106 protein-coding genes and 1 pseudogene (2 of these 107 cut by a window edge) are annotated in these 110,834 nt (G+C 71.0%); 47 read left to right on the plus strand and 60 right to left on the minus strand.

All coding sequences use genetic code 11. From position 1 onward, the window contains the following. The 4 genes in view from ACZ7MG_RS09895 to ACZ7MG_RS09910 are tightly spaced (at most 55 nt apart) and all read right to left on the minus strand, a layout consistent with a single transcriptional unit that may run on beyond the window. On the minus strand, nt 1-125 hold the start of the coding sequence (locus ACZ7MG_RS09895; RefSeq protein ID WP_471385172.1) for a demethylmenaquinone methyltransferase. Its footprint begins 574 nt before the window's first position; the window shows 125 of its 699 coding nt (coding positions 1-125); its start codon is at nt 123-125; the stop codon falls past the left edge of the window. Nucleotides 126-180: 55 nt separating this feature from the next. Then, nucleotides 181-1,311, minus strand: a complete 1,131-nt coding sequence (locus tag ACZ7MG_RS09900) for an acyltransferase family protein (protein ID WP_471385170.1) — start codon at nt 1,309-1,311, stop codon at nt 181-183. Further along, complete coding sequence (locus ACZ7MG_RS09905) at nt 1,311-3,632, minus strand: bifunctional polysaccharide deacetylase/glycosyltransferase family 2 protein (RefSeq protein WP_471385168.1); 2,322 nt, start codon at nt 3,630-3,632, stop codon at nt 1,311-1,313. The genes ACZ7MG_RS09900 and ACZ7MG_RS09905 overlap by 1 nt, the downstream gene beginning before the upstream one ends. Before the next feature lie 17 nt (nt 3,633-3,649). After that, complete coding sequence (locus tag ACZ7MG_RS09910) at nt 3,650-4,105, minus strand: hypothetical protein (protein ID WP_471385167.1); 456 nt, start codon at nt 4,103-4,105, stop codon at nt 3,650-3,652. 293 nt (nt 4,106-4,398) lie between these two features. Between ACZ7MG_RS09910 and ACZ7MG_RS09915 the strand changes: the two genes are divergently transcribed. Next, nucleotides 4,399-5,451 (plus strand): chitinase, encoded by a 1,053-nt coding sequence (locus ACZ7MG_RS09915; protein ID WP_471385165.1) that lies wholly within the window; start codon nt 4,399-4,401, stop codon nt 5,449-5,451. A gap of 71 nt (nt 5,452-5,522) precedes the next feature. Here ACZ7MG_RS09915 and ACZ7MG_RS09920 read toward each other — a convergent pair whose 3' ends face one another. The 5 genes from ACZ7MG_RS09920 to ACZ7MG_RS09940 form a co-directional block, all read right to left on the minus strand. Further along, nucleotides 5,523-5,975 carry an imidazolonepropionase-like domain-containing protein gene (locus tag ACZ7MG_RS09920; protein ID WP_471385163.1) on the minus strand — a complete coding sequence of 151 codons (453 nt, stop codon included), beginning with the start codon at nt 5,973-5,975 and terminating at the stop codon, nt 5,523-5,525. Nucleotides 5,976-5,982: 7 nt separating this feature from the next. Beyond that, entirely contained in the window at nt 5,983-7,197 is a 1,215-nt protein-coding gene (gene mqnC, locus ACZ7MG_RS09925; RefSeq protein WP_471385161.1) for a cyclic dehypoxanthinyl futalosine synthase, read from the minus strand. A 114-nt stretch (nt 7,198-7,311) separates the two neighbouring features. Next, nucleotides 7,312-8,064: a prepilin peptidase gene (locus ACZ7MG_RS09930; protein ID WP_471385160.1), complete on the minus strand. Its 753-nt coding sequence runs from the start codon at nt 8,062-8,064 to the stop codon at nt 7,312-7,314. 169 nt (nt 8,065-8,233) lie between these two features. Then, nucleotides 8,234-9,943, minus strand: coding sequence for a serine/threonine-protein kinase (locus tag ACZ7MG_RS09935; RefSeq protein WP_471385158.1), 1,710 nt, complete (start codon nt 9,941-9,943; stop codon nt 8,234-8,236). 245 nt (nt 9,944-10,188) lie between these two features. Next, complete coding sequence (locus ACZ7MG_RS09940; protein WP_471385156.1) at nt 10,189-11,034, minus strand: menaquinone biosynthetic enzyme MqnA/MqnD family protein; 846 nt, start codon at nt 11,032-11,034, stop codon at nt 10,189-10,191. Between the two features lie 380 nt (nt 11,035-11,414). Here ACZ7MG_RS09940 and ACZ7MG_RS09945 point away from each other — a divergent pair, with 380 nt between their 5' ends. Beyond that, nucleotides 11,415-11,618 (plus strand): cold-shock protein, encoded by a 204-nt coding sequence (locus tag ACZ7MG_RS09945; protein ID WP_003992177.1) that lies wholly within the window; start codon nt 11,415-11,417, stop codon nt 11,616-11,618. Nucleotides 11,619-11,994: 376 nt separating this feature from the next. On the opposite strand, the gene ACZ7MG_RS09950 is transcribed toward ACZ7MG_RS09945, so the two are convergent. Beyond that, on the minus strand, nt 11,995-13,218 hold the full coding sequence (locus ACZ7MG_RS09950) for an RNA-guided endonuclease InsQ/TnpB family protein (protein ID WP_471385155.1): 1,224 nt from the start codon (nt 13,216-13,218) through the stop codon (nt 11,995-11,997). A 208-nt stretch (nt 13,219-13,426) separates the two neighbouring features. Next, the gene (locus ACZ7MG_RS09955) at nt 13,427-14,206 is read right to left on the minus strand and encodes a hypothetical protein (RefSeq protein WP_471385153.1); all 780 of its coding nucleotides are present in this window, start codon (nt 14,204-14,206) and stop codon (nt 13,427-13,429) included. A 314-nt stretch (nt 14,207-14,520) separates the two neighbouring features. Here ACZ7MG_RS09955 and ACZ7MG_RS09960 point away from each other — a divergent pair, with 314 nt between their 5' ends. Continuing rightward, complete coding sequence (locus tag ACZ7MG_RS09960; protein ID WP_471385151.1) at nt 14,521-17,286, plus strand: helix-turn-helix transcriptional regulator; 2,766 nt, start codon at nt 14,521-14,523, stop codon at nt 17,284-17,286. Nucleotides 17,287-17,323: 37 nt separating this feature from the next. Here the strand turns inward: ACZ7MG_RS09960 and ACZ7MG_RS09965 are convergent, their stop codons facing one another. From ACZ7MG_RS09965 to ACZ7MG_RS09980, 4 genes are all read right to left on the minus strand, one after another. Beyond that, nucleotides 17,324-17,833 carry an inclusion body family protein gene (locus ACZ7MG_RS09965; protein WP_471385149.1) on the minus strand — a complete coding sequence of 170 codons (510 nt, stop codon included), beginning with the start codon at nt 17,831-17,833 and terminating at the stop codon, nt 17,324-17,326. Further along, nucleotides 17,826-19,706, minus strand: coding sequence for a thiamine pyrophosphate-binding protein (locus tag ACZ7MG_RS09970; protein WP_471385148.1), 1,881 nt, complete (start codon nt 19,704-19,706; stop codon nt 17,826-17,828). The genes ACZ7MG_RS09965 and ACZ7MG_RS09970 overlap by 8 nt, the downstream gene beginning before the upstream one ends. Next, complete coding sequence (locus tag ACZ7MG_RS09975) at nt 19,703-21,817, minus strand: flavin monoamine oxidase family protein (protein ID WP_471385146.1); 2,115 nt, start codon at nt 21,815-21,817, stop codon at nt 19,703-19,705. The genes ACZ7MG_RS09970 and ACZ7MG_RS09975 overlap by 4 nt, the downstream gene beginning before the upstream one ends. A 362-nt stretch (nt 21,818-22,179) precedes the next feature. Beyond that, nucleotides 22,180-24,099: an AMP-dependent synthetase/ligase gene (locus tag ACZ7MG_RS09980; RefSeq protein ID WP_471385145.1), complete on the minus strand. Its 1,920-nt coding sequence runs from the start codon at nt 24,097-24,099 to the stop codon at nt 22,180-22,182. Nucleotides 24,100-24,372: 273 nt separating this feature from the next. Here ACZ7MG_RS09980 and ACZ7MG_RS09985 point away from each other — a divergent pair, with 273 nt between their 5' ends. Next, entirely contained in the window at nt 24,373-25,413 is a 1,041-nt protein-coding gene (locus ACZ7MG_RS09985; RefSeq protein WP_471385143.1) for a MaoC family dehydratase, read from the plus strand. Between the two features lie 205 nt (nt 25,414-25,618). On the opposite strand, the gene ACZ7MG_RS09990 is transcribed toward ACZ7MG_RS09985, so the two are convergent. Continuing rightward, nucleotides 25,619-27,025, minus strand: coding sequence for an MFS transporter (locus ACZ7MG_RS09990; protein WP_471385141.1), 1,407 nt, complete (start codon nt 27,023-27,025; stop codon nt 25,619-25,621). 66 nt (nt 27,026-27,091) lie between these two features. Between ACZ7MG_RS09990 and ACZ7MG_RS09995 the strand changes: the two genes are divergently transcribed. After that, nucleotides 27,092-27,823: an ArsR/SmtB family transcription factor gene (locus tag ACZ7MG_RS09995; RefSeq protein WP_471385140.1), complete on the plus strand. Its 732-nt coding sequence runs from the start codon at nt 27,092-27,094 to the stop codon at nt 27,821-27,823. Between the two features lie 233 nt (nt 27,824-28,056). Here the strand turns inward: ACZ7MG_RS09995 and ACZ7MG_RS10000 are convergent, their stop codons facing one another. The 6 genes from ACZ7MG_RS10000 to ACZ7MG_RS10025 form a co-directional block, all read right to left on the minus strand. Then, nucleotides 28,057-28,701 carry a TetR/AcrR family transcriptional regulator gene (locus ACZ7MG_RS10000; protein WP_471385138.1) on the minus strand — a complete coding sequence of 215 codons (645 nt, stop codon included), beginning with the start codon at nt 28,699-28,701 and terminating at the stop codon, nt 28,057-28,059. A 72-nt stretch (nt 28,702-28,773) separates the two neighbouring features. Beyond that, on the minus strand, nt 28,774-29,121 hold the full coding sequence (locus ACZ7MG_RS10005; RefSeq protein ID WP_471385136.1) for a DUF4229 domain-containing protein: 348 nt from the start codon (nt 29,119-29,121) through the stop codon (nt 28,774-28,776). Nucleotides 29,122-29,244: 123 nt separating this feature from the next. Beyond that, nucleotides 29,245-29,769 carry a GNAT family N-acetyltransferase gene (locus ACZ7MG_RS10010; RefSeq protein WP_471385134.1) on the minus strand — a complete coding sequence of 175 codons (525 nt, stop codon included), beginning with the start codon at nt 29,767-29,769 and terminating at the stop codon, nt 29,245-29,247. 270 nt (nt 29,770-30,039) lie between these two features. Further along, the gene (gene mqnE / locus ACZ7MG_RS10015; RefSeq protein WP_471385132.1) at nt 30,040-31,203 is read right to left on the minus strand and encodes an aminofutalosine synthase MqnE; all 1,164 of its coding nucleotides are present in this window, start codon (nt 31,201-31,203) and stop codon (nt 30,040-30,042) included. Between the two features lie 59 nt (nt 31,204-31,262). Next, nucleotides 31,263-31,718 (minus strand): Lrp/AsnC family transcriptional regulator, encoded by a 456-nt coding sequence (locus ACZ7MG_RS10020; protein WP_086758956.1) that lies wholly within the window; start codon nt 31,716-31,718, stop codon nt 31,263-31,265. 97 nt (nt 31,719-31,815) lie between these two features. Then, entirely contained in the window at nt 31,816-32,523 is a 708-nt protein-coding gene (locus ACZ7MG_RS10025) for a UbiX family flavin prenyltransferase (RefSeq protein ID WP_471385130.1), read from the minus strand. Between the two features lie 95 nt (nt 32,524-32,618). Between ACZ7MG_RS10025 and ACZ7MG_RS10030 the strand changes: the two genes are divergently transcribed. Then, nucleotides 32,619-33,242: a rhomboid family intramembrane serine protease gene (locus ACZ7MG_RS10030; protein ID WP_471385128.1), complete on the plus strand. Its 624-nt coding sequence runs from the start codon at nt 32,619-32,621 to the stop codon at nt 33,240-33,242. Here the strand turns inward: ACZ7MG_RS10030 and ACZ7MG_RS10035 are convergent. Genes ACZ7MG_RS10035 through ACZ7MG_RS10045 form a run of 3 tightly spaced genes read right to left on the minus strand, consistent with a single transcriptional unit; the run spans nt 33,232 to nt 36,207 of the window. Beyond that, a complete protein-coding gene (locus ACZ7MG_RS10035; RefSeq protein ID WP_471385126.1) occupies nt 33,232-33,804 on the minus strand; it encodes a Uma2 family endonuclease in 573 nt (190 codons plus the stop codon). The genes ACZ7MG_RS10030 and ACZ7MG_RS10035 overlap by 11 nt on opposite strands. Before the next feature lie 46 nt (nt 33,805-33,850). Further along, on the minus strand, nt 33,851-34,753 hold the full coding sequence (mqnP, locus tag ACZ7MG_RS10040) for a menaquinone biosynthesis prenyltransferase MqnP (RefSeq protein WP_471385124.1): 903 nt from the start codon (nt 34,751-34,753) through the stop codon (nt 33,851-33,853). Further along, entirely contained in the window at nt 34,750-36,207 is a 1,458-nt protein-coding gene (locus ACZ7MG_RS10045; protein WP_471385123.1) for a menaquinone biosynthesis decarboxylase, read from the minus strand. The genes mqnP and ACZ7MG_RS10045 overlap by 4 nt, the downstream gene beginning before the upstream one ends. A 95-nt stretch (nt 36,208-36,302) precedes the next feature. On the opposite strand from ACZ7MG_RS10045, the gene ACZ7MG_RS10050 reads away from it, so the two are divergent. Continuing rightward, nucleotides 36,303-36,722: a PLD nuclease N-terminal domain-containing protein gene (locus ACZ7MG_RS10050; RefSeq protein ID WP_471385121.1), complete on the plus strand. Its 420-nt coding sequence runs from the start codon at nt 36,303-36,305 to the stop codon at nt 36,720-36,722. A 45-nt stretch (nt 36,723-36,767) separates the two neighbouring features. On the opposite strand, the gene ACZ7MG_RS10055 is transcribed toward ACZ7MG_RS10050, so the two are convergent. Beyond that, the gene (locus tag ACZ7MG_RS10055) at nt 36,768-37,094 is read right to left on the minus strand and encodes an ArsR/SmtB family transcription factor (RefSeq protein WP_471385119.1); all 327 of its coding nucleotides are present in this window, start codon (nt 37,092-37,094) and stop codon (nt 36,768-36,770) included. Between the two features lie 125 nt (nt 37,095-37,219). Between ACZ7MG_RS10055 and ACZ7MG_RS10060 the strand changes: the two genes are divergently transcribed. After that, entirely contained in the window at nt 37,220-38,218 is a 999-nt protein-coding gene (locus ACZ7MG_RS10060; protein WP_471385117.1) for a quinone oxidoreductase family protein, read from the plus strand. A 9-nt stretch (nt 38,219-38,227) separates the two neighbouring features. On the opposite strand, the gene ACZ7MG_RS10065 is transcribed toward ACZ7MG_RS10060, so the two are convergent. Together ACZ7MG_RS10065 and ACZ7MG_RS10070 are read right to left on the minus strand one after the other, a co-directional pair. Then, the gene (locus tag ACZ7MG_RS10065; RefSeq protein WP_471385115.1) at nt 38,228-39,313 is read right to left on the minus strand and encodes a CU044_5270 family protein; all 1,086 of its coding nucleotides are present in this window, start codon (nt 39,311-39,313) and stop codon (nt 38,228-38,230) included. Next, a complete protein-coding gene (locus tag ACZ7MG_RS10070) occupies nt 39,310-40,053 on the minus strand; it encodes an RNA polymerase sigma factor (protein ID WP_471385114.1) in 744 nt (247 codons plus the stop codon). Before ACZ7MG_RS10070 ends, ACZ7MG_RS10065 begins: the two co-directional genes overlap by 4 nt. A gap of 391 nt (nt 40,054-40,444) precedes the next feature. On the opposite strand from ACZ7MG_RS10070, the gene ACZ7MG_RS10075 reads away from it, so the two are divergent. From ACZ7MG_RS10075 to ACZ7MG_RS10125, 11 genes are all read left to right on the plus strand, one after another. Next, a complete protein-coding gene (locus ACZ7MG_RS10075; protein WP_471385634.1) occupies nt 40,445-40,786 on the plus strand; it encodes a gas vesicle protein GvpO in 342 nt (113 codons plus the stop codon). 110 nt (nt 40,787-40,896) lie between these two features. Further along, on the plus strand, nt 40,897-41,382 hold the full coding sequence (locus tag ACZ7MG_RS10080) for a gas vesicle structural protein GvpA (RefSeq protein ID WP_471385632.1): 486 nt from the start codon (nt 40,897-40,899) through the stop codon (nt 41,380-41,382). An 8-nt stretch (nt 41,383-41,390) separates the two neighbouring features. Continuing rightward, on the plus strand, nt 41,391-42,104 hold the full coding sequence (locus tag ACZ7MG_RS10085) for a GvpL/GvpF family gas vesicle protein (RefSeq protein WP_471385112.1): 714 nt from the start codon (nt 41,391-41,393) through the stop codon (nt 42,102-42,104). Nucleotides 42,105-42,154: 50 nt separating this feature from the next. Then, nucleotides 42,155-42,418, plus strand: coding sequence for a gas vesicle protein GvpG (locus ACZ7MG_RS10090; RefSeq protein ID WP_471385110.1), 264 nt, complete (start codon nt 42,155-42,157; stop codon nt 42,416-42,418). Further along, nucleotides 42,415-43,113, plus strand: coding sequence for an ABC transporter substrate-binding protein (locus ACZ7MG_RS10095; protein ID WP_471385109.1), 699 nt, complete (start codon nt 42,415-42,417; stop codon nt 43,111-43,113). The genes ACZ7MG_RS10090 and ACZ7MG_RS10095 overlap by 4 nt, the downstream gene beginning before the upstream one ends. Further along, entirely contained in the window at nt 43,106-44,257 is a 1,152-nt protein-coding gene (locus ACZ7MG_RS10100) for an SRPBCC family protein (RefSeq protein WP_471385108.1), read from the plus strand. Before ACZ7MG_RS10095 ends, ACZ7MG_RS10100 begins: the two co-directional genes overlap by 8 nt. Continuing rightward, on the plus strand, nt 44,254-44,835 hold the full coding sequence (locus tag ACZ7MG_RS10105) for a gas vesicle protein (RefSeq protein ID WP_471385106.1): 582 nt from the start codon (nt 44,254-44,256) through the stop codon (nt 44,833-44,835). Before ACZ7MG_RS10100 ends, ACZ7MG_RS10105 begins: the two co-directional genes overlap by 4 nt. Nucleotides 44,836-44,851: 16 nt before the next feature. Next, on the plus strand, nt 44,852-45,199 hold the full coding sequence (locus ACZ7MG_RS10110; protein ID WP_471385104.1) for a gas vesicle protein: 348 nt from the start codon (nt 44,852-44,854) through the stop codon (nt 45,197-45,199). Then, a complete protein-coding gene (locus ACZ7MG_RS10115) occupies nt 45,153-45,617 on the plus strand; it encodes a gas vesicle protein K (RefSeq protein WP_471385102.1) in 465 nt (154 codons plus the stop codon). The genes ACZ7MG_RS10110 and ACZ7MG_RS10115 overlap by 47 nt, the downstream gene beginning before the upstream one ends. Before the next feature lie 29 nt (nt 45,618-45,646). After that, nucleotides 45,647-46,159 carry a nucleoside deaminase gene (locus tag ACZ7MG_RS10120; RefSeq protein WP_471385100.1) on the plus strand — a complete coding sequence of 171 codons (513 nt, stop codon included), beginning with the start codon at nt 45,647-45,649 and terminating at the stop codon, nt 46,157-46,159. Then, nucleotides 46,143-47,117 (plus strand): isopenicillin N synthase family dioxygenase, encoded by a 975-nt coding sequence (locus ACZ7MG_RS10125; RefSeq protein WP_471385099.1) that lies wholly within the window; start codon nt 46,143-46,145, stop codon nt 47,115-47,117. Before ACZ7MG_RS10120 ends, ACZ7MG_RS10125 begins: the two co-directional genes overlap by 17 nt. Here ACZ7MG_RS10125 and ACZ7MG_RS10130 read toward each other — a convergent pair. Beyond that, on the minus strand, nt 47,104-49,557 hold the full coding sequence (locus tag ACZ7MG_RS10130) for a LuxR C-terminal-related transcriptional regulator (protein ID WP_471385097.1): 2,454 nt from the start codon (nt 49,555-49,557) through the stop codon (nt 47,104-47,106). The two genes, ACZ7MG_RS10125 and ACZ7MG_RS10130, sit on opposite strands and share 14 nt — an antisense overlap. A 305-nt stretch (nt 49,558-49,862) precedes the next feature. Here ACZ7MG_RS10130 and ACZ7MG_RS10135 point away from each other — a divergent pair, with 305 nt between their 5' ends. The 3 genes from ACZ7MG_RS10135 to ACZ7MG_RS10145 all read left to right on the plus strand — a co-directional run bounded on the left by ACZ7MG_RS10135 (nt 49,863) and on the right by ACZ7MG_RS10145 (nt 52,229). Beyond that, nucleotides 49,863-50,894, plus strand: a complete 1,032-nt coding sequence (locus ACZ7MG_RS10135; protein ID WP_471385095.1) for a hypothetical protein — start codon at nt 49,863-49,865, stop codon at nt 50,892-50,894. A gap of 161 nt (nt 50,895-51,055) precedes the next feature. Beyond that, complete coding sequence (locus ACZ7MG_RS10140; protein ID WP_471385093.1) at nt 51,056-51,850, plus strand: hypothetical protein; 795 nt, start codon at nt 51,056-51,058, stop codon at nt 51,848-51,850. Beyond that, on the plus strand, nt 51,843-52,229 hold the full coding sequence (locus ACZ7MG_RS10145) for a GntR family transcriptional regulator (protein ID WP_471385092.1): 387 nt from the start codon (nt 51,843-51,845) through the stop codon (nt 52,227-52,229). Before ACZ7MG_RS10140 ends, ACZ7MG_RS10145 begins: the two co-directional genes overlap by 8 nt. A 168-nt stretch (nt 52,230-52,397) precedes the next feature. On the opposite strand, the gene ACZ7MG_RS10150 is transcribed toward ACZ7MG_RS10145, so the two are convergent. Together ACZ7MG_RS10150 and ACZ7MG_RS10155 are read right to left on the minus strand one after the other, a co-directional pair. Then, nucleotides 52,398-52,832 (minus strand): DUF7848 domain-containing protein, encoded by a 435-nt coding sequence (locus tag ACZ7MG_RS10150; RefSeq protein WP_471385090.1) that lies wholly within the window; start codon nt 52,830-52,832, stop codon nt 52,398-52,400. Further along, the gene (locus tag ACZ7MG_RS10155) at nt 52,829-52,993 is read right to left on the minus strand and encodes a hypothetical protein (protein ID WP_471385088.1); all 165 of its coding nucleotides are present in this window, start codon (nt 52,991-52,993) and stop codon (nt 52,829-52,831) included. Before ACZ7MG_RS10155 ends, ACZ7MG_RS10150 begins: the two co-directional genes overlap by 4 nt. Before the next feature lie 166 nt (nt 52,994-53,159). Here ACZ7MG_RS10155 and ACZ7MG_RS10160 point away from each other — a divergent pair, with 166 nt between their 5' ends. The 3 genes from ACZ7MG_RS10160 (at nt 53,160) to ACZ7MG_RS10170 (ending at nt 55,228) form a co-directional block, all read left to right on the plus strand. Further along, nucleotides 53,160-54,101: a helix-turn-helix domain-containing protein gene (locus tag ACZ7MG_RS10160; protein ID WP_471385630.1), complete on the plus strand. Its 942-nt coding sequence runs from the start codon at nt 53,160-53,162 to the stop codon at nt 54,099-54,101. Continuing rightward, nucleotides 54,064-54,186, plus strand: a complete 123-nt coding sequence (locus tag ACZ7MG_RS10165) for a DUF397 domain-containing protein (protein WP_471946125.1) — start codon at nt 54,064-54,066, stop codon at nt 54,184-54,186. Before ACZ7MG_RS10160 ends, ACZ7MG_RS10165 begins: the two co-directional genes overlap by 38 nt. A 73-nt stretch (nt 54,187-54,259) precedes the next feature. Further along, the gene (locus ACZ7MG_RS10170; RefSeq protein WP_471385087.1) at nt 54,260-55,228 is read left to right on the plus strand and encodes a hypothetical protein; all 969 of its coding nucleotides are present in this window, start codon (nt 54,260-54,262) and stop codon (nt 55,226-55,228) included. Nucleotides 55,229-55,293: 65 nt separating this feature from the next. Here the strand turns inward: ACZ7MG_RS10170 and ACZ7MG_RS10175 are convergent, their stop codons facing one another. After that, nucleotides 55,294-55,740 carry a hypothetical protein gene (locus tag ACZ7MG_RS10175; protein ID WP_471385085.1) on the minus strand — a complete coding sequence of 149 codons (447 nt, stop codon included), beginning with the start codon at nt 55,738-55,740 and terminating at the stop codon, nt 55,294-55,296. Between the two features lie 209 nt (nt 55,741-55,949). Between ACZ7MG_RS10175 and ACZ7MG_RS10180 the strand changes: the two genes are divergently transcribed. Next, the gene (locus tag ACZ7MG_RS10180; protein WP_471385083.1) at nt 55,950-56,459 is read left to right on the plus strand and encodes a SigE family RNA polymerase sigma factor; all 510 of its coding nucleotides are present in this window, start codon (nt 55,950-55,952) and stop codon (nt 56,457-56,459) included. 8 nt (nt 56,460-56,467) lie between these two features. Then, entirely contained in the window at nt 56,468-56,848 is a 381-nt protein-coding gene (locus ACZ7MG_RS10185; RefSeq protein WP_471385081.1) for a hypothetical protein, read from the plus strand. A 24-nt stretch (nt 56,849-56,872) separates the two neighbouring features. Here the strand turns inward: ACZ7MG_RS10185 and ccsB are convergent, their stop codons facing one another. From ccsB to ACZ7MG_RS10225, 8 genes are all read right to left on the minus strand, one after another. Next, the gene (gene ccsB / locus ACZ7MG_RS10190) at nt 56,873-58,000 is read right to left on the minus strand and encodes a c-type cytochrome biogenesis protein CcsB (protein ID WP_471385080.1); all 1,128 of its coding nucleotides are present in this window, start codon (nt 57,998-58,000) and stop codon (nt 56,873-56,875) included. Next, nucleotides 57,997-59,889 (minus strand): cytochrome c biogenesis protein ResB, encoded by a 1,893-nt coding sequence (resB, locus tag ACZ7MG_RS10195; RefSeq protein WP_471385078.1) that lies wholly within the window; start codon nt 59,887-59,889, stop codon nt 57,997-57,999. The genes ccsB and resB overlap by 4 nt, the downstream gene beginning before the upstream one ends. A gap of 3 nt (nt 59,890-59,892) precedes the next feature. Then, nucleotides 59,893-60,660 (minus strand): cytochrome c biogenesis CcdA family protein, encoded by a 768-nt coding sequence (locus ACZ7MG_RS10200; RefSeq protein WP_471385076.1) that lies wholly within the window; start codon nt 60,658-60,660, stop codon nt 59,893-59,895. A gap of 16 nt (nt 60,661-60,676) precedes the next feature. Then, nucleotides 60,677-61,276: a TlpA family protein disulfide reductase gene (locus ACZ7MG_RS10205; RefSeq protein WP_471385075.1), complete on the minus strand. Its 600-nt coding sequence runs from the start codon at nt 61,274-61,276 to the stop codon at nt 60,677-60,679. Nucleotides 61,277-61,341: 65 nt separating this feature from the next. Further along, on the minus strand, nt 61,342-62,637 hold the full coding sequence (locus tag ACZ7MG_RS10210) for a polysaccharide deacetylase family protein (protein WP_471385073.1): 1,296 nt from the start codon (nt 62,635-62,637) through the stop codon (nt 61,342-61,344). Between the two features lie 166 nt (nt 62,638-62,803). After that, complete coding sequence (locus ACZ7MG_RS10215) at nt 62,804-63,478, minus strand: histidine phosphatase family protein (protein ID WP_471385071.1); 675 nt, start codon at nt 63,476-63,478, stop codon at nt 62,804-62,806. Next, complete coding sequence (hemL, locus tag ACZ7MG_RS10220) at nt 63,475-64,794, minus strand: glutamate-1-semialdehyde 2,1-aminomutase (RefSeq protein ID WP_471385069.1); 1,320 nt, start codon at nt 64,792-64,794, stop codon at nt 63,475-63,477. Before hemL ends, ACZ7MG_RS10215 begins: the two co-directional genes overlap by 4 nt. A 538-nt stretch (nt 64,795-65,332) precedes the next feature. Then, complete coding sequence (locus ACZ7MG_RS10225) at nt 65,333-65,587, minus strand: hypothetical protein (protein WP_471385067.1); 255 nt, start codon at nt 65,585-65,587, stop codon at nt 65,333-65,335. 213 nt (nt 65,588-65,800) lie between these two features. Between ACZ7MG_RS10225 and ACZ7MG_RS10230 the strand changes: the two genes are divergently transcribed. The 5 genes from ACZ7MG_RS10230 to ACZ7MG_RS10250 all read left to right on the plus strand — a co-directional run bounded on the left by ACZ7MG_RS10230 (nt 65,801) and on the right by ACZ7MG_RS10250 (nt 70,548). Further along, entirely contained in the window at nt 65,801-66,238 is a 438-nt protein-coding gene (locus tag ACZ7MG_RS10230; RefSeq protein ID WP_003974483.1) for a hypothetical protein, read from the plus strand. Between the two features lie 290 nt (nt 66,239-66,528). Continuing rightward, complete coding sequence (locus ACZ7MG_RS10235) at nt 66,529-67,734, plus strand: pyridoxal phosphate-dependent aminotransferase (protein ID WP_471385065.1); 1,206 nt, start codon at nt 66,529-66,531, stop codon at nt 67,732-67,734. A gap of 218 nt (nt 67,735-67,952) precedes the next feature. Beyond that, complete coding sequence (locus ACZ7MG_RS10240) at nt 67,953-68,915, plus strand: hypothetical protein (RefSeq protein WP_471385063.1); 963 nt, start codon at nt 67,953-67,955, stop codon at nt 68,913-68,915. Beyond that, nucleotides 68,912-70,075, plus strand: coding sequence for a S8 family peptidase (locus tag ACZ7MG_RS10245; protein ID WP_471385062.1), 1,164 nt, complete (start codon nt 68,912-68,914; stop codon nt 70,073-70,075). The genes ACZ7MG_RS10240 and ACZ7MG_RS10245 overlap by 4 nt, the downstream gene beginning before the upstream one ends. Nucleotides 70,076-70,152: 77 nt before the next feature. After that, entirely contained in the window at nt 70,153-70,548 is a 396-nt protein-coding gene (locus tag ACZ7MG_RS10250; protein ID WP_471385060.1) for a TOBE domain-containing protein, read from the plus strand. Between the two features lie 42 nt (nt 70,549-70,590). On the opposite strand, the gene ACZ7MG_RS10255 is transcribed toward ACZ7MG_RS10250, so the two are convergent. Both ACZ7MG_RS10255 and ACZ7MG_RS10260 read right to left on the minus strand, forming a co-directional pair. Further along, complete coding sequence (locus tag ACZ7MG_RS10255; RefSeq protein WP_471385058.1) at nt 70,591-71,571, minus strand: phosphotransferase enzyme family protein; 981 nt, start codon at nt 71,569-71,571, stop codon at nt 70,591-70,593. An 80-nt stretch (nt 71,572-71,651) separates the two neighbouring features. Beyond that, on the minus strand, nt 71,652-72,170 hold the full coding sequence (locus ACZ7MG_RS10260) for an ATP-binding protein (protein WP_471385056.1): 519 nt from the start codon (nt 72,168-72,170) through the stop codon (nt 71,652-71,654). Between the two features lie 340 nt (nt 72,171-72,510). Here ACZ7MG_RS10260 and ACZ7MG_RS10265 point away from each other — a divergent pair, with 340 nt between their 5' ends. Next, the gene (locus tag ACZ7MG_RS10265; protein ID WP_471385055.1) at nt 72,511-73,281 is read left to right on the plus strand and encodes a transglutaminase domain-containing protein; all 771 of its coding nucleotides are present in this window, start codon (nt 72,511-72,513) and stop codon (nt 73,279-73,281) included. A gap of 84 nt (nt 73,282-73,365) precedes the next feature. On the opposite strand, the gene ACZ7MG_RS10270 is transcribed toward ACZ7MG_RS10265, so the two are convergent. Next, nucleotides 73,366-74,925: a sensor histidine kinase gene (locus ACZ7MG_RS10270; RefSeq protein WP_471385053.1), complete on the minus strand. Its 1,560-nt coding sequence runs from the start codon at nt 74,923-74,925 to the stop codon at nt 73,366-73,368. 10 nt (nt 74,926-74,935) lie between these two features. Further along, a complete protein-coding gene (locus tag ACZ7MG_RS10275) occupies nt 74,936-75,670 on the minus strand; it encodes a response regulator transcription factor (RefSeq protein ID WP_471385626.1) in 735 nt (244 codons plus the stop codon). Between the two features lie 315 nt (nt 75,671-75,985). On the opposite strand from ACZ7MG_RS10275, the gene ACZ7MG_RS10280 reads away from it, so the two are divergent. Then, nucleotides 75,986-77,290, plus strand: coding sequence for a glycosyltransferase family 4 protein (locus ACZ7MG_RS10280; protein ID WP_471385051.1), 1,305 nt, complete (start codon nt 75,986-75,988; stop codon nt 77,288-77,290). A 26-nt stretch (nt 77,291-77,316) separates the two neighbouring features. Here the strand turns inward: ACZ7MG_RS10280 and ACZ7MG_RS10285 are convergent, their stop codons facing one another. Both ACZ7MG_RS10285 and ACZ7MG_RS10290 read right to left on the minus strand, forming a co-directional pair. Further along, nucleotides 77,317-77,919: a CE1759 family FMN reductase gene (locus ACZ7MG_RS10285; RefSeq protein WP_471385049.1), complete on the minus strand. Its 603-nt coding sequence runs from the start codon at nt 77,917-77,919 to the stop codon at nt 77,317-77,319. After that, nucleotides 77,916-79,034, minus strand: a complete 1,119-nt coding sequence (locus ACZ7MG_RS10290) for an LLM class flavin-dependent oxidoreductase (protein WP_471385624.1) — start codon at nt 79,032-79,034, stop codon at nt 77,916-77,918. Before ACZ7MG_RS10290 ends, ACZ7MG_RS10285 begins: the two co-directional genes overlap by 4 nt. A gap of 112 nt (nt 79,035-79,146) precedes the next feature. Here ACZ7MG_RS10290 and ACZ7MG_RS10295 point away from each other — a divergent pair, with 112 nt between their 5' ends. Further along, nucleotides 79,147-79,980, plus strand: coding sequence for a DUF6597 domain-containing transcriptional factor (locus ACZ7MG_RS10295; protein ID WP_471385047.1), 834 nt, complete (start codon nt 79,147-79,149; stop codon nt 79,978-79,980). Between the two features lie 28 nt (nt 79,981-80,008). Here ACZ7MG_RS10295 and ACZ7MG_RS10300 read toward each other — a convergent pair whose 3' ends face one another. Next, a complete protein-coding gene (locus ACZ7MG_RS10300) occupies nt 80,009-80,161 on the minus strand; it encodes a hypothetical protein (protein WP_013001590.1) in 153 nt (50 codons plus the stop codon). Beyond that, a complete protein-coding gene (locus ACZ7MG_RS10305; protein WP_471385045.1) occupies nt 80,158-80,934 on the minus strand; it encodes an SDR family NAD(P)-dependent oxidoreductase in 777 nt (258 codons plus the stop codon). The genes ACZ7MG_RS10300 and ACZ7MG_RS10305 overlap by 4 nt, the downstream gene beginning before the upstream one ends. A 117-nt stretch (nt 80,935-81,051) precedes the next feature. Here ACZ7MG_RS10305 and ACZ7MG_RS10310 point away from each other — a divergent pair, with 117 nt between their 5' ends. Then, nucleotides 81,052-81,495 carry an ester cyclase gene (locus ACZ7MG_RS10310; RefSeq protein ID WP_471385043.1) on the plus strand — a complete coding sequence of 148 codons (444 nt, stop codon included), beginning with the start codon at nt 81,052-81,054 and terminating at the stop codon, nt 81,493-81,495. 79 nt (nt 81,496-81,574) lie between these two features. On the opposite strand, the gene ACZ7MG_RS10315 is transcribed toward ACZ7MG_RS10310, so the two are convergent. Then, nucleotides 81,575-81,910: a YnfA family protein gene (locus tag ACZ7MG_RS10315; RefSeq protein ID WP_336542425.1), complete on the minus strand. Its 336-nt coding sequence runs from the start codon at nt 81,908-81,910 to the stop codon at nt 81,575-81,577. Between the two features lie 47 nt (nt 81,911-81,957). Then, nucleotides 81,958-83,151 (minus strand): RtcB family protein, encoded by a 1,194-nt coding sequence (locus ACZ7MG_RS10320; protein WP_471385041.1) that lies wholly within the window; start codon nt 83,149-83,151, stop codon nt 81,958-81,960. A 213-nt stretch (nt 83,152-83,364) separates the two neighbouring features. On the opposite strand from ACZ7MG_RS10320, the gene ACZ7MG_RS10325 reads away from it, so the two are divergent. The 3 genes from ACZ7MG_RS10325 (at nt 83,365) to ACZ7MG_RS10335 (ending at nt 87,044) form a co-directional block, all read left to right on the plus strand. Further along, a complete protein-coding gene (locus ACZ7MG_RS10325; RefSeq protein ID WP_471385040.1) occupies nt 83,365-84,255 on the plus strand; it encodes a DUF3558 domain-containing protein in 891 nt (296 codons plus the stop codon). A 163-nt stretch (nt 84,256-84,418) separates the two neighbouring features. Further along, nucleotides 84,419-85,438, plus strand: coding sequence for a hypothetical protein (locus ACZ7MG_RS10330; protein WP_471385038.1), 1,020 nt, complete (start codon nt 84,419-84,421; stop codon nt 85,436-85,438). Between the two features lie 154 nt (nt 85,439-85,592). Further along, nucleotides 85,593-87,044, plus strand: a complete 1,452-nt coding sequence (locus ACZ7MG_RS10335) for a DUF2637 domain-containing protein (protein ID WP_471385036.1) — start codon at nt 85,593-85,595, stop codon at nt 87,042-87,044. A 75-nt stretch (nt 87,045-87,119) separates the two neighbouring features. Here the strand turns inward: ACZ7MG_RS10335 and lysS are convergent, their stop codons facing one another. Further along, a complete protein-coding gene (gene lysS, locus ACZ7MG_RS10340; RefSeq protein ID WP_471385034.1) occupies nt 87,120-88,895 on the minus strand; it encodes a lysine--tRNA ligase in 1,776 nt (591 codons plus the stop codon). A gap of 380 nt (nt 88,896-89,275) precedes the next feature. Between lysS and argS the strand changes: the two genes are divergently transcribed. Continuing rightward, on the plus strand, nt 89,276-91,051 hold the full coding sequence (gene argS, locus ACZ7MG_RS10345; RefSeq protein ID WP_471385032.1) for an arginine--tRNA ligase: 1,776 nt from the start codon (nt 89,276-89,278) through the stop codon (nt 91,049-91,051). A 32-nt stretch (nt 91,052-91,083) separates the two neighbouring features. On the opposite strand, the gene ACZ7MG_RS10350 is transcribed toward argS, so the two are convergent. From ACZ7MG_RS10350 to ACZ7MG_RS10360, 3 genes and pseudogenes are all read right to left on the minus strand, one after another. Then, a complete protein-coding gene (locus ACZ7MG_RS10350; RefSeq protein ID WP_471385030.1) occupies nt 91,084-92,937 on the minus strand; it encodes a protein kinase domain-containing protein in 1,854 nt (617 codons plus the stop codon). A gap of 85 nt (nt 92,938-93,022) precedes the next feature. Further along, nucleotides 93,023-94,960: pseudogene (locus ACZ7MG_RS10355) on the minus strand (P-loop ATPase, Sll1717 family). A 64-nt stretch (nt 94,961-95,024) separates the two neighbouring features. Beyond that, nucleotides 95,025-95,456 carry an ATP-binding protein gene (locus tag ACZ7MG_RS10360; RefSeq protein WP_471385028.1) on the minus strand — a complete coding sequence of 144 codons (432 nt, stop codon included), beginning with the start codon at nt 95,454-95,456 and terminating at the stop codon, nt 95,025-95,027. A gap of 112 nt (nt 95,457-95,568) precedes the next feature. Between ACZ7MG_RS10360 and ACZ7MG_RS10365 the strand changes: the two genes are divergently transcribed. The 3 genes from ACZ7MG_RS10365 to ACZ7MG_RS10375 are packed head-to-tail and all read left to right on the plus strand — an operon-like array spanning nt 95,569 to nt 97,447. After that, nucleotides 95,569-96,399, plus strand: a complete 831-nt coding sequence (locus ACZ7MG_RS10365) for a helix-turn-helix domain-containing protein (protein ID WP_471385026.1) — start codon at nt 95,569-95,571, stop codon at nt 96,397-96,399. Continuing rightward, the gene (locus ACZ7MG_RS10370; RefSeq protein ID WP_471385025.1) at nt 96,396-96,581 is read left to right on the plus strand and encodes a DUF397 domain-containing protein; all 186 of its coding nucleotides are present in this window, start codon (nt 96,396-96,398) and stop codon (nt 96,579-96,581) included. The genes ACZ7MG_RS10365 and ACZ7MG_RS10370 overlap by 4 nt, the downstream gene beginning before the upstream one ends. 56 nt (nt 96,582-96,637) lie before the next feature. After that, a complete protein-coding gene (locus tag ACZ7MG_RS10375) occupies nt 96,638-97,447 on the plus strand; it encodes a DUF4253 domain-containing protein (RefSeq protein WP_471385024.1) in 810 nt (269 codons plus the stop codon). A 25-nt stretch (nt 97,448-97,472) separates the two neighbouring features. Here the strand turns inward: ACZ7MG_RS10375 and ACZ7MG_RS10380 are convergent, their stop codons facing one another. Next, complete coding sequence (locus ACZ7MG_RS10380) at nt 97,473-98,753, minus strand: aminotransferase-like domain-containing protein (RefSeq protein WP_471385022.1); 1,281 nt, start codon at nt 98,751-98,753, stop codon at nt 97,473-97,475. A gap of 129 nt (nt 98,754-98,882) precedes the next feature. Here ACZ7MG_RS10380 and ACZ7MG_RS10385 point away from each other — a divergent pair, with 129 nt between their 5' ends. After that, entirely contained in the window at nt 98,883-99,809 is a 927-nt protein-coding gene (locus ACZ7MG_RS10385; protein ID WP_471385021.1) for a phosphotransferase family protein, read from the plus strand. Between the two features lie 113 nt (nt 99,810-99,922). Here ACZ7MG_RS10385 and ACZ7MG_RS10390 read toward each other — a convergent pair whose 3' ends face one another. Both ACZ7MG_RS10390 and ACZ7MG_RS10395 read right to left on the minus strand, forming a co-directional pair. Next, nucleotides 99,923-100,825: an SAM-dependent methyltransferase gene (locus ACZ7MG_RS10390; RefSeq protein ID WP_471385019.1), complete on the minus strand. Its 903-nt coding sequence runs from the start codon at nt 100,823-100,825 to the stop codon at nt 99,923-99,925. A 135-nt stretch (nt 100,826-100,960) separates the two neighbouring features. Beyond that, nucleotides 100,961-102,427, minus strand: coding sequence for a helix-turn-helix domain-containing protein (locus tag ACZ7MG_RS10395; RefSeq protein WP_471385017.1), 1,467 nt, complete (start codon nt 102,425-102,427; stop codon nt 100,961-100,963). Nucleotides 102,428-102,675: 248 nt separating this feature from the next. Here ACZ7MG_RS10395 and ACZ7MG_RS10400 point away from each other — a divergent pair, with 248 nt between their 5' ends. Then, nucleotides 102,676-103,470 (plus strand): DUF4232 domain-containing protein, encoded by a 795-nt coding sequence (locus ACZ7MG_RS10400; RefSeq protein ID WP_471385015.1) that lies wholly within the window; start codon nt 102,676-102,678, stop codon nt 103,468-103,470. Between the two features lie 93 nt (nt 103,471-103,563). Here ACZ7MG_RS10400 and hemB read toward each other — a convergent pair whose 3' ends face one another. After that, nucleotides 103,564-104,556 carry a porphobilinogen synthase gene (gene hemB, locus ACZ7MG_RS10405; RefSeq protein ID WP_471385013.1) on the minus strand — a complete coding sequence of 331 codons (993 nt, stop codon included), beginning with the start codon at nt 104,554-104,556 and terminating at the stop codon, nt 103,564-103,566. A 63-nt stretch (nt 104,557-104,619) separates the two neighbouring features. Beyond that, nucleotides 104,620-105,531, minus strand: a complete 912-nt coding sequence (locus tag ACZ7MG_RS10410) for a calcium-binding protein (protein ID WP_471385011.1) — start codon at nt 105,529-105,531, stop codon at nt 104,620-104,622. A 236-nt stretch (nt 105,532-105,767) separates the two neighbouring features. Here ACZ7MG_RS10410 and ACZ7MG_RS10415 point away from each other — a divergent pair, with 236 nt between their 5' ends. Beyond that, nucleotides 105,768-108,362: a hypothetical protein gene (locus ACZ7MG_RS10415; protein ID WP_471385009.1), complete on the plus strand. Its 2,595-nt coding sequence runs from the start codon at nt 105,768-105,770 to the stop codon at nt 108,360-108,362. Then, on the plus strand, nt 108,359-109,219 hold the full coding sequence (locus tag ACZ7MG_RS10420) for an immunity 49 family protein (RefSeq protein WP_471385008.1): 861 nt from the start codon (nt 108,359-108,361) through the stop codon (nt 109,217-109,219). Before ACZ7MG_RS10415 ends, ACZ7MG_RS10420 begins: the two co-directional genes overlap by 4 nt. An 83-nt stretch (nt 109,220-109,302) precedes the next feature. On the opposite strand, the gene ACZ7MG_RS10425 is transcribed toward ACZ7MG_RS10420, so the two are convergent. Then, nucleotides 109,303-110,834 carry the 3' portion of a bifunctional uroporphyrinogen-III C-methyltransferase/uroporphyrinogen-III synthase gene (locus ACZ7MG_RS10425; protein WP_471385006.1) on the minus strand. The gene runs 238 nt beyond the window's last position, so only the last 1,532 of its 1,770 coding nucleotides appear in the window; its start codon lies off the right edge, out of view; its stop codon occupies nt 109,303-109,305.

Genomic DNA, 110,834 nt, shown 5'->3' on the forward strand with positions numbered 1-110,834 from the left:
TCCTTGCGCCAGCGGCGGTCCTGTCCGAGGGACAGCACGTCGTTGGTCAGGTCGTACCGTTTCGCCACTCGGTCGAACATCGAGGCGACTTCGTGCGGCTGCTTGTCCAGGGATGCGCGGGTCACGGGCCCATTGTGGCAGTACGGGCCGGACGCCCACGCGGCGCCCGGCCCGTAGGCCTCACGGCAACAGCCTCGGCTTCTTCTTCGCCGCCACGTCCTCCACCCAGCCGCAGAGCAGCACGAAGACGCCGATCAGCAGCCAGCCGATGCCGAACATGAACCACTGGCTCTCCAGTGGGAGGTACTTCTCGAACGCGGGGACGTTCCAGAACCGGTCGATCAGCGGGACGGCGAGGATCAGGGCGATCTCGTGCCACAGGTAGATCGTCACCGCGCGGGAGTTGAAGATCGTGACGGTCCGGTCCAGCCGCCGGAAGCGGGTCAGCCCGGCGAAGTCGACCTTGAAGTACGCCTTCGCGTAGAGCAGCAGCGTCACGAAGCCGGCGGAGAAGAACGCCTGGGCGAGGGGGATGTCGTCGAGGTCGTACGAGCCGGTCTCCTCCTGGTGGGTGAAGGCGTACCAGGCGCCGAGGCCGAGGGCCGCGAGGGAGAGGGCGGTGACCGCGAACGGCTTCAGCCGGGCGAGGACGCCCTCGCGGTGGGCGAAGCCCAGGATCCAGCAGAAGAGGAAGGTGGCCAGGTCGGTCAGGGCGTTGCCGAAGCGGTCGTCCGGGGGCTCCCAGAGGAAGTGGAACACCACGATGGGTGAGAGGGACAGGAGGAGAACCGGGACCGGGGCCAGCCGGAACAACTTCAGCAGGGGTGGGGAGAGAAGCACGAACCAGAGGTAGGTGCGCAGGTACCAGAGGATCTCCCAGGCCTGTTCGCCCCAGGCGTTGCCCGGGGGGTCGCCCAGCGGGACGACCCAGAAGACGATCTGCCAGCCGGGCATCCAGCCGTGGATCAGCATGGCGACGACCACGAAGAGGCCCCAGAACCAGAAGGGGGGCAGGAGCCGGCGGACGCGGCTCCTGATCACCTTGGGGGCGGGGCGTTCCAGGGACTTCGCCATCAGGGTGCCGGCGAGGGCGAACATGATGCCCATGGAGGGGAACACCATGCCGGCCCAGGGCCAGCCGAAGGTGTGGTAGGTGACGACGCGGACGAGAGCGAGGGCGCGGAGGGTGTCGAAGTAGCGGTCGCGCCCGGTGCCGCGGGGCTGCGGGGCGGGGTCTTCGTGCACCTGTGCCACGGCGGGCTCGGCCACGACAGCGATCGCGGGGGCACCTCCTCTCCGGTGCGAGCCCATCAGCTCGCCCCCGCCGGGGTGCCGACCTCGCCCGTGCGCTTCAGCTTCTGCCAGCGCAGGCGGCCGCCGGTCAGGGCGGTGACGCAGGAGTGGATCAGGACCAGGTACATCATCTGGCGGTAGGCGAGCTGCTGGAGCGGGAGCATCAGCAGATAGCGGTACTTCTCCTTGTCCAGCTTGAAGGCGTAGGCCGCGCAGACGAGTTGGACGCCGAGGACGGCCAGCCAGGCCAGCAGGGACGCCTGGAAGTCGACGAAGATCATCGCGTAGACGGTGAAGACGTCGATCAGCGGGGCGAAGACCGGCGTGACGATCTGGAAGATCACGACCAGCGGCATGCCGACACGGCCGAAGCGACCGGACGGGCCGCTGTCCGTCAGGGACTTGCGGTGCTTCCAGAGCGCCTGCATGGTCCCGTACGACCAGCGGTAACGCTGCGACCACAGCTGCTTCAGCGAGCCCGGCGCCTCGGTCCAGGCGCGGGCGTGCTCCTGGTAGACGACCCGCCAGCCCGCGCGGTGCATGGCGATGGTGATATCGGTGTCCTCGGCGAGCGTGTCCTCGCTCATGCCGCCCACCTCCAGCACGGCGTCCCGGCGGAACGCGCCGATCGCGCCCGGGATGGTGGGCATGCAGCGCAGCAGGTCGTACATCCGGCGGTCGAGGTTGAAGCCCATCACGTACTCGATGTGCTGCCAGGCGCCGATCACGGTGTCGCGGTTGCCGACCTTGGCGTTGCCCGCGACCGCGCCGACGCTCGGGTCGGCGAAGGGCTGGACGAGCTTGCCGACGGTGTCCGGTTCGAAGACCGTGTCGCCGTCCATCATCACGACGATGTCGTAACTGGCGCTGCGCACACCGTTGTTGAGGGCGGCGGGCTTGCCGGCGTTCTCCTGGCGGATGACCCGGACGTTGCGCATGCCGAGCTGGTCGGCCGCCGCGCGCGCGATCTCCGAGGTGCCGTCCGTCGAGCCGTCGTCCACGACGATGACCTCGATCGGATGGGTGCTCCTCGCCAGCGATTCGAGGGTGTTGGCGATGCACTCCTTCTCGTTGTACGCCGGGACGATCACGCTCACCGGGCCGGTGACCGGTGGCCCCCAGCTGAACCGGCGTTTGTTTCGCTCACGGAAGTGGCGCCGGGCGAGGAGCAGCATCATCCCGAAGCGGCCCATGACCGCGACACCGACGACCATCAGGCCGACCGAGAGGGTCGGTACGGCGTACTCGGCGACGTACACGGCCGCGACGAGCGCCTTACCCTCGTAGAGGGTGGCCCCGGTGGCGGTGCGGTGGGCGGCCTGCGCGTTCGAAGTACCGGGCGTGCCCTGCCCGTTGGCCTCGGGACCACCGGGGGCACCCCCCGCCTGCTGACCGGCCTGCTGGCCGTTCTGCTGCTCGCCCTGGCCGCTCTGGCCACTCTGGCCGCTCCCGGCGTCGTCCTTCTGCAGCGCGCCGCTGACGGTGGTGAAGGTGTAGCCCTTGGCCTTCATCTTCTCGATGTACGTGCCGAGCGCCTTGACCGTCTGGGAGCGGTCGCCGCCCGAGTCGTGCATGAGCACGGAGGCACCCTCGCCGTCCTCCGGCGTGGCCCACTTGATGATCTTCTTGACGCCGGGCCGCTTCCAGTCGTCGCTGTCGGTGTCGACGAAGACGCTGGTGTAGCCCTCCTCGCCGAGCTTCTGGTAGACGGGCCAGCTGTAGTTGTCGATGGCGTCCGTCTCGGAGGAGTACGGGGCGCGGAAGAGTGTGGTCGTGATGCCGGCCGCGCCCGCGAGGGCGAGCTGCGTCTGGGTCATCTCCCGGGTGATCCGGGCGTCGCTCTGGTACGACAGGTCGACGTGCGTGAAGGTGTGGATGCCGATCTCGTGCCCGTCCTCGACCATGTCCTCGACGATGGCCGGGTAGCGCGACACCATCGAGCCGACCACGAAGAAGGTCGCGGGGACGTCGTACTCCTTGAGGACGTCGAGGATCTCCGGGGTCCAGGTCGGGTTCGGGCCGTCGTCGAAGGTGAGCGCGATGGTCTTGTCCGGCACGGACTGCGTCTGCGCCTCACCGCCGCGGAAGGTCAGGATGGGCCCGCCGTCGAGGATGTCGTCGGGTACGTCGCTGGAGCTGGCCCCGGTACGGACACGCTGATCGCCGCCGACCTCGGCGCGCAGATAGCCGTCGAGCAGCATCACGCTGGTCAGCCCGAGCAGTAGCAGCAGGGCGAGGATGACCCGGGGTTTCTGCAGGGCGGCGGCCTTGCCGGTGGCGCGTTGCAGCTTGGAGGGGGCGCGTCGGCGGCCGCGGCGCGCGGGAGTCGTGGTGCTCATGGGGTGGTGCGCTCCCGTCAGTTGGCGGACGCGGACGGGGACGGTACGGCGGTGGGGGCGCCGGAGGGCGCGCCGCCGCCGGGGGCGCCGCTGGGGGCGCCCGAGGGGATGCCCTCGGGGGCGACTCCGCCCTGGGGCTGCGGGCCGTTGCCACCGCGGCCCTGGCCGGGTGCGCCGGCCTGGCCGCCGCCTCCGCCGAAGGGGAACAGTTCGGTCGGGGACGCGGAGATGCCCCAGCCCATGAACGCCATGCCGAGTACGACGGCGTAACCGAGACAGACGACCCCCAGCAGCATGCCGCAGCGGCGCAGCAGTCTGGCGCGGCGCCCGGAGTTGTCGACGAAGACGGGGCCGTCCTCGGCCGGCCCCTTGCCCTGCTTGCCCTTCTTACGGCGGCTGCCGCGGGCCGGTGCCGAGGTGATCTCGTACACGGCCTCGGGGGTGAAGTTTTCGTTGGCGGACTCGGATTGCATATCCCCGGATATTAGGCGGGCTTTATTGGGCCAATTCCCAGCTTCTCTTGTGAGACTCCCATGAGAAACTCCTTAACCTGTCCGTTTCCTTAGAGAATCCATGAACGACTGCGAATCCGCGACTCTTTGCCTTTGTGGGGATACACCCCACCCGGAAGGGAGCGTTTGCCCGACTTGCGAACCCTTTGCCGGTCGCCGTTCTGTGCCCGCCCTCGGCCGTCCTTCGGATCTGCAATCTTGAAGAAGCACACATGAAGCACAGCCAGGTGTGATTCATTTCCATCGTGAGTACCGTGAGGAATTCCCTGAAACCGGCCGTCGGACTGATATGTCTGGTGGCCCTGGCCTGCGCGGGCTGCACCACGAAGAGCGATGAGTCCGCGTCCACGCCCGGCAGTTCTGCGAGTTCGGCGAGTTCGGCCGGAGCGCCGTCGGCCGCCGAGGAGTCGCCGGCGGAGGAGGCGAAGACAACCACGGTCTACGCGCCGTACGTCAACGCCACCGACGCCTCCGACCTAGACGCCGCCGGGTCGGCCGCCGCGTACAACCTGGCGTTCGTGATCGCCGAGGGTGACGGCGACGCGTGCACACCCGCGTGGAACGGCACGGAGGCGATCGACGACTCGGCGGTGAAGTCCCGGATCTCGGCGCTCACCGACTCGGGGGCGTCGGTACGGGTCTCCTTCGGCGGCGCCTCGGGCACGGAGCTGGCCCAGGCCTGCGACAGCGCGTCCGCACTCGCCGAGGCGTACGGAGCGGCGCTCGACGCGGCCGGCTCGACCGCGGCCGACTTCGACGTCGAGGGCGACGCGCTCAAGGACTCCGACTCCGTCGCCCTGCGCTCCGAGGCGATCGCACTCCTCCAGAAGGACCGCCCCGACCTCTCCGTCTCCTTCACCCTCCCCGTCATGCCGTCCGGCCTCGACGACGACGGCGTGGCCCTCCTCGACTCGGCCAACGACAAGGCCGTCCAGGTCACCACGGTCAACATCATGACCATGAACTACGCCAGTTCGTACGACGGTGACATGGGCGACTACGCGGAGGAGGCGGCCGAGGCGACGCACGAGCAGCTGATGGACGTCTTCGGCACGAGTGAGTCGACGGCGTGGGGGGCGTTGGCGTTGACCTCGATGCTGGGTGTCAACGACGTGGACAACGAGACGTTCACGCTTCAGGACGCGGCGCAGGTGCGGGAGTTCGCCGAGGAGAAGGGGGTGGGGTGGGTGTCCATGTGGGCGACGTTCCGGGATCAGGAGTGTGGGGACGGGGCGAGTGACGAGTTGGTCGACTGCAGTGGGGTCGATCAGGAGGACGGGGCGTTCGGGGAGGCGTTCTCGGGATGAGAGGGGGTGGTTCTGTCGGCGGCGGACTGCGGGTTGTGTGTGGCTGATCGCGCAGTTCCCCGCGCCCCTAGTCAACGGCGGCGGTGGACCAGGCGCCCGGCGCACACTGTGGCGACGCAGGTGCCGGAGTCGTCGAAGGCGGCCAGGTCCGCGCGGCCCTGCTCGGTGATCGCTGTGGGCCGGGGGTGTGGCAGTACCGCCACATGATTCCGCTCCGCTGCCGAGCGGAGTTCCGGGGTGTTCGCGTGCTGCTCCAGGATCGCGACCGCACCCGACTTCAGTACGGCGTGGACGCGTTCGCGGGGTGAGGGGGCGTCCGGGAGGGGGGCGTCGTGCACGCGGCCGGGGCCCAGGACTCCGGGCCAGTGCCGCACCCGGGCGTTCGGGAAGCGCTCCCGGACCTCGGCCAGCGTCCCCAGGCCCACCACGCGGGCGCCGTCCACCGCGACGGCGCCGTCCTTCAGCCGCTCCGCGTCGTCGCCCCAGCCGTACCGCAGCTCGTCGGCGGCGTGAATCGTCAGCACAGAAGCCCTAGTTGGCGTTCAGCAGCTTCAGTTCGGGGTGGGCCGTGCCGCCCTCGATGGCCGTGGACGAGATGTGGGACATGACGCGCTCGTCGACGGGGTCGTTCGCCGGGTCGTCGTGGACGACGAGGTGCTCGTAGGTGGTGGCCCGCTGGGCGGGGACGCGGCCCGCCTTGCGGATCAGGTCGATGATCTCCAGGCGGTTGGAGCGGTGCTTGGCGCCGGCGCTGGAGACGACGTTCTCCTCCAGCATGATCGAGCCGAGGTCGTCCGCGCCGTAGTGCAGGGAGAGTTGGCCGACTTCCTTGCCGGTGGTGAGCCAGGAGCCCTGGATGTGGGCGATGTTGTCCATGAAGAGCCGGGCGATGGCGATCATGCGCAGGTACTCGAAGAGCGTGGCCTGCGTACGGCCCTTGAGGTGGTTGTTCTCGGGCTGGTAGGTGTACGGGATGAAGGCCCGGAAGCCGCCCGTCCGGTCCTGTACGTCACGGATCATCCGCAGGTGCTCGATGCGCTCGGCGTTGGTCTCGCCGGTGCCCATGAGCATCGTGGAGGTGGACTCGACGCCCAGCCCGTGCGCGATCTCCATGATCTCCAGCCAGCGCTCGCCGCTCTCCTTCAGCGGGGCGATGGCCTTGCGGGGGCGCGCGGGGAGCAGCTCCGCGCCGGCGCCGGCGAAGGAGTCGAGGCCGGCCGCGTGGATCCGGGTGATCGCCTCCTCCACGCCCACCTTGGAGATCCGGGCCATGTGCTCGACCTCGGACGCGCCGAGGGAGTGGATGACCAGCTGCGGGAAGGCCTTCTTGATGGCGGCGAAGTGCGTCTCGTAGTACTCCACGCCGAAGTCCGGGTGGTGGCCGCCCTGGAACATGATCTGCGTACCGCCCAGCTCGACGGTCTCCGCGCAGCGGCGCAGGATGTCGTCGAGGTCGCGCGTCCAGCCCTTGTCCTTGGCCTTCGGCGGGGCGTAGAACGCGCAGAACTTGCACGCCGTGACGCAGACGTTCGTGTAGTTGATGTTCCGCTCGATGATGTACGTCGCGATGTGCTCCGTGCCCGCGTACCGCCGCCTGCGGACGGCGTCGGCGGCGGAGCCGAGCGCGTGCAGCGGGGCGTCGCGGTAGAGGTCGAGCGCCTCCTCCGGAGTGATCCGCCCACCCTCTGCGGCACGGTCGAGAACGGCTGTGACATCAAAAGACGTGAGCTCGGCCTTCTCGGTCACCGGGAGCGTCCCTTTCGTAAGGGTTGAACGGACCAGCCCAGCCTACGCCAGCACCCCGGATCACCCGACGTCAGCCCGTCCGCCTGTGGATAACTCCGTCGGCAGGGGTCCGGCTCAGGCCGCGTACGCCTCCAGCAGCAGTCCGGTGAAGGCTCCGGCGATCATGAACGGGCCCAGGGCGATCAGCTGTCCGCGGACGGCGCGGCCCCGGGCCGCCAGAACCAGGGTGTACGCGCTGCCGATGAGCGCGCCGGCGAACGTGCCGAGGTACAGGGCGCCCCAGCCGTACCAGCCGAGGACGGCGCCGAGGCCGAGGGCCAGTTTCACGTCGCCGAAGCCTAGGGCCACGGGCCTGATCAGGAAGAAGAGGAAGTAGAGGCCGCCGAGGGCGAGTGCGCCGTACAGGGCGGTGCGCCACTGGCCCGCGTGCTCGGGTACGAACGCGACCGCGCCCAGGAGGGTGAGGGCCAGGCCGGCGAAGGGGAGGGTCAGGGGGTCGGGGAGGCGTTGTGCCCTGAGGTCGACCAGGGTGAGGAGGACGCCGAGGGGGGCGAGGAGCAGCCAGACGGCGAGTTCGGGGCGGGTGCCGGTGGCGAGGGCGAGGGCCGCGCAGACGAGAGCGGTGGTGGTGGCGACGGTCGGGGTGTGGGGGCCGTAGGAGCAGGTGGGGGTTTTCCGGCAGCGGGCCGGGCCCAGCCAGCCGTTGGCTGTGCCGGTGATGGGGTGGCCTGCGGGGCAGGTGTGGTGCCAGGGGTGGTCCTCGGATACGGCGAAGCGGTAGGCGGGGCGGGGGAGGAGGGTGCCCATCGCTGCGCCCCAGAGGGCTGCGGCGAGGGTGAGGGCGGTCAGCCAGGGGTCGGGGGCCACGTGGTCAGAGTAGGACCAGGGGCTGCGCCCCTTCGACCCCCTGCGGTCGGTTGTCGACTGCGCGCCGGCGGGGCTTCTCGCGCAGTTCCCCGCTCCCCTGAAAAAGCGGGGCTGCGCTTCTGCCTTTTCGGTAAGCCCCACCGGACCCGCGGACGAACGACGCCGTCCCCTACTTCACCTTGGCGAGGCGGGCCGTCGGGTCGCCCGCGTCCGCGTTGTCGGCGGTGTATCGGAGTTCGGAGCCGACGGGGGTGAGGGTGACCTCGTGGGTGTTGCTGGTGCAGGTCTTGGGGTTGTTCTTCGTGTCGGCGATGCTGGTGACGAGGATGTGGTCCTCGGTGACCTCCTTGAGGACGAACGTGTCGTCGCAGGCGCCGCCGAGGAGGTCGACGGAGCGGAAGGTGCCCAACCGGTCGCCCACGGCGCCCTGTTCGAGGGTGACCGTGAAGGTGCCGGCGGGCAGGTTGCCGTCGAGGGCGTAGCCGTCGCCCTTCCAGGTGCCGAGGTATCTGTCGGGGAGTTCACCCGCCCCGTCCTCCGGCTCCGCGTCCTGGACCCCGTCGCTCGCGCTGCTGCTCGCCGACGGGGCCTTGCCGGTCGCTTCGCCGCCGTCGGCGTTGTCGCTCCGGAGTGTGTCGAGTCCGAACAGGAGCCCGACGCCCACCATGGCGCACGCTCCCGCGACCGCCAGGGCGATCGAGCAACTCACGCGTCGGCCGCGTCCGTTCGGGGCGGTCGTGGAGCTGGCGGCCACGCTCACGGACAGCTTGCCCGCCGGGGAGTCCGGCGTCGGTGGTGCCGTGTCCGCCAGCGCCGCCTCGGCCCGCTGCTCCGGTACGTGCGTCATGGGCCCCGCCTGCGGTGGCATCACCGGGGGCGGTCCGAACACCCCGCTCGCGGCCGGGACTTCGGCGGCCACCACGGGCTCCCCCGCCCCCACCGACGGGCTGCTGAACCCCACCGGCCCGGACGGGACCTGCTCCGCCGCCTCCAGGTTGAGCAGCTGCACCGCGCTGCGGCCGACCTGTTCGACCAGGGGACCCGGCAGCCAGCCCGCCGCCACCAGCCGGGCCGCGCCCTGGGGGGCCAGGGTGCGGGCGATCTCGTCGGGGGCCGGGCGCGCGGCGGGGTCCTTGGTGAGGCAGTGCTCGGCCAGGTCGCGGAGGTCGCCCTCCAGGCCGTCCAGCTCGGGCTGTTCGTGGACGACCTTGTAGAGGAGGGAGGCGGAGGAGTCGCCGGGGAACGGGGACCGCCCCGTCGCGGCGTACGCGAGGACCGCGCCGAGGGAGAAGACGTCCGCCGCGCCCGTGATGCCCTTGCCGAGGATCTGCTCGGGGGACATGTAACCGGGCGAGCCGATGGAGACGCCGGTCGAGGTGAGGGAGGCCGTGCCGTCCGTGGCGCGGGCGATGCCGAAGTCGATGAGGAGGGGGCCGTCGACCGTGAGCAGCACGTTCGACGGTTTCACGTCCCGGTGGACCAGGCCCAGCGCGTGCACCGCCGAGAGGGCTTCCGCGAGTCCCGCGCCGAGGACCCGTACCGAGTGGGGAGGCAGCCGGCCGCCGTCCGCGATCGCCGCGGCGAGCGAGGGACCGGCCGCGTAGCCCGTCGCCACCCAGGGGACGGGCGCCTCCGGGTCCGCGTCCAGGACGGGGGCCGTCCAGGAACCGCCCACGCGGCGGGCCGCGTCGACCTCACGCCGGAAGCGGGCGCGGAACTCCTCGTCCAGGGCGAAGTGCGGGTGCACGACCTTGACGGCGACGGTCCGGCCGCCCGCGCTGCGCCCCAGATAGACGCGGCCCATCCCGCCGGACCCGAGCCGGCCGAGCAGCCGGTAGGGCCCCACGACCGTGGGCTCGCCGACATCGAGCGGTTGCATGGCCGACACCTCCCCCGAACGAACTCACCCGTGCGGACTCAACCGTGCGGACTCAACCGCACGAACTCTCCCCGACGCACGACTCCCCAGCAGCGTAGTGCCGTACGCCGTAGTGCCGTACGCCCGAATGGGAATGCGAACGTCGGCGGCCGGTCCGCGGCGGGTCACCCTGAGCCAATCCCACAGAACGCCTAATGCGTCAAATGAAATTCCGGGAAGTTCGACGCGGCTCCCCGGGGAAATGTTCAGGAAAGCAGGTCGACCTTCACGTCCGCCGGAAATCCGGTGGTCGGGCCGACCCGGCGGGCGAACTCGGCGACCGCGCTCAGCTGGGGGCCGCCGAAGCGGAAGTCCAGGGTGGTGAAGTACCGCTCCAGGACCCGTTCGTCGAAGGCCTCCCAGCGGGCCGCCTGCTCGGCGACCTTGTCCACCTCGGTCAGCGACAGGTCGCGGGAGGCGAGGAACGCCTCGTGCACCTTGCGGGTGACCTCCGGCTCCCGCTCCAGGTAGTCCCGCCGCGCCGCCCACACCGCGAAGACGAACGGCAGCCCCGTCCACGCCTTCCACATGGCGCCCAGGTCATGGACCTCCAGGCCGAAGGCCGGGCCGTCGAGGAGGTTGGCCCGCAGCGCCGCGTCGCCGATGAGCACCGCCGCCTCCGCCTCCTGCATCATCAGCGAGAGGTCGGGCGGGCAGGTGTAGTACGACGGCTGGACGCCGACGCTCTCCGCCAGGAGCAGTTGCGCCAGGCGCACGGAGGTGCGCGAGGTGGAGCCCAGTGCGACGCGTGCGCCGTCCAGGCGTTCCAGGGGCACCTGGGAGACGATGACGCAGGACATCACCGGCCCGTCGCAGCCGACCGCGATGTCGGGGAAGGCGACCAGGTCGTCCGCGTTGCGCAGGAACTCGACGAGCGTGATGGGCCCGATGTCGAGATCCCCTCGCACCAGCTGCTCGCTGAGCTTCTCCGGGGTGTCCTTGGTCAGCTCGAAGTCGAGGAGCGTGCCCGTTCTCGCGAGCCCCCAGTACAGAGGCAGGCAGTTCAGGAACTGGATGTGGCCGACGCGCGGCCGGTTGCGAGAATTGTCCACATCGCGAGGCTAGCCCTCATGGGGTACGGTGCGGGCTCCGGGGGCCGGGTGCGGCCCGCCGAACCAGAAGAGCACCACGTGTCAATGCTTTCCACGGCGTGTCGTCGGTGGGGCCGGTGGTGCAGAAGAGGCGATACGTCAACCCTCGAACCGGGCCGCTCAAACATCCGGGTGACGTGATCTTGCCCTCTATTGCATTCCCCTGCCCGCGTGCTAGGCTCGCCCGCAAGTTGCAGTTTGGTTTCCCTTGCAGTACAGAGCCTGCGGAGCATGTGACCGCGGGCTCTCGTCGTTTTCAGACGTATGCAGTTGTGCGGCATCTTGTTTTCACACTTGCAGGGTTCTGGAGCAGGGCAACCCTTTGGGCCCAAGGAGGGCTTATGGCTACCGGAACCGTGAAGTGGTTCAACGCCGAAAAGGGCTTTGGCTTCATCGCCCAGGAGGGTGGCGGCCCGGACGTCTTCGTCCACTACTCCGCCATCAACGCGAGCGGTTTCCGTTCGCTGGAGGAGAACCAGCAGGTCTCCTTCGACGTGACGCAGGGCCCGAAGGGTCCGCAGGCGGAGAACGTCACCCCCGTCTGATCCGTTCGATCCGAGGGATGCCCCTCTGACGACGTCTGAGAGCAGTACCCAAGGAGCCCCCAGCCGTTCGCGGCGCGGGGGCTCCTGCCTTTTCCCGCACTCCCGGCCGCTGCCCCTACCCACATCCTCCGCGTTCAGATGTGCTGCATCACCAGAACGAACGTCGTGCCGGGCGCCAGCGCCTCGTACGAGTGCGGTACGTCGCCCCGGAACGCCATGTGCGGCTCCGATTCCCGCACGGACCCCGGTTCGAGCCGGGTCCGGTAGATGTCGCGGCGCGCGCCCGGCGGGCTCGCGGAGAGCAGAACCGCCGTTTGACATGCTCCTCGCCCTGAAGGGCGTGGATTCTGGCCTTCCTCGACTGGTTGCTGTGCCGTTACGCGGCACGGCTTCCGGTCGGGAATCCGTGGCTTCCTGTTTCTTCGCGCTGTGCCGGGACTGCTCCCGGTCTTACCGGCGCTCCGCAGGCCGATACCGCCAGTCCGGCGGCCGTCTTGATGTTGAGTGCGGCGTTGGTGTCCCGGTCGTGGACCGTGGCGCAGGCGCCACATGTCCATTCCCGGACGTCGAGGGGTTTGGGTCCGTCCTTGACGCCACAGGCGGAGCAGGTCTGGGTGGTCGGCTCGAACCGGCCGATCTTCACCAGGGTACGGCCGTACCGTTCCGCTTTGTACGCCAGCATGCTGAGGAACGAGGACCATCCGGCGTCGTGCACGGACTTGGCCAGGCGCGTGCGGGCCAGAGCCTTCACCGACAGGTCCTCCACGGCGATCACTTGGTTCTCGGAGATCAGCTTGGTGGAGAGCTGGTGGTGGAACTCACGGCGCGCGTCAGCAACCTCGGCGTGGGCGCGGGCGACCTTCAAGCGGGCCTTGGCCCGGTTCTTCGATCCCTTCTCCTTGCGCGACAGCTCCCGCTGGGCCTTCCTGAGTTTCTTCTCCGCGCGCCGCAGGAAGCGCGGGGAGTCGATCTTCGTGCCGTCTGAGAGGACAGCGAAGTGGGTCAGGCCGAGGTCGATGCCGATGGTGCGGTCGGTGTCGGGCATCCGTGCCGCGTCGGCGGCCAGGTCGGTGTCGATGACGAAGGAGGCGAAGAATCTGCCCGCCGCGTCCTTGACGACGGTGACGGAGGTGGGGACTGCGGGCAGAGTGCGGGACCATTTCACCTTCACCGCGCCGATCTTCGGCAGGTTCAACCGGCCGTGGTCAGTGATGCTCCAGCGGGCGTTGGCGGTGAACCGGATCGACTGCCGGGCGTCCTTGCGGGACTTGAACCGGGGTAGGCCCGCCTTCGGTCCCTTTCGGGTGCCCTTGAGGGAGGCGAAGAAGTTGCGGTACGCGGTCTCGGCGTCGCGCAGGGACTGCTGGAGGACGACAGCGGAGACCTCACCCAGCCAGGAACGCTCCCGCGTCCGTTTCGCCTCCGTGATCAACCGCCGGGACAGGTGCCCGGCAGTCGGGAACGGCTGCCCGGCCTTCCTGGCGTCCTCGCGGGCACGCACGGCGTCGTTGAACACGACGCGTGCGCACCCGAACGCCCGAGCCAGCGCGGCCCGCTGTGCGGCGTCGGGGTACAACCGGTAGGCGTACCTGAGCTGCATGACGATCACACTAGGCACGTCGAACCCACGTCGTCGCCGGGAACATGTGAACGGTCCGTCACCATCACGAGCAGAGTCCGGCTCAGCCGGAAGGAGACCGCGACGCTCCACGTCGCAGCCATGATTCGCTTCACCCCCGGCCTGAAGGCCGGAGCACTGCGAATGATGTCCCGGTAGCGGGCAGCGGCCGCGGCCGAACCCGCCGGTCTCAGGTCCTCTTCGCCGCCAGTTCCTCCAGTACCCGCCGCAACCGGATCCCCCGCCCCAGGTCCGGTTCGAGCCCCTTCGCGCGGAGGAGCGCGGTCAGGGAGGCCTGGACGACCTCCGCGCCCTCGGGGGCGACCCGTTTGGAGACCTCCAGCCACTCCAGGGGCCGGTCGGCGGCCAACGTGCAGTGCTCCAGGGTCACTTCGTGATGGTCGAGGCGTACGCCACGCCAGCGGACCGTGTCGACGGGACCGAGGACGTCGAGCGAACCGAAGCCGACGTCGATGTCGGCGCAGTCGGCGAGAAAGGCGCGCTGGCTGTCGGAGAAGACCAGGTCCAGCGGCTCGGTACCGGTCGCGGCGGCCTCCACGGCCGTACGCCCGCAGTCGGAGACCAGGGTCGCGGAGAGCACCCGGCGGTCGCCCGACCAGGCGCCCGCCAGGTGGAAGGAGTCCGGTCCCTGCTCCCGGAAGCGCAGCCAACGTTCCGAGAGCCGGGACCGGCGGCAGGGCCGCAGTTCCGCTGTCGCGGCCCCACCTCGCCCGCTCCCCGCCCGTAGGCGCAGGATCAGCCCCGCATCCAGAAGCGGCAGTCGTCCTGGCGCCGTGGAGCGGGCGAGGTCCTCACAGAAGTAGACGCGGCGCCGGGCTCCCCCGGTGTCCGGCGCCAGCGCCCAAGTCGCGGCGGCCGCGCCCGCACCCGAGAACGTCACCTTGATCTCGACCGAGTCCAGCCGGTCGGATCCCGAGGCGAGATCCCCGCGTCCCACGGATGCCGGCATGGGCCGTCCCCCTAGTTCCGCGACCTGGTTCATGTGCTCTGTACCCCTTGGTTTTCCCTGATGGTGCGATTCCCCCGTGCCGGTGGTGCGATCCCCCGTCGTACTGTCGTGCCCTTCGTGCTGTCGTGCCCGTCGTGCTGTTCCGAGACCATTGAAGGCCGGGGGCGATCCCCGTCGCTTCCGGGAAGTCCCTACATCTCCCCGGGGCACACCCCCTAGGGGCATGATGGACGCGCGGGGCCGGGCACAGGCGGGCACCAGGGGGTGGCGCATTGTTACGGGGACTCGTCGGTCGGGAGCGGGAACGCCGACTGATGGACGACCTGCTCGTGGCAGGTGGGGCGGGTGGGGCGGCGTTGTTGCTGTGGGGCGAACCCGGCATCGGGAAGACCGCCCTGCTGGACTACGCGGCGGAGCGCGCGGCGGCCGGACGCTCCGGCGCGGCCCCGGCCACGGTTCTGCGCGCCCGGGGCATCGAGACCGAGACCGTGCTCCCCTTCGCCACCCTGGGCGACCTGCTGATGCCCCATTCGTCCCTTTTCAGGGAACTCCCCGGCGTCCAGCGTTCGGCCCTGGAGTCGTGTCTCGCCCTGAGCGGGGACCCGGCGGACCCGCCGGGCAATCCGTACGCGGCCTGCATGGGCGCCCTCAATGTCCTCGCGGCGCTCGGCGACGAGCGTCCGGTGGTCGTCCTCGTCGACGATCTGCACTGGGTGGACCCCTCCTCCCAGCGCGTCCTGCTCTTCGTCGCCCGCCGGCTCTCCAGTGAGCGGGTCGCGCTGGCCCTGGGCTCGCGCGAGGACCACGGTGAGTCGGGCGACCGCCGCAGCATCCCGGCGGTGCAGGTGGGCGGGCTGACGCCGGAGGAGTGCGCCGCCCTGCTCGACGACCCCGCGCTGCCGGCCGGCCGGGTCACCCCCAACGTGCTCGCCGATCTCGTCCGCATCAGCGGCGGCAATCCGCTCGCCCTGCGGGAGATCGCCGGCGGGCTCACCGACGAACAGGCGCGCGGGGAGCGGCCGTTGCTGGATCCGCCGTCCCTCGGCAGCCATCTGGAGCGGGCCTGGGCGACCCGGATCGACGGGCTGCCGGACCCCGCCCGCCGGGCGCTGGTGGTGCTGGCGGCCAGCCGTTCGCGGGCGGCCGGTCCGCTGCGCAAGGCGCTGGAGGCGGCCGGGCTGTCCCTCGACGCGCTCTCCCCCGCCGAGCAGGACGGCCTGATCACGGCCACGGCGGACGGGCTGGACTTCCACCACCCGGTGCTGCGGGCGCTGGTGCTGGGCCGGGCTCCCCTGGCGCATCGTTACGCCGCGTTCCAGGCGCTGGCCGAGGTGAGCACGGGCCCGCTGCACGCCTGGTACCGGGCGTCGGCGACCCCCGGCCCCGACGAGGAGGCCGCGGCGGCGCTCGCCGAGGCCGCGCGGGAGGCCCGGCGGCGCAGCGCCTTCGGCGAGTCGGCCCTCGCCTGGCGGCGCGCCGCCGAACTCACCCCCGACCCCGCGCCCCGCGCCGACCGTCTCCACCAGGCCGCGTCCGACGCCCTGCTCAGCGGTTCCCCGGCGGGCCCGCAGTGGTGCGAGGAGGCGCTGCGGATCACCCCCGATCCGGCCGTACGCGCCGCGATCCAGGGCCTGTTGGGCCGGATGTACACGTGGAAGGGCGAGACCGCGCAGGCGTACGGGCTGCTGGTGAACGCCGCCGAGGCCGTACGCGACACCGACCGCACCCGGGCCTGTCTGCTGCTCGCGGAGGCGACGGCCGCGGCGCGGCTCGACGGCCATGTCCCGGCGGCGGTCAAGGTCGCCGAGGAGTCCCTCGCCCTGGCCACGGAGTCCGGCCCGGAACGCTGGTACAGCCTCACCCTCCTCGGCGGCGCCCTCGTGATGTCCGGCCGTACGGCCGAGGGGCGCGCGATGCTGGAGGCGGCCGACCGGCACGGCGCCGGCGGCGACCCCGTCCGTGACCAGCAGGTCTACGCGATCGCCGGGCAGGCGTGGAGCCGGGTGGAAGAGTTCGCGCACGGGCGCCGGCTGCTCAACACGGCCGTGGAGTCGGCCCGGCGGCACAGTGCGGTGGGGGTCCTGGGCTTCACCCTCGCCGTACGGGGCGAGTTGGAGACCCGGATCGGGCAATGGGCGTCCGCGCGCGGTGACTTGACGGAGGCGTTGCGGTGGGCGGAGGAGCTGGGGCAGCTGACCTGCGTGAGTTACGCCCTGTACTGCCTGGCCCGGCTCGAAGCGCTGCGCGGCGAGCGGGTCGAGTGCGAGGAGCATGTGGCGCGGGCGCGGCGGGAGTGCGGGGCGTACGGGATCGGCTGCCAGGAGTTCCATATGACGGCGGTGCTGGGGCTGTCGGCGCTCGCCCACGGTGATCACGACGCGGCCGCCGACCAGTTGGAGCAAACGTTGTCACTGGCCGTGGAGCAGGGCATCGGCAATCCGGAGGTGGTCCCCTTCGCGGCGGACCTGGCCGAGGCGCATGTCCGCGCGGGGAACGCGGCGCGGGCCGGTGAGGTGGTGGCCTGGCTGGAGGAGCGGGCGCGGGAGACGGGGCTCGCGTCGGCGGAGGCCGCGGCGGCGCGGGTGCGGGGGCTGCTGGCGGGGACGCCGGAGGAGGCGGAGGCGTACTTCGGGGCGGCGCTGAAGGCCCACCAGCGGACGACGGGGCCGTTCGACTGGGCCCGGACGCTGCTGTGCGAGGCGGAGGTGGTGCGCCGCCACCGCCGCCCGGCGGCCGCGCGCGCACCGCTCGCCTCCGCCCTGGCCTGCTTCGAACGGCTCGGCGCGGTCCCCTGGGCCCGCCGCGCGGCGAGCGAACTCGCCGCGGCGGGGGGCATATCGGGCACCGACCGGTCCACCGCGGGCGGCCTGGGCGGCGCGGCCCTGAACCAGCTGACCCCCCAGGAGTTCCAGGTCTCCCGCGCCGTCGCCCGCGGCCTCAACAACACGGAGGCGGCGGCCTCCCTGTTCGTCTCCCGCAAGACCGTGGAGGCCCATCTCACCCGGATCTACCGCAAGTTGCACGTCCGCTCCCGCACGGACCTGACCCGGTTGCTGACGGCGGCGGACCTGGTGGACTGAGGGAGCACCTCGTCACCCGCCCGCCGCCGAGATGCCCTCAGGGGTTCTCGATGGTGATGAAAGGGTCCCACTGGAAGTAGCCCTTCAACTGGCGGTGGCGGTCGAGGATCTGGAAGGAGAAGTGGTAGACGACCTTTCCGGGCCTTTTGACGGTCGTGCGCCAGTAGTGGTCCTCGTAGGTCTGGGTCACGAATTCCGGTCGCCCTTCGGAGCCTTCCTTCGGCATCGGGTAGACGCCGTCGATGACCTCGATCTCCGGTGTCCTGATGAGCTGGTGGCCGGGGTCGTTGCTCACGTACTTGTAAAGTAACGCCTTGTAGTCGCTGCCGAGTGACAGCGTCGTCTCCCGCCAGCGGATGGTGTCCCCGGGTTCGGCGCGGAGATTCAGTTCCGCGCCCGACGTGCCGACGATGTGGTCGTGGCGCGTCGTCATGTAGATGAGGCTCTCGTCGGCGTAGGTCGGCGCTTCCGGATTCCTCGACGCGTTGGGGTTCCGTTCGACGATCGTGGCCGCGTCGAACGCGATCAGCACATTGAGATCAGCCATTTCCTTCTCCTTTTCCTTTCTGATTCACCTTGTAGGCCATCGCCCGTGGGTAGTCGTGGCGGTGCAGACGGACGCGGACCAGCAGCGGTCCGGCGTTGACCGGGTCGGTCGGGTCGGTGAGGCGGGACAGCAGGTCGTCCAGGTCGGAGGTGCGGGTGATGACGAGCCCGTTCGCCGGGGTCTCGTCGGTGGCGAACACGGCCGCGAGGCGGTCGTGGTGCCAGGGGTGGAGGACGTTGTAGAAGTCCGGGTCCCGGGAGTCGGGGGCATCGGCGTAGTAGGACGGGTGCACCAGCATCTGTTCGATGCCGTAGAAGTGGCCGTTGTCCATGACGAAGACGACCGAGCGCAGGCCGAGCCTGGTGTGGGTGGAGATCTCCTGGCAGGTCTCCTGGAAGGCGCCGTCGCCGACGAACACCATCGGGCGGGTGTGCCCGCGTCCGGGGGCGAGCGCGGCGCCGGTCGCCGCGCCCACCGACCAGCCGATGGACAGCCAGCTGACCTGCGACAGGAAGCCGCCCGCGGGCAGCGACAGGTTCATCGAGCCGATGAGGGAGAACGCGGCGTCGGAGACGACCGTCCAGTCCTCGCGCCGGGTCTCCTCGGCCAGGAAGTGGTTGATCCGGTCGAACACGCCGTCGTAGGTGAGGCGTTCGCCGTGCCGTGAGCGTGAAGCGCGCGTGCGGAGTGACGCGCGGTGCCGCTCCAGGTCGGCGGGGCGGTCCCCGCCTGCCCCGCCTGCCCCGCCTGCCCGGTGGTGGGCGTGGGCCTCGGCGTAGTAGTCGGCGGTGAGGCCGCCGGAGCCGTAGCGCTTGACCAGCGCGTCCTGGAGGGCGGGGAGCAGGTGTTCGAGCCGGACGTCGGGGAAGTAGGAGGTGCCGACGCTGACGCCGCCGTTCGCGGCCATCACCCAGTCGCCGCCGACGCACTGTTCGCCGCCGAGGTTCTTCGACGTGGACCAGGCGCCGAGGCCGATCCGGCAGGTGGCCCAGTCCCGGAAGACCGCGTGCACGTCCGGGTGGCTGGCCCGGCCGTTGTAGACGCCGTGGAACTGCGGCAGGTCCTCGTCGACGACGGCCTTGGCGCCGACGGTGGTGCAGAACGGCACCCCGGTCGCCTCCACCAGGTCGGTCAGCTGCCCGCCGAGGCCGAACCGGTCGAGCTCCTCGCCGGCCCAGACGATCGGCCGGGGCATGCCGTCCGGGCCGGGGTGCCCCTCGACCAGGGCGAGGACCGCCTGCACGGCGTGGTCGAGCATGAGCCGGCCGCGCGCGCCGAACGGCCGTTCGCGGCGCCGGATCGGCTCCCCCGGCTCGGCGCAGGCCTCGTCCCACAGGTCCTCCATGACCTCCAGATAGACCGGCCTGCGCTCGGACAGGCACGCGGTGAGCGCGGCGTCGATCTGCGCGGGCGCGAGGCCGGGGTGGGAGATGACCTGGGCGTCCACGGTGACCTGCCGGTAGACGTCGAGGTTGCTCTCCGGGCGGGGGCTCATATGGGAGGTGAGCAGCCCGAGGGCGCGGTAGTTCTGCCACTGCTCGTAGGGCGGCGAGGCGTTGACGGCGATGAGCGGGACCTGTTCGACGTACGCGCCGCCGCAGGCGTTGAGCAGATTGAACGCGCCGACGCTGTACGTCACCGCCGCCGCGCCGACGCCGTGGACGCGCGCGTAGGCGTCGGCGGCCTGGCCCGCGCCGCCCTCGGTGGGGGTGCCGACCCACTCGACGGCGCCCTCGTCCCGCAGGGTGGTCAGGAACGGGCCGAGGTGGTTGCCGGGGACGCCGAAGAGGTGGGTGATACCCAGTTCGGCCAGCCGCCGGGCGAGATAGCGGGCGACCGTGCATCCGGACCCGTCGTAGGTGAGGGCGGTCATGAGACGTCCACCCCCCGGGACTGCTCCCCACCCGGACTCCCACCCGGACTCCCGTACGGACTCCCGTGCCGGCCCCGGTCCGCGCCCGGCGTGGTGACCGGCGCCGCCTGGTGGACGGCGAGCGCGGCGCGCACGGCGCTCTCCAGGGCGCCCTCGATCCAGGCGTGCTTGAGGGAGGTGTGCTCCCCGGCGAAGTGCACGGGGCCCTCGGGCCGGGAGACGTCCAGGTGGAAGCTGGTCATCTGGTGCGCGGTGTAGAGGGCGGCCTCACCGAAGGCGTACGGGTCGCGGGCCCAGCTCTTGGTGGCGCCCCGGCCGGTGAAGAACACCTCGATACGGCGGCCGTGCAGGGCCTGGAGGTTGCGCAGGGCGTAGACGTACCGCTCGGCGGGGCGCATGGAGTCCCAGCGGGCGGCGTCGTCGGACCAGGAGTACGAGGCGAGCACCACGCCGCCGTCGCTGCCCTCGACCCGGTGCGACGGGTAGTACATGAACCGGTTGGGGTTGTCGGCGGCGGAGCCCCCGCCGAAGCAGTGGGTGGCGGGGCGCACGGCGGGGCCGCGCAGCGGCAGGGCGCTGTCCAGCCGCCGCATCTCCTCGGTGACCCCGCTGTCCTTGACGGCGACGCCGAGGAGACCGGAGGGCGCTGCGCCGATCCCCTCCCTGACGACCGACAGGGTCGTACCGGTGCCGTCCTCGCCACCCATCCGGTAGTACTCGTGCAGTCCCGGCGAGATGTTCTCCAGTCCCTCCCGCCAGTCGTCCTCGGTGAACTCCCACCACCGGTGGCTGAACTCCAGCAGCACCTTGGTGGCCGAGTCGTAGTGGGTCTCGATGACGGCGCGGCGCTTCTTGTACGACATCGACGGGACGATCTCGACGAAGCGCAGCGCGGAGAACGGGATCGTGACGATCGCCAGGTCGGCGGTCCACAGGCGCGGCGGGGCCCCCGGGTCGTTCTCGGCGACGGTCTGCACGGCCACGCCCCACCCGTCGGGTCCGACCGCGCCGGTGCCCTCGGGGTCGGTGTCGCGGCCGGGGTCGTGGTATTCGAGGCGGATCATGCGGTGGCCGAGCCGTACCTCGTCGCGCAGGCCCTGGTGGAGGGCTTCCGGCAGGCGCCGGCTGCCGCCGGGTATCTCCCAGTAGCGGACGGCGGGGTTGATGTCGCTGCGGCTCAGGAAGCTGTGGAAGAAGGAGAGATGGAGCCGAGAGGACATGTTCTCCAGGGTTCCTACGGCCTCGATCGCCTCGTCGCTGAGGCCGGCGTGGTCGCGCAGGAAGCCGCCCATGGAGTAGCCGTCGAAGTCGCGGATGACCCGGGCCCAGCCCTCCACCCACTCGTCGAACGGCTTGTTGACCCGTTTGCCGTCGACCACGTCCGAGTAGTGGTCGCGGACGCTCTCCAGCGCGTCGTCGACCATCCGTACGGCGGGGGCGCGGACCTCGTCGCCGGTGAGGTGGAAGCCCTCGTTGATCCGCTCGGGGGTGGTGGCGTAGTCGGAGCGCCGGACCTGGACGCGGTTGGTGCGGATCCAGGAGTTGCCGCGCTTGTCGGGTTCGCGGAAGTCGTGGCTGTCGTCGCCGTAGGACCAGGCCTGGCCGGTGAAGGAGGTGTACGTCACCGGGGGCACGGGGGTCTCGGGGCCGCTGCCGGTGGTGGGGTCCACGTCCACGTTGTAGAACTGGCGGCGGCCGAGGCCGAGTTTGTCGACGAGGGCGAGGACGAGCGGGTGGAAGTCGGGCAGCCGCATGGCGCCGGCCTCCGCGTACTGGGCCGGGTCGTCGAAGGGCTGGTGGTGTTTCGTGGTGTGGAAGGTCTTGATGCGTCCGCCGACGCGGCTCTCGTTGGCCTCGATGACGGTGACGTCGTGGCCGGCGTCCTTGAGGAGACGGGCCGCGACGAGACCGGTGATGCCCGCGCCGATGACGAGGATCTTCTTGCGCGGGTGGTGCGTGGGGCCGAGGCGGCCCGTGTCGATCAGGGTGTGCAGATAGCCGAGCTTGAGGTCCTCCCCGTCCGGTCCGACGAGCAGGAGTTCGCGGGCGAGCCTGAGACATGTCTGCCAGCGCGCACGGGTGGCGGAGTTGTCCCGTGGGGTGTCGGTCATGGTTCGAAATCGTAGATATGCAGAATCGATTTCGTGGACCCTGCCGCTGGCAAAGTCCTAAAAGCATTGATCGCTTCTCTTGACGTAATTTCGGCTTGCTCGCATTTACGTACGGGGGCCGGTGTTCCACCAGGGGCGGAAGAGAAGCGAGACGGAGTCGAGGCAGAGAATCGGCGCACGGAATATGGAAATCCTGCGGACACCACGGCGACGACGGACTCCGGACCATTTTCCCCGCGGCCTTTTCGGCACCCACCGGGAAGCGGCGTCACGCCAAATTGCAAGCGGCGCGTACTGCTGTGCTGCGGTGGGTCGGTGGCCGTTCTCGGCCTGGGCGCGGCCGTGTGGGGGAACTGGTTCCGCTAGGCCCCGTACAGCTCCTCGATCTCCGTTGTGAAGGATCTCTCCACGACCTCCCGGCGGAGCTTCATCGACGGGGTCAGGTGGCCCTCCTCCTCCGTGAAGCCGCCGGGGAGGATCGTGAAGGCGCGGATGGATTCGGGGCGGGAGACGAGGCGGTTGGCCTCGTCGATCGCGCGTTGGAGGACGGCCCGGAGGTCGGGGTCCGTGGCGAGCCGGGCGAGGGGTGTGCCCTGCTTGGCGTTCATCAGGGTCCAGTGGGTGATGCCCTCGGGGTCCAGGGTGAGGAGGGCGGTCACATAGGGGCGGCGGTCGCCGATCACCATGGCGTGGGCGATCAGGGGGTGGGAGCGCAGCCAGTTCTCCAGCGGCGCGGGGGCCACGTTCTTGCCGCTGTCGGTGACCAGGATCTCCTTCTTGCGGCCGGTGATCGTGAGGTAGCCCTCGTCGTCGAGCCGCCCGATGTCCCCGGTCGCGAACCAGCCGTCGGGCCCCGCCGGGACGACCCCGCCCGCCTGGGGATCCCAGTAGCCGCGGAAGATCTGGCCGCCGTGGAGCAGGATCTCGCCGTCGGCGGCGATCCGGACGCGGGTGCCCGGAAGGGGCCGGCCGACCGTCCCGAGGCGGGGCCGGTTGGGCGGGGTGACCGTCACGGCCGCGGTCGTCTCCGTCATGCCGTAGCCCTCGAAGACGTCGATGCCCGCGCCCGCGTAGAAGGCGGCGAGCCGGCGGCCGAGCGGGCTGCCGCCGCAGATGACGTAACGGACCCGGCCGCCGAGCGCCTTGCGGATACGGCGGTAGACCAGCGGGTCGTAGAAGGTGCGGGCCGTCTTGAGGAAGGTGGAGGGGCCGGGGCCGGTGCCGTGCTGTTCGGCCTCCAGGGCCTCGCCGTAGCGGCGGGCGACGGCGGCGGCGCGGTCGTACGAGGCGGCGCGGCCCATGCGTTCGGCGGAGGCGCGGGCCGTGTTGAAGACCTTCTCCAGGACGTAGGGGATCAGCAGCAGGAACGTCGGACGGAAGGACTTGAGGTCGGCGAGCAGATCCTCCGTGCGGAAGCTCGGCGAGTGGCCGACCCGGATCCGCGCCCGCATACAGGCGATCGCCACCATACGGCCGAAGACATGGGCGAGCGGGAGGAAGAGGAGGGTGGAGGCCTCCTCGTCGGTCTTCGCGCGGAAGATGGGGTAGAGGAGATCGATCGCGTTGTCGATCTCGGCGCAGAAGTTGCCGTGGGTGAGGGCGCAGCCCTTGGGGCGGCCGGTCGTGCCCGAGGTGTAGATCAGGGTGGCGAGGGTGTCGGGTCCCAACACCCCACGGCGTACGGCCACTTCCTGGTCCGACACGTCCCGGCCCCGCTCGGCCAGCCGGTCCAGATGCCCCTTCTCGAAGACCCACATATGGCGTAGGTCGGGGATGCGGTCGAGTTCGGGGCCGAGGGTGGCGGCCTGGCCCGCCGTCTCCACGGCGAGCGCCACCGCGCCCGAGTCCTGGAGGATCCAGCGGGTCTGGAAGACGGAGGAGGTCGGGTAGACGGGGACCGTCACCAGACCCGCCGCCCAGGCCGCGAAGTCCAGGAGCGTCCACGCGTACGTCGTCCGCGCCATGATCGCGATCCGGTCGCCCGGCAGCAGACCCTCGGCGATCAGCCCCTTCGCCAGCGCGAGCACCTCGGCGGCGAACTCGGCCGCGGTCACGTCCCGCCACCGGCCGTCGCCGTCGCCCTCCTCGCCGGGAGCGCCGTGCTTACGGCTGAGGACGACCGAGTCGGGCGCGTGGGTCGCGTTGTCGAACGGGATGTCCGCGAGCGAGCCGTACGCCGCGGGCGAGGCGAGCGCGGGCACGAACGCCTCTCGCACGGTGCCGTCCAGCCGCTTCAACTCGGGTTCCACCAGGGCGGGTTGGGTGTGGTCGAGGCTGGACACGGGCGGCTCCTGGGCGTTCGGCGTGTCCGGATCGTACGGGGTTGGTGTGTGAGGTTCGTGTGAGTGTGGCGATGGTCCGGAGATGGAACGGGGCCGGGGATGTGCAGTGTCGCCGGCCGCTCGCGCACGGCTCATGCGCAGGTCAAAGGCGTGCCAAGTTACCTGAGGGTCGTTCAGCTCCGGGGTTCCTCGGGAGGCCTGACAGCGACTTACCTTGGGTAACCTGACTTCCGAGTAAGAAAGCGGAGAAAGAGCCGAAGAGGAAGAGGAACGATGCGCACGCTCACCCTCACCGACGCGCCCGCCCTCACGCCCCTCCTCGCCCGGGGCGCCCTCGGCTCACCGGGCAAGAGCCGCAGGCTCCCCCGCGCGGCGGCCCGGTACGGCCCCGGCGCGACCTCCCGGCCGCCGGCTCCCCTCCGCCTCCCCCGGCTCGTGCTCCCCGGCGTCCGGATCGACCTCGCCCGGCTCGCCGCGTACGAGCGCGTCTGCGGGTTCCCCACCGGGGAGGACGCCGTACCGCTGACGTATCCGCACGTCCTCGGCTTTCCGCTCGCCATGCGGCTCATGTCCGGCCGGGACTTCCCGCTGCCGCTCCTCGGGCTCGTCCACACCTCGATCGAGATCACCCGGCGGCGACGGCTGCCGGCCACCGGGACGTACGAGATCACCGTGTACGTCGCCGAGTTGGCGCCCCATCGGCGGGGCACGGAGGCGACGGTGGTGACCGAAGTACGGGATGGAAAGGAGGGCGAGCGCGAGGGCGCGGATGCGGGCCGGGGTGGGGGTGGGGTCGCGTGGGAGTCGCGAAGTACGTATCTCGCCCGGCACCGGCGGGGTGGGGGCGCCGGGAACGAGCGAGAGGCCCAGGCGCAGCGGGACAAAAGGGGGGTACGGGAGGAACCGGCACCGTTGCCCGTCGTCGCCGAGTGGCGGCTGGGTGGGGATGTCGGGCGGCGGTACGGGGCGGTGTCCGGGGACCGCAATCCGATCCATCTGCATCCGCTCGGCGCCCGCCTGTTCGGCTTCCCCCGGCCGATCGCGCACGGCATGTGGACCGTGGCCCGCTGCCTGGCCGAGCACGGCACACCCCAGGCGACCCTCGTCCGCGCGGAGTTCCGGGCGCCGGTACCGCTGCCGGGCGCGGTCACGTACGCGGCGGACGGGCAGGCGTGGGGCGGCTTCGAACTGCGGAGCGGCGAGACCGCCGGGCCGGGCGGCGAACCGAAGTCTCCGGGGGCCGGATCGGGTGCCCGTGCGACGGGGAGTACGAGGGTGCATGTGAAGGGCCACGTGTACCCGCTCCCCGCCTGAGCACATGTGAACATCACAGACACCCGGCAGTGCTCAGCAGCTCGCACCCGGGCACGCGCTCGACGCGTACTTCCCGGAACGGTCGTGGAGTGCGCGTTGCCGTTCCTCGGAGGCGACTCGTAGGTGCCGCCGATGCCGGGCAGCGGCCGTTCACGCTCACCTTCGCCGTGTCGAGGCCGACCGGGTCGGCTCCGGTGCCTGCCCGTCAGTCGACCTTGGTGGGGCGCGCGGGGAGGTGGACGAGGGTGGCGGTGGCGGCAAGGAGGTACAGCACGACGGCGACCACGCCGACCCGGTGGAGACCGGTCACGAAGGCGCTGGGGTCGGCGGTGCTGCCGGTGAGCGTGCCGAAGAGGGCGATGCCGATGGCGCCGCCGGTCTGGCGGGCGGTGTTGTTGATGCCGCCGGCGAGTCCGGCCCGGTCATGCGGGACGGCGGCGACGGCGGTGGCGACCAGCGGGGTGGTCAGCAATCCCAGGCAGGTGCCGAGCAGGATCAGGGTGGGCAGAAGCCGGATGTAGGGGCTGTCGGTGCCCGCCGTGAAGAGCAGGGCCATGCCGGTGGCGCCCAGGAGCAGTCCGGCGGCGGCGGGTGGACGGGGGCCGTAGCGGGCGGTGATCCGGCCGGCCAGCGGAGCCAGGGCGATCAGGGGGATGAACATCGGCAGGAGCGCGGCGCCGACTACCGGCGGCGGCCTGTGCTGGATGTCCTGCAGGTACAGGGTGGCGAGGAAGACGGTGCCGATGCCGACCAGGTTCATCGCCACCGCTACGGCGTTCGCGGTGACGAAGCGGCGGTCGTGGAAGAGGGCCGGCGGGAGTGCCGGGGCCCGGTGACGCCGTTCGGTGCGCCAGAACGCGAGGGCCAGCGCCAGGGTCGCCACGATGGTGAGCACTGTGGTGGCGGAGGCCCAGCCGACCTGCCCGCCCTCGATCAGGACCAGGGTGCACCCGGTCAGGCTCAGGGCGCCGAGCACCGTGCCCGGCACGTCCAGGCGGGCGGCGGCCTGTTGCCGGCCGGCCGGGACATGGATGAGGACCGGGACCAGGGCGGCGGCGATGAGGGGCAGGTTGAGCCAGAACACCCAGCGCCAGCCAGGGCCGCCCATGAGCAGGCCGCCGATCAGCGGACCCAGGGGAAGGGCGAGTCCGGCGACCGCGGACCAGATCCCGATCGCCTTCGCCCGTTCATGCTCCCGCGGAAAGGTGTGAGTGATCACGGCCAGTGTGGCGGGCAGCAGGGCCGCCGCGCCGACGCCCTGCACAGCCCTGGCGGCGACGAGCGCACCGATGCCCGGCGCCAGACCGCACGCGGCCGACCCGGCGGCGAAGACCAGCAGCCCGGCGATGACCATGCGCCGGTGCCCGTAGCGGTCGCCCAGGGTGCCGCCGGCCAGGAGCAGGGCCGCGAACGGCACCGCGTAGCCGTCCACCACCCACTGCAGTCCGCTCACCGAGGTGCGCAGGTCCATGCCGATGGTCGGCAGGGCGACGTTGACCACCGTGACGTCCAGCTGGACCAGGAACAGCCCGACGCACATCGTCACCAGGACGACGCTCCGACGGAGCGGTGGGACGGAGGGGGCAGGGAAGGGAACCGTACGCTGGGACATACCAGCCACCGTAGGTTCGTCATACTTCGTTCCCGGGCGAAATATCCCTCGCTTACCGTGGGTGTCATGGACGGAGACATCGACTTCGCGCCGGTCGGCGCACTGCTGGGGGATCCGGGCCGCGCCCGGGTGCTCGCCGCGCTCGCCGACGGACGGGCCCTGCCTGCCGGTGTGCTGGCCGCCGAGGCCGGGGTGTCCGCCTCTACCGCGAGCGCGCACCTGGCCAAACTCGTCGACGGCCGCCTGCTCCAGGTCGAACGCCACGGCCGGCACCGCTACTACCGCCTCGCCGGCCCCCACGTCGCCACCGCCCTCGAAGCCATCGCCGCCCTGTCCCCGAGCGCGCCGGTGCGTTCCCTGCGCGAGGGCAACCGCGCCCAGGCCATGCGCGCCGCCCGGACCTGCTACGACCATCTCGCCGGACGCTTGGGCGTCGCCCTCATGCAAGCCCTCCTGGACCGCGACGTGGTACGTGGCGACGACGGAATGTTCGATCCCGCCCAGCCGGGCCACGACCGGCTCTCCGCCCCGGGCACCGACGCCGACTACCGGCTCACCGACACCGGAGTGGACTTCCTCACCGGCCTGGGAGTCGCCATCCCCCCGGGACGACGACCCCTCATCCGTTACTGTGTCGACTGGAGCGAACAGCAGCACCACCTGGCCGGACGCCTCGGCGCGGCCCTGCTGAACCACGCCCTGGACGCCGACTGGGTACGCCGCACCCCCACCCGGGCCATCCGCCTCACCGATACCGGCCGCCGCGCACTGCACACCCACCTGGGCATCGGCCCATGACCACGCGCCTCATCACCGGTTGGACCGGGCCCCGACACGTCGACCGTGGTGCGGAGGGCCAGGGAGGCGCCCCTTAAGGGCCTACGGCCCTTTCGGGCCGAAAAGCACGGGGCGCAGCCCCTGCTTTTCAGGGGCGCGGGGAACTGCGCGAGAAGCACCACCGGGCCCGCAGACGCAAACGCACCCGCACCCCCGAGCTCTCACGCGCCCGGCGACGCCCGCGCCCGGAGTCATCAGGGGGCCGGCGGTGTCCAGGGACGGCCCTCCATGAGGTCACCGAGGCCCGCCCAGGCGAAGTTCATCAGGGTCGCGGCGGCCTGGCGGGCCGTGAGGCCGGGCGTCGCATTGGCCCACGCGGCCAGCGACTCGGCGGCTCCGACGAGCGCCTCGGCGAGCCCGGCGACCTCGCGCTCCGGCAGCGACGGGTCACGGCGGGCCTGCCGCGCCCCGACCAGGATCAGCCCCGTCACGAACGCGACCATCTCCTCCCGCATCGCGGCCACTTCGGCGGCGAACGGCTCCCCGTGCGTCCGCGCCTGCAGATGCAGCACCGCCCACGCGTCCGGATTGCGCGCGGTGTGCGTGAAGAACGCCCGCAGCCCTTCCCAGAGTTGACGGTCGGCGGGCAGCTCGGGGTCGACACCCGCGCGTACGGCGGTGGTGAGCGCCTTGGCCTCGCGCCGGATGCAGGCCGTGAAGAGGTCTTCCTTGGAGTTCAGGTACAGGTACACCAACGGCTTGGACACACCCGCCAGTTCGGCGATCTCGTCCATCGACGCGGCCCGGTACCCGCGCTGCCCGAACGTCCGCACCGCCGCGTCCAGCATCTGCTGTTCCCGCACCGCGCGGGGCATCCGTTTGCTCTTCACAGCACCCATGCGGGCAAGCGTACGGTTCCGGCGCCGGGGACGGAGGTCCGCGCCGAGCCGCGCAGGGGGCCGGCCCGTGTCCTAGGAGGCCTTGGCCGCGTCCGCCTCGTCGGCCCCGGCCCGCTCCGGGCTCCCCGTCCGGGCCTCGTCGTCGGCCTCGTCCTCCTGGCTGCGGTTGGCCGCGAGGTTGGACTTGACGCGGTCGATGGAGCGGTCGAGGCGGGGGGCGATCCGGGCGGAGGCCCGGTCGCGCTCCTTGCGGAGGGCCACGAAACTGATCGGCGCGGAGACCAGGAGGGCGAGGACGACCATCCACATGCCGTTGGAGGCGCCGAGGCCGCGCGGGGCGACGCCGGAGTAGACGAGGGCCCAGACGACCACGAAGCAGCCCACGAAGATACCGAGGCGCATCAGTGTGTAGCGGAGCATCTCAATCCACTCTTCCGTATCCGTTCCGAACCGTGCCCCCGTTATTCGCAGGGCATCGTCCAGTGAAGCACGGTCGGCGGGCGATCTTGCACGGGGGTGCGGGGCCTCAGAACAGCACGGGCCTCAGATCAGGGGCAGGAGCATCGTGATGTCGTCGCGGTGGTCGCCGGGGGCGACGCGTATCGCGCCGGGGACGCGGCCGACCTCCTTGTAGCCGCAGGAGGCGTAGAAGTGTTCGAGGCCGTGGCCGCCTCGGCAGCCCAGGCGGATGGCGTCTATGCCGTCGAAGCCGCGGGCCGCGTCCTCGGCGGCGGCCAGGAGGGCGCGGCCGTAGCCCTTGCCCTGGTGGGCGGGGTGGACCATGACCGTGTAGAGCCAGACCCAGTGGGTCATCAGCCCGTGGGTGTTGAAGCTGAAGAAGGCGGTGGCGGCGGGGGTGCCGGTGTCGTCCAGGCCGAGGAGCAGCCGGTGTCTGCCCTCCGCCATCGCCGTCAGGTGCTTGAGAAGCTCCGGGCGGATCTCCTCCGGCGTGACCGGGGGAACGAACCCCACCGCGCCGCCGGCGTTGGAGACGTCCGCCCAGAGGGTGAGGATGCCGTCGTGGAGGGCGGGGGTGAGGGGTGGGTCCAGGTGGAACGTAAGGGGCATGAGGTGACGGTAGCCATTACACGCGGCTCGCCTCAAGAGGGTTTCGCCCCGCGCGGGGGTGGGTGGGTACGCGCGGGTCCGGTGGGGTTCTCGCGCAGTTCCCCGCGCCCCTGAAAGACGCAGGCCCCCGCGGCCCCGAAAGGCGACCGGCGCCAGAGGGAAAAGCACCGGGCGCAGCCCGTGCTTTTCAGGGGCGCGGGGAACTGCGCGACCAGCCCCCACGCACCCGCACCCGACAACGCACCCTCATCCGACAGCGCACCGGCCCGATCAGACCCGCATCGGCTGCGGGGACTCCCTGCGGGCCGGGTCCGGGCCGTCGTACTCGCGGATGATCTCGTACCGCGTGTTCCGTTCCACCGGGCGGAAACCGGCGTCGCGGATGAGGTCGAGGAGGTCCTCGCGGGTGAGTTTGTTCGGCGTGCCGTAGTTGTCCGCGTCGTGGGTGATCTTGTATTCGACGACCGAGCCGTCCATGTCGTCGGCGCCGTGCTGGAGGGCGAGTTGGGCGGTCTGGACGCCGTGCATGACCCAGAAGACCTTGACGTGGGGGACGTTGTCGAACAGGAGACGGGACACCGCGAAGGTCTTCAGCGCCTCCGCGCCCGTCGCCATCTGGGTGCGGGACTGGAGGCGGTTGCGCACCTTGCCGTCCTGCATGTCGACGAAGTCGTGCTGGTAGCGCAGCGGGATGAAGACCTGGAATCCGCCGGTCTCGTCCTGGAGTTCACGCAGCCGCAGGACGTGGTCGACCCGGTGGCGCGGCTCCTCGATGTGGCCGTAGAGCATGGTGCAGGGGGTCTTGAGCCCCTTCTCGTGCGCCAGGCGGTGGATCCGCGACCAGTCCTCCCAGTGGGTGCGGTGGTCGACGATGTGCTGCCGGACCTCCCAGTCGAAGATCTCCGCGCCGCCGCCCGTCAGCGACTCCAGCCCCGCGTCGATCAGTTCGTCCAGGATCTCCGACGCCGACAGGCCGCTGATCGTCTCGAAGTGGTGGATCTCCGTGGCCGTGAAGGCCTTCATCGAGACGTTCGGGAGGGCGGCCTTCAGCTCCTTCAGGGAGCGCGGGTAGTAGCGCCAAGGGAGGTTCGGGTGCAGGCCGTTGACGATGTGCAGCTCGGTGAGGTTCTCGCCCTCCATCGCCTTGGCGAGCTTCACCGCCTCCTCGATCCGCATCGTGTACGCGTCCTTCTCCCCCGGCTTGCGCTGGAAGGAGCAGTACGCGCACGACGCCGTGCACACGTTCGTCATGTTGAGGTGGCGGTTGACGTTGAAGTGGACGACGTCGCCGTTCTTCCGCGTCCGCACCTCGTGCGCCAGACCGCCCAGCCAGGCCAGGTCGTCCGACTCGTACAGCGCGATGCCGTCCTCACGGGTCAGCCGCTCACCGGAGCGGACCTTCTCCTCCAGCTCGCGCTTGAGCCCGACGTCCATGCCCACACCCTTCACCGATCAACCGCCTCTACGACCGCACCCACCGTACGCCTACCGCCCTACTCCTCCTCCGGCAGCTCACCCACCCGGTTCTCCCACTTCGTGGAGAGGATGATCGTCGTACGGGTCCGGGAGACGCCCTTGGTGCCGGAGAGCCGGCGGATGGTCTTCTCCAGGCCGTCGACGTCCGGGGCGCGCACCTTGAGCATGTACGAGTCGTCGCCCGCGATGAACCAGCAGTCCTCGATCTCCGCCAGCTCCCGCAGCCGGCTCGCCACGTCCTCGTGGTCGGCGGCGTCGGAGAGGGAGATACCGATGAGCGCGGTCACACCGAGGCCGAGCGAGGCCGCGTTGACGGTGGCGCGATAGCCGGTGATGACACCGGCCGCCTCCAGCCGGTTGATGCGGTCGGTGACACTGGGTCCCGACAGACCGACGAGGCGCCCCAGCTCCGCGTAGGAGGCCCGGCCGTTCTCCCTCAGGGCCTGGATGAGCTGCCTGTCCACCGCGTCCATGCGATCGGTTGCCTTCCGCTGAAGAGTTGCGCTGAGAGTTGCGTTGTAAGTGCAGGGTGAGCCGGTGTGTGGGGCACCGGAGGGGTACGTACGGGGCTCAGTCGGTCCGTTGGGAGGCGCGGGCGCCGCCCACGTCGCCCTCCCAGCGCCGGTACAGGGTGTGCCGGACGCCCGCCGCGTCCAGCGCCCGTCCGGCGACGAAGTCCACCAGGTCCTGGATGTGCGTGGCGCCCGCGTAGAACGCCGGGGACGCGGGCAGTACGGTCGCGCCCGCCTCGTCCAGGGTGACCAGATGGCGCAGGGTCTGGCCGTTCAACGGCGTCTCGCGTACGGCGACCACCAGGCGCCGTCCCTCCTTGAGGGTCACGCTCGCCGCCCGCTGGAGCAGGTCCTTGCTCAGCCCCAGGGCCACGCCCGCGACACACGCCGTCGACGCGGGGACGATCAGCATCCCCTTGACGGGGTACGAGCCCGAGGACGGTCCGGCGGCCAGATCGCCCGCGCTCCAGTGCCGTACGCGGTCGCCTCGGTCGCCCTCCATGTCCACGGCGAACGTACCGGGCTTGCCGTCGGCGCCGCGGGTCAGCCATTCGCGCAGGTCGTCGCGCCAGTGGGCGTCCCGGAAGGAGATACCCGTCTCGTCCAGCAGGGTCAGCCGCGAGGCCCGGGACACCACGAGGTCGACGCTCTCACCGGCGGCGAGGAGCGCGCGGAGCACCGCCGCGGCGTATGGGGTGCCGGATGCGCCGGACACCCCTACGATCCAAGGCGTACGCGGCGTCTCTCCTGGCTTGACTGGGTTCACGACACCGAGCCTATCCGGCGGCGCGGGGCGGGAACCGGTCAAGGGGGCCCGGCCGTTTCCCGGAGGGACGCATGAGGTCGAGACGGGGGTTCGGCATGGCTGGTGGAGTACGTGGGGCGCTGAGACCGGAGCGGGAGTGGTCGCGCGGGGACCGGGCGCGGGCCGCGGCCAAGCTGATGGTGGGCTGGGTGGCGTTGCTGTGGCTGCTCGAAGTGATCGACGTCGCGACGGGGCACGCGCTGGACGAGTTCGGGATCGTGCCGCGTTCGGTGCCGGAGCTGGTCGATGTCGTGCCGGCCTCGTTCATCCACTTCGGGTTCGGTCATGTCGCGGCGAACAGCGTGCCGCTGCTGGTGCTGGGCTTTCTCGCGGCGCTGGGCGGGCTGCGGCGGTTCGCCGCCGTCTGTGCGCTGATCATCGTCGCCGACGGGCTGGGGGTCTGGCTGATATCCCCGGACAACACGAACACGGCGGGTGCGTCCGGCGTCGTCTTCGGCCTCTTCGGCTTCCTCGTCGTCACCGGCTTCGTCGAGCGGCGGCTGCTCGGGGTCGCGGTGGGGGTGCTGGTCGCCGCGGTCTGGGGCGGCGCGATCCTCGGGGGCATCGCCCCCACCGAGACCGGCATCAGCTGGCAGGGCCATCTGATCGGGCTGGTGACGGGGGTGCTGGCGGCGTTCCTGTTCCGACGGCGCGAGCCTCGCGGGGCGCTCAGCTCGTAGGGCGTGCCTTGGGGTCCACGGGGAGCCGGGCGGTGGCGATGGTGAGCTTGCCGAGCGGAGAGTCGATGGTCAGGTCGGGACCGTAGGGGATGGTGTCGCGGCCCTGGTAGCCGTCCGGGCCCGGATTCCACATCATGACGGCGTGGCCCTTGAGCGGATCCAGAATCACGTAGTGGGCGATACCTCGGGAGGCATACCAGCGAGGCTTGATCTCATAGTCGCGGCGGACGCTTTCCGGCGACACCACTTCGGCCACGAACTCGATCAGATCGGCGGGATACCAGCTGCGGTTCTCCGCCTCCGCCGCCGCCGGGATGACCGCGATGTCAGGGCAGAACTCATTGGCGTCGTCGAACGGGAACGCCACATCGCTCACCAGCCCCCAGTCCGGCGGAAGCTGCTCCTCCAGGTCCGTCGACACCCTGAGGATCGTCTTCCCGTGGAACGGCCTGACCGGGTTCATCACGATGCTGCCCTCGACAATCTCCGTCAGATAGCCGGGGAACATGTCCTCCAGCCTGCTGAGCTGCGAGTGCAGGCGGTCAATGCCCGAGACGGTCACGCTGGCCTCCCTGGGGTCCTGCCCTCGATGGTAGGCCGCACCGTACTCAGAAGGTCAGACCCCGAACCAGAAGATCCAGCAGCGCGCACACGAACAGGGCAATGCCGATGAACCCGTTGACGCTGAAGAACGCCCGGTTCAGGCGGGACAGGTCGTGCGGCCGGACGATCGTGTGCTCGTACACGAACGCGCCCGCGACGATCGCCAGGCCCAGCCACAGGAACGCGCCCGCGTCCGTCATCGCCGCGTACCAGACGAACAACACGGTCGTCACGGCGTGACACACCCGCGCCGCCCACACCGCCGCCGGGATGCCGAAGCGCGCCGGGACCGACAGGACGCCGGACTCGCGGTCGGAGTCGACGTCCTGGCAGGCGTAGATGAGGTCGAAGCCGCCGATCCAGATGCCGACGGCCAGCCCGAGGACGACCGCGTCCCAGGACCAGGAACCCGTGATCGCGAGCCATCCGCCCACCGGCCCCATGGCCTGGGCGAGGCCCAGGATGGCCTGGGGGTAGTTCGTGAAGCGTTTGCCGTAGGGGTAGACCACCATCGGGATCACGGCGACGGGGGCGAGCGCCAGGCAGAGCGGGTTCAACAGCGCCGCCGAGCCGAGGAAGACGACGACCGCGATCAGCGCGCCCGTCCAGGCGTGCCGCACCGACATCGCACCGGTCACCAGCTCACGCTGCGCCGTCCGCGGATTACGGGCGTCGATCTCACGGTCGATGATCCGGTTCACCGCCATCGCGAACGTCCGCAGCCCCACCATGCAGATGGTGACCAGCAGCAGCCGCACCCAGTGGACGTTCCCGTCCAGCTGGAACATGGCGGTGAGCGCGGCGATGTACGCGAAGGGCAGCGCGAAGATCGAGTGCTCGATCATCACCAGGCGGAGAAAGGCGCGGGTCCTGCCCGGCTGGGGAAGCGCCGCGGAAGCCGAGGTCACAGCCCGTACTCCTTCCAGCGGCGGTCGACGAGCGCCGCCGTCGCGGGGTCCGACTCGACCATGTCCGGCCAGCCGCCGTCCCGGGTGTACCCCTCCTCGATCCACTTCTTCGTGGCGTCGATGCCCGCCTTGCCGCCCCAGAACTGCTGGTAGGAGGCATGGTCGAGATGGTCCACCGGGCCCTCGACGATGGAGAGGTCGCGGGCGTAGTCCGTGTTGCCCAGGGCCCGCCAGGCGACCTCGTGGAGGTCGTGGACGTCGCAGTCGGAGTCGACGACCACGATCAGCTTGGTCAGGGACATCATGTGGGCGCCCCAGATCGCGTGCATGACCTTCTGCGCGTGCTTGGGGTACTTCTTGTCGATCGAGATGATCGCGCAGTTGTGGAAGCCGCCCGCCTCGGGGAGGTGGTAGTCCACGATGTCCGGAACGATGATCTTCAACAACGGCAGGAAGAAACGCTCCGTGGCCCGGCCCAGCGGACCGTCCTCCGTCGGCGGGCGGCCGACCACGATCGACTGCAGCAGCGGTCGCTTCCGCATCGTCACACAGTCGATCTTCAGTGCGGGGAACGGTTCCTGCGGGGTGTAGAAGCCGGTGTGGTCGCCGAACGGGCCCTCGGGGAGCATCTCGCCGGGCTCCAGCCAGCCCTCGATCACGACCTCCGCCTGCGCCGGCACCTGCAGCGGCACCGTCTTGCAGTCGACCATCTCGATCCGCTTGCCCGAGACGAACCCGGCGAACAGGTACTCGTCGATGTCACCGGGGAGCGGCGCGGTGGAGGCGTACGTCACGGCGGGTGGGCAGCCGAAGGCGATGGCGACCGGCAGGCGTTCACCGCGCTTGGCGGCCACCTGGTAGTGGTTGCGGCTGTCCTTGTGGATCTGCCAGTGCATCCCGATGGTGCGCTTGTCGTGGCGCTGGAGGCGGTAGAGGCCGAGGTTGCGGACGCCGGTCTCGGGGTGCTTGGTGTGGGTGAGGCCGAGGTTGAAGAAGGAGCCGCCGTCCTTGGGCCAGGTGAAGAGGGCCGGGAGCAGGTCCAGGTCCACGTCGTCGCCCTGGAGGACCACCTCCTGCACGGGCGCGCTGTCCGCCTTCACCTTCTTCGGCGGGACGTGCGTCATCGCGCCGAGCTTCCCGAACGCCTCGCGCACACCCACGAAGCCCTGCGGCAGCTCGGGCTTGAGCAGGCCGCCGATCTTCTCGCTGATCTCGCCGTACGACTTGAGGCCGAGGGCCTTCAGCAGGCGGCGGTCGGTGCCGAAGACGTTCATCGCGAGGGGCATCGAGGAGCCCTTCACGTTCTCGAAGAGCAGGGCGGGGCCGCCGGTCTTGTTGACCCGGTCGACGATCTCCCCGACCTCCAGGTAGGGGTCGACTTCGGCCTTGATGCGCTTGAGATCGCCCTCGCGCTCCAGTGCGCGGAGCAGGGAGCGAAGATCGTCGTAAGCCATGGGGTCAAGTATCCCCGAGGGGCTACCCTGACCCCGTCACGGGGCCCCGAGCACGGCCCCGATGTCACTTCCACCGCTTCCAGGGGGCCGCTGCAATGCTCAGGGTGTTGATGTACCTCGTGCCGCTGGCGCTGACCATCTACGCGTTCATCGACTGCCTCAACACCCCCGAGGACGAGGCGAAGCACCTGCCGAAGATCGCCTGGGTCTTCATCATCCTGCTGTTCTGGATCGTCGGTCCGGTCGCCTGGCTCGCCGCCGGCAAACTCCGGAAGGCCCCCGCCGACGGACGCACGCCCTCCGAGTGGCACCGCAACCGCCGCACGCAGTACGTCGCCCCCGACGACAACCCCGAGTTCCTGAAGTCCCTCGCCGAGGACGCCGCGTCCTCCAAGGAGGAGAAGGACGAGTCCCTCCTCAAGAGCTGGGAGGCCGACCTGCGCCGCCGCGAGGAGGAGCTGAAGCGGCAGGAAGAGCAGGGCGAGAAGCGGGACAAGAAGGACGGCGAGGAGTAACCCGCGGGCTTCGGGCGCCCGTCCTCAGCCCCCAGTCCTCACTCCTCAGTCCTCGCGCAGTACGAGGGCCAGCAGCCCCGGGAAGCGGGCGTCGAACTCCTCGCGGCGCAGGCGGTTGACGCGCCTGGCGCCCTCGTCGCGCTGTTCGACGAGGCCGGCGCCGCGCAGCACCGAGAAGTGGTGGCTGAGGGCCGCCTTGCCGACCGGGACGTCGAAGCTGCCGCAACTGCGGGTCCAGACCGGGGAGCCCGCCAACTCCCGTACGAGCGTGATGCGTACGGGATCGGAGAGGGCCGCGAGGGCAGTCGGGACCGCGACGTCGTCGGGGTGGGTGTGCTCGGGAGCCGCCCGGTGGCCGGCGCGTTCCGTCATGTCCGCCCCTCCCTTTCCCTGGTGCGCTCCTTGCAGAGTGTTCGGTGAGAACCATACACTCCCGAGTGTTCGCTTTTCATTGAACAGCCGAGGCAGGCTGTCGACCAGTCGAGCGGGAGTCCGGCATGCGCGCGATCGAGTTCCAGGAGTACGGCGGCCCCGAGGTCCTGAAGGTGGTGGAGGCGGCGGTCCCCGAGCCCGGACCCGGGCAGGTGAGCGTCGACGTGGCGTACGCGGGGGTGAACTTCGCCGATCTGAAGGCCCGCGCCGACGGCTACCGCGTCCCGGCGCTCCCCTACCGCCCCGGCCTGGAGGTCTCCGGACGGGTCCGCGCGCTCGGTGAGGGCGTCACGGGGCTGAGCGTCGGACAGCAGGTCACCGCGCTGACGGACGCGGGCGCGTACGCGGAGGTCGTGGTCGCCGACGCGGTGACCGTCTTCCCGCTGCCCGAGGGCCTCGGCCCGCGCACGGGCGCCACCCTCCCGACCGTGCTGCCGACGGCGTACGCGCTCGTGCGCACGGTGGGGCGGCTGCGGGCCGGTGAGACCGTGCTCGTGCAGGGCGCGGCGGGCGGAATCGGCACCGTGGCCGGGCAGTTGGCGAAGGCGGCGGGCGCGGCGGCGGTGTACGGGGTGGTGTCGGACGCGGCCAAGGCGAAGCACGCGCTGGGCCATGGCTACGACGAGGTCTTCGCCGGCGACTCGGCCACCGGGTTCTTCACGGACGAGGTGCGGGCCGCGACCGGTGGCCGTGGCGTCGACCTGGTCCTCGACCCCGTGGGCGGGGCCACGCTCCGCGCCGGGCTGGCCTCCCTCGCCCCGTTCGGCCGCCTGGTCTCCTTCGGCAACGCGGGCGGGGAGGCGCCGTGGGCCGTGGGCCAGCCCGAGCTGTACTCCCTCGGGCTGACCGTGTCCGGCTTCTCGGTCCTCGCACTCGCCAGGTCCGCCCCCTCCGAGCTGCGCGCCCTCGCCGAGCGGGCCTTCGCCACGGTCGCCGACGGGACGGTGTCGCTGCCGGTGACCGCCGAGTTCGGCCTGGCGGAGGCGGCCGAGGCCCACCGGCTGATGGGCACCCGCAAGAGCACGGGCAAGCTGCTGCTGCGGGTGGCCCCCGACGAGCGGTGACAACGGTGCTCAGCCGGCCGGGATCTCCCCCACCTTGTCGACGACGCCGACCTCCAGCAGGGCGAGGCGGTCCGAGCCCAGGTACTTCAGGGTCTTCCGGTCGAAGATCCACACGGCGCGGTCGTCGCCCTCGCCGAACGCCAGGCCCACGCCCTCGCGGCCGACGGCGTCCTCCGCCGCCTCGACGACCCGTACACCCGGGATCCGGGCGGCGACCCGGTAGAGCGCGCCGTTCAGTTCGGGCAGCAGCTGGGCGCCGTCGAGCAACGTGGTGATGTACTCCAGCGCGGCCGCCTCATGGGTCGGGCCCTGGCCGCTGGTCGCGGCCCACACCTTGTCGTAGAGCTTGTCGGGGTCCGTGGGCAGCGCCCGCAGTTCACCGTAGAAGCTGTGGTCCGGGTCGGCGGAGAGCGTCATCTGCTCCTCCTTCGCCTCCATCCGCTTCCTGAGGGCCTCGCTCTCGATCTCCTCCGGGATCGGCGGCTGGCCCTCCGGCCAGGTGGTCCGGGCGAGTCCGTCCCGCCCGCCGTCGGCGGAGATCCAGTCGGTCCGCCGGAACGGGTACTCCTTCTCCGGATCCTGCGTGCTCTGCGTGCTCTGCGTGCTCTGCGCGTTCTGCTGGTTCTTCCCGTCCTCGGCGTACTGCCCGCCCTCGAAGGCCTTGCCGGCCGCGACGCTGGGCTTCGCCGTCCCCTGGGTCCTGATGTAGAGGTACTGGTCCTTGCCCACGGGTGTGGGCTCCCCGTCCGTCGCGACCGTCGCGATGCGCTTGAGCAGTCCGGCCGCGTCCTCGTCGACGGCGGCGGGTCCGCGTCCGACCACATCGGTCGTGATCACCGTCGCGAGGACCGCGGCGGCCACGCCGAGCGGCAGCGCGACCAGGGCGATCCGGCGCCACGGGCGGGAGAGCCGGGGCCAGCGGGTTCCCGGGGTCCCGGTCGCGGCGGCGCGCGGTCCGGTGATCCGTACGGTGGCCTCGCCGGTGATCTCCTGCCGGAGGTGGTCCCCCAGCCGGGCCAGCCGGTCGTCCGGCAGCAGCGGGTCACCCGGGCTGGGCAGCAACCGGGCCAGTTCTTCTCGTTCCACGGGGTTCATCGGGCCCTCTCCTGTGCCTGTGCCTGCGTCTGCGCCGACCTGGCCGCCTCGGTGCGGCCACCCGGTATCTGTCCGCCGCCGGGGAGGGGTCTCGTTTCCTCGCGGCGGCCGGGGCGCCGCGCGAGTTCCGCCTCCGCGAGGCCGCGCAGGCGTTGCCGGGCGCGGGCCAGCCGCGACCGTACGGTGCTGACGGGCACGTCCAGGGCCTCGGCGGCGGCCGCGTAGCTCAGCCCCGACCACACGCACAGCGCGAACACCTCGCGCTCGCGGCGGCGGAGCCTGGCGAGGGCCGCGTGCGCGGCGGCGAGCCGGTCGGCGTCCTCCATGCGGCCGACCAGCGCGTCGGAGAAGTCGGGCACGGTCTCGCGGTCGGCATGGCGTTCCGGGAGCCGGGCGAGGGCGGCGCTGTGCCGGCGGGCGGCGCGGCGCGTGTTGCGCAGCACGTTGGTGGCGATCCCGAACAGCCAGGCCCGCAGACTGCTGTCACCGGATCCGATGTCACCGTCGGCGCCGCCCTCGGGACTGCCACTGGCGTTCTCGGCCAGTTCGGTGTCCGACAGCAGCTTCTCGCGCAGCCGCCAGGCTTCCAGGAAGGTCAGGGAGACGACGTCCTCCGCAGTATTCCGGTCGGCCGTCAGCCGCGCGGCATGGCCGTACACGGCCTGCGCATGCTCCCGGAAGAGCCGGCTGAACGCTTCCGGATCGCCGTCCCGTACGCGTGCCCGCAATGAAAGTTCCACGCCCTCCCCTGTCCGCCCGACACCGCCCGTCCCTGTGTCCCCGGTCACACAGGAGGCCGCCTCCCTCCGCCCACCGAACCGCCCTACCTTCAACCCGATGCGCCCACCCGGACAACACCCCACCCCCACGCCCCTGAAAAAGCAGGGGCTGCGCCCCGTGCTTTTCGGCCCGAAAGGGCCGTAGGCCCTTAAGGGGCGCGGGGAACTGCGCGATCAACCCCCACCGGGCCCGCAGACGACGACGCACCCCCAGCCGCCACACCGCGCTGACCGCCCGCACGGCGGCGATGCCGGAGGGGGCGGGTCGCCTGCACACCTACCTGCGGCCACCCCAGGGAGTGGCGCAAATCGCACATCAGGACGATGATGGACAAAGGGTAAGAAGGTGATGATGACGAACGGTCGCGAGTCCGAGAAGCGCCGTTCCTCGTCGCGGCGGCACACCGATGACGGCACCGCCGACGAGGAACGGGTCTCCGCGCCCGAGGCCATGCGGAGCGCGCTGGAGCAGCTCACCGAGTTGCTGGGCCGCGCTCCCGAGTCCGTTTCCGCGCTGAAGCCGACCGACGAGGGCTGGGAGGCCCAGGTCGAGGTCCTGGAGCTGGAGCGCGTCCCGCAGACGACCAGTGTGATGGCCGGCTACCGGGTCGTTCTGGATCCCGCGGGCAAGCTGCTGGCGTACGAGCGCGGTCGCCGGTACACGCGCGCGCAGGTCGACCGGGGCACCCGCTGAGCCGCCGAGGCCGCGGCCGTCGCCGAGAGGCCCGGCGACCGCTGCCGTAGAAGCGGCTCACGGCCCCCCGCCGTACGGCTTCCCTCATCGGAAGGGAAGAGATCGTGACTGTGGTGCCGCAGGGCGAGGGCGGCGCCGTGGCCGCCCGTGGCGGTGGCTCGGGAAACCTCTACGACGTGCTGGAACTGGTCCTCGACCGGGGACTGGTCATCGACGCGTTCGTACGGGTCTCCTTGGTGGGCATCGAGATCCTCAAGATCGACGCCCGGGTCGTGGTGGCCAGCGTGGACACGTATCTGCGTTTCGCGGAGGCGTGCAACCGGCTGGACCTGGAGTCGGGGCGCAAGGCGCCCTCCCAGCTGACGGACATCGTCGGGGACACCACCGAGTCGGGTGCCAAGGGCAAGAGCAAGGGGGCGCTCACGGGCGCGGTGGAGGCCGTCACCGATTCACTGAAGGGACGCGGGGGCGACGACGAGCGCGAGTCCGGGCGCGAGAAGCAACGCGTGCGCTCCGGGGCGCGCAGCGGCACGAGCCGCCGTGCCTCACGGCAGCGCGACGACGGCGACCGGGACGACGGGGACCGTGAGGAGTGAGCGAACCCATGTCGGTGTACGTCTACGCGATCACCAAGGCGGCGCATCCGCTGGGCCTGGACGACGTCAAGGGCGTCGGCGAGGAACCCGCCGCACTGCGCGCCGTCAGCGGCGGCGGTCTGAGCGCCGTCGTCAGCGAGGCCCCCGAGGTGCTGACGGTCAGCCGCCGGGACGTGGAGGCCCACCACGAGGTCCAGGAACAGCTGTGGGCCGAGGGCACCATCCTGCCGATGAGCTTCGGGTTCGTCGCCGAGGACGAGGCCTCCGTGGAAGCGCTGCTCCAGGAGCGGGCCGACGCGTTCTCGCAGCGTCTGGACGAGCTGACGGGGCGCGCGGAGTTCAACGTGAAGGGCGTGGCGGGCGAGGACACCCTCCTGCGCGCCATCCTGACGGAGTCCCCGCAGGCCCGGGAGCTGAACGAGGCGATCCGCGAGGGCGGCGGGACGTACGACGACCGTCTCGCCCTCGGTGAACTCGTGGCCCAGGAGGTGCACGACCGGCAGGAGGCGCTGGGCGCGGAGGCCCTCGCCGCGCTGCGGCCGTACGCCCTGGCCGAGCAGCTCTCCCCGGCCTCCGAGCAGTACTTCGTGAACGCCTCCTTCCTGGTCGACGGCGAGAGGACCGAGGAGTTCGCCGAGGCCGGCGGGGAGCTGGCCGAGGCCCTGGGAGAGGGGATCGAACTGCGGCTGCGCGGCCCGCTGCCGCCGTACAGCTTCGTGTGACGTCATCAGGCCGACAGCCGGCGCCGACAACCGGCCGAGGAGGCGATGTGGTGGGACTGATCGGGACCATTCTGACGTTGCCGGTCGCCCCCGTGCGGGGCGTCGGGTGGGTGGTCGACAAGGTGCGACAGGCCGCCGAGGACGAGTACTACGACCCGGCACCCGTCCAGGAGGAGCTGGTGCGGCTGGAGCGGGCGCGGACCGAGGGCGAGATCGGCGAGGAGGAGTCCGCACGGCGCGAGGAGGAGTTGCTGCACCGGCTGGAGGAGATCAGCGCCTACCGGCTCCAGCAGCAGAGGGAGACAGAGTCATGAACAACGCCACGATCGGCGCGGCCGTTCTCGGCGGTTATCTGCTGGGGCGGACGAAGAAGGCCAAGATCGCCCTCGGCCTCGGCGCGCTGCTGGCCGGTTCCCGGGCCCGACCCGGGCAGCTGGGCAAGGCACTCGACGCGCCGTTCCTCGGTGACCTCACCAAACAGATACGCACCGAACTGACCGAGGCGGGCAAGGCCGCCGCGACTTCCGTGCTGTCGTCCAAGGCCGACAGCCTGGCCGGAACCCTGCACGACCGCACCGCCGGGCTGCGGGAGCGGGCCGAGGGGAACGGCGAGCAGGACGAGGCCGAAGGTGAGGACGAGCCCGAGGCGGAGGCCGAGGCAGAGACCGAGGCCGACGCAGAGGCTCAGGACGAGGTCGAACCCGAAGGCGACGGCGGCGACGAGGGCGACGAAGGCAGCGACAAGGGCTCGGCGCGCCGGAGCGGCGGACGCTCGACGGCGCGGCGCGGCGGTTCGGGCACGCGCTCGGGCTCGGGCACGGGCTCAGGCTCGGCCCGGAAGAGCGCATCGCAGTCGAAGAGCGCACCCCAGTCGAAGACCACCGCGCGCCCGAAGAAGAAGACCGCCGCCACGAGCCGCACCAAGAGCAGCAGCGGCAGCGGCAGCAGGGGTGGCAGCACCAGCAGCCGTGGCGGCGGCACCCGGTCGAGGAGGCAGGACGATGGCTGAGGGCGGAAGGGCGAAAGGCGGCTCGGCGGGCACCCTCAGCAGGACGCGCGACGAGGCCGACGGCAGCGCGGAGTCGGGCACGTCCCGGCTGAAGGAGGAGCTGGAGGACTACATCCAGGCCCGGCTGTCGCTGATGCTCCAGGGCATGGGCCACGGGCTGGGCGAGGGCGCGCGCAAGCTCGGCGACATGAGCACGGGGGCCCTGACGTCGACCGCGTCCCACGCCAAGGACGCGCTGGCCGACAAAGCTAAGAGCGTCACGGGCAAGGCGAAGGACGCCGTCGGCGACAAGGCCGGGGAGGTCAAGGAGACGGTGAAGGACGCCGTCGGCAAGGGCCACGGCAAGGACCCCTCGGGCGGCAGCGGCAAGGGCCACACGATCATCGAGGACATCGATGTGGGCGTGCCGGTGCGCGAGGCGTACGACCAGTGGACGCAGTTCCAGGAGTTCGAACGGTTCGCCAAGGGCGTGGTCGGCGTCGAGCAGAAGGACGAGACCACCACCCAGTGGCACGTCAAGGTCGCCAAGTCCAACCGGCACTGGCGCGGCAACATCACCGAACAGGTGCCCGACGAGCGCATCGCCTGGACGTCCGAGGGCGAGAAGGCGACCACCAGGGGCGTCGTCACCTTCCACCCGCTCGGCGAGAACCTCACCAAGGTGCTGCTCGTCCTGGAGTACTTCCCCAAGGGGCTCTTCGAGAAGGTCGGCGGTCTGTTCCGCGCCCAGGGCCGCCGCGCCCGCCTCGACCTGAAGCTCTACCGCACGTTCGTGATGATGCGCGGCGAGGCCACCGGCGGCTGGCGCGGCGAGATCCACGACGGAGAGGTCCAGGAACCGGAGGAGGACGACGACGAGAACGCCGACACCGACGAGGACGCGGAGGACTCCGAAACCGACGAGGACGCACCCGAGGCGGAGGCCGACGCCGACGCCGACGCCGAGGAAGGCGAGTGGGAGGAGGACGAAGGGGAGCCCACGGACGAGTACGAGGACGACCGCGACGACGCCGACGACGAGTACGCCGAGGACGAGGAACCCGAAGACGAGGAACCCGAAGACGAGTACGAGGAAGAAGAGGAGGGGGAGTACGAGGACGAGGACGACGAAGGGCGGGGGAAGGCGAGGTCGAGTGAGCCGTGACCCCCACCCCGTCCGACTCCCCCGTCCCCTCCTCCTCCACCTCGCCGACGCGGAGCCCGTACCCGTACGGCGGCGGTCAGGGCTCCAGCGCCAACCTCGCCGACATCCTCGAACGGGTGCTCGACAAGGGCATCGTCATCGTCGGTGACATCAAGATCAACCTGCTCGACATCGAACTGCTCACCATCAAGCTGCGCCTCCTGGTGGCCTCCGTCGACAAGGCCAAGGAGATCGGCATCGACTGGTGGGAGCACGACCCCGCCCTCTCCTCCCGCGCGACCCGCTCCGACGGCCGCCGCTCCCTCGCCGACGAGAACGAGCGGCTGCGCGCCGAGGTGAGAGAGCTGCGCGAGCGCGTCGACGAGTCCCGGTCGGAGCTGCCCCCGCGCCGCGAGTCCCCACGCCGTGAGCCGGAGCGCCGTGAGCCGGAGCGCCGTGCGCCCGAGCGCCGCAAGGAGGGCCGTCCGCGGGCCCGGCCGGCGGAGCCACGCCGCAAGCGCCGCAGGCCGGTGGAGGACGAGGAACCCGAGGTCGTCGAGGCCGACGTGGTGGACGACGAGGACGAGGACGAGGGCTGAGGAGGGCTCGCCGACGATGACCGCGTACGGCGACCACGACGCCGCCTCCGCCTACGACGACTTCGACCGCCCCCTCGCCGGCCGTCAGGTCGCGCTGATCGACCTGCTCGACCGGCTGCTGAGCGGCGGTGTCGTGCTCACCGGGGACCTCGTCCTGAGCGTCGCGGACATCGACCTGGTGCGGGTGTCGCTGCGCGCGGTGATCGTCGCCGTACGCGAACAGATGGACGAGCAGTGGGCGCTGGCCCTGCCGCCCGACGCAGGCCCCGACCCCGGCCCCGACCCCACCCGGCCCCCCTCGGAAGGAGGCGACGCCCATGACGACCCCCCGGTCCCCCCGGACCCCCCGGACCCCCCGCTCTGACGGTGGCCCCCACACCGACCGCCTCCGCGAGGTCAGTGAGGCCGCGACCCGCGCGTTCTCCCTGCTGCCCGCCCGGCCGGAGGACATCCCCCCGCCGCCCGCCCCCGGCCGGGCCGGTACCGGGAACGTGGCCCGCCGGCTGCGCACGGACCCCGACACGGTCGAGCGGGACCTCGTCCGGCTCGTCCTCACCATCGTCGAGCTGCTCCGCCAGCTGATGGAACGCCAGGCCCTGCACCGCGTCGACCAGGGCGGCCTGACCGAGGACCAGGAGGAGCGTCTCGGTATGACCCTGATGGTCCTGCACGACCGGATGAACGAACTCTGCGACCGCTACGGCCTCACCCTCGACGACCTCAACCTCGACCTCGGCCCCCTGGGCACCCTCCTCCCGACCGATCCGGCGCCGCGCACGTGATCCCGGCGCTTCTCGGGCAGAGTGTCGTCATGGATCGGGCACAGGCACGGGCATGGCTCGTCACCGCGGTCGAGGAGGCACGGGCCGGGCTCGCGGAGGGCGGTGTCCCGATCGGGGCGGCGCTCTACGGGCCGGACGGAACCCTGCTCGGGCGCGGGCGCAACCGCCGTGTGCAGGACGGCGATCCGTCCGCGCACGCGGAGACGGCGGCGTTCCGCGCGGCGGGACGGCAGCGGACGTATCGCGGGACGACGATGGTGACGACGCTCTCGCCGTGTTGGTACTGCTCCGGGCTGGTGCGGCAGTTCGGGATCTCACGGGTGGTGGTCGGGGAGGCCACGACCTTCCACGGCGGGCACGACTGGCTCGCCGAACACGGTGTGGAGGTCCTGGTGCTGGACGACCCGGAGTGCGTGGCCCTGATGCGCGACTTCGTCGAGCACCACCCGGCTCTGTGGCACGAGGACATCGGAGACGCACGTGACATCGAGGACGCCAGTGACATCGGAGACTCCAGTGACACCAGTGACACCAGGCAGTAGGCCCCGTATCCCCACCGTCGATCTGCGTCCCTGGGTCGACGGCGGCCCCGAGGACCGCGCCCGGATCGCCCGGACCGTCGACGAGGCGCTCCAGACCGCCGGGTTCCTGCTGGTCACCGGCCATGGGGTCGATCCGGCGCTCCGGACGCGCATCCGGGAGGCCGCGCGCGCCTTCTTCGTGCTGCCCGTGGAGGCCAAGCAGGCGTACGAGGTGAAGGTCGGCGGGCGCGGGTGGCTCGGGCCGGGGGCCGAGGCGAACGGGTACGCGGAGGGGACGGAGACCCCGCCGGACCTGAAGGAGTCGCTGACGTTCGCGACGCACGAGCCGTTCGACGACCCGGTGGTGAACGCGGAGTGGTACCGACCGAACGTCTGGCCGGCCGAAGTCCCGGACCTCCGGCCCCTCTGCGAGGAGTACCTCGCCCGCATGGGCGAGCTGGAGAACCTGCTGCTCGCCCTCCTCGGTGAGGCGCTCGGCCTCGAACCGGACTTCTTCTCCCGGCACATGAGCCACCCCACCTACGGCTTCAACATCAACTGGTACCCGGGGACGGAGATCATCGGCGACCCGGTGCCGGGCCAGTTCCGGATCGGCCCGCACACCGACTTCGGGACGGTCACGATCCTGGACCGGCAGGCCGGGAAGGGCGGGCTCCAGGTGTACACGGACGAGGGCGGCTGGGAGGACGCCCCGTACGACCCGGACGCCTTCACCATCAACATCGGTGACCTGATGGCCCGTTGGACCGGCGACCGCTGGCGTTCCGGCCGGCACCGGGTGCTGCCGCCGCCGGCCGACGAGCCCGCCGAGGAGCTGATGTCGCTGGTCTACTTCGGCGAGTGCACCCCCGGCACGATCGTCGAGTCCGTACCGGCGCCGGTCGGCCGTGTGGCGCACCCGCCGGTGGACTCGCACGTGTACCTGCGGGCGCAGCTGGACTCGATCACCGTCGACTGACCCCGGGGGCCTGCGGATCGCGGTGCCGCGTGATCCACCAGGCGACGACCTGGGCGCGGCCGGAGAAGGCGAGCTTGTTCAGGATGTTCTGGACGTGACCGTCGACCGTGCGCCGGGAGACCGCGAGCCGGGAGGCGATCTGCCGGTTGCTCAGGCCCTCGGCCACCAGCGCGGCCACTTCCCGCTCCCGAGGGGTCAACGGACACGGGTCGGCGACCGGGACGCCGGGGAGGGCCGGGGCCTCCGGCACGGTCCCGGGGCCGGCATCCGTGCTGGTGCCGGCCTCAGCATCGGGCCCGGCATCGCGGGCGGAATCGGCAGCGGGCCCTGCACCAGCCCTGGCCCCAGCCCCAGCCCCAGCCCCAGCCCCAGCATCGACAACCACCGGAAGCTCCGCATCGGCGTCCAGGGCGTAGGCGATGGCCTGGGCCGGGGTGTCGAGCCGGGCGCCCTCGGCGTGTGCCGCCCGGTAGACGTCCTGGCCCAGCGCGCCGACGAGCACCTCCTCGCACCGCGCGTGCGGCTCGGCGATGCGCGGGCCGTGCGCGGTGATGTCGGTGCCGACGCAGCGGGCGAGCGCCGCCACGGCACCCAGGAGCCGTGCCGCCCGGCGGTGGCCGCCGTCGGCCGCGGTGGCCCAGGCGAGCAGTTCGAGTTTCATACAGGCGCCGAAGAGGTCGTCGAAGCCCTGCTGGAGGGCGATCGAGTCCCGGGTGAGCGCCAGACACGCGTCGCGGTCCCCGCGGTCCCACGCCGCGCGGGCCAGGGCCCACAGAGCGTGCCCGCGGCCCCATCGTTCACCGTGCGCCTCCGCCAGCGCGGCGGCCTTCCGGCCGGTCGCGGTCGCGCGCGGGTCACCCGCCTCGTTCTGGACCAGGGCGAGCTGGAACAGCGACAGGAGCTGTCCGCTGGTGTCACCGGCGGCCGCGTGAGCGGTCACCGCGGCCTCGGCCAGCTCCAGGGCCTCCGGCAGCCGCCCCCGGCGGGCCGCGGCTCTGCCGCGATGGGTGCGGACGTAGGCGCGGACCCCCGGGAGGTCCAGCTCGTCCGCCAGTCGGCCGGCCTCGGCCAGCCACGCGTCGCAGGTGTCGAGGTCGCACTGCGACAGGGCCACCCAGGCGGCGACCCACAGGGCCTGGGCCCGCGCCGGCGTGGGCTCGGGCGCGGCGGCCAGGGCGCGGGTCAGCCGGCGGCGGCCCTCGCCGAGGAACCCGCCGGCGCACCAGTGGAAGCGCAGCGCGGCGGCCAGCGCCAGGGTGGCCTGCGGATCGTCGTCGTGGTCCAGCGCGGCCTGGAGATTGCCGTGTTCCGCGCGGAGCCGGGCCAGGCCCTCCTCCTGTCCGGGGCCGCACCAGGTGTCGGCGATCCGTTGCGCGAGGCGGTGGAAGTGGTCCCGGTGGCGCCCCAGCAGGGCCTGCTCCTCGCCGGACTCGGCCAGCCGTTCCCGCCCGAACTCGCGGATGCTCGCCAGCAGGCGGTAGCGGCGGCGGCCCTCGTGCGCACAGGTCAGGACGACGGACTGGGCGACGAGCCGGTCCAGCAGGTCCAGGACGTCCGCGCGGGCGATGCCGTCGCCGGGGCACACCTCCTCGGCCGCCTCCAGGCCGAACCCTCCCGCGAAGACCGACAGCCGCCGCCACAGCAGCCGCTCGGCCGGACCGCAGAGGTCGTAGCTGTAGCCGATCGCCTCGCGCAGGGTGCGCTGCCGTGGCAGGCCGGTACGGGAGGCGGTCGTCAGGAGGGCGAACCGGTCGTTCAGACGGTCGGCCACCTGTTCGACGCTGAGGATGCGCAGCCGTGACGCGGCCAGCTCGATGGCGAGGGGCAGCCCGTCGAGGTCGGTGCACAGCCGGGTGACCAGGGCCTGGTCGGTGTCGGTGGGCGTCGTCTCCGTGCGGACGGCCGCGGCCCGGTCCCACAGCAGGGTGACGGCGTCGTCGGGCGGCAGCGGCATGACGGTGAAGACGTGCTCGCCCGGCACGCCCAGGCAGTGGCGGCTGGTCGCCAGCATGCGGAGATCCTGGTTGCCCGGCAGCAGGGCCTGGGCCAGTTCCGCGCAGGCGTCGGCCAGATGTTCGCAGTTGTCCAGTACCAGCAGCGCGCGGCGTTCGGCCAGCCGCCGGGCCAGCCGGTCGAGGACCCGGCTGGTCCCGGGGTCGGGGACGCCCAGGACGTTCGCGACCAGTCCGGCCACGGCCGCCGGGTCCCGCAGCGGGGCCAGGTCCATCAGCCACACCCCGTCCGGGAACGTCGTACGGGACGCGCACGCGGCCTCCAGCGCCAGCCGGGTCTTTCCCACACCGCCCGCGCCGGTGAGCGTCAGCAGCCTCGCCGTACCGAGGCGGCGGCGGATCTCGGCCAGGTCGTCACAGCGACCCACGAACGAGGTGAGAACAGGAACCGCGAGCAGGTTCCCCGCCCGGGAGCTGAGAACGGCCATTCCGCTCCTCTCGTGAACCAGGACCGGAACCGACATCGGAACCGAAATCGGAACCGGAGACGGAATCGGCTGACGGATTCGGCTGACGGATTCGGCTGACGGACAGCGAAACACACGAATCGGGACGAAAACAGTGTGTTTCCTGTGTGAGGCATCTCGCACGGCCTCGAAGCGACCGCAGGTCAAGGGGGTTCACCAGGTAAGGACCCCGCAAAAGTACGTATGGCCCCGCCCGGACCCCCACGTCGACTCTGCTGCCCGGCGCTCGACGGGAGCGCTCCCACACCTTCGACAGTGAGGTCGACATGACACACGCTCTGACACCCGGCAAGCGGCGGCACGGCAGGAAGCGGAACGGCGTGGCACTGGGTACGGCGGTCGCCGTCCTCGTGACGGGAGCCACCTACCTCTCGACCCTCCCGGCCTCCGCCGAGACGAAGACCCAGGCCGGCCGGCTCTCACTCGTCCTGGAGAAGAACCAGTACGCCCATATCGGCTACCGGGGCCCCTTCGGGGAGTCGACCAGCTTCACCGTCGACTTCCCGGGCATGAAGGTGAACCCCAACGCTCCGGTGTCCCTCAACGACATCAACAACAAGCTCAACCAGTCCGTCACCCAGATCAAGAACCTGACGGGCTGGGACATCAGGAGACAGGGGGACCGGGACATGGTCGCGCGGGAGATCACGCGACTTGAGGACTCCCTCAGCGAACTCAAGGCCAGGGGCGTGAACCTGTCCCGCACCCGGAACGCCCTGGACAAGGTGCAAGCCGTCACCACCGAGCTGCAGAAGGTGAACAAGTGCCGGGGCCGGTGCCTGAGCGTGACGTCCCACTTCCTGCGCAACATCTCGCTGATGGCCGTCGGAGCGGTGCTCACGGGCGTCGTCACCGGTGGCCTCCTCGCCACCGCGCCCGCGGCGGCCGTCGGAGCGGTCATCGCCGTCATGGTCGGTGTGGCCACGGCCGGCTTCCAGGCCTTCCAGGAGTACCGGGCCCAGCAGGTGAACATCCGCGACGCGGCGATACGGCACCAGTTCAACAACGCCTTCAACGGGTGGAACGCGTTCCACATGAGTGCGCTCGCCCAGGTCCAGAAGCAGTTCGACGACGAGAGGTCGGAGACGCGCAACGCGCTCAAGGCCATGCAGGACGAGATCAACGAACTGCGCCGGGGCCGCAACCTCCAGCAGGTCAGCACCCAGAACAGCGACCTGCTGGCCCCGCAGGGCAAGGCCCCGAGCCGTCCCGACGCCCGGACCCCCCAGCCCAGCCAGTCGGCGACGGCACCCGCGCCGCAGCCCACCCGCTCCGGCGCCGCGACAGCCCGGGGATAGTCGGCAGGGCGGCCGCCCCACCCCTCCCCACCAGGGAACCCCCTCGCCCCGAAACCCGTCTTCCCCCTCGCGTCATCTTGTATCGAGTGTTTGACACAAGATCCCGGCCACGGCATCTTGTACTCACTGCTTGATACAAGATGATCCGGGGGGATCTCCGCATGCTCGACACCGCCCCGCTCCAGCAACGATTGCTCGACCACGCCGACCACTACGCCCGCTGGTCCGGGCTGGCCATCGGTCTCGTCCTCGCGCAGGCGCTGTCCACGCTGGGGCACATCGAGTTCGAACAGCGGGTCGTGTTCTGCCTGACGGCCTTCGGCCTGTGCGCGGTGGCCGGCGTCCTGCTCGCCGACGCGCTCACCCTGCGCCCGCAGGAGGCGGTGCGCACCGCGAGTCTCGCCCCGCGCCTGGTCAGAGACCATGTGCCACCGCACATGGGCCCGTTGATCGTCCTCCAGGGACTGTCCCTCGTCGTCCTGCTGGTGATCACGGCCGCCACCGCGTCCGTCGACCCCGACCGGATGTTCATCACCGGCAAGGTCGTCGACATCACCTGCAACGGGATGCGCGCCACCCTCGGCCCCTGGCCCGGCCTGTACTACAGCCTCCCGATGTTCGGCGCGCTCGCCATAGCGACCCCGACCTGCGTCTGGGCGCTGCGCCGCATCGCGCACGGGCCGGGCGGGGAACAGCAGCGCCACGACCGCGCGTGGGCGGTCACCGGGGCCTGGGGCCTGCTGGTGTCCAGCCAGCACCTGTACGCGGTGCTGATGATCTCCGTCTCGCTGACGGAGACGGGCTGCGCCGGGGTGCTGGGCGCGCTCACCTTCTGGGTGTTCTACCCGCTGGCCCTGCTGAACGTGTTCACCGTCGCCTGGTCCCTGGTCACGGTCGTGGCCCCCCGCGCGGTCGAGAACGAGGCGGCGGCAGAGGGGTCGTCCGACGATGACTGAGGCCGCCGTACGCGTCGACACCACCAGCCAGGTCCCGCCGTACGAGCAGATCCGCGCGCAGCTCGCCGCGCTGATCGTCACCGGCCGGCTGGCCGAGGGCGAACGGCTGCCGACGGTACGTCAGCTGGCCACGGACCTCGGCCTCGCACCGGGCACGGTCGCCCGCGCCTACCGCGAGCTGGAGGCCGGCGAACTGGTCCGCACCCGCCGGGGCGCCGGCACCCGGGTGGCGGCGCCCCGAACGGGCCCCGCCCGCTCGTACACCGCCCAACTCGCCACCCTCGCCCGCGACTTCACCGCCTCGGCCCGCGCGCTGGGCGCCGACACCGAAGCGATCCTGACCGCCGTCCGCGACGCACTGGGCCCGGACCGGCCCTAGAGCCGCCCTCTCCGGAAGGTGACTCCGAGGACCCCACTCACGCCGCTGCCGAACGCCATTCCCCACGCCAGGTTGCCGAAGACGGCCACTCCCAGAGCGACCCCGACGGCGACACCGATCAGCATGCCCACGGCCAGCCCGACACCGAGGGACGACGCCCCGTCGCCCTCACGACGGGACCTCCTCCAGCGGCTCCAGCACGGCGTAGTCCCCGAAGCTCCGCCGGTAGCGCAGGTGCCGGGTCTGCTGGGTGTGTTGGCGCTGCCACTCCTCCACGGCCGCCGGATCGCTCCGTACGCCCGACTCCGCGCCGCACTCCGCCTCGTCGCCCGAGACGCACCGCGCCTCGTACTCCGGTTCGGCCGTCGCGTCCTGCGTGATGACGTACGGCACGTACCGGAACACGCGGCGCGGGCGGACCGCGCCGGCCGCCGTGTGCTCCCGTCGCTGATGCTGCCGGAGCAGCACGTTCGCGTCGGTCTCCGCGCTCCAGTCGTAGCGCGCCCGCGCCTCGTCCCGCCGTACGGCCAACTCGGCACACGCGATGCAACCGGTCACCGGAACGGGTGGCGGCCCCTGGGGCTCACGTTGACGCAACGTCACACCCTCCTCTTCGTACGACGGTTGGCCGCTCTCAGCTGCGCCCCGATCCGCTCCGCCGGAGTCGCCGGCCGCAGCGTCGCCGGGTCGGCCTCCCACTCCCGGCCACCACCGACGGGACGCAGCAGCGCGTACGGCCCGACTCTGTCCCGGTACTCCCCCACGCGCCGCGTCCGCGGATCGTAGACAAGCTGCCCTTCTGGTTCCACGCGCACTCCACAGCCCTGTTCGTCACTCTGGGTGTACATAGCGTCGCCGATGGGAACGGTCGCAATCAACGCGCGACGTGTGGCAATGGGCCTTTGCCACGAACAGCACGAGAGGGACGTCATGACCAGGCGGAACGCGGAAGGTGCCGGTGGGACCGGGAGTTCGGTGCTGTTCGGCGAGGTGCTGCGGCACTACCGCGAGGCGGCGCTCCTGACGCAGGAGGCGCTGGCGAGGAAGATCCCGTGCGACCGGTCGCAGGTGGCGAAGATCGAGGCGGGCACGAGGGTGCCGAGCGATCAGTTCGCGAAGCGGTGCGATGAAGTACTGGACACGGGTGGGGTGTTGGCCCGGATGTGGGCCAAGGTCGACTGGTATCCGGAGGTTCAGCATCCGGACTGGTTCGCACGCAGGGTCGAGTTGGATGAGCAGGCGGTTGCCCTGCGGGCCTACCAGGAGCAGCTCATCCCCGGCTTGCTACAAACTCCGGGCTACGCACACGCGTTGTTCTCCCGAGTCTCGACCGGCGACGAGTTGGACGAACGCGTCCGGGCGAGGATGAGCCGCCAGCCGCGCTTCCTGGCCGACAACGGCCCGTTGTACATCGCGATCCTGGACGAGAGTTGTCTCCGCAACCCGGTCGGGAGCCCGGAAATCATGCGTGAGCAGTGCGCGCATCTGCTCAGTGTCGGGCAGCGCCCCAACATCCGTATCCAGGTGGCCCCCGCAGGTATCTACGGGCTCGTTCGCCCCAGGGTCTCCATGTCCCTGATCGAACTGCCCGATGAGCGGTGGATCTACTCGGAGTCGCAGGGCCGTGGCCACTTCATCAACGATCCGGCGCTCTACGCCGTCGGCAGCCGGATTTATGATGTGCTCAGGGCGGACGTTCCGTCAGCCCGTGAGTCTGCTGCCCTGATCAGCAACGTGATGGAGGGGTACGAGCAGCATGGACAGGTTCGAGCTGAGCGCGGCGATCTGGATCAAGAGCAGCCACAGTGGCGAGGACGGCGGCGACTGCATCGAAATCGCCCCCGGTTTCCCCGGACCCCTCCCCGTCCGTGACAGCAAGAACCCCCACGGCCCCGTACTGGTCATCAACCGAACCGCCTGGCTCTCTTTCATAGGCGCCGTACGGTCGGAGTCGTAAGCGAACGGGCAGTCCTCGCCGTACTCCGAAACAACTGCCCCTCCCTCCACAGCTGTTGATAATCACAGCAGCTATGACAACGGCAACACCAAAGCAACTCCCCTTCGTCGTGCTCGCGGGCGCCCGAGGGCTCGGCAAGAGCACGGCGTTGCGGGAGCTGCGGGAGACGTACCGGGGCCGTAACCCCGTCGCCCTGATCGACGGGGAGGAGACCCAGTTCGACCGACCGCCCCCGGACCAGCCGGCGGAGTCGTGGTCGCCCGCATACCAGGCGCTGCTGGCGATCGCGGAGCAACTGGCGGAGCCGGTGACGCGGACGGGACGGATCACGTTCCCCCGGCTGACGTCGGGGCTGCTGGCGGTCGCGGCCGGGGGCTGGGGCGACCGGGATCTGCCTCGGATCAGGGAAGTGGCGGAACGGATACTGCTGCTGAGCGGCACCGGAGCCAAGGTGACCGTGAAGCTGGTCGCCTCGATGTCGGATCGGAGCCCGGTGGTCGAGGCGATCATCGAGGCGGCGCTGGAAACGGTCTCGGAGGGTCTGTCTCCCTCGCGTCGGCGGCTGAAGAAGGGCGCGGTCTGGTACCGCGACTACCCGAAGGCCGGCGGCAACCCGAAACTCGGTCTGGTCCTGCTGTCGCGTCACTTCAGGGCGGGCGGAGCCCCTCGTACGCACGCCGAGCGGTATCTCGTGCGGGCACTGCTGGCGGACCTGGACGCGCCCCGGGTGGGACGGCCGGTGGTGTTGATCGACAACGTCCAGGAAACGGCCGGGCGGCGGCTGATGGAGTCGGTGTTGCGGGAGCGGGCCGAGGGGGTCGCGGACCCGGTGGTGTTCTTCGCGGCGCTCCGTGGGCCGGATCACCCGGCGCTGCGCGACGCGGCGCGCCGGACGCTGCCGGAGGTGACGGAAGAGAGCGGTTGGACGCCGGGGAGGACACCGTCGTCCCATGCGCTGCTGCTCGCGTTGCCTCACTTGTCCTCCGACGCCACTCCGCGTGCGATCGGTGCGGCCTGCACGGGGATCGCGAAGGCGGGCTGAGCGAGTACGCCTCCCGGGGCCGGTCACGTGCCCGGCCCCGGGAGGTGTGGGTGATCCTCGGCGGATCAGCCCGCCGCGCTCGCCAGCTCCTCCGGGGTCAACTCCGAGAGGGGCCGGCTGTCCCTGGCATTGGGCGTAGCCGGCTCCGCCGGCCCTCCGGCCTCCTCCGCGCCGTAGGCCACTTCCGCACCACCGGCCTCTTCCGCGCCGTACGCCTTCTCAGCGCCATGGGCCTCTTCCGCGCCGTACGCCTCCTCGGCTCCGTGGGCCTCCTCCGCGCCGTACGCCTCTTCCGCCCCGTGGGCTTCCTCCGCCCCGTGGGCTTCCTCCGCCCCGTGGGCCTCTTCCGCGCCGCTGCCGACTGGGGTGGCGGAGTGGGAATCCGGGGTCACCGCGACGGTGTCGTGGGCCGAGGCCGAGGCGATGCCGGCCGTGCCCGCGGCGGCCAGGACGGTTCCGGCGGCGATGCTGTACAGCCGACGGCGGTTCTTCGAGATCTTGCGGTGCTTCAACGAACTTCCTCTGTTCGGGGGCCAGTTGTCTCGGTCGCGGGCCGCCGCATGGCAACGCGGAAGCCCTCGTGAGACAGAAGTACGGGCGTGGGAAGAAACAGGTTGCACGCGGCGGCGAAAGAAATCTTCTGGCCGCGCCATGCAACCCCGCAGGCCGGATCCCCGTATGTACGACCGGCAGGATGACGCGCAAGCGGAGGTCAGCAAGAGTGAGGGAAGCAGTCCGGGAACGGGAGTTCCGGGAGTTCGCCGAGGCACGGCAGGCACAACTCCGGCGCAGCGCCTACCTGCTGTGCGGGGACTGGTACCAGGCGCAGGACCTGACCCAGACCGTCCTGATGAAGCTCTACGCGGCCTGGGGACGGGTCCGCCGGGACGGCAACGTGGACGCCTACTCGCGCACCATCCTCACCCGCACCTTCATCGACCAGCAGCGCAAGGGAGGCTGGCGCGAGGAGCCGATGAGCGAGCCGCCCCATCGTTCCGCTACCGTGCCGGTCGCACCGGAGTTGCACATGATGATGCGAGAGGCGCTCATGGAGCTGTCGCCCCGCTATCGGGCCGTGCTGGTCCTGCGATTCTGGGAGGACTGGACCGTCGAACAGACGGCACACGCGTTACGGGTGAGTCCGGGGACGGTGAAGAGCCAGAGCGCCCGGGGGCTCGCCCGACTGCGTGTCATCGTCGAGAACATGAACACGGAAGGGACGGTCAGGTGAGGCCGGACATGGACGAGCGCGACGACGACGCCCTGCACGCCGCCTTCCAGGAACTCCTCGGCGCGCGGCCGGAACCGCCTCTGCCCAGCGTCGTCGACGCGGCCGTGACCGGTGGCCGCCGCATCCGGCGCCGTCGCGTGGTGCTCGCCGCGGCGAGCACCCTCACGGTCGTGGCCTGCACGGTCGCCGTGGCCACCACCCTGTCCGGGTCGGACGCCGGACGCGGTCCGCGGCCCGTCGCCCCGGCCGCCACTCCCCCCGCGACGCCCGGCCCGACCACAGCCGCACCGGAGGACGGCCGCGCGCAGCCCGCGGACGGCACGGCCACTGGCGGAGGGGCGGCTGAGGAGGACTCGACCGGTGGGGCCGAGCCCGCTCACACGCCTTAGGCGACCGCCGCGTACTTCGGGCGGTCAGGCTCCTACGGACCGGAGCGCCGCCAGGCCCACGTCCGCGTAGGAGTGCTTGCCGCTGACGAAGATGTTGACGCCGTAGTAGTTGAACAGCCAGCAGGCGAACGCGGCGATCGCGATGTACGCGGCCTTCCGGCCCTTCCAGCCGGCCGTGGCCCGCGCGTGCAGATACGCGGCGTAGCAGACCCAGGTGATGAACGACCAGGTCTCCTTGGGGTCCCAGCCCCAGTACCGTCCCCACGCGTCGCCCGCCCAGATCGCGCCCGCGATGATCGTGAACGTCCACAGCGGGAAGACGGCGGCGTTGACCCGGTACGAGAACTTGTCGAGGGACGCCGACGCGGGCAGCCGCTCCATCACGGACGTCGCGAACCGGCCGGGCCGGCCGCCGCTCGCGAGCTTGCTCTCGTAGGAGTCCTTGAACAGGTACAGGATCGTGCCGACCGCGCCCACGTAGAAGACCGCGCCGCAGAAGATCGCGGTGGAGACGTGGATGTACAGCCAGTACGAGTGGAGGGCGGGAACCAACTGGTCGCTGGCGGTGTACAAGACAGTGACGGCAAGACCGAGATCGAGGAGGACCGTCGTGATGAGGGGAAGCCCGAGCCAGCGGATGTTCTTCTTCAGCGCGAGCAGCGAGAGGTACACGCCCACGGCCACGGTGGAGAAGGTGATGTTGAACTCGTACATGTTGCCCCACGGCGCCCGCTGCACCGAGAGCGCCCGGGTGAGCACCCCGCCGAACTCCACGAGGAAGGCCAGCACGGTCAGGGACACGGCGATACGGCCGTAGAGGTCCCCCTGCTCGTCCCCGCCGTGGGCGCCGGGCCCGTCCGGCACGTCCCGGGCACCGGCGGCGGCCCGCACGACCACCTTCGGCCGCTCCAGCACGCTCGTCCCACCGGCCGACTTCACCGTCACCGCGGGCGCGTCCGCCTTCTTGGCGTCCTTCGCGTCCTTGGTGTCGGCGGTCAGCGCGGCAGCCGTACGGCCCACCTTGCTCCGGCTCCCGAAGAGCCATTCGGCGATGTACGCGAAGAAGGCCAGGGTGTACACGGCCATCGCGGAGTAGATCAGCGTGTTGCTGATATTCGCGAGGTTCTCGTTCGTCGCGGCGGCGAGAGTCACGGCTTCTCAGTCCCTTCGGTCTCGGAGTCTGCGCTGTCTGCGGGCAATCGTGCCGCTGGGGCGATGGGGGTCCCCCCGCTCGAGCGAAGCCGAGAGTGGGGGAGGGTGGGCGCGGCGGCACCCTGCAAGCGCCGGTCAGCGTCACCGCCGTCGACCTCAGCGGCAGCAGCCGGCTCACCATCGGAAGCAAGCTCACCAACACTCGGAGCCCGTTCATGCACCAGCGCGGCCAAGTCACCCAGTTCCTCCGGCACCTTCGCCGACTCACTGCGCCCAAGCCCCGCCATCTCCACGACGGTCACCCCGTCCGCCCCGGCCACGGCCCGCACCCACACCCGCCGCCGCTGGATGAACAGCGACCCGGCAAGACCGAGGATCGCGGTGATCGCCCCCCCGAGCGCCCACCCGCTCCCGGGCTGCTGCGTGACCTGGAACCCGGCCCACTCCTTCACCCCGTCGAAGGTGACCGTCCCGTTCCCCCCGGGCAGCGTCATCGTCTCCCCCGGCTTCAGGTTCTCCCGTACCTGCGCGCCCTCGGAGTCCTTGTACGCCTTCAGCTTCCGCTTCTCCAGCCGGTACACGCTCTGCGGCACACCCGAGTCGACCCCGAGGTCCCCGTGGTACGGCTCCAGGTTGAGCACGGGGTTCAGCAGCGCGGGGAACTGCGAGACCACCGCCGTGTTCTTACCGCCGTACGAAGGGAGGAAGAAGGCCTGGAAGCCGAGCTGCTCCCGCTCCCCCTTGGCGTTGGTGTAGCCGTCCATGACCTTGATCGCGCCGGACGAGGTGACGTTGGAGTCCAGCGGCAGCAGCGGCGCCGCGTCGTTGAAGACGACCTTGCCCTTGGCGTCCCGCACGGTGATCACGGGCGCGTAGCCGTGGCTGACGAGATAGACCTTCGAGTCGCCGATCTCCAGCGGCTTGTTGACCTCGATCTTGGTCGACCGCTCCTTGCCGTCGGCGCCGACCGCGTAGTCGATGGACGCCTCGTAGATCCGCGGGGTGCCCTTGTTCGGCCCGCTGACCTCGTACGTGCCGCGGAAGTTCTCGAGGTCGAAGCTGAAGGGGTTGAGGTCCTCGGCGGTGAAGAGGTTGCCGGACTTGAAGTCGTCGTACTGCGTGAGGGTGTTGGCGAAACCGTCGCCCTCGACGATCAGCTTGTTGCCCTCGGAGCGGTAGAGCTGGCCCCAGGCGAAGGCGATGAGCATCACGATCAGGGCGATGTGGAAGGCGAGGTTGCCCGCCTCCCGGAGGTAGCCCTTCTCGGCGGCGACCGCGTCCCCGACGAGGTGCGAGCGGAACCGCCGCTTCTTCAGCGTCGTCAGCGCGACCTCACGCACCTGCTCCGGCGTGGCCTCCGTACGCCAGGTCGTGTACGCGGGCAGCCGGGTCAGCCGCTTGGGCGCGCCCGGCGGACGGCCGCGCAGCTGGCCGACGAACTGCCAGGTGCGGGGCACGATGCAGCCGATGAGGGAGACGAAGAGCAGGATGTAGATCGCCGAGAACCACACCGAGCTGTAGACGTGGAACAGCCCGAGCTTCTCGTAGACCGGCCCGAGGGTGTCGTGCCGCTCCATGAAGTCGGCGACCTTGGTCTCGTCCTGCCCGGACTGCGGGATCAGGGAGCCGGGGATCGCCGCGAGCGACAGCATGAAGAGCAGGAGCAGCGCGATCCGCATGGAGGTCAGCTGCCGCCAGAACCAGCGGGCCCACCCGATCACACCCAGCGAGGGCAGGTTGGGGGCGTCTTCCTGCGGGGCGGTGGACAGCTGCGATCCGGCGGCGCCGAGGTCGCCGTCGTCGGCCGGGCGGCCCGTGCCGTCGCCGGTGCGCTCGGCGGTGTTCTCTCGCTCGCCGGAGGCCTCGCGGCCGGAGTCGGTCGTCGTCATCGCTCAGATCCCAGGGGTGAAGCCGGCGGACCAGACCTGCATCTCCTGAATGATGCGGTCCCAGGCGCCGGTCAGCATGAGCAGTCCGATCGTGATCATCATCCCGCCGCCGATGCGCAGCACCCACGCGTAGTGCCGCTTGACCCAGGCGAAGGCGCCGAGCGCCTTGCGGAAGGCCACCGCGGCGAGCACGAAGGGCAGGCCCAGCCCCAGACAGTACGCCACCATCAACAGGGCCCCGCGACCGGCGCTGGCCTGGTCGAGGGCGAGAGCGTTGACCGAGGCGAGGGTAGGGCCGATGCAGGGCACCCAGCCGATACCGAAGAGCGCGCCCAGTATCGGGGCGCCCACGAGCCCGGTGGCGGGCTTGGTGTGGAAGCGGAACTCGCGCTGGGTGAACCAGGGCATCAGGCCCATGAAGAACAGACCCATGGCGATCATGAGCCCGCCGAGCACCTTGGTCAGGACGCTCTGATACTCCAGCAGGGTCTGCCCGAAGTACCCGAAGAGAGCGCCGCTGGACACGAACACAAAGGTGAACCCGAGCACGAACAGCCCGGCCCCGGCCGCCATCCGCCCTCTGCGGGCGTCGGCCAGATCGGTGCCGCCGACGCCGGTGACGTACGACAGATAGCCGGGCACGAGCGGCAGGACACAGGGCGAGAAGAAGGAGACGAGGCCGCCGAGTACGGCGATCGGCAGGGCCAGCAGCAGGGCCCCGTCGGCGACGGTCTCGTTCAGCTCGGCCGCGGTCGTGGTGAGCGCGGACATTCCCGACACCGTCACGTCACTTCTCCGCGAGGATCGGTTCGAGCATCTTGCGCAGCTTCTCCTCGCTCAGCGCCTGCTGGGTGCGCGCCGCGAGCTTCCCCTCCCGGTCGACGACCAGTGTGGAGGGGATCAGCTGCGGATTGAGCGAGCCCTTCTCGAAGCGCAGCAGCAGCTTGCCCGTGGGGTCGTACAGGCTCGGGTACTTCACCTTGTACTGCTCCTCGAAGGCGACCGCGGGCCGGGTGCTGGTGTCCCGGGTGTTGATGCCCACGAACTGCACGCCCTGGCCGGCGAGGTCCTCGGAGACCTTCGCCAGGTTGGGGGCCTCGGCGCGGCAGGGCGCGCACCAGGAGCCCCACACGTTCAGGACGATGATCTTGCCTTTGTAGGAGGAGAGGTCGAGCTGCTCGCCGTCGATGGTCTTCCCGGAGAGGTCGGGCGCGGTGTCCCGGTCGCCCTTCTTCACCGTCGCGATGCCGTCGGAGCCGGTGATGAACCCGGTCTGACCGCCACCGCCCTCGATGCCCCCGCCCGCACAGGCGGACAGCGTCAGCGCCAGGGCGGCGGCCCCGGCGGAGAGCAAAGCGGCACGACTGCGGCTCGTACGGACACTCATGTGAAAAGTTTCGCATGCCCGTTTCGGGGGCTTACGGCGGGGTCGCCGCCCCCTGGACGAGCAGGTCAGGCGGCTGTTCCGGCGCCCAGGAACTCCTTCCAGCTCCCCGTCGGCCGCTGCCCCACACCGAGGGTCTGGAGCTTGGCGAGGACGTCCGGCGTCTGGGCGTCCATCCAGTCCACGAACTGCCGGAAGGACACGATCCGTATCTCCCCGTCCTTGGCCTTCTCCTTGGCCCGCGCGATGTGCTTCAGCGCCTCCTCGACGGCGTCCATGTAGACCCCGCCGTTCCACTCCTCGAAGTGGTTGCCTATGAACAGGGGCGCCCGGTTCGTCTCGTACGCGCGCTGGAACCCGGCGACGTACGCGCCGGTCGCCTGGGTGCGGTACGCCGGGTAGTTGGCGGGCGGGGCCTGGGTGGAGTTCTGCGACTGGTTGAACATGATGTTGTAGTCCATCGACAGGACCTCGAAGCTCCGGCCCGGGAACGGCACGGACTGCAGCGGCAGATCCCAGATGCCCTCCTTCTTCTTGGGCCAGACCTGGAGGCCGCCGGGCGAGGAGGAGTCGTAGCGCCAGCCCAGCTCGCGCGCGGTGGGCAGCAGGTTTTCCTGCCCCAGCAGACACGGCGTACGGCCGCCGATCAGCTCCTTGTCGTAGTCGAACGGCAGCGGTTCGACGTCGGTCCACCCGCTGTTGGTCTTCCACTCCTTCACGAACGACTTCGCCTGGTCGATCTCGCTGCGCCACTGCTTCGGCGTCCAATTGCCGACCGAGCCGCTGCCGCCGCAGAAATGGCCGTTGAAATGTGTGCCTATCTCGTGACCGTCGAGCCACGCCGTGCGCACATGCCCCAGTGTCGACTTGATGTGTTCGTCCGTCAGATAACCGATGTCGGACGCGCCCGGCGCATTGTTCGGCGGAAGGTACACGCGCTTTTTCGACTCCGGCAGGAGATAGATACCGGAGAGGAAGAACGTCATATGGGCGTCATGATCCCGCCCGGCCTTCAGGAAGCGCTCGAAAAGACCGTTGCCGACATCCCCGGCCCCGTCCCAGGAGAACACCACGAACTGCGGCGGCGTCTCGCCGGGCGCCAGCGCCCGCGGCTTCTCCGGCTGGTGGGGCTGCTTCCCCGTGTACGAGGTCGACCCGTCACCCAGCGGCTTCGCGGTCTTCCCCGGCTTCTTCTTCCCCGGCTTCTTCTTCCCTGGGTTCTTGCCGCCCCCGGCCCCGCCGGACCCACCGGCCTCGCTCGGCTCACCGCCGAGTCCCGTACCGCATCCCGTCAGCCCCAGCCCCGCGACCGCCGCCGCGCCCGCGCCGAGCCCGAGCATTCCCCTTCGCGATATTCCGGGCATTGCGTCCCCCTTGGTCAGCTCACGCATCGGTTCACGTGCAGCACACCGATTGAGAGGGATGAGGGGAGGCAACGGTTCCTTTTGATCTCGGGAGAACCCAGATCGTTTTCAGGGGCGCGGGGAACTGCGCGACCGGCCACGACGGACCCGCAGCTCCCCAACCACCTCAGGCCCCGAAAGCCTTGTCCGCACCCTTTACCCGCTTGGCGCCCGCCAGCAAATGCGGCGGCACCAGATCCCGCGCCGGCTCGCTGTACCCCACGGAAACGATCCTGTCCCCCTGGTACGTGAACGTCGTCAGCGAGGCGAGCGTGCACTGCCGCCGCCGCGGATCGTGCCAGAGCCGCCGCTTCTCGACGTACGACCGCACGATCCAGATCGGCAACTGGTGCGAGACGAGCACCGCCTCGTGCCCGCGCGCCGCGTCCTTCGCCGCGTCCAGCGCGCCCATCATCCGGACGACCTGGTCGACGTACGGCTCGCCCCAGGACGGCTTGAAGGGGTTGACCAGATGCTTCCAGTTCTCCGGCCGCTTCAGCGCGCCGTCGCCGACGCCGAAGGTCTTGCCCTGGAAGACGTTGTCCGCCTCGATGAGCCGCCCGTCGGTGGCGAGGTCGAGGCCGTGCGCCTTGGCGATCGGAGTCGCCGTCTCCTGGGCCCGCTCCAGCGGGGAGGCGACGACATGCGTCACATCCCGGGACGTCAGATGCTCGGCGACCCGGTCGGCCATCCGCCGCCCCAGGTCGGACAGGTGGTACCCGCCGAGCCGCCCGTAGAGGATCCCGTCCGGGTTGGCGACCTCGCCGTGCCGCATCAGGTGGACGACCGTGATGTCACTCATGCTGCCGAAGCCTCCGCTGCTGCCCGCGCCGCCGCCGGAAGGGCGTCGGCGATCCGCTGAACCGCCCGCTCGTCGTGCGCGGTCGACACGAACCACGACTCGAACGACGACGGCGGCAAGTAGACGCCCTGCGACAGCATCGAGTGGAAGAACGCGTTGAAGCGGAACGACTCCTGCGCCTTGGCCTCCTCGTAGTTCCGCACGGGCGTGTCCGTGAAGAACACGGAGAACATGTTGGAGGCGTGCTGCACCGTGTGCGCGACGCCCTCCTTGGTGAGCGCGTCGCTGACGAGCCCCTGGATCCGCAGCGACACCGCGTCGACGACGTCGTACGCCGCCTCGTCCAGCAGCCGCAGCTGCGCGAGTCCGGCGGCCGTCGCGACCGGGTTCCCGGAGAGCGTGCCGGCCTGGTAGACGGGCCCGGCGGGCGCGAGGCGGGCCATGACGTCGGCGCGACCGCCGAAGGCCGCGGCGGGGAAGCCGCCGCCCATCACCTTGCCGAAGGTCATCAGGTCCGGCTCGACCCCGTCGATCCCGAACCATCCGGCCCGGCTGGTCCGGAAGCCGGTCATGACCTCGTCGGAGATGTAGAGGGCGCCGTGCTCCGCGCAGGCGTCCTTGAGGCCCTGGTTGAAGCCCGGCAGCGGCGGGACGACGCCCATGTTGCCCGGGGAGGCCTCGGTGATCACACAGGCGATCTCGCCGGGGTGCGCGGCGAAGGCGGCGCGTACGGCGTCGAGGTCGTTGTAGGGCAGCACGATGGTGTCGGCGGCCTGGGCGCCGGTGACGCCCGGGGTGTCGGGGAGGGCGAAGGTGGCGACCCCGGACCCGGCGGCGGCGAGCAGCGAGTCGACGTGACCGTGGTAACACCCGGCGAACTTCACCACCTTGGTGCGGCCGGTGAAACCGCGGGCGAGCCGGATCGCGGACATGGTGGCCTCGGTCCCGCTGGACACGAGCCGCACCTGCTCCAGCGGCCCGACGCGGTCCACCATCTCCTCGGCGAGCGCGACCTCGCCCTCACCGGGCGTACCGAAGGAGGTGCCGCGCAAGACGGCCTCCTGGACGGCGGCGACGACCTCGGGACGGGAGTGCCCGAGGATCATCGGACCCCACGAACACACAAGATCCACATACTCACGGCCATCGGCGTCGGTGAGATAGGGACCGGTACCGGACACCATGAACCGGGGCGTACCGCCCACGGCGCGGAAGGCGCGCACGGGAGAGTTCACGCCGCCGGGCGTGACGGCCGCCGCGCGCTCGAAAAGAGTCTGCGAAACTGGGGCTTCGTACGGATAGCTCACACAGGCCATGGTGTCAGAGGCTCCGAAGATCCTGCGGACTGGTGTTTCCGCGCACGTTTCGGCGGGCGGTCGCGGGGGAGGTCACTGACACGATGATCGGGTTGCGCGGCGGGGGTCACGCGGCCCAGAAATGCGTTCGGGTGGAGATATGCATCGCGGTGGCGGACTGGGCGAGGGGACCGGTGACCTCGGTCCTCGTCGTGCCCGGCGGGGCAGGCACCGGCGCGAGGCGGAGGAGGCGGCGGAGACACGGCAGGAGCGCGGCTCGACCGACCGGGGCAAGTCCCCGGACCGCGGTGCGCCCACCGAGCGGAGCGCGCCGGGTGAGCTGAGCGGATCGGCGGGGCCGGGGGCGGGTTCCTCGTCGCCGGGTCCGCAGGGGTCGCTGCCGGTGCCACCGCCGGGACCGCCCGCGCCGTCCGTACCCCCCGTGCCACCGGCTCCGGCCGCGCCCCCCACCGTGGGGTCGCCCGGGTCACAGCCCCCGTACCCCCCGCAGGGTCAGCCGGGCGTGTACGGTCCGCAGGGTGCACACGGCACACACGAATCACACGGCACGCGCGGTGATGGCGCGCGGGGCGACGGCGACCGCGCCGACCCCACGGACCGAGCCGATCGCGCGGGGCGGAACGACCGTACGGGAGCGGGTGACGGCCGGACCGAGACCGGTGGTGACCGCCTCGCGAGCGGTTCCGACCGGGTCCCGTCCACTGGTTCCGACCGGATCCAGAGCGGTGGGCCTGAGCGGATCGGGCGGCGCAGCCGTATGGACGGTATGGACCGTATGGATCGTGCCGATCATGTGGATCGTGTCAATCGTGTGGACGGAATGGATCAGACGGACCGGATGGACCGGCCTGACCTGGTGGATCGCAGGAGTCGCGCGGAACGCAGGAGCCGTGCGGACCGCAAGGACCGTACGGACCGCGTGGAGAGCGCGGACCGCACGGACCGGGTGGACGGCCTGGACCACGTGGTCAACCGGCTCCGGGCGGGGAGCAGGAATGGTGGTCGGGTGGGGGTGACGTACAAATACTTCGGCGCGCCCGACGGCGCGACCGCGGCCCGTGTCCCGATCTCGATGCGCCCCGAGGAACTCGGCGGTGACGAGCTGGGCATGAACGGCATGTTCACCAAGATCAAGCCGGAGACCATGGCCGCGATGGTGCTGACCGGCATCGAAGGCGTCCCCCTGCACAAGGTGCCCCCGCTCGAACTGGTCGTCCTCCACCCCGACTACGCCGTCGTGAAGCTCCCGATGACCGTCGTCGACCCGCTCAGGGGCATCGGCGAGGAAGCGGTCGGCGCGGCGGCCTTCATCTGGTCGACGGTCCCGGACCGCGGCGGCCCCCGCGACGCGTTCAACGTCTACCAACTGCTCCACGAGTGGCAGGACTTCAGCCACCGCCTGCACGAGGCGGGGCATCAGCCGTACTGCCTGGTCTGGCCCTGACCCGGTAACCCATGCTGCGCGGGCGGAGCTTCCGGGCTCCGCCCTGGTCGCGCAGTTCCCGGCGCCCCTGAAAAGCACGGGCTGCGCCCGGTGCTTTTCCCTCTGGCCCCGGTCGCCTTTCAGGGCCGCGGGGGCCTGCGTCTTTCAGGGGCGCGGGGAACTGCGCGAGAACCCCCACCGGAGCCGCACCCGCCCAAGCGACCCGCACCCCCCGAGCCATGAGACGCTCCCCGTCCGCCCGGAGGGCCCTCGCTGGCCTCCGGGCCCCCCGGGGCCGCAGCATGGGCCGTATGAGCAACACGAGCAGCAGCGCGGCCGGGCCGCGGATCTCACGCCGCGCGCAGGCCGTCGCGCCCTTCTACGCCATGGAGTTCGCCAAGCAGGCCGCCGCGCTGGTGGCCGAGGGATGGGACGTCGTCAGGCTCAGCCTCGGGGAGCCGGACTTCGGCGCTCCCCCGGCCGTCGTGGAGGCGATGCGGGAGGTGATGGACGGGCGGCCGATGACGTACACGGCGGCGCTCGGACTGCCGGCCCTGCGGGAGGCCGTCGCCGGGTTCTACGGCGACCGGCACGGCGTCGAGGTCGATCCGGGCCGGGTCGTCGTCACGGCCGGCGCCTCGGCCGCGCTGGTGCTGGCCGCCGCCGCACTCGTCGACCCCGGCGACGAGGTGCTCATCGGCGACCCCTCCTACCCCTGCAACCGGCAGATCATGGAGAGCTTCGGCGCGGACGTCACCCTCGTCCCCACCACCGCCGCGACCAGGTTCCAGCTGGACGCCGCGGCGGTGCGGGCGCACTGGACGGACCGTACGCGCGGCGTGATGGTCGCCACCCCCTCCAACCCGACTGGCACCTCCGTCCCCGCCGGCGAGCTGGCCGCGCTCTGCGACCTCGCCCGGGAGCGCGACGCCTGGCGCCTGGTCGACGAGATCTACCTCGACCTCGGCGACCACGACGAGCGGGTCCGCCCGCCGCGCAGCGCGCTGGCGCACGACCCGGGCGCGGTCGTGATCAACAGCTTCTCCAAGTACTTCGGGATGACCGGCTGGCGGCTCGGCTGGTGCGTCGTCCCCCAACCCCTCGTACCGGCCCTGGAACGCCTCGCCCAGAACTACTTCCTCTGCGCCTCCGCCCCCGCCCAGCACGCGGCCCTCGCCTGCTTCACCCCGGAGTCCCTCGCGGTCTGCGAGGCGCGCCGGGTGGAGTTCGGCGCGCGGCGGGCGCTCGTCCTGGACGGGCTGGCGCGGATCGGGCTGCCGGTGCCGGTGCCGCCGGACGGGGCGTTCTACGTCTACTTCGACGTCGCCGGGACCGGTCTCACCTCCTGGGAGTTCTGCGAGCGGGCCCTGCGGGAGGCGCACGTCGCCCTCACCCCCGGCCGGGACTTCGGCACCCACACCGCCGACACCCATGTCCGTCTCTCCTACGCGGCCTCGGCGGACGAACTGCGCGAGGGCATCGCCCGGTTGGGGAAGTTCCTGACCACGCTGCGCTGAGCCGCGGGCCGGTCGAGCCCCTTCCCCGGGGTCGGCCGAGACCGCGGTCGACTCCTCGTCACCATGGCTCTATATGATCGGCGTCCGCATGTACGGGGGCATGTGCGGGTGCAACTCTGCCGTTTTCGCCACGCGTTGCCGTTTTCGCGTGACCGGCTCCGCCCACTCCCCGTACGTCGCAGGTCCTTTCGATGACACCGACGACGAGGAGAGGGGCCATGTCCTATCCGACGCCGCCCCAGCAGCCCGGCCCGCCCGGCCCGCCCGGAGGCTACGGACAACCGCCCGGTCCCTACGGCCAACCCCAGCAGCCCCACCAGCCGTACCCACCCCAGCAGCCGTACCAGCCGTATCCGCCCCAGCAGCCGTATCCGCCCCACCAGGGCCGGCCGCCCCATCCCGCCCCGGTCCCGGTGCCTCCCCCGGCCAAGGGCGGCGCGGTCCGCGGCTGTCTCGCCGGTGCCCTCGGATTCGTCGGTCTGCTCGGTCTGCTGGGCGGCGGCCTGCTCGTCGGACACGCGTACTCGAACGCCAGCCAGAACATTCCCAACCGTGACGGCTATGGCCCGACCGTGTGGCGGAACGAGCCGGCGGACCAGCTCTTCCCGGACGCCCTGGCCCCCCGGCTGAGCGCGACGACCACCACGCCGGACAGCTCGCGGGCCACCTGGCACCGCATCGGCATATCCGAGGACACCGACTGCGCGAAGGGCCTGAACAAAATCACCTCGGCCGCCGTCGCGAAGCTCGACTGCGAGGCGGTGCTGCGCGCCACGTACGTGGATCCGACGGGGAACACCATCGGCACGGTCGCGCTGATCGTGCTGCCCGCCGGGGAGTCCGCGAAGGCGGAGATGACCGCGTTCTTCGAGAAGGACGAGGACAAGCTGGACCCCGAGGTCGGGGTGAAGGCGTTCACCGTGCCCGGCACCATCGCGGCGAAGTGGAGCGACGCGCACAGCAACGGCGGGGCGGGGATCGCCGTTCCGGGATCGTCGCTGCCGTATGTCGTCGTGGCCTCCACCGGCGCGGTCGACGGCCGTGAGGCGGGCCATCTGCCGGGCGAGTACGGCAGCCACAACTGGGACGCGGGCGACGACCGCGCCGCGTGGCGGGGCTCGGCGAAGGCCCTGTGCGAAGACGTCAGCTACCACCTCGGCGACCTGTTGGAGACCTCATGAGCGGCCCGACCCTACGGCGGACCGGCGTCCTCACCTCCACGGCGGCGCTGCTGCTCGCCACGGCGGCCACGGGCACGGCGAGCGCGGCCGAGACGACCCCGCGGTCCTGGGAGTACCAGGCGCTGAAGCTGGACGCGGCACAGCGGCTCGCGCAGGGCGAGGGCATCACCGTCGCGGTCCTGGACACCGGCGTCGACGCCGACCATCCCGCGCTCAAGGGGAAGGTGACCACGGGCCCCGACTACATCGGGGAGGGCTCGGACTCCGAGGAGGCGGACAACGAGGGCCGGCACGGCACGGCGATGGCCTCGGACATCCTCAAGGTCGCCCCGAAGGCGAAGATCCTCTCGCTGCGGGTGACCGACGGGAGCGGCGAGCCGGGGTACAGCAAGGGCGGCAACCCCATCGCGCAGGGCATCGACTACGCGATCGAGCACGGCGCCGACGTGATCTCCATGTCGATCGGCGACCAGATGCTCGGCAACAGCTACGACGAGGACGAGACCGACGCCCTGAGCCGCGCGGCCCTGGCGGGCGTCCCGGTCCTCGCCTCGGCGGGCAACAACGGCGACCTCTTCAACGACGCCCAGTACCCGGCGGGTTACCCGGGCGTGATCGCGGTCGCCGCGCTCCAGCAGGACGGCACCCGGGCCGCGTTCTCCACCGTGCGGACGTACAACGCGGTCGCGGCACCCGGCGTCGACATCATGAGCGCGAGCGACGGCGGCGGCTACGCGACGATCGACGGCACCTCGCCCGCGACGGCCCTCGCCTCCGGGGTGGTCGCCCTGATGCTCTCCCACAACGACAAGGTGACCCCGGCCCAGGTCCGGACGATCCTGACCACGACCGCCGGGCACGCCGACCAGGGCCACAGCCCGCTCGACGGTTACGGCATCATCGACGCGCCCGCCGCCGTCGAGGCCGCCGGGAAGCCGCCGGCGGACCGCACCGGGCCGGTGGCGTACAAGGGCGCGGAGCACCTCGGCACCCCGGACGGCACCTCGAAGACCACGCACCCCGAGCTGGACATGGAGCTGGTGACGATCGGGGGCGGCGCGGCGGCGGTCGGGCTGCTGATGGCCGTGGGCGCGGTGTTCATCGGCCGGTCGGGCCGACGGCGTACGACACCGGTCGCGGGCGGCGCCGGGGCGCGCTGACGCGGGGCGGCGCGGGGGCGCGCCAACGCGGGGGCGCGCCGACGCGGGGCGGGGCCGGCCCGCATATCTTGGCGCCCATGCAGTCCTACACGATCGGTCAGGCCGCGCGGCTGCTCGGGGTGAGCCCCGACACCGCGCGGCGATGGGCGGACGCGGGCCGGGTGGCGACGCGGCGCGACGAGAACGGGCGCCGGCTCGTCGACGGGAAGGACCTCGCGGCCTTCTCGGTGGAGCTGGCCTCGGACACCGCCGAGGAGGCCGACGCCCCGTACACCTCGGCCCGCAACGCCTTCCCCGGCATCGTCACCGCCGTGAAGCTCGGTGATGTGGCGGCCCAGGTCGAGATCCAGGCGGGCCCGCACCGCCTGGTCTCGCTGCTCACCCGGGAGGCCGTGGAGGAACTGGGCCTGGAGGTCGGCATGGAGGCCACGGCCCGGGTGAAGTCCACGAACGTCCACATCGACCGGACGTGAGCGGCGCCCGGCCGTCCGGGAACCCGTCCCCTTCCAGGGGTTCTACGGGGCGAGGGCCGCCACCAGCCGGGCGACGGCCGCGGGATCCGGCAGCCTGCCCTTCGCCAGCAGCTCCACGACCTGCCCGCTCGCGAACTCCCGCTGCGCTTCGGTCACTTCCGGGTCGATCGCGCATTCGGCCTGCACCCGCACATAGTTCAGCTCGGTCGCGAAGAGCATGGAGAACGACTCCACCCCCTTGATCACCCCGGGCCCTCCGGCCTCCGCGTAGCCGCGCACCAGCCGCCGGGCGGACGCGGCGCGGAAGTCGTTCCCGCCGGCCCACACATGGACGGCGCGGGCGAGTTCCCGCTCCGCCGAGACGGGCCCGGCGTTGTCCCAGTCGAGGAGGGCGGGCCCGGCCGGCCCCACCAGCACGTTCTGCGGCCGCATGTCGAGATGCGAGGTCACGGTGTCGCCGCCGCCGGACGGAGTGACGTACGCCGCCAGCTCCACCGCCTCCGTGGCCGCGAACCGTTCCAGCTCCGCCGCCCACGGCACCCCGGCCCGCCGTACCGCCTCGCACAGCTGAGCCCACTCCGCCGCTTCGGGGCACCGCTCGTACCAGCCGTTCGGTGTCTCCCCGGTGCCCTGACCGGCCCGGTGCAGCAGCGCGAGGGTGCGCCCGCACCAGGTGAGCAGCTCCGGGTCGCGGGGGTCCGCCTCGCTGCCGTCCGCCCAGCCGTACACCTTCACATACCCGCCGCCCATCGTCTCCGGGAGCCGTGACACATACGCCCCGTGCCGGTCCGCGAGGAACCGTGGCGCCGAGATCCCCAGCCCCTCCGCCGCGTTCCGCAGCCGGGCCTCCCGCCCGACCTGCTCCTCGTCACACCCGAACAGCAACTCCTTGACCGCCCACACCTGGTCGCCCCCGGACAACCGCCAGATCTGCCCCAGGGCACCCCGGGCGACGGGCACCATCTCCCAGGCCCCGCCCTCCAGTTCGTACGCATCCGCTATGAACCCGGCCCTGCTCCGCATGCCGCCGCCTTTCGCTCGCCCCCGGCATGTAATACGCGAACGCGACCTGCCACAAACGGATTTGTGCTCGCGTGACGGTCTCACCTGGCCAGGGACGCGCTCGGGGCCGCCAGGTCGAACCAGACCGCCTTGCCGTCGGGGTGGACGAGGCCGCCGCCGTTCGGGAGCGCGGTCACGGTGCCCCAGTGGCCCTCGGTGAGGGCGTCCACGAGGTAGAGGCCGCGCCCGCCCTCCTCCCAGCCGCCGGGGGTCAACTCCCTTATGACCGGCGGGCTCTCGTCACCGTCGTAGACGATCACTCTGACCCGCCAGGCCTCCACCGCGAGCCAGAGAACCGATCCTCCTCCTTTGGCGTGCACACAGGCGTTCGTGACCAGTTCGGAGGTGCACAGGGCGGCGGCGTCGACGAGGGCGTCCAGGCCGAGCGCCCGCAGGACGCTGGTGACGAAGTCCCGGGCGATGTGCGGTGAACTGTCGAGGGGCGGGCAGAAGAGTGTGTACGTCGTCGCCGCGGGCGAGAGCCAAGGGGTGGCGACGGGGATCGCGGCGGGGAGGGGCGCGGCGACGGGGGCCGGGAGGCTACGGGCAGTCTCGGTCATAAGTGATCAACTCCGTTGCGACGAGAAGGGATTGCTCGGGTCCCTACCGCGTCGGTGGCTCCTCCTCGGGCAGACGGGGATGCGGGCAGGACGCAGGCGACATGCGTTTGAGTGACCAGACGAGCACTCTCCGTGAGCGCAGGAACGACCGTAGTCGGCGTGTTCGCGCCGCCGCAATGGGGTCGGTGGAAGTACTACGAAAGCGCGTCGTCGACGGCGCTCCGGCCCCGGCCGGGCGCCGTGTGATGATGGGCCGAGGACGCCCGCGGGGAACGGGCGGCGTTCCCCCGGGGAGCGGGAACGGGTGGAAGACCACAACGGGCACGGGGACGGAACCGCCATGACCAGTCGGCTGCTCATGTCGTACAACACACAGGCCAAACGGGCCGGGGTGCCCGCGAGGGAGCCGGACCGCGTGGCCGGGTCCACGCGGGCCACGGCGATCCTGGACCACGACGACCCGCGGGTCGGGGCGCTCGCGCGCCGGGTGGAGAGCGAGGCGACCCCGCGGGACGCGCTGCGCGTCGCGCACCGGATCATCGGGCGGCACGTCCGCCCGGTGTACTCGGTCGAGGACGTCCGCCGGGTGTCGCGGACGCTGCGGCTCGGGCGCGGCTCGTGCAGCCAGCGGATGGCGGCGCTGGAGGCGGTCGCGCGCGCCGTGCGCGTACGCACGCGGGTGCGCGGGCTGCTCGTGGACGGGACCTACTGGTATCCGCGCTTCCCCCGGCTGAAGCCGTTCGTGCCGGAGCAGGTCCTGCTGGCCTGGCCGGAGTTCAGGATCAGCGGCGCGTGGGTGCCGATCGGCGAACTCTTCGACGCCGCGTCCGCGTCCGGCGGCAGCGGTGACGGCGGTGACGGCTTCACCAACAAGGGCGGCGAGACCCTCTTCGACGCGGTCGCCCGTATCGGGGTGCGCTGGGACACCTGCGGTACGACGTCGGCCGCCGCCTGCGACCTCTCGGCCCAGGTCGTCGCCGACCTCGGTCACTTCGACGACCGCGACGAACTCTTCGCCCGCCACGGCCAGACCCTCTGCCGCACGGCCCGCACCCTCACCGAACCGGTCCTCGGCCGCTGGAGCGCGGGCGCGACCCGCCCGCCCGCCTGACCCGCCCGGCCGCCCGGCCGCCCGACGGAGAGTCCCGGCTCTCCCGACCACCACCACCCGGGCCGTCGCCCGGCCCCGCCCCGCTCACTCCGCCCGCGCGTCCGCGCCTCGGACCGTGAAGCCGGTGACCAGCCCGCCGCCCGTCCGACGGAAGGCGAAGGGGGCCCCGCCATGTGCCGCGGCCACCGCGCGGACGATGGACAGGCCGAGGCCGGAGCCGGGCAGGCTGCGGGCGTCCGGGGCACGATAGAAGCGGTCGAAGATGCGTTCGAGGTCGCAGTCGGGGACACCGGGCCCCCGGTCGAGGACCTCGACGCGGACGACGTCCCCGCCGGCCCCCGGCTCCCGCGCGCCCCCCGGTTCACCGAAGTCCCCGTAGCCGCCGAACTCCCCGCGCTCCCCCGGTTCACCGGGTCCGCCCCGCTCACCGGCGGCGCCCAGCGCCCCCCGCGCCACGACGACCTCGATCGCCCCCGAACCGGCCCGGTCGAACTTCGCCGCGTTCTCCACCAGGTTGGAGATGGCCCGCTGGAGCGCGCCCGCCCGTCCCTCGACGGTCGTGTCCCCGGCCACCCGGACCACGACCTCCCGCCCGGTACGCCGGCGCGCGGTCCCCGCCACCTCCTCCGCGAGGTCGGCCAACTGCACCCGCTGCACCGGCTCGGTGCTGGACTGCCCGGCCGCGAGATCCACCAACTCATTGACCAGATCGGTCAGTTCGAGGGCCTCCTGGGAGAGGTCGTCGACGAGTTCCTCCCGTATCCGGGGCGGCAGCTCGTCGATGCGCCGCAACAGCGAGATGTTGGTGCGCAGGGAGGTGAGCGGGGTGCGCAGCTCATGGCCCGCGTCCTGCACCAACCGCCGCTGGTCCTCCTCCGACTGGGCGAGCCGCACCAGCATCCGGTCGAACGAACGGCCGAGCCGCCCCACCTCGTCCCGGCCCGCGACCGGCACCTGGATCCCGAGATGCCCGGTCCGGGCCACGTCCTCCGCCGCCCCCGCCAGCTGCACCAGCCGCCGCGTCTGCCGCCGGGCCAGCCACCAGCCGAACAGCCCGGCCGAGATGACGATCCCGGACACGAACAGCAGGGTCCGCTGCTGCAGCTCCCGCAGCAGGTCCTCCGTGTCACTGAACTCCTGTGCGACCTGCACCGCGCCCCGGCCGCCGCCGAGCGCGACGGTCACCACCCGGTAGCGGTCGCTGCCCACCTCGACCTCACCGTGCTCGACCGTCACCCCGGCCAGCGCCGCGCCGGCCGTACGGCGGTCCGCGTCGCGGACGGGCAGGCCGGGGGCGCCCTTGTCGAGGATCTCCCCGTCCGGGCCGAGGACCTGGACGTCCGTACGGCCGGAGCGGATCAGGTCGTCGCGCGGGCCGCCGCTGTCGCCGGTCGCGAAGTCCTCCGGCGTCAGCGGGTCCTGTTCGACGAGTTCCCGCAGGTCGCGCACGACTTCGGCGAACACGGTCTGCTCGTCGACCCGCACGAGCCGCGCCGCCGCGCTGTAACTGAGGATGCCGACGAGGACGGTGACGACACACGCCACCGCCACGAACGACACGGTGAAGGTCGCCCGCAGCGAGGGCACCGGCTTGAGCCGGGACAGCAGCCGGGGCAGGGCGCGGACGGGACGGGACGGCGGCATCGCGCCGCCCTCAGTCTTCCCGCAGCGCGTATCCCACACCCCGGACGGTGTGGATCATCGCCGGCGCCCCGGGCTCGTCGAGCTTGCGGCGCAGATAACCGACGTAGACGGCGAGGTTCTTGGAGCCCGGCCCGAAGTCGTAGCCCCAGATGCGGTCGTAGATCGTCGCGTGGTCCAGGACGATGCCCGCGTTGCGGACGAGCAGTTCGAGCAGGTCGAACTCGGTCCGGGTCAGCTCCAGTTCCCGCGCGCCACGCCACGCCCGGCGCGCCTGGACGTCCATCCGCAGCCCGGCGGCCGTGAGCAGCCCGCCGGCCTCCGGGGATGCGGAGACGGCCGAGGGCGCGGCGCCCGACGACGGGGGCGGGGCGCTCGCGAAGCCGTCCGCCCCGCCCGTGCGGCGCAGCAGCGCGCGCAGCCGCGCGAACACCTCCTCCACGTCGAACGGTTTGACGACGTAGTCGTCCGCGCCGGCGTCGAGACCGGCGATCCGGTCGGCGGTCTCCACGAGCGCGGTGAGCATCAGGATCGGCGTCCGGTCACCCTCCGCGCGCAGCACCCGGCAGACCTGGAGGCCGTCTATGCCGGGCATCATCACATCGAGGACGAGGACGTCGGGCCGGTTGCGATGGGCCTGGGCGAGCGCCTCGACGCCGTCGGCGACCGCCGTGACCTCGTACCCCTCCAGGGTCAGCGCGCGTTCCAGGGCATGGCGGATGGCGCGGTCGTCCTCGGCGAGCAGCAGGTTCTGGGGCACCCCACCAGTCTGCCAAGGTCACGGGCGCGCACCACCTCGTCGGGAGCACCGGGCGGCCCTTCTTACCGGCCTCTCACCCCGGCCGCGCATCGGGCTTACCCCTCCGGAGCAGCGTGTCCGTGTGACACCCGCCCGCACGGGAACCCGGGCAGAGCGATCAGATGGAGTACAAAGGGTCGCAACCATCCAAACCACCACCATGTACACCATCGGACAAGCAAGTCACCCCCACACCCCCACACCACCGCGACCGCATCGCGTACGCCGTCGCATCGTCGGGAAGGCAGGACCTTGAGCCGCCGCATGAAGATCGTGTTCCTGCTGCACAACGCGTACGCCATCGGCGGAACCGTGCGGACGACGCTGAACCTGGCGGCGGCGCTCGCGGACCACCACGACGTGGAGATCGCCTCGATGGCCCGTCACCTGGACGAACCCCGCTTCGCGGTCGATCCCCGGGTCGCGCTCGTCCCCCTCGTCGACATCCGCCCCTACAGCCCCGATCTGCGCGATCCGGCCCAACTGCGGCCCGCCGAGGACTTCCCGGCCGAGGACCGGCGGCACCGCCAGTACAGCCACCTCACCGACCTGCGGGTCCGCGCCTATCTGGCCCGCTGCGACGCGGACGTCGTCATCGGCACCCGCCCCGGCATCAACGTCTACGTCTCCCGCTTCGCCCCCCGCCGCGCCCTGCGCATCGCCCAGGAACACCTGCGCCACGACGCCCACTCCAAACAGCTGCGCAAGGTCCTCGCCCGCCACTACCGCACCCTGGACGCGGTCGTCACGACCACGGCGGCGGACGCGGCGGTGTACCGCGCGCGGATGAACCTGCCGGGCGTACGGGTGATGTCGGTGCCCAACATCGTCCCGCCGGCCCGGGTCGCCCCGTCCGACGGCACGGCCCCCGTCATCGCCGCCGCCGGCCGTCTCTCCCGGGGCAAACGCTTCGACGTCCTGCTGGAGGCGTTCGCGAAGGTCGCCGCGAAGGAACCGGAGTGGCAGCTGCGGATCTACGGCGGCGGCAAGCAGCACGACCGCCTGGAGACCCTGATCCAGGATCTCCGCCTCACCGAACAGGCCCATCTGATGGGCGCGCACACCCCCATCGAGGAGGAGTTCGCGCGGGCCTCGATCGTCGTCAGCGCCTCCGAGGCCGAGTCCTTCGGGATGACCCTCGTCGAGGCCATGCGCTGCGGTGTCCCGGTCGTCAGCACCGACTGCCCGCTCGGCCCCGCCGAGATCATCACCGACGGCACCGACGGCCGCCTCGTCCCCGTCGACGACCCCGACGCCCTCGCCGACGCCCTCCTCGACCTCACCGCCGACCCCGCCCAGCGCCGCGCCATGGGCCGCGCCGCCCTGGAGAGCGCCCGCCGCTACGACCCGGCCCCGATCATCGCCCGCTACGAACACCTCTTCGCCGACCTGCACGAGACGAGAATCCAGCGCACCTGGGAACGGGGTTCGACGAGGGCGAGGACTTGGCTGCGGCGAAGGGCGCGCGTGGGGGCAAAGGGCGCGCGGTCGCTCCTCAGGGGCGCGGGGCTGTCACATATGCGGCTCCGCCGCGCGGGCGCGAGCAACCACAAACAACCCGCGGCCTGACGACATCCGCGCCCCCACGGCGCTCCTCAGCCCTCCAACGCCGCCAACCGCTCGGCGAACGGCACGACAACCAACCTCTCGGGCTCGGCGGAAGGCACCGCCGCCTTCCCGGAGGAGAGCCCACCCATAAGCCCGGCCAACTCCGACCCCGCCCGCTCGATCCGCCCCGCGAGCCCCTCCGCCCCCCAGTCCTCGGACGCCGCGTACACCCCCGTCGGCACCACCACGGCCCGCAGATAAGCGAACAGCGGCCGCATCGCATGCTCCAGCACCAGCGAATGCCGAGCCGACCCCCCGGTCGCGGCGACCAGCACCGGCTTCCCACCCAGCGCGTCCCGGTCGAGCACATCGAAGAACGACTTGAACAGCCCGCTGTACGACGCGGAGAACACCGGCGTCACCACGACCAGCCCATCGGCCCCCGCCACCGCGTCCAGCGCGGCGGCGAGCCTCCGGGCCGGGAACCCGTTGGTGAGGTGGTGCGCTATCTCGACCGCGAGGTCCCGCAGTTCGACGACCTGAACCTCGACCGACGCGTCCCGCCCGACCACGGCGGCGGCGATCCGGTCCCCCAACAGCCGCGTGGACGACGGCACACTCAGCCCCGCCGAGACGACGACGAGCTTCACGACACACTCTCCTTCTTCTCCGCCGAGCCTTCCGCCGCGCTCTTCTCCGCCGCCGCCCGCAGCGACCCGTGCGTCGGCGCGTCCGGCACCTCCGCCGGCCGCCCCTTCGCGAACTCCTCGCGCAGCACCGGCACGACCTCCTCGCCGAGCAGGTCGAGCTGCTCCAGGACGGTCTTCAGGGGCAGCCCCGCGTGGTCGATCAGGAACAGCTGCCGCTGGTAGTCACCGGCGTACTCGCGGAACGCAAGCGTCTTCTCGATCACCTGCTGCGGCGAACCGACGGTCAGCGGGGTCTGGTCGGCGAAGTCCTCCAGCGAGGGCCCGTTGCCGTAGACCGGCGCGACGTCGAAGTACGGGCGGAACTCCCGTACCGCGTCCTGCGAGTTCTTCCGCATGAAGACATGTCCGCCGAGGCCGACGATCGCCTGCTCGGGCGTGCCGTGCCCGTAGTGCGCGTACCGCTGCCGGTACAGCTCGACCATCCGCTGGGTGTGCTCGGCCGGCCAGAAGATGTTGTTGTGGAAGAAGCCGTCGCCGTAGTACGCGGCCTGCTCGGCGATCTCGGGCGAGCGGATGGAGCCGTGCCAGACGAACGGCGGTACGTCGTCCAGCGGGCGGGGCGTGGAGGTGAACCCCTGGAGCGGCGTACGGAACTTGCCCTCCCAGGTGACGACGTCCTCGCGCCACAGGCGGCGCAGCAGCGCGTAGTTCTCGACGGCGAGGTTGATGCCCTGCCGGATGTCCTGCCCGAACCAGGGGTAGACGGGTCCGGTGTTGCCGCGCCCCATCATCAGGTCCACCCGGCCGTCGGCCAGGTGCTGGAGCATCGCGAAGTCCTCGGCGATCTTCACCGGGTCGTTGGTGGTGATGAGGGTGGTGGAGGTGGAGAGGATCAGCTTCTCCGTGCGCGCGGCGACATAGCCGAGCATCGTGGTCGGCGAGGACGGCACGAACGGCGGGTTGTGGTGCTCACCGGTGGCGAAGACGTCGAGGCCGACCTCCTCCGCCTTCAGCGCGATCGCGACCATCGCCTTGATGCGCTCGCGCTCGGTCGGCGTCCGGCCCGTGGTGGGGTCCGGCGTCACATCACCGACGCTGAAGATCCCGAACTGCATCATCGCTGCCACCCTCTCCAGGTTGTTTACGATTCAACTATACCCATGAACGAGGGCCCCCTCTCCACTATTCCTCGCCGCCCTTGTCAGTGGTCGTCCCTACGATCGGGGCATGCCCGCCCCACGCCGTGACACCCGAGGCATCGTCGACGCCGCAGAGCTCTTCGCCCGGGTCCGCTTCCGCCGGCGCGAACCCGCCGAGGCGCTGCGCCCGTATCTGGAGCACTACTGGCTGATCGACTGGGACCTGCCCGAGCCGTACGTCTCCCAGGTCGTCCCGCACCCCTCGGTGAACATCGTCTTCCAGCGGTTCACGGGCGAGGCCCCCTTCGTCGAGGTCGCGGGCGTCGGCCTCGGCCTCTTCACCCAGCGGCTGGAGGGCAGGGGCCGGGTCTGCGGCGTGCAGTTCCGTCCCGGCGGTTTCCGCCCCTTCGCCCCGGCCCACCCGGCGACCCACTGGACCGGGCGGCGCGTGCGCGATCCCGGGGCATTCCTGGAGGCCCTCCCCAAGGCCTTCTCCGACACGGCCCCGGCCGCGATCCTCGACCCGGACGACGAGGACGCCCGCGTCACCGCCCTCGACACGTTCCTGACCGGGCTCGGCCCCCGCCCCGACCCGCAGGCCGACCTCGCCATGGCCCTCGTCGACCGTGTCCGCACCGACCGCGCCATCCGCCGGGTCACCGATTTCGCCCGCGCGGAGGGCCTCTCGGTACGGCTCCTGCAGCGCCTGTTCTCCGCCTACGTCGGCGTCGGCCCGAAGTGGGTCATCCTGCGCTACCGCATCCACGAGGCCCTGGAACGCGCCGAGACCGACCGCGCCGTCGACTGGGCCGCCCTCGCCGCCGACCTCGGCTACGCCGACCAGGCCCACCTCGTCCGCGACTTCACGGCCACGGTCGGGGTGCCGCCGACGGCGTACGCGCAGGCGGTGTCCCCGGTCTGAGAGGGAGCCGCCCGGCAGCACCCGGCGGCTACTTCGCGTGCAGGACCGCGTAGATCATCACGAAGGCGACGATGTGGATGCCGAAGAGGAAGTACGCGAGGTACCACCACACGTACCGCTCGTTCTTCTTCTCCTCGGCCAGCCGGCGCTTCTCGGGCGTCAGCCCTTCCTCCGCGCTCACAGCTCCCGGTGGACCTTGGTGTTGGAGGCCTGGGCGCGGGGGCGCAGGACGAGCAGGTCGACGTTGACATGGCTGGGCCGGGTGACCGCCCAGGTGATCGTGTCGGCGACGTCGTCCGCGGTCAGGGGCTCGGCGACGCCCTCGTAGACGCTCGCCGCCTTCGCCGCGTCGCCGCCGAAGCGGGTCAGCGCGAACTCGTCGGTCTTCACCATGCCGGGCGCGACCTCGATGACCCGGACCGGCGTGCCCACGATCTCCAGCCGCAGCGTCTCGGCGAGGACGTGCGCGCCGTGCTTGGCGGCGACATAGCCCGCGCCCCCCTCGTACGTCCCGTGCCCGGCGGTCGACGACACCACGACCACCGTGCCGTCGCCGCTCGCGGTCAGCGCGGGCAGCAGGGCCTGGGTGATGTGGAGCGTGCCGATGACGTTCGTCTCGTACATGGTGCGCCAGTCGGCGGGATCGCCGGTGGCCACCGGGTCGGCGCCGAGCGCGCCGCCCGCGTTGTTGACCAGCACACCGATCGTCTTGAAGGCGGTCGCGAACTCGTCGACCGCCGCACGGTCCGTGACGTCCAGCACGTACGCGGTGGCCTGGCCGCCGCCGCCGTTGATCTCCTCGGCCAGCGCCTCGATCCGGTCCTTGCGCCGCGCGGTGAGCACGACCCGGTACCCGGCCGCGGCGAGCTGCCGGGCCGTGGCGGCGCCGATCCCGCTGCTCGCACCGGTGACGACGGCGATGCGGGAGGCGGCGGACGGTACGGCGGTGGCCATGAGCTGCTCCTGAGGCGGTACGTAACGAGCGGTACGGAATCGAACGGCTTCCGCCCGGCCAGGATAGGCGGACGGTGGGACAATGAGACGGGTGATCCCCTGCACAGGAGGTGGATCATGGGACAGGCACGCGAGCTGATGGACCAGCTCACCGAGGCACTGACCACACACCAGGACCCCAAGACCGTCGCGAACCTCTTCGCGGAGGACGCGGTCGCGCACACCCCCGACGGCGGCGAGCTGCACGGCCGGGACGACATCGCCGAGTACTGGCGGCAGATGACGGACGCCGTGCCCGACGCGACCTACGAGTCCCTCTCCTCGTTCGAGGTCGGCGACACCGCCGTCGACGAGGGCGTCTACAGCGGCCGGAACACGGGCCCGCTGGCCTTCCCCGACGGTACGTCCATCCCGGCCACCCAGCGGGAGATCCGGATCCGCGGCGTGGACTTCGCCACGGTCCGCGACGGCCGGATCACCAGCTACCGGCTCTACTTCGACCAGCTGGAGTTCCTGAACCAACTGGGCCTGCTGCCGGAGGAGTTGGCACAGCCGTCGTAACGGCGACCCCGGTCAACCGGGGCGCCGGCCACGGCCACCCACGGCGTCGACCACGGTCACCCCGGGGCGTCGACCACTGTCACCCCCCGCGCGGCGCGTACATGATCACCGCCATGCCCGCGAGGCAGATCAGCGCGCCCGTCACGTCCCAGCGGTCGGGCCGGTAGCCGTCCGCGACCATCCCCCAGGCGATCGACCCGGCGACGAAGATCCCGCCGTACGCGGCGAGGATCCGCCCGAAGTGCGCGTCCGGCTGGAACGTCGCCACGAACCCGTACGCCCCCAGCGCCACGACCCCCGCCCCGACCCACACCCACCCCCGATGCTCCCGCACCCCCTGCCACACCAGCCAGGCCCCACCGATCTCGAACAGGGCGGCAAGCAGGAACAGAGCGGCGGAGCGGGCGACGACCATGCCGCCCACCTTCCCACGGCGCTTTCGCGCGGATCCCCTCCGCCGGCTCAGCCCTTCACGCACACCACCTGCTTCAGCTTCGCCACCACCTGCACCAGGTCCCGCTGCTGGTCGATGACCTGCTCGATCGGCTTGTAGGCGCCCGGGATCTCGTCCACGACACCGGAGTCCTTGCGGCACTCCACGCCCCGTGTCTGCTCCTCCAGGTCCTTCGTCGAGAAGCGCCGCTTCGCCGCCGTCCGGCTCATCCGCCGACCGGCGCCGTGGGAGGCCGAGTTGAAGGCCTTCTCGTTGCCGAGACCCTTCACGATGTACGAACCGGTGCCCATCGAGCCCGGGATGATCCCGTACTCGCCGGAGCCCGCGCGGATCGCGCCCTTGCGGGTCACCAGAAGGTCCATGCCGTCGTAGCGCTCCTCGGCCACATAGTTGTGGTGGGCGCTGATCTCGGGCTCGAAGGCCGGCTTCGCCTTCTTGAACTCCCTGCGGACGACGCCCTTGAGAAGCGCCATCATGATCGAGCGGTTGTACTTCGCGTACTCCTGCGCCCAGAACAGATCGTTGCGGTACGCCGCCATCTGCGGGGTGTCCGCGACGAAGACGGCGAGGTCGCGGTCGACCAGGCCCTGGTTGTGCGGGAGCTTCTGGGCGATGCCGATGTGATGCTCCGCCAGCTCCTTGCCGATGTTCCGGGAGCCGGAGTGCAGCATCAGCCAGACAGAACCGGTCGAATCCGTGCAGACCTCAACAAAATGATTTCCGCCGCCGAGCGTTCCCATCTGCTTCCCCGCCCGGTCGTGACGGAACTTGACCGCCTCCGCGACCCCGTCGAACCGCCCCCAGAACCCGTCCCACCCCCCGATGGCGAAGCCGTGCAGCTGCCCGGGGTCGACAGGCTCGGCGTGCAGGCCCCGGCCCACCGGGATCGCCTGTTCGATCTTCGACCGGAGCCGGGAGAGGTCCCCGGGGAGGTCGTTGGCGGTCAGGGACGTCTTCACCGCGGACATTCCGCAGCCGATGTCGACGCCGACCGCCGCGGGACAGACGGCTCCCCGCATGGCGATGACGGAGCCGACCGTCGCGCCCTTCCCGTAATGCACGTCCGGCATCACGGCCAGGCCCTTGATCCAGGGGAGGGTCGCGACATTGCGGAGCTGCTGCAGCGCGCCCTCCTCGACCGACGCGGGGTCGGTCCACATCCGTATCGGCACCTTCGCGCCCGGTATCTCGACGTACGACAAAACGCCCTCATTCCCCCGAAATTCAGATCAAAGTCTCAGAACGCAAAAGCGGCGCCAAGGTCCACGAAAAGGGATGCCGGACCGGCGTCCACGGCAGTGCGTGCGATACACATGGTGCCCGGGGGCCACCCCCGGGCGGCAAGTGAATAACCACAGGCCACAGGACAGGACAGCGCAGGCGTCCCGAGGGACCCCGTCGAGAGGAGCCCCACCGTGCAGCGGAAGGCGTACGTACCCGGCGTCGCCGTGCTCCTCGCGGCACTGCTGGCCGCGTGCACGGGATCGAGCGACGACGGCTCCCCCGACGACCCCCGCCCGGGCGAGGCCACCACCTCGGCCACCGTCGCCCAGCCCGGCCGCTACGACACGCTCCCCGAACCCTGCGGCTCGGTCGAACAGGGCACCCTCGACACCCTCCTCCCCGGCATCAAGCAGCTCCCCGACGCGGCCCAGCGCGAGCAGGCGTACGAGGGCGAGGCCACGCAGACGTACGACACGGACCGCAAGGCCGGCTGCCGCTGGAAGGTGGAGTCCGCGGACGCCACCCACTATCTGTTCGTCGACTTCGAGCGGGTCGTGTCGTACGACAACGCGGTCAGCGACGACAGCAAGGCGCAGGAGGTGTACGGCGGCAAGGTCGAGGCGGCCGACCTCCCCGAACCCACGCCGACCACCTCCGAGGCAGCCGAGGAGTCCGAGGAGGAGAGCGAGGGGACGGACGAGCCCGGAGGGACGGAGACGACCGGCGACGCCGCCACCGCCGACGACACCCCGTCGACGGACGCCGCCACCTCCCCCTCCTCCGCGCCCTCCGCATCCTCCGGCTCGTCCTCTTCCTCCACCGCCTCCCCGAGCCCGTCCGGCACCCCCGCCTCCCTCCTCCCCCGCGTCCTCGACGGTCTCGGCGACGAGGCGTTCCTCGACGACGCGCTCGGCACCAGCAAGCAGCGGACCGTGACTGTGGTGTTCCGCACGTCCAACGTGATCGTGACCGTCGAGTACGAGGAGCAGCCGGCGACCACGACGGTGGTGCCGGACAGTGAGGAAATGCAGGACAGGGCCCGGAATCTGGCGGAGCGGCTGGCCGAGGCGTTCGACGACTGAGGGTCGTTCGGGGGTGGTTGGGGCGGGCGCGCGAACCACCTGAATCAGGGCCGGGCTTCTGCATCACCGCGTACGGTGGCCTCTCGGAACACGATCCGCTTATCCGTTAGCCAGTTATCCGTTTGCCAGAATGTGTCCGTTTGTGTCCGATTGCGAAGGAACCATGCGACGAGCCGCAGAGTCAGACCAGCATCAGTCACCGCGCAGCGAGCGTTCGCCACAGGCGGCGCCCGTCGGGCGGCGCGGACGCTCGGGCCGCTCCCGGGTCCTCGTGGGCGCGGCGGTCGTCCCGGTGATGCTGCTGGCGGTCGGCTGTTCGTCGGACTCCGGCTCGGACAGCGCCTCCGGTGACGAGACCCCGGCGGGGCTCGACCGGTCGGCGTCGCAGAGCCAGGCGCCGAAGGTGGTCGCGGCCAAGTACGCGACGCTGCCGGACGCGTGCGAGGTGTTCTCCGACAAGACGCTGAAGTCGGTGGTGCCGGAGGGCGTGAAGTCCGGGAAGGCCATCAACGCCGCCGAGCAGAACGTGACCGGCGACTGCCGCTGGATCAGCCTCGACAACAACGGGGTCGACGGCTCCCAGTACCGCTGGCTGAGCGTGTCCCTGCACCTGTTGGCCTCGAACGAGGCGAACGGCCCCGGCGAGGACCGCGCGGCCAAGGCGTACGAGGCGAAGGTGACCGCGGCGAAGGCCGTGGACGGGGCGAAGAAGGTCAAGACGGAGCCGCTGACGGGCACCGGTGACCAGGCGACGGTGATCACGTACGACCTGAAGAAGGACGACGACACCTTCAAGCAGCAGACGATCGTGGTGCGCACGGAGAACGTGGTCATCACGCTCGACTACAACGGCGCCGGTCTGGCCGGCGAGAAGACACCGGACGCGGCGGCGCTGCTGAAGTCCGCGAAGTCCGCCGCCAAGGAGGCGGTGGAGGCCATCGAGGACGCCAACGACGGTACGGACGCCTCGGCTTCCCCGTCGAAGAGCCCCTCGAAGAGCCCCTCGAAGAGCGCCTCGAAGAGCCCCTCGAAGGGCGCCTCCAAGACACCGTCCGCGGACCCGACCAAGGCCTCGTCCTCCGGGGGTTCGGGCGCGGACGTGAGTTCCGACTCGGGCGGCGACTCGGATTCCGATTCGGACTCGGGTTCGTCCACCTCCGGCAGCCGGAAGACGAAGTCGTAGTTCCGCTTCCCCTTCTTCACCTGGCGTTTTCCCGGAGCCCGGTCCCCGCGGGGGCCGGGCTCGACGTCATCCGGCCATCCGTCCGCCGCACACATGTGCCACTCTGTTGCGCGCAACAACACGCAAGGGGAGGGGAGTACGGGTGGCCGCGCCAATGCAGCTGACTCGAATGCACCGCGTTCTCATCGGCGTGGTCGTGTTCGGCGCCGTCATCATCGCCGGGATCGGCTTCGCTGGTTCGTACGCGGCGGTACGGGCGCTCGCCGTCCAGAAGGGCTTCGGGAACTTCTCCTACGTCTTCCCGATCGGCATCGACGCGGGCATCTGCGTCCTGCTGGCCCTGGACCTCCTCCTGACCTGGATGCGCATCCCCTTCCCGATGCTGCGCCAGACGGCGTGGCTGCTGACGGCGGCGACGATCGCGTTCAACGGCGCGGCGGCCTGGCCGGATCCGCTGGGTGTCGGCATGCACGGCGTGATCCCGATCCTGTTCGTCGTCTCCGTCGAGGCGGCCCGGCACGCGATCGGCCGGATCGCCGACATCACCGCCGACAAGCACATGGAGGGCGTCCGCCTCACCCGCTGGCTCCTCTCCCCCCTCCCCACCTTCCTCCTCTGGCGCCGGATGAAGCTCTGGGAACTGCGCTCCTACGAGCAGGTCATCAAGCTGGAGCAGGAACGTCTCGTCTACCAGGCCCGCCTCCGCTCCCGCTACGGCCGCGCCTGGCGCCGCAAGGCCCCGGTCGAATCCCTCATGCCCCTCCGCCTGGCCCGCTACGGCGTCCCCCTCGCGGAAACGGCCCCAGCGGGCCTCGCAGCGGCGGGCATCGAACCGGCGGTACTGCCACCGGCGCCGATGCAGGAGCTGACGCCGATGGCCGACGCCGGGGGCAGCGCCCTCCCTGCGGCGGCCGCCGCGGCACCGGCCGACACAGCTGCGGGCAATCGTGCCGGAGCGAACGCCGCCCTCCCTGCGGCTGCCGCCGACGCCGCCGCCGTAGCTGCGGGCAATCGTGCCGCTGGGGCGGCTCCCGTCCCACAGAGAGCGGCACCTCCCAGCGAGCAGCGCGCTCTCCCCGAGGCCAACCAACTCCCCGAGCGACTGGAAAACGAACCCCCGGTCGAAAGCCCCTGGCTCCACGCCCGCCACCCCATGGAGGTCCCCTACCAGGGCGGCTACGACCCCTCGTACAACCCGGAGGAGGAGTACGAGGAGTGGTACGAGGACCAGTACCGCCGCTTCGAGCCGGACCCCCGCGACCCCCGCTTCCAGCAGCAGCAGTTCGAGGCCCCCGAGCTCCAGCCCCAGCCCCAGCCCCAGGAACCCTCCTCGGAGGAGACCGGCAGCTTCCCCATCCCGGCGGGCCCGAACCGCACCCGCGAACTGGGCGACGGCGGCGGCTCCCCGGAGCCCACGGAGGAGGACTACTACCAGGTCTTCCGCGAGAACACCAAGGGCGGCAACGGAGCCCCCACCCCCCGCGCACTCATCGCCGACATAGAGGCGACGTACAGCATCACCCTCGACGAGGCCGAGGCCAAGCGCATGGTGAACCGCTTCTCCAACCGCCTCAACGCGGAACTGACGGACGAACACATCGCATAACCAACACCCGTGCATACGAGGAGGGGCGCCCGGTGATGATCACCGGGCGCCCCTCCTCGTGTTCACGACGCGGCCTTACCCCCCGAGCAGGACCCGCACCCGCTCCTGCCCCACCGCCAGCAACAGCGTGGGCAGCCGCGGCCCCGTGTCCCGCCCGACCAGCAGGTGGTACAGCAGCGCGAAGAACGACCGCTGGGCCGTCTTGATCTCCGGCGGCAGCTCCTTGGGCGTGGCGTCCGCCGAGAACCCGGCCTGCACCTTGGGCACGCCGTAGACGAGATGCGTCAGCCCGTCGAGCGACCAGTGCTCCGCGAGCCCGTCGAGCAGCAGCCGCAGCGACTGCTGGGACGCCTCGTCGAGGGACTTCAGCAGCTCGGCGTCGGCCTCCTCGCGCACGATGGTCCGCTGGTCGGCGGGGACCTGGGTGTTGATCCACGCCTCGGCCCTGTCGAGCCGCGGCCGTACCTCGTCGAGGCCGGACAGCGGGTCGGTGGGGTCGAGTTCGCTGAGGATGCGCAGGGTCTGGTCCTCGGCGCCTGCGGTGATGTCGGCGACGGACGCGAGGGTCCGGTACGGCATCGGCCGGGGAGTGCGCGGCAGCTCACCGGCGGCGGTCCGCACGGCACGCGAGTGGGCGGCGATGTCGGCGGGCAGGGCGGACCCGTCCGCGACCTTGGCGTCGAGCTTGTCCCACTCGTCGTAGAGCCGCTGGATCTCCTGGTCGAAGGCGATCTTGAAGGACTGGTTGGGCCGGCGGCGCGCGTAGAGCCAGCGCAGCAGCTGCGGCTCCATGATCTTCAGTGCGTCGGCGGGCGTCGGCACACCGCCCTTGGACGACGACATCTTGGCCATGCCGCTGATCCCGACGAAGGCGTACATCGGCCCGATGGGCTGCTTGCCCCCGAAGATCCCGACGATCTGCCCACCGACCTGGAAGGAGGACCCCGGCGACGAGTGGTCGACACCGCTGGGCTCGAAGACGACACCCTCGTACGCCCACCGCATCGGCCAGTCGACCTTCCAGACGAGCTTGCCGCGGTTGAACTCGTTCAGCGCGACGGTCTCGGAGAAGCCGCAGGCCGTGCAGGTGTAGGTCAGCTCGGTGGTGTCGTCGTCGTAGGCGGTGACGGTGGTGAGGTCCTTGCCGCACCCCCCGCAGTAGGGCTTGTACGGGAAGTACCCGGCGGTGCCGGAGCTGCCGTCGTCCTCCCCGGCGGCACCGGAGCCCTCGGCGGCCTCCAGCTCGGCCTCGTCCACCGGCTTCTGCGACTGCTTCTTCGCCGAGCCCGCCGGTGCCTTCTTGGTGCGGTACTGGTCGAGGATCGCGTCGATGTCACCGCGGTGCTTCATCGCGTGCAGGATCTGCTCGCGGTACACGCCGGAGGTGTACTGCGCGGTCTGGCTGATCCCGTCGAACTCGACGCCCATCTCGGCGAGCGCGTCGATCATCGCCGCCTTGAAGTGCTCGGCCCAGTTGGGGTGGGCGGAGCCGGCCGGGGCGGGGACGGAGGTCAGCGGCTTGCCGATGTGCTCCGCCCAGGAGCCGTCGACGCCGTCGACGCCGGCCGGGACCTTGCGGTACCGGTCGTAGTCGTCCCAGGAGATCAGATGCCGGACCTGGTGCCCTCGGCGGCGGATCTCGTCGGCGACGAGGTGCGGAGTCATGACCTCGCGGAGATTGCCGAGGTGGATCGGGCCGGACGGGGAGAGCCCGGACGCGACGACGACGACCGGAGCGGTGGCGAGTGATGTCGGTTTGTCCGCGGCCCGACGCTCCGACTCCTCGATGACCTCATCCGCGAAACGGGAGACCCAGTCGGTGGTCTCGGTGCTCTGAGCCACGATCGGCACGTCCTCTTTTTCTGAAGGTTGTCCATGGCCGCCGGTACGGTCCCCGGCCGACGGCCCCATTCTCCCAGCCTTTCACTCCGTGGGTCGAACCGGGCGCCCAATAACTCGGGGGTACGGGTCGTCTTGCGTCTGCGGGCCCGGTGGGGCTTCCCGCGCAGTTCCCCGCGCCCCTGAAAAGCCGGGGCTGCGCCCCATGCTTTTCAGGCCCGCAGGGCCTGGGTCTTTTAGGGGCGCGGGGAACTGCGCGAGAAGCCCCACCGAACCCGCACCCGCCCACGCACCCGAACCCCCCACCCCCCGAGGCGCCCAGAAAAACCCCTTTACCCCCGTGGGATACTGAACGACATCCACCCGTACCCCGAGGAGAACGGCTCCCCCTGATGGCCCCGGTCACGTCCCTCACCGCCTCCGTCGACGCGCGCCTCGCCGACGCCCTCGCTTCCACCCTCCCGGAAGCCGACGGAGTCGACCCCCTGCTGCGCCGCAGCGACCGGGCGGACTACCAGGCGAACGGGATCCTCGCCCTCGCGAAGAAGGCGAAGGCCAACCCGAGGGAGCTGGCGACCCAGGTCGTCGCCCGGGTGGAGTCCGGCGAGCTGATCAAGGAGATCGAGGTCTCCGGCCCCGGCTTCCTGAACATCACCCTCACCGACCGCGCGATCACCGAGAACCTCGCGGCCCGGTACACGGACGCGGAGGACCGCCTCGGCGTCCCCACAGCGGAGCGCCCCGGCACGACGGTCATCGACTACGCCCAGCCGAACGTGGCGAAGGAGATGCACGTCGGCCACCTCCGCTCCGCCGTGATCGGTGACGCGGTCGTCCAGATCCTGGAGTTCACCGGCGAGAACGTGGTCCGCAGGCACCACATCGGCGACTGGGGCACCCAGTTCGGCATGCTCATCCAGTATCTGGACGAGCACCCGCACGAGCTGGACCACAAGGACACCGAGGTGAGCGGCGAGGAGGCGATGTCGAACCTCGACCGCCTCTACAAGTCCGCCCGGAAACTGTTCGACTCCGACGAGGAGTTCAAGACGCGGGCCCGCCGCAGGGTGGTCGACCTCCAGGCCGGCGACCCGCACACCCTCGCCACCTGGCAGAAGTTCGTCGACGAGTCGAAGATCTACTTCTTCTCCGTCTTCGAGAAGCTGGACATGGAGATCCGGGACCCGGACATCGTCGGCGAGTCGGGCTACAACGACATGCTGGACGAGACGTGCCGCCTCCTGGAGGAGTCGGGAGTCGCGGTCCGCTCGGAGGGTGCCCTCTGTGTCTTCTTCGACGACATCAAGGGCCCCGAGGGCAACCCGGTCCCCCTGATCGTCAAGAAGTCGGACGGCGGCTACGGCTACGCGGCCACCGACCTCTCCGCGATCCGGGACCGCGTCTTCCACCTCAAGGCGAACTCCCTCCTCTACGTCGTGGACGCCCGCCAGTCCCTGCACTTCAAGATGGTCTTCGAGACCGCGCGCCGGGCGGGCTGGCTGAACGACGAGGACGTCAAGGCGTTCCAGCTGGCCTTCGGCACGGTCCTCGGCAAGGACGGCAAGCCGTTCAAGACCCGTGAGGGCGAGACGATCCGCCTGGTCGACCTCCTCGACGAGGCGATCGAGCGTGCCACGACCGTCGTCCGGGAGAAGGCCGAGAAGGTGGGCCTGACGGAGGAGGAGATCGTCGAGAACGGCCGGTACGTCGGCATCGGCGCGGTGAAGTACGCCGACCTGTCGACCTCGGCCGTACGGGACTACAAGTTCGACCTGGACCAGATGGTCTCGCTCAACGGCGACACCTCCGTCTACCTCCAGTACGCGTACGCCCGTATCCAGTCCATCCTGCGCAAGGCGGGCGGTTCGGCGAGCCCCGCCGCCCACCCGGAGCTGGAACTGGCCCCGGCCGAGCGCGCGTTGGGCCTGCACCTGGACCAGTTCGGGGAGACCGTGGCCGAGGTCGCGGCGTCGTACGAGCCGCACAAGCTGGCCGCGTACCTCTTCAAGCTGGCGACCCTGCTGACCACGTTCTACGACCAGTGCCCGGTCCTGAAGGCCGACACCCCGGCCCAGATGGAGAACCGCCTGTTCCTGGTCGACCTGACGGCCCGCACCCTGCACCGGGGCATGGGCCTCCTGGGCATCAGGACACCCGAGAAGCTCTGAGGGCGCCCGGTCGTCGGGGCTGGTCCGGTCGGTCAGGGCTGGTGCTGGCGCGGTGCCTCCTGGGAGTCCGTTCCCAGGAGGCGCTCCAGCGCCGCGACACGGTCGTTCGCGGTGACCTGTTCTCTCCTCAGCTCGTCGATGCGCCGGTTGACCTGCTCACGGTGGTAGCCCCCCCGCACCACCGCGATGTCCTGGCCGGCGTCAGCGGACGCCATCCGGGCCGACGGGTTCTCGATGCGGCGCTGCCTGGCCAGACCGTAGGCGATGGCGATCTGGGTCAAGGCCTCCAGCCGCACGGTGTCGCGTTCCTCGCGCGAGGTGTCTGCCGTGGTCTTCTCCACGATCTTTTCCGTGATGAACACTTGTTCCAGCGCGGCGGCATTGGCCCGGGCCCTGTCCCGTACGACCGCGAGCCTCACCATGAACTCGTCCACCTGCTCAGGGTCGTAACCCCGCCGCACAATGTCGAAGCGGTCGGCGGAGCGGTCGGAGCCGGTCCGGCCCTGCCTCGTGTCGACGGCCTGGCTGATCTCCTCGCGCAGGGCGGCGATCGACTTGCCGACCGCACCCCACGACACCTCGTTCGGCACCTCGTTCCAGGAATCCCACATGGTCGACGGCACGTCGGCCTCGCCCCGCTCCTCGTCCCGGATCTGCCGCGCCTCCTCCGCGACGAGACCCCGGGCCTTCTCCTCGGCCTCCGCGACGATCCGCTCGGCCTCCGCACGCGCCGCCGCCAGGTTCTTCTCCGCCTCCGCACGTGACTCTTCGAGGAGGCGGCGAGCCTGCTGCTCGGCGCTGGCGCGGAGTTGCTCCGCCCATGCCACGTTCTCGTTGACGCGCGACTCAACGGTCCGGCGGCGCTCAGCCAGCTCCTCGTCGAGCCGGCTCAGCCGGGACGCGGACTCGACGAGCGACTCGCGCATCAGAGCGGCCGCCGCCTCCCGCGTCTTCCCGAGGATCCGCCCGGCCACCGACCCGGCGTGCCCCAGCTGCGCGATCCCGAGAACGTCCTCGCCGGGCAGCATGACGGCCTGGTCGACCAGCACCGCGCTCAGGGCTTCACGGACGGCGGCGGCGTTGGCAGGGCGGTCCTCGGGTCGCTTGGCGAGCAGGCTCAGAACAAGGTCGTTCAAGGCGGCCGGGAGACCTTCGACATGAGAGGCCGGCGCTCTCGGCGTGTCCTCCATCTGCATGCGGAGCACGGCCCACTGGGTGGCGCTGCTGAACGGCGGCGCGCCCGTCACCGCGTGGTAGAGCAGGCACCCCAGCGAGTAGAGATCACTGCGGTGGTCGATCTCCCGGACACCCTCGGCCTGCTCCGGGGACATGTACATGGGGGATCCGAGCGGTGTGCCGGTGACCGTGAGATCGCGGGCGCCGATGGTGTCCCCCATGAACTTCGCGACCCCGAAGTCGAGGACCTTCACCGTCCCCTCGGGAGTGAGCAGGACGTTGGCGGGCTTGATGTCACGGTGGACGACACCCTGACCGTGCGCGGCACCCAGCGCCTCGGCGATCTGCGCGGCCCACCCGACGGCGAGCGGCCACGGCGCGGGCGCGAGCTCCTTCAGCCGCTTGTACAGCGGAACACCCCGGACGAGTTCCATGACCAGATAGAGGGTCCTGCGCCGGTCCTCGACGGACACCTCGCCCCAGTCGTGCACGGTGACGATGTTCTGGTGGGAGAGCCGCCCCGCCAGCTGCACCTCGCGCTGGAACCGCGCCTGCGTCTCCGCCTCGCCCGTCCCGTACTGCGGATGCACGACCTTGACCGCGACATCCCGCCGCATCCGCTCGTCCTGCGCGGCCCAGACCTGCCCCATGCCGCCGGACCCCAGCAGACCGGTGATCCTGAACCGCCCGGCGAGCACCTCGTTCAGCACCGGTCCCCTCCCCCGTCCGCGGACTGCCACCGCCGTACGACGGCCCGGCCCGGCATTCCGTTACGAGTGACGAGTATGGCCCCTCTCAGAAGCCCGACGAGTCACCCGAACTGCCGTACGCCCCGCCCGCCGACCGCCCCAGCCGCCGTGTCTCCTCGTTGATCCGGCGTGCGACATCGCCGATGCCCGTGGCCTCGTCGAGGCCGCTGTCGAGGAGTTGGGCGGCGAGCGTCGTGAAGTAGTGGGAGGTGGTGCGGAGATACTCGTCCACGTCGACGCCCACGGACCCGGCGGCCCCCGGAGGTATGCGGGTGACGTCGTCCAGGACACGGTTGATCTGGAGCGTGATCTCGTCCCGGACGTCCCGCGTCAGCCCCACCGCCCTGCCGGTCTGGGCGAGGATGGACTGGCAGGAGCGCGCGAGTTGCACGAGCAGCCGGTCGTCGCGGTTGAGAGAGGTGGCCCCCGCCGCCACGGGGCTGTAGCTCCCCGAGGCGACCCGCGCGTCGACGAGCTGGGGCTCGAAGCGCCGCAGGTCGAAGGCGCTGGTCGCGCCGAGCGCCGCCCGGAAGCAGGGGTGGACCTGGAACTCCGCCTCGTACGGCTGGACCGGCAGACCGTGGTCGCCCGCGAACACCACGTCGTTGCCACGCCGCACCCCGAGGAAGCCGACCCCGTACAGCACGTCGATGACTCCGGACAGCGTCAACGCGTTGGCGTACGCGGGGAAGTCGTGGTGGAGCGTCTCGGCCGCCGCCTCGAAGCGACGGGAGAGCCCGGCGCGGGTGACGACGTACCCGGTGTTCTGAAAGAGCGGGAAAACGTTCCTGAGGAAGGGATGGGCGACCAGGTACTCCGAGGCCAGATCCTTGAGCTTCCACTCGGAGAACTGCCGCCCCGCCTGCTCGACGTCCTCCTCGGTGACCCGGTCCCGCTGATGGTCCAGCCAGGCCTTCTCCTGGCAGAGGTTGAGGAACTGGATGGCGTCACGCGGCCTCGACAGACAGCGGCGGAAGAGATGGCTCGCAGTCTCTTCCCCGCCCACGGTCTGCGGGAACAGTTCCTTCCACAGCAGTTCCTCGCTCATCTCCGCGCCGACGGAGGCCCGTGCCCGGGCCAGGGCGAGGTCCCGCAGGGCCTGTTGTGTCCAGGTGATCCGCAGTTCGTCGCCATGGAACTTGTCGCCCTCGCCGAACGACAGCGAGTCGTAGATGTCTGCGCGCAGGAACAGCAGGAACCGTACTGACCGCCCGTACAGACTCGCGGCGTGCTTGGCCGCCAGCAGCAGCCCGATCACCATGGCGTTGCTGTCCGGCTCGGCGGACTACACCTGCTCCAACTGGTCGACCATGAGCAGCAGGGGCGCATGGACGTCACCGTCACAGCCCAGATCGGCGAAGGCCCGCGCCACTCCCCGCTCGACGATCTCCAACTGCCGTGCGGCCCGCGCCCCTTCGGACGGTGACTGCGCGAGATCCACGGCGGCCTTGACCCCGAACGCCTCCAACGACAGCGAGGTCTGCAGCCCCCGCGCCCCCTGCGCCAGCCGCTCCACCAGCCGGCCGTTCCCGCCCGCCGCCTCACCGTTGTGCTTGAGGAACCGCCCGAGCGCCTTCACCGAGTCGGCCCTGTGGCCGCCGTCGTGCGCGCCCTTGGCGTGGTCGACCAGATGCCGGGCCGCATGGACGGCGAACACATACCGCCAGATCAACGCCTTGGCCGAGTCCCCCGGTAACCCCTGCAACTCGAAGCGCCGGATCTCCTCGCCCGCCGCCTCGTCAGGGGTGACGAGCACCTTCCCTCCGCTGTGCCCACCCGCGTCGCCCGCCGCCATCAACTGCATGCAGATGGCACTCTTGCCGGAGCCCTTACGGCCGATGATCAGCATCTTCCGGCCGCTCAGCGCACCCCGGTAGGCGGCGTTGGGCAGAAAACCGCCGCGTAGCAACAGCCCGTCCGTCACGTCCCGTTCGGCATCCTCGCGCCCGAAGTGGAGCTGCGCCAGCACTGGCCCGTCGGCCATCCCCGTCCCCCATCGATGTCGCCGATCACTCTGTCGACACCGTAGCCGGAGACCCGAGTCCGGCTCAGCCGCCTCGGGCGAACTCACCTCGGACGAACTCACACCACACCACTTTCCCGAGATCCCGCTCCCCCACGCCCCACTTGTCGCTCAGCGCGGCGACGAGGAGCAGCCCGCGCCCACCCTCGCCCAGCCCCGCGCCCACCCCGTCGGCGATCCGTGGGGTTCCGCCTCCGCTGTCATGCACGTCCACCCGCAGCGCGTCCCCGCCGTACCGCAGACACACCAGGAACTGCCGCCCCGGCGGCACCCCGTGCGCCAACGCGTTGGTCGCCAGCTCGCTCACGCACAGCAACAGGTCAGCGCTGCGCTCGGCCTCGGCGAGCCCCCAGCCGGCCAGGGTCTCGTACGCGAACCGCCTGGCGGCCGGGACGGAACGGCGCTCACGGCGGAAGAACCTCTCGCGAAGGTGCGGGAGTTGGGTTGTCTCGTTCACGGTACGAGAGTTGCTCAGCGTCACTATCGTGGATCAGTGCGTGAACCCGTACGGATTTTTTGTACGGGTTCGCGCGGGGTCGGTACCAACGGGCACGGGGAGTTAGACCGGCATGAACTCCAAGAAGCAGCAGCCCCGCAAGCGAAACATCTCCACCATGCGCATGGTCGGCGCGCAGCTGCAGGCGGCGCGCAAGACTGCGGGGTACACGCAGCGTTCGCTCGCCGAGGCGGTCCTAGCGGACGAGGAGACGATCGCGTCGATCGAGCAAGGGAGGCGACCACTACTGCCGGACCTGGCGGAGACCTTGGACCAACTCCTCGACACCAAAGGGATGTTGCTCACCGGCGTACGGAACATGCCGGAGATCGACCAGTTCCCGCTCTTCGCGGAGCAGTACATGGTGCACGAGCGTGAAGCGATCGCCTTGTCCTGGTACGACAACGCGGTCCTGCCGGGGCTGCTCCAGACCGAGGAGTACGCGCGTGCGGTTCTTCGGGAGCGCGTTCCGGCGTTCGACGAGGACGAGATCGAGACAAAGACGGCAGCGCGCGTGGAGCGTCAGGAGATCCTCCAGCGCAAGACCCCGCCGACGATGAGCTTCATCGTGTGGGAGTCGGTGCTCCATCTGGGCATCGGAGGGCCAAAGGTACGGCGAGAGCAGCTCCGCCGCCTGCACGAGTGCGCCGAACTTCCGGGCCTGGCACTCCAGTTCCTGCCGATGACCACCGCCTCGCACGCTGGGCTGAATGGCCCGTTCATCCTCCTAGAAACCCCCGACCACTTGCATCTCGCCTACACCGAGAGCCAGCGCGGCAGCCAGTGGGTTTCCGACCCGGAAGAGGTGTCCATCCTTGCGCGCAAGTATGCGATGCTGCGGTCTCAGGCCCTTTCTCCGCAGGAGTCCAAGGGGTTGCTCGACCGTCTGCTAGGAGAGAAATGAGCACCACGCTTAAGTGGTTCAAGTCGAGCTACAGCGGCGACGAAGGCGGCGCCTGCCTCGAAGTCGCCCTCCACCCCCACGCCATCCACATCCGCGACTCCAAGAACCCGGAAGACGGCCCCACCCTCCGGCTCTCCCCCACCGCTTGGTCGGCCTTCACCACGCACGCAGCGGAGCGCTGACGCACCGACCGCCGGGGGACGGACCGCTGTCAGTGCCTGCCCCTACAGTCACCCCCATGGCGACACTTCCCAACCCGCTGCCCCAGTTGGCGGCCGACCCGAGCGGGCGTGTGCTCGGGCTTGAACTCCCGCTTCCGCAGGGGAGGCTGATCGACACGACCGACGAAGGGCCGTGGCACGAGCCGCTGCTGTGGTGCGCGGACGAACCGGCCGCACCCGGTGCCTGGGCGGCCGTAGAGCCCGTACGCCGTACGGCCGGTCTCCTCCCGCTGCTGCTGGACGTCGGGGACGGCCGGGGCGGGCCGGAGGAATGGGAGTTGAGTCCGGGCGGAATGTCGTACCCCGGTGACCACGACGCCGACGAGGTCCTGGCCGAGTTCTGGGACGAGTACGCCTCCGCCGACGACCCCGACTGGCCGGGCCTCGCCGAAGCCCCCGCCCAGATCCGGCCCCCGGCCCCTGATCCCGACACCCACGCCGCCGACACCGCCGACGCCCTGGTGCAGGACCCCTCCCGGCTGAAGGACCCCCGCCTCGCCCTGGTCCCCGCCCGCCGCAGCGCCGACATCCCGGCGGCGATCGGCTGGACCGGCCCGCTGAACCACGAGAACGACGTGGCGAAGCTCTGCGCGGTGCTGCGCTCCTGGGAGGACCGCTTCGGCATACGCGTCGTCGCCCTCACCTACGACCAGCTCGTCCTCTCGGTCGCCGCCCCGCCCACCACCGAGGCGGAAGCCGAAGCCGTCGCCGACGAACACTTCGCCTTCTGCCCCGACAACATCTCCCAGGACACGGACAACGCCACCCGCCCCGCCTACGCCCGCACCCTCCTCAACGCTCCCACCTGGTCCTTCTGGTGGGACTGAGCCACCACCACAAGACGCGGAACCCTCACCCCCGCAACCCCACCCCCAGCCTCCGCAACCCCTCCCGGATCTCCTCCGGCGTCTGGGTCACGAAGCACAGCCGCAGCGTCGACCGGTCCGGTTCACCGGCGTAGAAGGGCGCCCCGGGGACGTACGCCACGTCCTGCTCGACGACGCGCGGGAGCAGGGCGGTGGTGTCGTAGGCGGAGGGGAGGCGGGCCCAGAGGAACATGCCGCCCTCGGGACGGTTCCAGACGGAGCCCTCCGGGAGCGCGTCGGCGAGGCCGTCGAGCATGGCGTCGCGGCGCTCCCGGTAGGCGGCGGCGACCCGGGCGACATGGGCGTCCAGGTCACGGTCGGCGAGATAGCGGGCCGCGGCGAGCTGGTTGACGGTCGGGGTGTGCAGATCGGCCGCCTGCTTGGCGACCGCGCACGCCCGGCGCAGCCCCGCCGGCGCGCGCAGCCAGCCGAGCCGCATCCCGGGCGCCATCACCTTGGAGAAGGAGCCCAGCAGCACCGTACGGTCCCCGGCACCCGGGTACGACGCGATCCACGGCACCCGGTCGCCCTCGAAGCGGAGTTCGCCGTACGGGTCGTCCTCGACGATCCACAGCCCGCGCCGCGCGGCCACGGAGGCGACGGCCGCCCGGCGCCCGGCGGGGAGCGTGCGCCCGGTCGGGTTCTGGAAGGTGGGCACGGTGTAGAAGAACTTGGGCCGGTGCCGTACCACCAGCTCCTCCAGCGCCGCCGGGTCCACCCCCTGCCCGTCGCCCGGCACGGCCACCACCCGCGCCCCGGCGAACCGGAACGCCTGGAGTGCCGCCAGATAGCAGGGGTCCTCGACCAGGACGACGTCTCCCGGCTCCAGCAGCGCGGTGGCGAGCAGCGACAGCGCCTGTTGCGATCCGGTGGTGACGAGCACCTCGTCCGCGCCGGTCTCCAGCCCACGCGCCCCGTACCGCGCCGCGAGCGCCGCGCGGAGGACCGGCTCGCCCTCGGTCGTGGCGTACTGCAGTGCGCGCCCCGCGGACTCGGCGAACACATCGCGGTAGGCGGCCGCTATCCCCTCCGCGTCGAACAGCTCCGGAGCGGGCAATCCCCCCGCGAAGTTGACGACTTCGGAACGCGAGGTGACGGCGAGGATGTCCCGTACGGGGGAACCTCCGACTGCGGTGACCCGCTCGGCGAAACGGGGCACGGCCGCCCCGGCGCGCGCCTCGTCCGCGCGCCCCGAACCGCCCCCGTCCCCGGCTTCCACGACAAACTGCACGTCATACGCGTCGTGCACGGCATCCACGGCACTCATCCCACGGCTCCTTCGGCACTCCCGGACGGTGCGGCCCCGCCCACTGCCCGCACCCTAGCCAGGTGCGTGCCCCTTACATCCACCATTTCCGCCATGCGGACCCTGCCCCGCACCCCCTAGGCTGCGCGCATGCTGCCCAGCGTGGACACGAACGACGAGTTGCAAGAAGTCGTCGGTGACGAGGCGCTGCTGCGACCGGCTGCCCAGGATCTCTGCGGCTCGCTCGGTCTCGCAGGTGCGCGAATCGTGCGGTTCCCCGAGGGCTCGCTGCCGGTGTACGCCGTCGGCGACGCTCTCGTCCTCAAGCTCTATCCGGGTTTCGAAGCCGCGGAAGCCGTCCGCGAAGCCCGCCTGCTGTCGATCCTGTGGGGCAAACTACCCATCCCCACACCGCGGTTGCACGCGGCCGACCAGTACAAGAACGGCTGGCGCTATGTGCTGATGTCCCGGCTGCCCGGCGAGGACCTCAACGAGGTCTGGCCCCGGATCCCCCGGGCCGACCAGGAACGCATCGTCGCCGAGGCCGCCGAGGGCCTCGCCGCCCTGCACGCGCTGGACGCCACTCCGGTCATCCCGCTCACCGGGCCGCCGGACTGGGGCAGGTTCGTCGCCGCCCAGCGCCTGGCGGCGGTCGAGCAGCAGCAGTTGAGCGGCCTCACGGGCCCCTGGCTGGAGCAGATCCCGGACTTCCTCCGCTCCGTCCCGCTGCCCGCCCCGCGCCGCCCGGTCCTGCTGCACACCGAGATCATGCGCGAGCACCTGACCGTCGACCCGGCCGACTGGCGCCTCACCGGCCTCTTCGACTTCGAACCGGCCATGGTCGGCGACCCCGCCTACGACTTCGTCAGCGTCGGCATCCACCTCACCCGCGCCGACCCCACCCTCCTCAAGCTCTTCTACGAGGCCTACGGCCACCCCCCGTTCGACCCCCGCGAACTGATGGCCTACACCCTCCTCCACGTCTACAGCGACCTGAACTGGTACCTCAGCCGCCTCCCGGCCCCACCCAGCCAGAACTTCGAGTCACTGGCGGAGACATGGTTCGGAACAGGATGAAGGACAGGGGCGCAGCCCCCGTCCTTCAGGGGCGCGGGGAACTGCGCGAGAAGCCCCACGCACCCGCACCCGCACCCGACCACGAACGCCCCCTGTCCCCTGCCCCTCCCCCGCTACCCCTTGCGCCCCACCGCCGCATACACATTGATGTCCGCGTCGGTCACATCATTGATGTCCCGGTACCGCACCCTCTCGATGTCATCCATCCCGGCCAGCACATGCGGCTCGACCGCCGGAGGCACCGGCGCACCACCCGAGAAGCGCCAGTGGTGCGCCGGCACCACCCCGGGCTCGTCCACCACGAGACCGCTCTGCTCGAAGAACCGCGCGACCTCGTCCCTGGACCGCAGCACGAAGGTGAACCCCCGCTTGGTGTAGGTCTCCTGCACCGCGCGGATCTTCGCCGGATTGAGGTCCTCGGTCAGATGGCTGAGGACCAGCCGGCTCCCGGCGGGCAGCGCCTCCACCAGCTCCCGCACCACGGGGTACGCCTCGTCGTCCTCCACGAAGTGCAGGATCGCCACCAGGCACAGCGCGATCGGCCGGTCGAAGTCGAGCGTCTTCGCGGCCGCTTCGAGGATCGACCCCGGCGCCTTGAGGTCGGCGTCGATGTAGTCCGTGGCCCCCTGGGGCCCGCTGGTGAGCAACGCGCGCGCGTGGGCGAGCACCACCGGGTCGTTGTCGACGTACACGACCCGTGCGTCGGGGACGATCTCCTGGGCGATCTGGTGGACGTTCTCGGCGGTCGGCAGCCCGGTGCCGATGTCGAGGAACTGGTGGACGCCCTCGTCCCGGGCGAGCATGGTCACCGCACGGCGCAGGAAGTCCCGGTTGTGCCGGACGTCGAGATAGCCGCGCGGATTGGCCGCGAGCGCCGCACCGGCCGCCTCCCGGTCCACGGGGTAGTTGTCCTTGCCGCCGAGGAAGACGTCGTAGACCCGCGCCGGGTGCGCCTTGGTGGCGTCGATCCTCTTCCGCAGCTCGGCGGGGTCCTGACTGAGCGCGTCACCGGCCATAAAGCCTCTCCCTGGAGGTCGCATCATTGAAGGAACAACAACCTAACGTCCAGCGGGAGTTGATGGTGCCGGGACGGTGCCGGGGGCACCCTGCGATGCCGGGGGCACCCTGCGAAGCCGGCTGCTACCCCTCGCCTACCCCTCGCCGTCCTCGCCGTCGTCGCCCAGCGTCGTCCCCTCCGGCACCCACTTCGGCCCGCCGAGCGGATACTCGAACGCCGGACGCCCGTTGTTGCCGCTCGTACGGAACGGCCGCCCGCTGTCGTTCACGGTCAGCGTGCCGCTGCGGTCGCCGCTGCTCCACTGCAGTTCCAGGTACCAACTGACGTAGTACGCCGAGGCGTCGGCGGTGATGTAGTAGACCTCGGGGTCGGACTCGCTGACGGAGTACGGGAAGTTCTTGCTGCCCGCCTTGGGCTTCACATCGGGGCGCGCGGCGTCGAGGGCGATGGTGAAGGACCGGGTCGGGACACCGGCCCCGCAGCCGACACCCGGGTATCCCATGGCGTAGTCGTTCCAGGCGAGGGGCGCCCGCTTGCCGGCCATCCGGACCTTGAGGCTCCGTACGACCACGGTCTCCTCCCCGGTGCCCTGCAAGGTGAGCGTCAGGAACTGCTGCCCCGACGACACGGCCCCCTCCGACGCCACCCAGCCCGCCGCGTCCTGCTCCGGCGGCGGAGGCCCGACCTCCGTGCTCGGGCTGTCGACCAGATACCGCTGGGAGCAGGGGCTCTCCCAGGTGTACGGCTCCACCTTCACGGTCAGCGGCGCCGGAAGGGAGGCGTCCGTACCGCCCGCGCCCGCCCCGCCGGGGCTGGTGGGCGTGCCCGTGGCCGAGGCCCCGGCCCCCTTCTCGCCCGTGCCGCCCTTGCCGCCCTTGGCCGCCGACTCGCTCGCGGAGACGGAGGGCGAGGCACTTGACGGCGACGGGGAGTCCTTGGCCGCCGCCTCCGTCCGGTCACCGCCGGCGGACGCGGCCCCGGCCGTACGCCCGGCCCCGTCCCCCTTCTCCGCGGACGGCAGACTCACGGCGAGCGTGACCGCACCCAGCACGGCGGCCACGGCCACCCCGGCGACCAGCGCGACCCGCGTACGCCGCCGAGCGGGCACCCGCTCCTCCGCGCCCCGGGAACCCCCGCCCCCGATCAACGTCTCGGCCTCGGCCTCGGCCTCCACCACTGTCTCCGTCACGGCCCCCGTCTCCGGAACCGTGCTCTCCCCCACCTCCGGAACCGAACCCTCCACCGTCACCCCGGCAGAGGCGGCCGTCCCCCCGGCAGGAGCGGCCCTCTTGTCCTCGCTTGCGTCTCTCCCCCCGCTCCCCTCACTCCCCTTGCGCCTCCGCATCGCGTCCGCGAGCACCCACGCCCGGTGGAGCTCGACCAGCTCCTCCGGGGACGCCTTGCAGAGCCGGGCCAGCCGCTCGACGGGGGCGTAGTCCGTCGGTACCGCGTCCCCGTTGCAGTACCGGTGAAGCGTCGACGTACTCATGTGCAGCCGCTTGGCGAGCACTCCGTAACTCAGCCCGGAGCGCTCCTTCAACTCCCGCAGCAGCTCGGCGAAATCGGCCCCCAGACCGTTCTCGGTACCGCTCCCCGACACGTCTTCCTCCGTCTTCTCATGTCCCGCGCGTCCCGTTCCGCGTTCCAGGGAAGGGAAGTTCTCGCAGGTCAAAGCAGGTGTGGGCGTTCCAGTGTCCCTGATCGTCCGTCGGCTGTGGCGGCCGGGACGGATCACCCCACAAGCTTGAGTCATCCAAGCACGCCGCTCCCGGCAGCCCGGTCGAGCGGCACGGCTTCGAGCACTTGTTCTCGGCCTTCTCAACTGGCTTTGTCCGAAAGGGACTCATCATGCGCACGTTCCGTACCGCTCGCACCGCCCGCCCCGTCCGGCTGCTCGCCGCGACCGGAGTGACGCTGGCCGCCCTCGCCCTCACCGCGTGCAGCAACGGCACGGGCACCCGGGACGAGGGTGCGGCGGGCGGTTCCGCTTCGGCCGCGCAGTCCACGGGCGGCTCGGGCACCGGCGCCTCGGGCTCGACGACGGGCGGCGGCACGGGCGGAGCCACGACCGGCGGCACCACGACCGACCAGTCCTCCACGAAGACGACCGGAGGCACCGGAGGCTCCAGCGGCACCAACGGCACCGGCGGCGACGCCAACAAGACCTCCCCGAACGGCGGGACCAAGAAGGCCTCCGACCCCTGGGACCCCGAGAACCGCGTCACCTGCAACGGCTCCAACACCACCGTCACCACGACGACGCCGTCCCGCCCGATCAACCACCTGCTGATCACCGTCAAGAACACCGGCTCGAAGTACTGCGACCTCTACTACAACCCCACGGTCCGCTTCGGCGAGGCCCAGTCGGCGCCGCGCGTGATCGAGGAGTCCCAGCCGCAGGCCGTGGTGACCCTGGCCCCCGGCGCGTCGGGCTACGCGGGCGTCCTGCTCTCTGCCGCCGACGGCAGCGGCGGCAAGGGCACCACGGAGAAGAAGGTCGTCATCTACTTCCAGGGCGCCGAGGAGGGCAGCGACGCCGGCTCCCCCGCGTCCCCCGCCCTCCCGGCCAAGGGCGTCTACGTCGACAACTCCGTGGCCGTCACCTACTGGCAGTCGACCGCCGCGGACGCCCTCCAGTACTGAGCCGGGGCGAACACGCGGCGAGGGCCCCGGGGCGCACACCCCGGGGCCCTCGGCGCACCGTCATGCGGATCTCAGCACACCGCCAAGCGGACCTCAGCGCAGCAGACGGGCCGCCTCGACGGCCCAGTACGTGAGGATGTTCTGCGCGCCCGCCCGCTTGATCCCGGTCAGCGTCTCCAGGATGGCCCGCTCCCGGTCGATCCACCCCTTCTCGGCGGCGGCCTCGACCATGGAGTACTCCCCGGAGATCTGGTACGCGGCGACCGGCACGTCCACGGCGTCCGCGACCCGCGCGAGGACGTCCAGGTAGGGCCCGGCCGGCTTGACCATCACCAGGTCGGCGCCCTCCTCCAGATCGAGGGCCAGCTCCCGCAGCGACTCCCGCACATTGGCGGGGTCCTGCTGGTACGTCTTCCGGTCGCCCTTCAGCGAGGAGCCGACCGCCTCCCGGAAGGGCCCGTAGAAGGCGGACGCGTACTTGGCGGTGTAGGCCAGCACGGCGACGTCCTCGCGCCCGATCTGATCGAGAGCGTCCCGTACGACCCCGATCTGGCCGTCCATCATCCCGCTGGGCCCGACCACATGCGCACCGGCGTCGGCCTGCACCTGGGCCATCTCCGCGTACCGCTCAAGGGTCGCGTCGTTGTCGACACGTCCTTGGTCGTCGAGCACCCCGCAATGCCCGTGATCGATGGTCTCATCAAGGCACAGATCAGACATCACGAGCAGCTCGTCGCCCACCTCGGCCCGCACATCCCGCAGCGCGACCTGCAGAATCCCGTCCGGATCGGTCCCCGGAGTCCCGAGCGCGTCCTTCTTCCCGTCCTCCGGCACCCCGAAGAGCATGATCCCGGAGACCCCGGCCGCCACGGCCTCCGCGGCGGCCTTCTTCAGGCTGTCCCGGGTGTGCTGCACGACCCCCGGCATCGCCTCGATCGGCACCGGCTCACTCACACCCTCCCGCACGAACGCGGGCAGGATGAAGTCCGCCGGATGCAGCCGCGTCTCGGCCACCATCCGCCGCATCACAGGCGTCGTACGAAGCCGGCGGGGCCGCGTACCGGGAAACGATCCGTACTTCGACATACACCTACGCTACGCCCGAGCCACGACCCCCTTTGCCAACACCGCGTCGGCCCTCTTGCCCCGCTACTGCTGAACCTTGTTGCGCCCGGGCCCCCCGGACAGCTTGTCCACCCCCGCACCCCCGTACAGCACATCGTTCCCGCTGTTCCCCCACAGCTCATCCGCCCCCTGGTCGCCCCAGAGCGTGTCGGCCCCCTGCTCCCCGTACAGCTTGTCGGCCCCCTGCCCACCGTGCAGCGTGTCGTCGCCCGTCCCCCCGAACAGGCTGTCGCGCCCCTGCTTGCCGTGGAGGACGTCGTTGCCGGAGTCGCCGTACAGGCTGTTGCTCTCGGCGTCCCCGGTGAGGGAGTCGTTGCCGGCACCGCCGCGGCACACGTAGGCACAGTCACTGATCGTGTCGTTGCCCTTGCCGCCGAAGGGGCCCATGCCCCAGCCGCCGCCACCCCCGTGAAGACGGTCGTTGCCGTCCTCGCCGTAGAGAACGGCCGAGTGGCCGTTGTCGACGAGGGTGTCGTCGCCCGGTCCGCCGTAGACCGTCGCGTCCGCGCTCGCGCTCCCGGCGGGGATCGTCACGGTGTCGGCGCCGTCCCGGACCGTGACGTTGTAGATGGGCGAGTCGTCCGACCCCAGCGGTGCCTCGACCGCGCACCGTACGACGGTCCGGTCCTTCGCCGAGGGATACACGCACTCGTCCCACTCGGCGGCCTGCGCGTCGATGCTCATCTCGACCCGGTCGTCGAAGGTGAGCACGAAGTACACGTCGTACTCCCCCCGCTCCTCGACCTTCGCGGACACGGTCAGCCGGTTCTCCTGCCCCGCCGCGGCCTTGTACCAGAGTTCCCCGCCGTCATGCACGAGCGTGGCCGGCCCCGCCGCGGCGGCCTGCGCGCCCGACGCGGCCAACAGCCCACCCCCCAGGGCGAGTACGGCGGTAGTGGCAGCGGCGGCGATCGTCCTCGACGTGAATGTACGCATACGGAAGTAGTCCTCAGGTGCCCAAGTGCCCATCGTTGCTTCGGTCACCCACTCAGACAGCACACCCGAAACCCGGGTTGTACTCCCCTCCCCCACAACCCCCACCCGCCCCGAACGGGCAACCAGGAATTGTCCCGACCACCCCCTGCCCGTCACCCAGCCCCGAACCCAACGGGATTTGGTACAAATGATCGACCGGGTGAAACGAATCTGCGAGGGCGTCCACGGGGGTAGACGTGAGCGAGGACCAGCCTGTCATCTCGGCCGAGATACCGGAGTTCACGGGGAATCTGGAGCAACTGGAGACGGACGCCGGGGACATCGCGTTCGACGCGATGGCGGTCGGCGCGGCGGGTCTGCTGATCGACGCCAACTTCCAGCTGCTGGAACCCTTCTACAAGGCGCCCGAGGCCGACCAGCTCTTCGCGACGACCGCTCCGGTCGCGGCGGCGGGCCAGGATCTGCAGACCGAGCTGGGCACGGTGTCGAAGGCGCTGCTGGACTACGCGGCCGAGGTGCGGCCCCTGGTGGACCGGCTCAACACACTCCGCGCGGAGGCGGCGGCGTTCGAACGGCGTGTCGCGGACGACGAGGACTGGGTCGCCGACGGCGACCTCATCGACGAGAACACCGCCCGCCGCAACGCGGTGAACGCCGCCTGGACCGCCTTCCAGGCCGCCGAGCGGGCCTGCTACAACAAGATCGTCGCGCTGGTCGGCGGAGAGCCGCTCGTCGTCGGCGACGGCTCGAACAAAGAGAACATGTACGGCTACCGCGCCGAGGACCTCGCCATGGCGGGCGGCCTGCCGTGGGGTGACCCCGTCGAGGAGTCCAACCCCTGGTACTACATCCACGAACACGCCTGGGACTTCACCGTCGGCTTCGTCGTCGACGGCGTCTGGGGCACCATCAAGGGCCTGGGCACCCTGGTCGGCTTCAACGGCTGGGACGCCGCCGGCCAGGCCTGGGTGGGCCTGGGCAAACTCGCCACCGGCATCCTCATCACGGGAACACCACTGGGCGCCGCCTACTGGCTGACCCCCGCCGACCAACTCCCCTCCTGGCTCCGCGACTCCCGCACGGCCGTCGTGGAAACCGGCAAGGCACTCATCGCCTACGACGAATGGGGCAAGAACCCCTCCCGCGCCGCCGGCGCGGTCACCTTCAACGTCCTCACCACCATCTTCACCGGCGGCGCGGGAGGCGCGGCAGCGGCGACCGGCAAGGCCGGCGCGATCGCGAAGGCCATCTCCTTCGCCGGCAAGGCGGGCCGGATCGTCGACCCGATGACCTACATCGCCAAGGGCATCGGCGGCACGGCGGTCAAGATCGGCGACGTCATGGCGAGCCTGCGCGGCATCACCGACGGCACCCACATCCGCCTCGGCGAAGGCACCTACCACATCGCCGACATCCCCAACCTGGCCGACGACCTCCCGGCCGGCCTCACCCCCGACAACTCCGTCCGCATGACCACCCCCGAGGGCGAGGTCGTCTACCTCGACACCAAAACCCTGATCATGCACAACGCCGACGGAACCGTACGCGAGTCCCTCGACAACATCCGGCACGAGCAGACGGCGGAGCAGCGGGCGGGAGAGACCGGGACATCGAGGGCCGACGGTGAGCGCGAGCTGGTGGGAGCCGGGGCCGGAACGCGGGTGGGGGACACCGTGGCGGTGGGTGGCCGCGGAGGTGACAACCTCGGCGGTTCCGGAGGCCGTACCGGCGAGAACCCGCCGGTGGGTCGCGGTGGCGGCGGCGGTGGCATGGACGACTTCGGTCGGACCGGTGACGACGGGCTCGGTGACGCGGGGCGGGCCGGGGACGACGCGTCAGGGGACACGCCGGACGGGACGGCGCGGCCGGACGGCGACAGTGCCGGTGCCGGCGGGCGCGCCGCGGACGAGCGGCCCAGCTTCATGCGGGACGGCGACAACCCGTACGGCCCTCGTGGTTCGCTCACCGATGAGCAGATCGCGGAGATCCAGGTGTACCGGGCCAACCACGAGCCCGGTTACTTCGAGAAGTACTACAAGGTCAACGGCAACCGCGTGCGCCTCGACCGCTTCGACGAGAGCGACTTCACGCCGCCCCAGCTCACCCGGGAGTCGCCGAACCATCCGTGGGTCCGGGTGCAGGACGCCCCCGAGCCCCTCAAGCCGCACTACCTGGGCGACGCGGTCAAGCAGGGCCGTGGCTACAAGACCACGCCGGAGATGCTCAGGACCTTGGACAAGGTGGCGTTGGAGCGCCATCTCGCCATCAAGAGCGACACCTTGATGCAGCGCCTGCGGGACGCCGCCGAGTCGATCTACAAACGGGACGGGACCGACGAGGCGCGCGGACTGTGGGGAGAGAGCAGGGGCGCCTACAAGGACCAGCACAACTACATGGGAGTCGCGGCAGAGACATTCGGCGAGTCGGTGGCGGAACACCACTACATCGCCGCCGAGCACCCGGGCGCGGTACGGCAGCCCCTGGACGGTCCCAAGAACGGGAACGACCAGTTCGACCAGGTCTGGAAGGACGGCGACCGGTATGTCGTCATCGAGGCCAAGAGCAGCACCGACACCGGTCTGGGAGCCAGAAACCTGCCGAGCGGAAAGCGGGTCTCGCAGGGGACCAGGGATTACTTCCTGGACATCATCAGGGAGATGCGCAAGCGTGGCGAAGACAATCCCCAGGAACTCGTGCTCGCGAACGAACTGAAAGCCGCTCTTGCCGACGGAAAACTCGACTACGTCGTCGTCAAGGGGGAGAAGAACGCCGGTACGTACGCTGGCTATCGTGTGAGGGAGTTCGACATCGCTGACAGGAGTGCTCCGTGACCGTCACCGTACCGAGGCATGGCGGGCCAGGCCCTAATTCCCAGAGGTTCGCCGAGGCCCTGGGGGAGGGCTTGGCGATGTCGGTCGAGCGGCTGGAGCGTTCGCCCGGGATGATGGACGCGACGCTCGGCGAGGCGCTGATGCATCTGCAGGCACGGTGCACCGTGGACCCGGATGCCGCCACGCTGGAGACCTGGGAGGCGACCGTCTCCGCGATGCAGATCAGTTCGGCGCTCTTCGAGATCACGGGGGCGACTGAGGGAACGGTCGAGTGCCGCATCAATCGCGAGATGCGGCATATTCCGGCCATCGGTCCCCGACCGTACGCCGATGCGGGTAACTGGCTGACGGCGTTCTGGCTGGCCGTGGTCTGCCGCGAGCAGAAGCGCATGACGCGCTTGTCCGAGATCCCGGTCGATCGTCTGCGTTCCGACGAGGGAGCCTACGACGCTTACATCTACCACTGGGTCGACACCCTCCAGGCGTACTGGCTGAGGCGTCCGGACCTTGTGGAGAAACTCGTCGCGACGATCCAGGGATCGAACCCGGAGGTCGCCTCGGTCGCCCCACGGGACCTTCTGCAGGGTGTTCTGTATCCGCCGATCAACCTGTTCCACCGCTTCGTGCGCCAGGACGCGGAGGGCTTCAACGAGGCGCTGGTCGAGGCGCTTCAGCTGCACAAGGCCTACTGGACCGCCGACGAGGACCGGGCCAAGGACCCGGAGGGCCGGATCGCTCTCGGCCCCCTCGCCCTGGCCTGCCTGGCCCACGACGGCGGCATCCCCGTCGAGGTCGAATCGGAATACCTGCCCAAGTTCCTGCTGCAACGGGGCTGGTTGGGCGAGTTCCCCACCTGATGCGTTGTCGGTGAGCTACGACTGTCAGTCGCGAGAAGCGTAGGGAGCGGCGATCCCACAAGACCGCCGCTCCCCCAACCACCTCAGGTCGTGGACCTACGCCGCCGCGCCCCCGGCCGCCGCTCACTGGGCCGAGTGACGGGATCCCCCGCCTCCACCGCGGCAGCGCGCCGCCGCAGCCCGAACTCCGCCAGCGCCTCCGCCAGCTTGTGCACCGACGGCTCGGGGGCCATCACGTCCACCCGCAGCCCGTGTTCCTCGGCGGTCTTCGCGGTCGCCGGCCCGATGCAGGCGATCACCGTGACGTTGTGCGGCTTCCCGGCGATGCCCACCAGGTTCCGCACGGTGGAGGACGAGGTGAAGAGAACGGCGTCGAACCCGCCCCCCTTGATCGCCTCCCGCGTCTCGGCCGGCGGCGGCGAGGCCCGCACGGTCCGGTACGCGGTGACGTCGTCGACCTCCCAGCCGAGCTCGATCAGCCCGGCGACCAGCGTCTCCGTGGCGATGTCGGCCCGCGGCAGGAACACCCGGTCGATCGGGTCGAAGACGGGGTCGTAGGGAGGCCAGTCCTCCAGCAGACCGGCCGCGGACTGCTCGCCGCTCGGCACCAGGTCCGGCTTCACACCGAACGCGACCAGCGCCCGAGCGGTCTGCTCGCCCACCGCCGCGACCTTGATCCCCGCGAAGGCACGGGCGTCGAGGCCGTACTCCTCGAACTTCTCCCGGACCGCCTTGACCGCGTTCACCGAGGTGAAGGCGATCCACTCGTAGCGGCCCGTCACCAGCCCCTTGACCGCCCGCTCCATCTGCTGCGGCGTCCGCGGCGGCTCGACCGCGATCGTCGGCACCTCGTGCGGTACGGCCCCGTACGAGCGCAGTTGGTCGGAGAGCGACGCGGCCTGTTCCTTCGTACGCGGCACGAGGACGCGCCACCCGAAGAGCGGCTTGTTCTCGAACCACGACAGCTGCTCGCGCTGGGCCGCGGCGGAACGCTCACCGACCACGGCTATCACCGGCCGGCCGCCCTCCGGCGAGGGCAGCACCTTGGCCTGCTTCAGCGTCTGCGCGATTCCGCCGAGCGTCGCGGTCCAGGTCCGCTGCCGGGTCGTCGTACCGGCGACGGTCACGGACATCGGCGTATCGGGCTTACGGCCGGCGGCGACCAGCTCACCCGCCGCCGCGGCCACGGTCTCCAGCGTCGCCGAGACGACGACGGTCCCGTCGGACGCCCCGACCTCCGACCAGCACCGGTCGGACGCCGTGCGCGCGTCGACGAACCGTACGTCCGCGCCCTGCGCGTCCCGCAGCGGCACACCGGCGTACGCGGGCACGCCCACGGCGGCCGCCACTCCGGGCACCACCTCGAAGGGCACACCGGCGGCGGCGCACGCCAGCATCTCCTCGGTGGCATAAGTGTCCAGGCCAGGGTCCCCGGACACCGCACGCACGACCCGCTTGCCGCCCCTCGCGGCCTCCATGACAAGATGTGCCGCATCCCGCACAGCGGGTGCACCAACGGTTGTTGACGCGCCGTCAACAACCGTCAGCTGAGGCGTGCCTGTGCCCGAAAACGTATCCGCTGAAGTAGCCGCGGAAGAGGCAGAGGCAAGGGAAG

Source organism: Streptomyces sp. NPDC107538 (assembly GCF_055657445.1).

Excerpts from the sequence above, each read along its gene's own strand:
- ACZ7MG_RS09910 (WP_471385167.1), bottom strand. The coding sequence starts at position 4,105 with ATGCAATCCGAGTCCGCCAACGAAAACTTCACCCCCGAGGCCGTGTAC.
- ACZ7MG_RS10130 (WP_471385097.1), bottom strand. The coding sequence starts at position 49,557 with ATGGCCGTTCTCAGCTCCCGGGCGGGGAACCTGCTCGCGGTTCCTGTT.
- ACZ7MG_RS10140 (WP_471385093.1), top strand. The coding sequence starts at position 51,056 with ATGCTCGACACCGCCCCGCTCCAGCAACGATTGCTCGACCACGCCGAC.
- ACZ7MG_RS10385 (WP_471385021.1), top strand. The coding sequence starts at position 98,883 with ATGCTGCCCAGCGTGGACACGAACGACGAGTTGCAAGAAGTCGTCGGT.
- ACZ7MG_RS10115 (WP_471385102.1), top strand. The coding sequence starts at position 45,153 with ATGACGACCCCCCGGTCCCCCCGGACCCCCCGGACCCCCCGCTCTGAC.
- ACZ7MG_RS10235 (WP_471385065.1), top strand. The coding sequence starts at position 66,529 with ATGAGCAACACGAGCAGCAGCGCGGCCGGGCCGCGGATCTCACGCCGC.
- ACZ7MG_RS09935 (WP_471385158.1), bottom strand. The coding sequence starts at position 9,943 with ATGCAACCGCTCGATGTCGGCGAGCCCACGGTCGTGGGGCCCTACCGG.
- ACZ7MG_RS10160 (WP_471385630.1), top strand. The coding sequence starts at position 53,160 with ATGACCAGGCGGAACGCGGAAGGTGCCGGTGGGACCGGGAGTTCGGTG.
- ACZ7MG_RS10005 (WP_471385136.1), bottom strand. The coding sequence starts at position 29,121 with ATGCTCCGCTACACACTGATGCGCCTCGGTATCTTCGTGGGCTGCTTC.
- ACZ7MG_RS09955 (WP_471385153.1), bottom strand. The coding sequence starts at position 14,206 with ATGCCGGCATCCGTGGGACGCGGGGATCTCGCCTCGGGATCCGACCGG.
- ACZ7MG_RS09905 (WP_471385168.1), bottom strand. The coding sequence starts at position 3,632 with ATGAGCACCACGACTCCCGCGCGCCGCGGCCGCCGACGCGCCCCCTCC.
- ACZ7MG_RS10205 (WP_471385075.1), bottom strand. The coding sequence starts at position 61,276 with ATGAGTGTCCGTACGAGCCGCAGTCGTGCCGCTTTGCTCTCCGCCGGG.
- resB (WP_471385078.1), bottom strand. The coding sequence starts at position 59,889 with ATGACGACGACCGACTCCGGCCGCGAGGCCTCCGGCGAGCGAGAGAAC.
- ACZ7MG_RS10055 (WP_471385119.1), bottom strand. The coding sequence starts at position 37,094 with ATGACGGAACGCGCCGGCCACCGGGCGGCTCCCGAGCACACCCACCCC.
- ACZ7MG_RS10020 (WP_086758956.1), bottom strand. The coding sequence starts at position 31,718 with ATGGACGCGGTGGACAGGCAGCTCATCCAGGCCCTGAGGGAGAACGGC.
- ACZ7MG_RS09945 (WP_003992177.1), top strand. The coding sequence starts at position 11,415 with ATGGCTACCGGAACCGTGAAGTGGTTCAACGCCGAAAAGGGCTTTGGC.
- ACZ7MG_RS09950 (WP_471385155.1), bottom strand. The coding sequence starts at position 13,218 with ATGCAGCTCAGGTACGCCTACCGGTTGTACCCCGACGCCGCACAGCGG.
- ACZ7MG_RS10030 (WP_471385128.1), top strand. The coding sequence starts at position 32,619 with ATGGCTGGTGGAGTACGTGGGGCGCTGAGACCGGAGCGGGAGTGGTCG.
- ACZ7MG_RS10250 (WP_471385060.1), top strand. The coding sequence starts at position 70,153 with ATGCAGTCCTACACGATCGGTCAGGCCGCGCGGCTGCTCGGGGTGAGC.
- ACZ7MG_RS10225 (WP_471385067.1), bottom strand. The coding sequence starts at position 65,587 with ATGATCGGCACGATCCATACGGTCCATACCGTCCATACGGCTGCGCCG.
- argS (WP_471385032.1), top strand. The coding sequence starts at position 89,276 with ATGGCCCCGGTCACGTCCCTCACCGCCTCCGTCGACGCGCGCCTCGCC.
- ACZ7MG_RS10215 (WP_471385071.1), bottom strand. The coding sequence starts at position 63,478 with ATGAGTGACATCACGGTCGTCCACCTGATGCGGCACGGCGAGGTCGCC.
- ACZ7MG_RS10290 (WP_471385624.1), bottom strand. The coding sequence starts at position 79,034 with ATGCAGTTCGGGATCTTCAGCGTCGGTGATGTGACGCCGGACCCCACC.
- ACZ7MG_RS10380 (WP_471385022.1), bottom strand. The coding sequence starts at position 98,753 with ATGAGTGCCGTGGATGCCGTGCACGACGCGTATGACGTGCAGTTTGTC.
- ACZ7MG_RS10185 (WP_471385081.1), top strand. The coding sequence starts at position 56,468 with ATGGACGAGCGCGACGACGACGCCCTGCACGCCGCCTTCCAGGAACTC.
- ACZ7MG_RS09900 (WP_471385170.1), bottom strand. The coding sequence starts at position 1,311 with ATGGGCTCGCACCGGAGAGGAGGTGCCCCCGCGATCGCTGTCGTGGCC.
- ACZ7MG_RS10075 (WP_471385634.1), top strand. The coding sequence starts at position 40,445 with ATGACGAACGGTCGCGAGTCCGAGAAGCGCCGTTCCTCGTCGCGGCGG.
- ACZ7MG_RS09970 (WP_471385148.1), bottom strand. The coding sequence starts at position 19,706 with ATGACCGCCCTCACCTACGACGGGTCCGGATGCACGGTCGCCCGCTAT.
- ACZ7MG_RS10255 (WP_471385058.1), bottom strand. The coding sequence starts at position 71,571 with ATGCGGAGCAGGGCCGGGTTCATAGCGGATGCGTACGAACTGGAGGGC.
- ACZ7MG_RS10000 (WP_471385138.1), bottom strand. The coding sequence starts at position 28,701 with ATGGGTGCTGTGAAGAGCAAACGGATGCCCCGCGCGGTGCGGGAACAG.
- ACZ7MG_RS10370 (WP_471385025.1), top strand. The coding sequence starts at position 96,396 with ATGAGCACCACGCTTAAGTGGTTCAAGTCGAGCTACAGCGGCGACGAA.
- ACZ7MG_RS10365 (WP_471385026.1), top strand. The coding sequence starts at position 95,569 with ATGAACTCCAAGAAGCAGCAGCCCCGCAAGCGAAACATCTCCACCATG.
- mqnE (WP_471385132.1), bottom strand. The coding sequence starts at position 31,203 with ATGGACGTCGGGCTCAAGCGCGAGCTGGAGGAGAAGGTCCGCTCCGGT.
- ACZ7MG_RS10265 (WP_471385055.1), top strand. The coding sequence starts at position 72,511 with ATGACCAGTCGGCTGCTCATGTCGTACAACACACAGGCCAAACGGGCC.
- ACZ7MG_RS10210 (WP_471385073.1), bottom strand. The coding sequence starts at position 62,637 with ATGCCCGGAATATCGCGAAGGGGAATGCTCGGGCTCGGCGCGGGCGCG.
- ACZ7MG_RS10375 (WP_471385024.1), top strand. The coding sequence starts at position 96,638 with ATGGCGACACTTCCCAACCCGCTGCCCCAGTTGGCGGCCGACCCGAGC.
- ACZ7MG_RS10315 (WP_336542425.1), bottom strand. The coding sequence starts at position 81,910 with ATGGTCGTCGCCCGCTCCGCCGCTCTGTTCCTGCTTGCCGCCCTGTTC.
- ACZ7MG_RS10100 (WP_471385108.1), top strand. The coding sequence starts at position 43,106 with ATGGCTGAGGGCGGAAGGGCGAAAGGCGGCTCGGCGGGCACCCTCAGC.
- ACZ7MG_RS10280 (WP_471385051.1), top strand. The coding sequence starts at position 75,986 with ATGAAGATCGTGTTCCTGCTGCACAACGCGTACGCCATCGGCGGAACC.
- ACZ7MG_RS10200 (WP_471385076.1), bottom strand. The coding sequence starts at position 60,660 with ATGTCCGCGCTCACCACGACCGCGGCCGAGCTGAACGAGACCGTCGCC.
- ACZ7MG_RS10170 (WP_471385087.1), top strand. The coding sequence starts at position 54,260 with ATGACAACGGCAACACCAAAGCAACTCCCCTTCGTCGTGCTCGCGGGC.
- ACZ7MG_RS10240 (WP_471385063.1), top strand. The coding sequence starts at position 67,953 with ATGTCCTATCCGACGCCGCCCCAGCAGCCCGGCCCGCCCGGCCCGCCC.
- ACZ7MG_RS10335 (WP_471385036.1), top strand. The coding sequence starts at position 85,593 with ATGCAGCTGACTCGAATGCACCGCGTTCTCATCGGCGTGGTCGTGTTC.
- ACZ7MG_RS10085 (WP_471385112.1), top strand. The coding sequence starts at position 41,391 with ATGTCGGTGTACGTCTACGCGATCACCAAGGCGGCGCATCCGCTGGGC.
- ACZ7MG_RS10260 (WP_471385056.1), bottom strand. The coding sequence starts at position 72,170 with ATGACCGAGACTGCCCGTAGCCTCCCGGCCCCCGTCGCCGCGCCCCTC.
- ACZ7MG_RS09990 (WP_471385141.1), bottom strand. The coding sequence starts at position 27,025 with ATGTCCCAGCGTACGGTTCCCTTCCCTGCCCCCTCCGTCCCACCGCTC.
- ACZ7MG_RS10145 (WP_471385092.1), top strand. The coding sequence starts at position 51,843 with ATGACTGAGGCCGCCGTACGCGTCGACACCACCAGCCAGGTCCCGCCG.
- ACZ7MG_RS10400 (WP_471385015.1), top strand. The coding sequence starts at position 102,676 with ATGCGCACGTTCCGTACCGCTCGCACCGCCCGCCCCGTCCGGCTGCTC.
- ACZ7MG_RS09965 (WP_471385149.1), bottom strand. The coding sequence starts at position 17,833 with ATGGCTGATCTCAATGTGCTGATCGCGTTCGACGCGGCCACGATCGTC.
- ACZ7MG_RS10410 (WP_471385011.1), bottom strand. The coding sequence starts at position 105,531 with ATGCGTACATTCACGTCGAGGACGATCGCCGCCGCTGCCACTACCGCC.
- ACZ7MG_RS09975 (WP_471385146.1), bottom strand. The coding sequence starts at position 21,817 with ATGACCGACACCCCACGGGACAACTCCGCCACCCGTGCGCGCTGGCAG.
- ACZ7MG_RS10060 (WP_471385117.1), top strand. The coding sequence starts at position 37,220 with ATGCGCGCGATCGAGTTCCAGGAGTACGGCGGCCCCGAGGTCCTGAAG.
- ACZ7MG_RS09960 (WP_471385151.1), top strand. The coding sequence starts at position 14,521 with ATGGACGACCTGCTCGTGGCAGGTGGGGCGGGTGGGGCGGCGTTGTTG.
- ACZ7MG_RS10390 (WP_471385019.1), bottom strand. The coding sequence starts at position 100,825 with ATGGCCGGTGACGCGCTCAGTCAGGACCCCGCCGAGCTGCGGAAGAGG.
- ACZ7MG_RS10065 (WP_471385115.1), bottom strand. The coding sequence starts at position 39,313 with ATGAACCCCGTGGAACGAGAAGAACTGGCCCGGTTGCTGCCCAGCCCG.
- ACZ7MG_RS10050 (WP_471385121.1), top strand. The coding sequence starts at position 36,303 with ATGCTCAGGGTGTTGATGTACCTCGTGCCGCTGGCGCTGACCATCTAC.
- hemB (WP_471385013.1), bottom strand. The coding sequence starts at position 104,556 with ATGTCGAAGTACGGATCGTTTCCCGGTACGCGGCCCCGCCGGCTTCGT.
- hemL (WP_471385069.1), bottom strand. The coding sequence starts at position 64,794 with ATGGCCTGTGTGAGCTATCCGTACGAAGCCCCAGTTTCGCAGACTCTT.
- ACZ7MG_RS10095 (WP_471385109.1), top strand. The coding sequence starts at position 42,415 with ATGAACAACGCCACGATCGGCGCGGCCGTTCTCGGCGGTTATCTGCTG.
- ACZ7MG_RS10295 (WP_471385047.1), top strand. The coding sequence starts at position 79,147 with ATGCCCGCCCCACGCCGTGACACCCGAGGCATCGTCGACGCCGCAGAG.
- ACZ7MG_RS10120 (WP_471385100.1), top strand. The coding sequence starts at position 45,647 with ATGGATCGGGCACAGGCACGGGCATGGCTCGTCACCGCGGTCGAGGAG.
- ACZ7MG_RS10110 (WP_471385104.1), top strand. The coding sequence starts at position 44,852 with ATGACCGCGTACGGCGACCACGACGCCGCCTCCGCCTACGACGACTTC.
- ACZ7MG_RS10330 (WP_471385038.1), top strand. The coding sequence starts at position 84,419 with ATGCGACGAGCCGCAGAGTCAGACCAGCATCAGTCACCGCGCAGCGAG.
- ACZ7MG_RS10305 (WP_471385045.1), bottom strand. The coding sequence starts at position 80,934 with ATGGCCACCGCCGTACCGTCCGCCGCCTCCCGCATCGCCGTCGTCACC.
- ACZ7MG_RS10135 (WP_471385095.1), top strand. The coding sequence starts at position 49,863 with ATGACACACGCTCTGACACCCGGCAAGCGGCGGCACGGCAGGAAGCGG.
- ACZ7MG_RS10270 (WP_471385053.1), bottom strand. The coding sequence starts at position 74,925 with ATGCCGCCGTCCCGTCCCGTCCGCGCCCTGCCCCGGCTGCTGTCCCGG.
- ACZ7MG_RS10310 (WP_471385043.1), top strand. The coding sequence starts at position 81,052 with ATGGGACAGGCACGCGAGCTGATGGACCAGCTCACCGAGGCACTGACC.
- ACZ7MG_RS09995 (WP_471385140.1), top strand. The coding sequence starts at position 27,092 with ATGGACGGAGACATCGACTTCGCGCCGGTCGGCGCACTGCTGGGGGAT.
- ACZ7MG_RS10245 (WP_471385062.1), top strand. The coding sequence starts at position 68,912 with ATGAGCGGCCCGACCCTACGGCGGACCGGCGTCCTCACCTCCACGGCG.
- ACZ7MG_RS09985 (WP_471385143.1), top strand. The coding sequence starts at position 24,373 with ATGCGCACGCTCACCCTCACCGACGCGCCCGCCCTCACGCCCCTCCTC.
- ACZ7MG_RS10045 (WP_471385123.1), bottom strand. The coding sequence starts at position 36,207 with ATGGCTTACGACGATCTTCGCTCCCTGCTCCGCGCACTGGAGCGCGAG.
- ACZ7MG_RS10010 (WP_471385134.1), bottom strand. The coding sequence starts at position 29,769 with ATGCCCCTTACGTTCCACCTGGACCCACCCCTCACCCCCGCCCTCCAC.